The sequence below is a fragment of the Pseudoalteromonas espejiana DSM 9414 genome, assembly GCF_002221525.1.
Taxonomy (GTDB): Bacteria; Pseudomonadota; Gammaproteobacteria; order Enterobacterales; family Alteromonadaceae; genus Pseudoalteromonas; species Pseudoalteromonas espejiana.
Genome location: NZ_CP011028.1, coordinates 2,153,501 through 2,268,843 on the forward strand (window position 1 = coordinate 2,153,501; position 115,343 = coordinate 2,268,843).

102 protein-coding genes and 1 riboswitch (2 of these 103 running past the window's edge) are annotated in these 115,343 nt (G+C 39.7%); of the genes, 55 read left to right on the top strand and 47 right to left on the bottom strand.

Going from position 1 to position 115,343, the window contains the following annotated elements; genetic code table 11:
- The 3 genes from PESP_RS09790 to aceK form a co-directional block, all read right to left on the bottom strand.
- Nucleotides 1-227, bottom strand: partial view of a DUF2999 family protein gene (locus PESP_RS09790; protein WP_004586776.1) — the 5' portion only. The gene continues 28 nt to the left of window position 1, outside the view; 227 of the gene's 255 nt are visible here — the first part of the coding sequence; its start codon is at nt 225-227; the stop codon falls past the left edge of the window.
- Between the two features lie 103 nt (nt 228-330).
- Nucleotides 331-1,293: a zinc-binding dehydrogenase gene (locus tag PESP_RS09795; protein ID WP_089347864.1), complete on the bottom strand. Its 963-nt coding sequence runs from the start codon at nt 1,291-1,293 to the stop codon at nt 331-333.
- Nucleotides 1,294-1,353: 60 nt separating this feature from the next.
- Nucleotides 1,354-3,129, bottom strand: coding sequence for a bifunctional isocitrate dehydrogenase kinase/phosphatase (gene aceK, locus PESP_RS09800; protein ID WP_089349139.1), 1,776 nt, complete (start codon nt 3,127-3,129; stop codon nt 1,354-1,356).
- A 116-nt stretch (nt 3,130-3,245) separates the two neighbouring features.
- Here aceK and PESP_RS09805 point away from each other — a divergent pair, with 116 nt between their 5' ends.
- From PESP_RS09805 to PESP_RS09815, 3 genes are all read left to right on the top strand, one after another.
- Entirely contained in the window at nt 3,246-4,193 is a 948-nt protein-coding gene (locus PESP_RS09805) for a LysR family transcriptional regulator (protein ID WP_089347865.1), read from the top strand.
- 79 nt (nt 4,194-4,272) lie between these two features.
- Entirely contained in the window at nt 4,273-4,722 is a 450-nt protein-coding gene (locus tag PESP_RS09810; RefSeq protein WP_089347866.1) for a GNAT family N-acetyltransferase, read from the top strand.
- 389 nt (nt 4,723-5,111) lie between these two features.
- Nucleotides 5,112-5,543, top strand: a complete 432-nt coding sequence (locus PESP_RS09815) for a hypothetical protein (RefSeq protein WP_089347867.1) — start codon at nt 5,112-5,114, stop codon at nt 5,541-5,543.
- A gap of 12 nt (nt 5,544-5,555) precedes the next feature.
- Here PESP_RS09815 and icd read toward each other — a convergent pair whose 3' ends face one another.
- Both icd and PESP_RS09825 read right to left on the bottom strand, forming a co-directional pair.
- Nucleotides 5,556-6,806, bottom strand: a complete 1,251-nt coding sequence (gene icd / locus PESP_RS09820) for an NADP-dependent isocitrate dehydrogenase (RefSeq protein ID WP_089347868.1) — start codon at nt 6,804-6,806, stop codon at nt 5,556-5,558.
- A 120-nt stretch (nt 6,807-6,926) separates the two neighbouring features.
- Nucleotides 6,927-7,670: a glycosyltransferase family 2 protein gene (locus PESP_RS09825; protein WP_089347869.1), complete on the bottom strand. Its 744-nt coding sequence runs from the start codon at nt 7,668-7,670 to the stop codon at nt 6,927-6,929.
- Nucleotides 7,671-7,857: 187 nt separating this feature from the next.
- On the opposite strand from PESP_RS09825, the gene PESP_RS09830 reads away from it, so the two are divergent.
- Nucleotides 7,858-8,658 carry a M61 family metallopeptidase gene (locus PESP_RS09830; protein ID WP_089347870.1) on the top strand — a complete coding sequence of 267 codons (801 nt, stop codon included), beginning with the start codon at nt 7,858-7,860 and terminating at the stop codon, nt 8,656-8,658.
- Here PESP_RS09830 and PESP_RS09835 read toward each other — a convergent pair.
- Nucleotides 8,655-9,200 carry an alpha/beta hydrolase family protein gene (locus PESP_RS09835; protein WP_089347871.1) on the bottom strand — a complete coding sequence of 182 codons (546 nt, stop codon included), beginning with the start codon at nt 9,198-9,200 and terminating at the stop codon, nt 8,655-8,657. The two genes, PESP_RS09830 and PESP_RS09835, sit on opposite strands and share 4 nt — an antisense overlap.
- Before the next feature lie 368 nt (nt 9,201-9,568).
- Between PESP_RS09835 and PESP_RS20440 the strand changes: the two genes are divergently transcribed.
- Both PESP_RS20440 and PESP_RS09840 read left to right on the top strand, forming a co-directional pair.
- A complete protein-coding gene (locus PESP_RS20440; RefSeq protein WP_024033460.1) occupies nt 9,569-9,736 on the top strand; it encodes a hypothetical protein in 168 nt (55 codons plus the stop codon).
- Nucleotides 9,737-9,867: 131 nt separating this feature from the next.
- Nucleotides 9,868-10,722 carry a transporter substrate-binding domain-containing protein gene (locus PESP_RS09840; protein WP_089347872.1) on the top strand — a complete coding sequence of 285 codons (855 nt, stop codon included), beginning with the start codon at nt 9,868-9,870 and terminating at the stop codon, nt 10,720-10,722.
- Between the two features lie 76 nt (nt 10,723-10,798).
- Here the strand turns inward: PESP_RS09840 and PESP_RS09845 are convergent, their stop codons facing one another.
- The 5 genes from PESP_RS09845 to rnm form a co-directional block, all read right to left on the bottom strand.
- A complete protein-coding gene (locus PESP_RS09845; protein WP_089347873.1) occupies nt 10,799-11,377 on the bottom strand; it encodes a YceI family protein in 579 nt (192 codons plus the stop codon).
- 1 nt (nt 11,378) lies between these two features.
- Nucleotides 11,379-11,927, bottom strand: coding sequence for a cytochrome b (locus PESP_RS09850; RefSeq protein WP_089347874.1), 549 nt, complete (start codon nt 11,925-11,927; stop codon nt 11,379-11,381).
- Between the two features lie 130 nt (nt 11,928-12,057).
- Nucleotides 12,058-12,900: a segregation and condensation protein A gene (locus tag PESP_RS09855; RefSeq protein ID WP_089347875.1), complete on the bottom strand. Its 843-nt coding sequence runs from the start codon at nt 12,898-12,900 to the stop codon at nt 12,058-12,060.
- Between the two features lie 5 nt (nt 12,901-12,905).
- Nucleotides 12,906-13,526 (bottom strand): L-threonylcarbamoyladenylate synthase, encoded by a 621-nt coding sequence (locus PESP_RS09860; protein WP_089347876.1) that lies wholly within the window; start codon nt 13,524-13,526, stop codon nt 12,906-12,908.
- Nucleotides 13,523-14,377: an RNase RNM gene (gene rnm, locus PESP_RS09865; RefSeq protein WP_089347877.1), complete on the bottom strand. Its 855-nt coding sequence runs from the start codon at nt 14,375-14,377 to the stop codon at nt 13,523-13,525. The genes PESP_RS09860 and rnm overlap by 4 nt, the downstream gene beginning before the upstream one ends.
- Nucleotides 14,378-14,826: 449 nt before the next feature.
- Between rnm and PESP_RS09870 the strand changes: the two genes are divergently transcribed.
- Genes PESP_RS09870 through trpA form a run of 6 tightly spaced genes read left to right on the top strand, consistent with a single transcriptional unit; the run spans nt 14,827 to nt 21,415 of the window.
- Nucleotides 14,827-16,395, top strand: coding sequence for an anthranilate synthase component 1 (locus PESP_RS09870; protein WP_089347878.1), 1,569 nt, complete (start codon nt 14,827-14,829; stop codon nt 16,393-16,395).
- Nucleotide 16,396: 1 nt separating this feature from the next.
- Nucleotides 16,397-17,002, top strand: a complete 606-nt coding sequence (locus PESP_RS09875) for an aminodeoxychorismate/anthranilate synthase component II (protein WP_089347879.1) — start codon at nt 16,397-16,399, stop codon at nt 17,000-17,002.
- A gap of 8 nt (nt 17,003-17,010) precedes the next feature.
- The gene (gene trpD, locus PESP_RS09880; protein WP_089347880.1) at nt 17,011-18,048 is read left to right on the top strand and encodes an anthranilate phosphoribosyltransferase; all 1,038 of its coding nucleotides are present in this window, start codon (nt 17,011-17,013) and stop codon (nt 18,046-18,048) included.
- A complete protein-coding gene (gene trpCF, locus PESP_RS09885; RefSeq protein WP_089347881.1) occupies nt 18,041-19,405 on the top strand; it encodes a bifunctional indole-3-glycerol-phosphate synthase TrpC/phosphoribosylanthranilate isomerase TrpF in 1,365 nt (454 codons plus the stop codon). The genes trpD and trpCF overlap by 8 nt, the downstream gene beginning before the upstream one ends.
- Before the next feature lie 7 nt (nt 19,406-19,412).
- Nucleotides 19,413-20,597 (top strand): tryptophan synthase subunit beta, encoded by a 1,185-nt coding sequence (trpB, locus tag PESP_RS09890; RefSeq protein ID WP_089349140.1) that lies wholly within the window; start codon nt 19,413-19,415, stop codon nt 20,595-20,597.
- A complete protein-coding gene (gene trpA, locus PESP_RS09895) occupies nt 20,594-21,415 on the top strand; it encodes a tryptophan synthase subunit alpha (protein ID WP_089347882.1) in 822 nt (273 codons plus the stop codon). Before trpB ends, trpA begins: the two co-directional genes overlap by 4 nt.
- A 74-nt stretch (nt 21,416-21,489) precedes the next feature.
- Here the strand turns inward: trpA and PESP_RS09900 are convergent, their stop codons facing one another.
- Nucleotides 21,490-22,068: a type 1 glutamine amidotransferase domain-containing protein gene (locus PESP_RS09900; protein WP_089347883.1), complete on the bottom strand. Its 579-nt coding sequence runs from the start codon at nt 22,066-22,068 to the stop codon at nt 21,490-21,492.
- Between the two features lie 344 nt (nt 22,069-22,412).
- Nucleotides 22,413-22,682 (bottom strand): HU family DNA-binding protein, encoded by a 270-nt coding sequence (locus tag PESP_RS09905; protein ID WP_089347884.1) that lies wholly within the window; start codon nt 22,680-22,682, stop codon nt 22,413-22,415.
- Nucleotides 22,683-22,852: 170 nt separating this feature from the next.
- On the opposite strand from PESP_RS09905, the gene PESP_RS09910 reads away from it, so the two are divergent.
- Both PESP_RS09910 and PESP_RS09915 read left to right on the top strand, forming a co-directional pair.
- Nucleotides 22,853-23,428, top strand: coding sequence for an inner membrane-spanning protein YciB (locus PESP_RS09910; protein WP_089347885.1), 576 nt, complete (start codon nt 22,853-22,855; stop codon nt 23,426-23,428).
- Between the two features lie 67 nt (nt 23,429-23,495).
- Nucleotides 23,496-24,137 (top strand): CPBP family intramembrane glutamic endopeptidase, encoded by a 642-nt coding sequence (locus PESP_RS09915; protein WP_089349141.1) that lies wholly within the window; start codon nt 23,496-23,498, stop codon nt 24,135-24,137.
- A gap of 69 nt (nt 24,138-24,206) precedes the next feature.
- Here the strand turns inward: PESP_RS09915 and PESP_RS09920 are convergent, their stop codons facing one another.
- The gene (locus tag PESP_RS09920; RefSeq protein WP_089347886.1) at nt 24,207-25,631 is read right to left on the bottom strand and encodes a sodium-dependent transporter; all 1,425 of its coding nucleotides are present in this window, start codon (nt 25,629-25,631) and stop codon (nt 24,207-24,209) included.
- 186 nt (nt 25,632-25,817) lie between these two features.
- Here PESP_RS09920 and PESP_RS09925 point away from each other — a divergent pair, with 186 nt between their 5' ends.
- From PESP_RS09925 to PESP_RS09945, 5 genes are all read left to right on the top strand, one after another.
- Nucleotides 25,818-26,120, top strand: coding sequence for a YciI family protein (locus PESP_RS09925; protein WP_089349142.1), 303 nt, complete (start codon nt 25,818-25,820; stop codon nt 26,118-26,120).
- Between the two features lie 153 nt (nt 26,121-26,273).
- Complete coding sequence (locus tag PESP_RS09930; protein ID WP_089347887.1) at nt 26,274-26,534, top strand: PepSY domain-containing protein; 261 nt, start codon at nt 26,274-26,276, stop codon at nt 26,532-26,534.
- Nucleotides 26,535-26,537: 3 nt separating this feature from the next.
- On the top strand, nt 26,538-27,212 hold the full coding sequence (locus PESP_RS09935) for a response regulator transcription factor (protein WP_089347888.1): 675 nt from the start codon (nt 26,538-26,540) through the stop codon (nt 27,210-27,212).
- Nucleotides 27,206-28,543: an ATP-binding protein gene (locus tag PESP_RS09940; RefSeq protein WP_089347889.1), complete on the top strand. Its 1,338-nt coding sequence runs from the start codon at nt 27,206-27,208 to the stop codon at nt 28,541-28,543. Before PESP_RS09935 ends, PESP_RS09940 begins: the two co-directional genes overlap by 7 nt.
- Entirely contained in the window at nt 28,530-28,934 is a 405-nt protein-coding gene (locus tag PESP_RS09945; RefSeq protein WP_089347890.1) for a hypothetical protein, read from the top strand. Before PESP_RS09940 ends, PESP_RS09945 begins: the two co-directional genes overlap by 14 nt.
- A 56-nt stretch (nt 28,935-28,990) precedes the next feature.
- Here the strand turns inward: PESP_RS09945 and PESP_RS09950 are convergent, their stop codons facing one another.
- Nucleotides 28,991-30,022, bottom strand: a complete 1,032-nt coding sequence (locus PESP_RS09950; RefSeq protein WP_089347891.1) for an AI-2E family transporter — start codon at nt 30,020-30,022, stop codon at nt 28,991-28,993.
- A gap of 170 nt (nt 30,023-30,192) precedes the next feature.
- On the opposite strand from PESP_RS09950, the gene PESP_RS09955 reads away from it, so the two are divergent.
- Nucleotides 30,193-31,086: a TIGR01777 family oxidoreductase gene (locus tag PESP_RS09955; protein WP_089347892.1), complete on the top strand. Its 894-nt coding sequence runs from the start codon at nt 30,193-30,195 to the stop codon at nt 31,084-31,086.
- Nucleotides 31,087-31,414: 328 nt separating this feature from the next.
- The gene (locus PESP_RS09960; protein WP_245852057.1) at nt 31,415-32,395 is read left to right on the top strand and encodes a GGDEF domain-containing protein; all 981 of its coding nucleotides are present in this window, start codon (nt 31,415-31,417) and stop codon (nt 32,393-32,395) included.
- A gap of 50 nt (nt 32,396-32,445) precedes the next feature.
- Here the strand turns inward: PESP_RS09960 and PESP_RS09965 are convergent, their stop codons facing one another.
- Together PESP_RS09965 and PESP_RS09970 are read right to left on the bottom strand one after the other, a co-directional pair.
- A complete protein-coding gene (locus PESP_RS09965) occupies nt 32,446-34,998 on the bottom strand; it encodes a glycoside hydrolase family 3 protein (protein WP_089347894.1) in 2,553 nt (850 codons plus the stop codon).
- Nucleotides 34,998-36,272 (bottom strand): sugar MFS transporter, encoded by a 1,275-nt coding sequence (locus PESP_RS09970; RefSeq protein WP_089347895.1) that lies wholly within the window; start codon nt 36,270-36,272, stop codon nt 34,998-35,000. The genes PESP_RS09965 and PESP_RS09970 overlap by 1 nt, the downstream gene beginning before the upstream one ends.
- Before the next feature lie 258 nt (nt 36,273-36,530).
- Here PESP_RS09970 and PESP_RS09975 point away from each other — a divergent pair, with 258 nt between their 5' ends.
- The 3 genes from PESP_RS09975 (at nt 36,531) to PESP_RS09985 (ending at nt 40,320) form a co-directional block, all read left to right on the top strand.
- Nucleotides 36,531-37,862: a GH1 family beta-glucosidase gene (locus PESP_RS09975; RefSeq protein WP_089347896.1), complete on the top strand. Its 1,332-nt coding sequence runs from the start codon at nt 36,531-36,533 to the stop codon at nt 37,860-37,862.
- A gap of 61 nt (nt 37,863-37,923) precedes the next feature.
- A complete protein-coding gene (locus PESP_RS09980; RefSeq protein WP_089347897.1) occupies nt 37,924-39,252 on the top strand; it encodes a glycoside-pentoside-hexuronide (GPH):cation symporter in 1,329 nt (442 codons plus the stop codon).
- 63 nt (nt 39,253-39,315) lie between these two features.
- Entirely contained in the window at nt 39,316-40,320 is a 1,005-nt protein-coding gene (locus PESP_RS09985) for a LacI family DNA-binding transcriptional regulator (protein WP_089347898.1), read from the top strand.
- A 47-nt stretch (nt 40,321-40,367) separates the two neighbouring features.
- On the opposite strand, the gene PESP_RS09990 is transcribed toward PESP_RS09985, so the two are convergent.
- Nucleotides 40,368-41,036 carry a DUF2987 domain-containing protein gene (locus tag PESP_RS09990; RefSeq protein WP_089347899.1) on the bottom strand — a complete coding sequence of 223 codons (669 nt, stop codon included), beginning with the start codon at nt 41,034-41,036 and terminating at the stop codon, nt 40,368-40,370.
- Complete coding sequence (locus PESP_RS09995) at nt 41,029-41,838, bottom strand: glucosaminidase domain-containing protein (RefSeq protein WP_089347900.1); 810 nt, start codon at nt 41,836-41,838, stop codon at nt 41,029-41,031. The genes PESP_RS09990 and PESP_RS09995 overlap by 8 nt, the downstream gene beginning before the upstream one ends.
- Before the next feature lie 176 nt (nt 41,839-42,014).
- On the opposite strand from PESP_RS09995, the gene PESP_RS10000 reads away from it, so the two are divergent.
- Nucleotides 42,015-43,307: an anti-phage deoxyguanosine triphosphatase gene (locus PESP_RS10000; RefSeq protein ID WP_089347901.1), complete on the top strand. Its 1,293-nt coding sequence runs from the start codon at nt 42,015-42,017 to the stop codon at nt 43,305-43,307.
- A 124-nt stretch (nt 43,308-43,431) separates the two neighbouring features.
- Here the strand turns inward: PESP_RS10000 and PESP_RS10005 are convergent, their stop codons facing one another.
- Complete coding sequence (locus PESP_RS10005) at nt 43,432-45,588, bottom strand: prolyl oligopeptidase family serine peptidase (protein WP_089347902.1); 2,157 nt, start codon at nt 45,586-45,588, stop codon at nt 43,432-43,434.
- 155 nt (nt 45,589-45,743) lie between these two features.
- On the opposite strand from PESP_RS10005, the gene PESP_RS10010 reads away from it, so the two are divergent.
- Together PESP_RS10010 and PESP_RS10015 are read left to right on the top strand one after the other, a co-directional pair.
- Nucleotides 45,744-46,055 carry an Mpo1-like protein gene (locus PESP_RS10010; protein ID WP_089347903.1) on the top strand — a complete coding sequence of 104 codons (312 nt, stop codon included), beginning with the start codon at nt 45,744-45,746 and terminating at the stop codon, nt 46,053-46,055.
- Between the two features lie 446 nt (nt 46,056-46,501).
- Nucleotides 46,502-49,069 carry a TonB-dependent receptor plug domain-containing protein gene (locus tag PESP_RS10015; protein WP_089347904.1) on the top strand — a complete coding sequence of 856 codons (2,568 nt, stop codon included), beginning with the start codon at nt 46,502-46,504 and terminating at the stop codon, nt 49,067-49,069.
- A gap of 80 nt (nt 49,070-49,149) precedes the next feature.
- Here PESP_RS10015 and PESP_RS10020 read toward each other — a convergent pair whose 3' ends face one another.
- The 3 genes from PESP_RS10020 to PESP_RS10030 form a co-directional block, all read right to left on the bottom strand.
- Nucleotides 49,150-50,151 carry a branched-chain amino acid aminotransferase gene (locus tag PESP_RS10020; protein WP_281255088.1) on the bottom strand — a complete coding sequence of 334 codons (1,002 nt, stop codon included), beginning with the start codon at nt 50,149-50,151 and terminating at the stop codon, nt 49,150-49,152.
- A gap of 192 nt (nt 50,152-50,343) precedes the next feature.
- Nucleotides 50,344-51,396 (bottom strand): fatty acid desaturase family protein, encoded by a 1,053-nt coding sequence (locus PESP_RS10025; RefSeq protein ID WP_089347906.1) that lies wholly within the window; start codon nt 51,394-51,396, stop codon nt 50,344-50,346.
- Nucleotides 51,393-52,436, bottom strand: coding sequence for a flavin reductase family protein (locus PESP_RS10030; RefSeq protein WP_089347907.1), 1,044 nt, complete (start codon nt 52,434-52,436; stop codon nt 51,393-51,395). Before PESP_RS10030 ends, PESP_RS10025 begins: the two co-directional genes overlap by 4 nt.
- Nucleotides 52,437-52,858: 422 nt before the next feature.
- On the opposite strand from PESP_RS10030, the gene PESP_RS10035 reads away from it, so the two are divergent.
- From PESP_RS10035 to PESP_RS10070, 8 genes are all read left to right on the top strand, one after another.
- Nucleotides 52,859-53,941 carry a PQQ-dependent sugar dehydrogenase gene (locus PESP_RS10035; RefSeq protein WP_089349143.1) on the top strand — a complete coding sequence of 361 codons (1,083 nt, stop codon included), beginning with the start codon at nt 52,859-52,861 and terminating at the stop codon, nt 53,939-53,941.
- Between the two features lie 137 nt (nt 53,942-54,078).
- A complete protein-coding gene (locus PESP_RS10040; protein WP_089347908.1) occupies nt 54,079-54,258 on the top strand; it encodes a DUF6435 family protein in 180 nt (59 codons plus the stop codon).
- A 574-nt stretch (nt 54,259-54,832) separates the two neighbouring features.
- Nucleotides 54,833-55,132 carry a hypothetical protein gene (locus tag PESP_RS10045; protein ID WP_245852059.1) on the top strand — a complete coding sequence of 100 codons (300 nt, stop codon included), beginning with the start codon at nt 54,833-54,835 and terminating at the stop codon, nt 55,130-55,132.
- 91 nt (nt 55,133-55,223) lie between these two features.
- On the top strand, nt 55,224-55,565 hold the full coding sequence (locus PESP_RS10050) for a hypothetical protein (protein WP_089347910.1): 342 nt from the start codon (nt 55,224-55,226) through the stop codon (nt 55,563-55,565).
- A 131-nt stretch (nt 55,566-55,696) separates the two neighbouring features.
- Complete coding sequence (locus tag PESP_RS10055) at nt 55,697-56,383, top strand: hypothetical protein (protein ID WP_089347911.1); 687 nt, start codon at nt 55,697-55,699, stop codon at nt 56,381-56,383.
- Entirely contained in the window at nt 56,380-56,829 is a 450-nt protein-coding gene (locus PESP_RS10060) for a hypothetical protein (RefSeq protein ID WP_089347912.1), read from the top strand. The genes PESP_RS10055 and PESP_RS10060 overlap by 4 nt, the downstream gene beginning before the upstream one ends.
- Nucleotides 56,830-56,892: 63 nt before the next feature.
- Nucleotides 56,893-57,300, top strand: coding sequence for a hypothetical protein (locus PESP_RS10065; protein ID WP_125939511.1), 408 nt, complete (start codon nt 56,893-56,895; stop codon nt 57,298-57,300).
- Between the two features lie 142 nt (nt 57,301-57,442).
- Nucleotides 57,443-57,880 carry a hypothetical protein gene (locus tag PESP_RS10070; RefSeq protein WP_089347914.1) on the top strand — a complete coding sequence of 146 codons (438 nt, stop codon included), beginning with the start codon at nt 57,443-57,445 and terminating at the stop codon, nt 57,878-57,880.
- Nucleotides 57,881-57,917: 37 nt separating this feature from the next.
- Here PESP_RS10070 and PESP_RS10075 read toward each other — a convergent pair whose 3' ends face one another.
- From PESP_RS10075 to PESP_RS10095, 5 genes are all read right to left on the bottom strand, one after another.
- The gene (locus PESP_RS10075; RefSeq protein ID WP_089347915.1) at nt 57,918-58,373 is read right to left on the bottom strand and encodes a GNAT family N-acetyltransferase; all 456 of its coding nucleotides are present in this window, start codon (nt 58,371-58,373) and stop codon (nt 57,918-57,920) included.
- A 4-nt stretch (nt 58,374-58,377) separates the two neighbouring features.
- Entirely contained in the window at nt 58,378-59,169 is a 792-nt protein-coding gene (locus tag PESP_RS10080; protein ID WP_089347916.1) for an SDR family oxidoreductase, read from the bottom strand.
- An 84-nt stretch (nt 59,170-59,253) separates the two neighbouring features.
- Complete coding sequence (locus tag PESP_RS10085; RefSeq protein WP_089347917.1) at nt 59,254-59,757, bottom strand: Mpo1 family 2-hydroxy fatty acid dioxygenase; 504 nt, start codon at nt 59,755-59,757, stop codon at nt 59,254-59,256.
- Between the two features lie 71 nt (nt 59,758-59,828).
- On the bottom strand, nt 59,829-60,515 hold the full coding sequence (locus tag PESP_RS10090) for a Crp/Fnr family transcriptional regulator (protein ID WP_089347918.1): 687 nt from the start codon (nt 60,513-60,515) through the stop codon (nt 59,829-59,831).
- Nucleotides 60,512-61,168 carry a hypothetical protein gene (locus PESP_RS10095; RefSeq protein ID WP_245852061.1) on the bottom strand — a complete coding sequence of 219 codons (657 nt, stop codon included), beginning with the start codon at nt 61,166-61,168 and terminating at the stop codon, nt 60,512-60,514. Before PESP_RS10095 ends, PESP_RS10090 begins: the two co-directional genes overlap by 4 nt.
- Before the next feature lie 567 nt (nt 61,169-61,735).
- Here PESP_RS10095 and PESP_RS10100 point away from each other — a divergent pair.
- The 3 genes from PESP_RS10100 (at nt 61,736) to PESP_RS10110 (ending at nt 67,831) form a co-directional block, all read left to right on the top strand.
- Nucleotides 61,736-64,705 (top strand): TonB-dependent receptor, encoded by a 2,970-nt coding sequence (locus PESP_RS10100; protein ID WP_089347919.1) that lies wholly within the window; start codon nt 61,736-61,738, stop codon nt 64,703-64,705.
- Between the two features lie 95 nt (nt 64,706-64,800).
- Complete coding sequence (locus PESP_RS10105; protein WP_089347920.1) at nt 64,801-66,351, top strand: tryptophan halogenase family protein; 1,551 nt, start codon at nt 64,801-64,803, stop codon at nt 66,349-66,351.
- Nucleotides 66,344-67,831 carry a tryptophan halogenase family protein gene (locus tag PESP_RS10110; protein ID WP_089347921.1) on the top strand — a complete coding sequence of 496 codons (1,488 nt, stop codon included), beginning with the start codon at nt 66,344-66,346 and terminating at the stop codon, nt 67,829-67,831. Before PESP_RS10105 ends, PESP_RS10110 begins: the two co-directional genes overlap by 8 nt.
- 387 nt (nt 67,832-68,218) lie before the next feature.
- Here the strand turns inward: PESP_RS10110 and PESP_RS10115 are convergent, their stop codons facing one another.
- Nucleotides 68,219-70,786, bottom strand: a complete 2,568-nt coding sequence (locus PESP_RS10115; RefSeq protein ID WP_089347922.1) for a glycoside hydrolase family 3 protein — start codon at nt 70,784-70,786, stop codon at nt 68,219-68,221.
- A 224-nt stretch (nt 70,787-71,010) separates the two neighbouring features.
- Between PESP_RS10115 and PESP_RS10120 the strand changes: the two genes are divergently transcribed.
- The 5 genes from PESP_RS10120 to PESP_RS10140 all read left to right on the top strand — a co-directional run bounded on the left by PESP_RS10120 (nt 71,011) and on the right by PESP_RS10140 (nt 78,833).
- On the top strand, nt 71,011-72,339 hold the full coding sequence (locus PESP_RS10120) for a GH1 family beta-glucosidase (RefSeq protein ID WP_089347923.1): 1,329 nt from the start codon (nt 71,011-71,013) through the stop codon (nt 72,337-72,339).
- 32 nt (nt 72,340-72,371) lie between these two features.
- Nucleotides 72,372-73,898 carry an MFS transporter gene (locus PESP_RS10125; RefSeq protein ID WP_089347924.1) on the top strand — a complete coding sequence of 509 codons (1,527 nt, stop codon included), beginning with the start codon at nt 72,372-72,374 and terminating at the stop codon, nt 73,896-73,898.
- A 71-nt stretch (nt 73,899-73,969) separates the two neighbouring features.
- Complete coding sequence (locus PESP_RS10130; RefSeq protein ID WP_058548946.1) at nt 73,970-74,971, top strand: LacI family DNA-binding transcriptional regulator; 1,002 nt, start codon at nt 73,970-73,972, stop codon at nt 74,969-74,971.
- A 546-nt stretch (nt 74,972-75,517) separates the two neighbouring features.
- On the top strand, nt 75,518-77,038 hold the full coding sequence (locus tag PESP_RS10135; protein WP_089347925.1) for a sensor histidine kinase: 1,521 nt from the start codon (nt 75,518-75,520) through the stop codon (nt 77,036-77,038).
- Between the two features lie 82 nt (nt 77,039-77,120).
- A complete protein-coding gene (locus tag PESP_RS10140; protein ID WP_089347926.1) occupies nt 77,121-78,833 on the top strand; it encodes a two-component system response regulator in 1,713 nt (570 codons plus the stop codon).
- A gap of 22 nt (nt 78,834-78,855) precedes the next feature.
- Here PESP_RS10140 and PESP_RS10145 read toward each other — a convergent pair whose 3' ends face one another.
- The 11 genes from PESP_RS10145 to PESP_RS10195 form a co-directional block, all read right to left on the bottom strand.
- Nucleotides 78,856-79,287 (bottom strand): response regulator, encoded by a 432-nt coding sequence (locus PESP_RS10145; protein WP_089347927.1) that lies wholly within the window; start codon nt 79,285-79,287, stop codon nt 78,856-78,858.
- Nucleotides 79,284-80,738 carry a sensor histidine kinase gene (locus PESP_RS10150; RefSeq protein ID WP_089347928.1) on the bottom strand — a complete coding sequence of 485 codons (1,455 nt, stop codon included), beginning with the start codon at nt 80,736-80,738 and terminating at the stop codon, nt 79,284-79,286. The genes PESP_RS10145 and PESP_RS10150 overlap by 4 nt, the downstream gene beginning before the upstream one ends.
- A gap of 109 nt (nt 80,739-80,847) precedes the next feature.
- Nucleotides 80,848-81,039 (bottom strand): hypothetical protein, encoded by a 192-nt coding sequence (locus tag PESP_RS10155; protein ID WP_174694385.1) that lies wholly within the window; start codon nt 81,037-81,039, stop codon nt 80,848-80,850.
- Between the two features lie 397 nt (nt 81,040-81,436).
- Complete coding sequence (locus tag PESP_RS10160) at nt 81,437-81,847, bottom strand: hypothetical protein (protein WP_089347929.1); 411 nt, start codon at nt 81,845-81,847, stop codon at nt 81,437-81,439.
- A gap of 237 nt (nt 81,848-82,084) precedes the next feature.
- Nucleotides 82,085-82,600, bottom strand: coding sequence for a M23 family metallopeptidase (locus PESP_RS10165; RefSeq protein ID WP_089347930.1), 516 nt, complete (start codon nt 82,598-82,600; stop codon nt 82,085-82,087).
- Between the two features lie 332 nt (nt 82,601-82,932).
- Nucleotides 82,933-83,208 carry a YrhK family protein gene (locus tag PESP_RS10170; protein ID WP_089347931.1) on the bottom strand — a complete coding sequence of 92 codons (276 nt, stop codon included), beginning with the start codon at nt 83,206-83,208 and terminating at the stop codon, nt 82,933-82,935.
- A 185-nt stretch (nt 83,209-83,393) separates the two neighbouring features.
- Nucleotides 83,394-84,737 (bottom strand): SPFH domain-containing protein, encoded by a 1,344-nt coding sequence (locus PESP_RS10175; protein ID WP_089347932.1) that lies wholly within the window; start codon nt 84,735-84,737, stop codon nt 83,394-83,396.
- Nucleotides 84,730-85,068 (bottom strand): methanolan biosynthesis protein EpsI, encoded by a 339-nt coding sequence (locus tag PESP_RS10180; protein WP_089347933.1) that lies wholly within the window; start codon nt 85,066-85,068, stop codon nt 84,730-84,732. Before PESP_RS10180 ends, PESP_RS10175 begins: the two co-directional genes overlap by 8 nt.
- 285 nt (nt 85,069-85,353) lie before the next feature.
- Complete coding sequence (locus tag PESP_RS10185) at nt 85,354-85,761, bottom strand: hypothetical protein (protein ID WP_058548934.1); 408 nt, start codon at nt 85,759-85,761, stop codon at nt 85,354-85,356.
- 278 nt (nt 85,762-86,039) lie between these two features.
- Nucleotides 86,040-87,305: a cation:proton antiporter gene (locus PESP_RS10190; protein WP_089347934.1), complete on the bottom strand. Its 1,266-nt coding sequence runs from the start codon at nt 87,303-87,305 to the stop codon at nt 86,040-86,042.
- A 274-nt stretch (nt 87,306-87,579) separates the two neighbouring features.
- Nucleotides 87,580-87,987 (bottom strand): hypothetical protein, encoded by a 408-nt coding sequence (locus PESP_RS10195; RefSeq protein ID WP_089347935.1) that lies wholly within the window; start codon nt 87,985-87,987, stop codon nt 87,580-87,582.
- Nucleotides 87,988-88,303: 316 nt separating this feature from the next.
- Between PESP_RS10195 and sbcB the strand changes: the two genes are divergently transcribed.
- Nucleotides 88,304-89,749 carry an exodeoxyribonuclease I gene (sbcB, locus tag PESP_RS10200; protein WP_089347936.1) on the top strand — a complete coding sequence of 482 codons (1,446 nt, stop codon included), beginning with the start codon at nt 88,304-88,306 and terminating at the stop codon, nt 89,747-89,749.
- Between the two features lie 945 nt (nt 89,750-90,694).
- Here the strand turns inward: sbcB and PESP_RS10210 are convergent.
- Nucleotides 90,695-91,576 carry an NAD(P)-dependent oxidoreductase gene (locus PESP_RS10210; protein WP_089347938.1) on the bottom strand — a complete coding sequence of 294 codons (882 nt, stop codon included), beginning with the start codon at nt 91,574-91,576 and terminating at the stop codon, nt 90,695-90,697.
- 116 nt (nt 91,577-91,692) lie between these two features.
- On the opposite strand from PESP_RS10210, the gene PESP_RS10215 reads away from it, so the two are divergent.
- Both PESP_RS10215 and PESP_RS10220 read left to right on the top strand, forming a co-directional pair.
- Nucleotides 91,693-92,244 (top strand): glutathione peroxidase, encoded by a 552-nt coding sequence (locus PESP_RS10215; protein ID WP_089347939.1) that lies wholly within the window; start codon nt 91,693-91,695, stop codon nt 92,242-92,244.
- 92 nt (nt 92,245-92,336) lie between these two features.
- Nucleotides 92,337-93,317, top strand: a complete 981-nt coding sequence (locus PESP_RS10220) for a 2-hydroxyacid dehydrogenase (protein ID WP_089349145.1) — start codon at nt 92,337-92,339, stop codon at nt 93,315-93,317.
- A gap of 97 nt (nt 93,318-93,414) precedes the next feature.
- Here PESP_RS10220 and PESP_RS10225 read toward each other — a convergent pair whose 3' ends face one another.
- Nucleotides 93,415-94,737, bottom strand: coding sequence for a sodium-dependent transporter (locus tag PESP_RS10225; RefSeq protein ID WP_089347940.1), 1,323 nt, complete (start codon nt 94,735-94,737; stop codon nt 93,415-93,417).
- 138 nt (nt 94,738-94,875) lie between these two features.
- Here PESP_RS10225 and PESP_RS10230 point away from each other — a divergent pair, with 138 nt between their 5' ends.
- Entirely contained in the window at nt 94,876-95,631 is a 756-nt protein-coding gene (locus PESP_RS10230; protein ID WP_089347941.1) for a 4'-phosphopantetheinyl transferase family protein, read from the top strand.
- 8 nt (nt 95,632-95,639) lie between these two features.
- Here PESP_RS10230 and lysC read toward each other — a convergent pair whose 3' ends face one another.
- Both lysC and nhaD read right to left on the bottom strand, forming a co-directional pair.
- Nucleotides 95,640-97,019, bottom strand: a complete 1,380-nt coding sequence (gene lysC / locus PESP_RS10235; protein ID WP_089347942.1) for a lysine-sensitive aspartokinase 3 — start codon at nt 97,017-97,019, stop codon at nt 95,640-95,642.
- A gap of 74 nt (nt 97,020-97,093) precedes the next feature.
- Nucleotides 97,094-97,266, bottom strand: a riboswitch (Lysine riboswitch).
- Nucleotides 97,267-97,364: 98 nt separating this feature from the next.
- On the bottom strand, nt 97,365-98,612 hold the full coding sequence (gene nhaD, locus PESP_RS10240) for a sodium:proton antiporter NhaD (protein WP_089347943.1): 1,248 nt from the start codon (nt 98,610-98,612) through the stop codon (nt 97,365-97,367).
- Nucleotides 98,613-98,824: 212 nt separating this feature from the next.
- Here nhaD and PESP_RS10245 point away from each other — a divergent pair, with 212 nt between their 5' ends.
- From PESP_RS10245 to PESP_RS10260, 4 genes are all read left to right on the top strand, one after another.
- Complete coding sequence (locus PESP_RS10245) at nt 98,825-100,096, top strand: hypothetical protein (RefSeq protein WP_089347944.1); 1,272 nt, start codon at nt 98,825-98,827, stop codon at nt 100,094-100,096.
- 3 nt (nt 100,097-100,099) lie between these two features.
- Nucleotides 100,100-100,648 (top strand): condensin complex protein MksE, encoded by a 549-nt coding sequence (locus PESP_RS10250; RefSeq protein WP_089347945.1) that lies wholly within the window; start codon nt 100,100-100,102, stop codon nt 100,646-100,648.
- Nucleotides 100,645-103,422: an AAA family ATPase gene (locus PESP_RS10255; RefSeq protein WP_089347946.1), complete on the top strand. Its 2,778-nt coding sequence runs from the start codon at nt 100,645-100,647 to the stop codon at nt 103,420-103,422. Before PESP_RS10250 ends, PESP_RS10255 begins: the two co-directional genes overlap by 4 nt.
- 108 nt (nt 103,423-103,530) lie before the next feature.
- Entirely contained in the window at nt 103,531-104,082 is a 552-nt protein-coding gene (locus tag PESP_RS10260) for a DUF4136 domain-containing protein (protein WP_089347947.1), read from the top strand.
- A gap of 339 nt (nt 104,083-104,421) precedes the next feature.
- Here the strand turns inward: PESP_RS10260 and PESP_RS10265 are convergent, their stop codons facing one another.
- Both PESP_RS10265 and PESP_RS10270 read right to left on the bottom strand, forming a co-directional pair.
- Nucleotides 104,422-105,405, bottom strand: coding sequence for an IS110 family RNA-guided transposase (locus PESP_RS10265; protein ID WP_089347948.1), 984 nt, complete (start codon nt 105,403-105,405; stop codon nt 104,422-104,424).
- Nucleotides 105,406-105,722: 317 nt separating this feature from the next.
- Nucleotides 105,723-106,211 (bottom strand): peptide-methionine (S)-S-oxide reductase, encoded by a 489-nt coding sequence (locus PESP_RS10270; protein ID WP_089347949.1) that lies wholly within the window; start codon nt 106,209-106,211, stop codon nt 105,723-105,725.
- A gap of 176 nt (nt 106,212-106,387) precedes the next feature.
- Here PESP_RS10270 and PESP_RS10275 point away from each other — a divergent pair, with 176 nt between their 5' ends.
- Entirely contained in the window at nt 106,388-108,241 is a 1,854-nt protein-coding gene (locus PESP_RS10275) for a TonB-dependent receptor plug domain-containing protein (RefSeq protein WP_089347950.1), read from the top strand.
- A gap of 372 nt (nt 108,242-108,613) precedes the next feature.
- On the opposite strand, the gene PESP_RS10280 is transcribed toward PESP_RS10275, so the two are convergent.
- Nucleotides 108,614-108,877 carry a YkgJ family cysteine cluster protein gene (locus tag PESP_RS10280; protein ID WP_089347951.1) on the bottom strand — a complete coding sequence of 88 codons (264 nt, stop codon included), beginning with the start codon at nt 108,875-108,877 and terminating at the stop codon, nt 108,614-108,616.
- Between the two features lie 169 nt (nt 108,878-109,046).
- Here PESP_RS10280 and PESP_RS10285 point away from each other — a divergent pair, with 169 nt between their 5' ends.
- The 3 genes from PESP_RS10285 to PESP_RS10295 form a co-directional block, all read left to right on the top strand.
- Nucleotides 109,047-110,228 carry an efflux RND transporter periplasmic adaptor subunit gene (locus PESP_RS10285; protein ID WP_089347952.1) on the top strand — a complete coding sequence of 394 codons (1,182 nt, stop codon included), beginning with the start codon at nt 109,047-109,049 and terminating at the stop codon, nt 110,226-110,228.
- Complete coding sequence (locus PESP_RS10290; protein ID WP_089347953.1) at nt 110,225-113,374, top strand: efflux RND transporter permease subunit; 3,150 nt, start codon at nt 110,225-110,227, stop codon at nt 113,372-113,374. The genes PESP_RS10285 and PESP_RS10290 overlap by 4 nt, the downstream gene beginning before the upstream one ends.
- Nucleotides 113,375-113,986: 612 nt before the next feature.
- Nucleotides 113,987-115,343 carry the 5' portion of a SulP family inorganic anion transporter gene (locus PESP_RS10295; protein ID WP_089347954.1) on the top strand. The gene runs 440 nt beyond the window's last position, so 1,357 of the gene's 1,797 nt are visible here — the first part of the coding sequence; it begins with the start codon at nt 113,987-113,989; its stop codon lies off the right edge, out of view.

Below are 115,343 nucleotides of genomic sequence, written 5' to 3' on the forward strand. Positions count from 1 at the left end.
TCTTTAACTTTTTCAAAGTCTAAGCCGAGTTCGTCAGTGGCTTCTTTAATTAAGTGTGGCTGAGTCATAACCACGGCCATTAACTGCTGTAGTTTTTCAGGCGGGATACCAAGCTCTTGTACTAATGCCATTGCCATCATTGGATTTTGTGTAAAGGCTTCAAACAACGCTTTTACTTTTTCGTCGCTCACGTTGTGCTCTTTAAGTATTGCTAGTATTGGGTTCATTTTTAACCTTGTGTGTTTTGTACGTATTTTATATTTACTAAATTATATTAGCTGAGCCATGCATTAACAACGTCAACGCACGTCTGAGTGTTACATCTGGTGGTTATTCTACAAGTAAAACAACTTTACCTGCATTTTCATTACGCTCTAAAATAGCGTGCGCTTCGTTTGCATCGCTCCAAGGCAATGTTTTATACACGTTAAAATCGTATTTTTTGGCGGCTATGTCGCTATAAAAACGTGCCACTAAGTCATCACGTAGTTGGCGCTTAAACTCAATGCTCCGGTTTCTAAGTGTTGATGCATGAAACGAAATGCGCTTGCGTAAAAGCGCCGCAAAATCAACTTCGGCAAAACGCCCATCTAAAAAGGCAAGCATAACAATTTGACAATCCATTGCTGCAATAGCTGCATTTTTATTTAAATAGCTGCCCGATACAGGGTCGACAATTACATTAGCGCTTAAGTTATTGTCCTGCATGTACTGAACAAAGTCGGTAGTTTTGTAATTAATAGCGTGATCGGCGCCAAGCGCTTTAGCATGCTGACATTTTTCATCTGTGCCTGCAGTGGTAACAACCGTAGCCCCAGCACTTTTAGCCATTTGAATAGCCGCGCCCCCTACACCACTTGCCCCTGCATGTATTAACGCTGTTTGGCCTTTTTGTAATTTACCTAGTTCAAACATGGCACCAAAAGCAGTTAAATACACTTCGCTAATGGCTGCCCCTTCAACCATGGTTAGCTCGTCAGGTAATTCCATTAATTGTTTGGCATCTACAGCAACATATTCACTATAAGCACCACCTGCGCATAAGCTAAAAATGCGTTTATTTAACCAACTTTTGTCAACTTCGCTACCAAGCTCAACTACTGTGCCTGCGCACTCTAAACCTAAAATGGGGCTATCCCCTTCTGGCGCTGGATATTTACCTTGGCGCTGCATACAATCTGCACGGTTAACACCTATTGCGGCAACTTTAACTAATACTTCATGGCTTTTTAAAACCGGTTTGTCGGTTTCACTCAATGCAAGGGTGCCACCCTCATGAGAAATATATTTCATTGTTGCTCCGTATTAAGTTTTATAAAATTTATAATAGTTAAGACATGGGGTTAGTTATTTTTATTTAAACCGCCAACTTTGTTTATACGGGTACACATCGGGCAAGTAACCTGCTTTTACTTGCTGTTGGCAACCTTGCCAAAATTCAGCTAAAAACAAATTACTGTGCAACTTATTAAAATGGTTAAACGCAGCGTCGTTTGCGCTAAAAAATACCTTAAATTGGCTCGGGAATATGTCATTTTCTGCTATATCAAAGTAAGTATTACTGCTTAACTCCTCAAGCGCATTTTGAGCATTTGGCACGTCTCTAAAGTGACAATCGGTAAGTGGGCATATTTCATCATAATCGTAAAATACAACACGCCCCCAACGGGTTACACCAAAGTTTTTCATAAGCATGTCGCCAGGAAATATATTGGCACCGGCAAGGTCTTTAATCGCTTTACCGTAGTCGTCCATAACTTGCTGCAATGCTTTGTTATTACAACTATTGATATATAAGTTAAGTGGCGTCATTTTGCGCTCAACATAAACGTGTTTTAATATAAGTGCCTTGCCCGATATAACCATACTGCTGCCAATTTGCGCTTTCATTTGGTTAAGTAGCTCGTCGCTAAAGCGGCTTAGGTCAAACGCTAAATATCTAAATTCGTGCGTATCGACCAAGCGACCTACTCGGTCGGCTTGTTTTACAAAATTGTATTTGTCTTTCACTTGCGCTTTTGTGGCTGTTTTTGGCGCGCTAAATTTGTCTTTTATTACTTTATAAACGTAGTCTAGCCCTTCAATGGTAAATACCAGCATAACCATACCAGGGGTGCCAGGCGCTGCTATGTATTTAAAAGTAGCAGGGCTATTTTTAGTGGTATCAACCTTGTAACGGTAAAACTCTGTTTTAGCATGCTTAATAAAACCAATCGCATTAAATAATTCAAAGCGTTTTTTATGGGGCATAAGCACGCTTAAATAATCCACATAACGCGCGGGTTGGTCGGTATCCACCATAAAATAGGTGCGGGCAAAACCAAACAACAAACTAAGCTGATCGGCCCCCATCATTACGGCATCAAGCTTTAGCCCTTTACTGGTATTTAAAATGGCGATGGCAAAAGGCATGTTATCGCCATTTTTAGCGATACAGCGCCCTATTAAGTAGCAGGCTTTGTTTCTAAAAAATAGAGAGTTTGCGTATTCTATAAACCCGTTGTTTAAATTTATAAGCTCATACACTTGTTTACATTGCTGCTTTGCACCTGCCATTAACGTTGTTTGTAATGCCTGTAAATCAGTATCTAAATGACTAAAAGGCACTCTAAATGCTTGGCGGGTAATAAGTGTTTTAACCGCATGGCCAAACCCGTCTTTAAACGATATTCGGCTGACTAAATTTTCGTACGAGCGAGGCTCGCTTCTGTACTTTGCCTTTAATACAAACAAATGCACGGTGCGAATTTTTTTATCGTCCCAAATAGCGCCAAAGGTAGAATTAAAAAAGGTATGCGCGATGGGTTTGTTTTCATGACTTTGTACCATATCGCCGTATATATTTTTAGCTAGCTGCCATGTTTGCGGACAATTAAGCTCGCTGTAGGCGATAACCCGCAACGCATTACTCACATTTTTTACTTCGCGTTCGTACACCTGTAAGCGTTCTCGCATGGCACTTTGTACATCGTGATATTTTTGTTGTTCAAACCTGCTCTGCGCACCCAGTGTTATATTTAAAAACTGCGCAAACATCGCTTCAAAGCCTGCAAAAACAGCGCGAGCCAACTTAGTGGCTATAACTTGTTGTAACGCATTATCTGGTTGATTAGTTGACGTTTTTGGCATGTTTACACCACTTTTATTTTTACCACTTATAGCGGTTATTTTTATTAATTGTTTACACCTTAGCAAGTAGGCTTTAATTTAGGTAATTAATAAAGCATATAAATAAAATTGATCATATGAATATACGCAACGTCGATCTCAACTTATTAGTGTACTTAAACGTACTCATTGATGAAAAAAGTGTTTCAAAAGCTGCAAATAAACTCGCGCTAACACAACCAGCCATGAGTAACGCACTTAAACGATTACGTGATTTATTTGACGACCCGCTACTTGTGCGTGCCGCAGGCTCTATGACGCCAACCACAAAAGCACTTAGCTTAAAACCAGAGATCGAATCGCTTTTAAAAATGGCGGAGGCCATTACTCAACCTAGTGAGCAATTTAACCCTACCACCGCTGAGGTTACCTTTAGAATAATGGCAAACGACTACATTGAGTCGACTTTAATTGCCCCTTTTATTACCGAGCAGCTCACTAGAAACCCCGGCGTTAACTTTGATGTACTCAGCCCAAGCGATGTAAATCTGCAAGATATGGAAAAAGGCACTATCGATTTAGCTATAAATCGTTTTAACGGCCTGCCTCGCTCGTTTCATCAAGCCAGTGTATGGCGCGATAATTATTGCTGTTTAACACATCCTAAAAATACTTTTTTACAACACCCTAGCCTTGATGATTACCTACAAAAAGAACACATTTGGGTAAACCGAGCCGGCTGGGGGCCAGAAGCCGCCGTTACCAACAAATCGGGAAAGCAAAAGCTAGGCTGGGTAGATGAAGCACTTTGGCAGTTAGAGCAAACCCGAAAAATACGGGTGTTTACCCGCCACTACATGATTGCAAGTTTGCTATGCCAATCAGAGCAACTTATTGCTACTTTACCGCGTAGGCAGGCTAAATTATTAACCACTCATACTGATTTAGTAATAAGCCCAGTACCATTTCAAATAGTCCCTATTGAGGTAAAAATGATATGGAGCCCACTACTTCACCATGCTCCCGCACACCAATGGTTACGCCGTGAGCTGCTTGAGTTTGCTAAAACGGTGGCTGATAGGTAATTTATTATTCCCATTTAATCAGGCACAAAATTTTTAGTATTGAACATGATGTCCAACCTTATTTTTTCTAAAGAATATAATGATAAACAAACTAAATAATAAGAATACCGAGATAGCAAATATAATTTTTGCTGTATTTCAAAAATCCTATGCTATTGAAGCTAAATTGATAGATGCGCTAAACTTTCCTCCTTTAGCACGTAAGGCTAAAGATATTAAAAAGTCAAAAACAACCTTTTATGGCTTCACCGAAAATGAATATTTAGCAGCGGTTATTGAAGTAAGTATAAATAATGAGTGTTTAGATATTTGTAGTTTAACCGTTGAACCTCGCTATTTTAAAAAAGGTATCGCAAGTAAGCTAATAAATTACGCTTTAAAACTAGATGATATCTCTTATGCAAGAGTTGAGACTGCAATTGCTAATACTCCTGCAATAAAGTTATATAAAAAGCATGGTTTTGAAGAGTTTAAAAGGTGGACACCGTCACATGGTATAGAAAAGCTGGCGATGTCGGTTTTAACTTAAGCGTTATTTTAAATTGGTAATAAAAAGCGCCATGGTATTCAACTTTGGGAAAATACCATGGCGCTTTTGAAATCGTAGAAATAGGAGTGAACCCTACCCTTTATGTATAGCAACCTTGGTGCCAACCCAGTAATAAATAAAAAGCCATTTAAAATCAATTTACTAGCTTAGCTTTACTTTAGCTTATTATTTAACATGTCCCAGTTTTGTGCATTTAAGTCGGTTTTTGCACCACTTTAATTACGATACAAAGTGGGGGTGAACATGATTTTTCTTAGCCATAATTTCAATATTGATAAAATCAATATCAGTTATTGAGAACAACAATTTCATTAATAATACACTTAGCGCTAGAGTGAAGTTAAGCCAACAAACTAAGAGTAATTATTATGACAACGACAAGCTTCACACAACAAGACGGGTTATTTATTGATGCTAATTTACATCAATTTATTACGCAGCAGCTTTGCACTAAAACTAACACCGCAGAGACCTACCAAGCACTAGCAACATTAGTTGATGAGTTTGGCTGTAAATGCCGTAAAACAAAGCACCAACCCGATGACATTTTAGAAGTTGATACTTTACTAAATGCGTACCAACGTAAAAATCATCCACTGTGCCATGTAGATGCACAAACAACCGAGGCAGTTTTAGACGAATACAGCTGCCAAGTGCCTGCGATTATTGTTGTAGCGTTAATGGATACACTTAGCGGTACACAATGTGATGAGCCAAACGCGCACGACATTTACCACCGCGCTGCACAATTAACTAATCAGCCATGTGTACACAAAGCTAAAACTGCCACAGCAGCTTAATTATGGTTGCGTTTAAAAATGCTCGATAACCTTTTGTGCAAAGTCACTGCAGCTTAGGGTTATCGAGTTATTAATATTAGGCGCTAAATCAAAGGTTACATTTGCACTTTTTAGTGTGTTTTCTAATGCGTTTTCAACTAAATCTGCTGCTTCATCCCACTTCATAAATTTAAGCATTAATACCGCGCTTAAAATACTACTGCTAGGATTAGCTTTATTTTGCCCTGCTATTCGCTCAAAGGTGCCATGGGTTGGTTCAAAAAAAGCCACATCGTTATTTAAATTGGCTGCAGGCATTATTCCTACGCCCCCCACTTGCGCGCTAAGCATATCGGCCAAAAAGTCGCCATTTTGATTTGTTGTTGCCACTACATCAAATTGCTCTGGGTTCATTAAGCATTGCTGCAGCATATTATCAGCAATAACTTCTTTTAAAATAAGAGGCGGGTTGTTTTCTCGTGGTATTTGCAGCCAGCGGCCATTTTGATGAGGTACTGCGTTAAATTCACTTTGAGCTAAAGCAAATCCCCAGCGTTTAAAGGCACCATCGGTAAATTTAAGCACATTGCCTTTATGCACAAGCGTTAGCGATTCACTGTTATTTTTAAGTGCATACCTAATTGCATAGCGTACTAGGCGCTCTGAGCCCTCTTTTGATATATTTTTTATGCCAATGCCACACTCTTGAGTAAACCTCAGCCGAGTTACGCCCATTTCTTCACATAAAAAGTCGAGCATTTTTTCGCTCTCTACGCTGCCGGCTTGCCACTCTATACCCGAATAAACATCTTCGCTGCTATCTCGAAGCACAGTAATGTTAGTTAATAATGGATTTTTTAAAGGTGAAGGCAACGCACTAAAACCTTTAATAGTGCGCATATTTACAAACAAATCCATTTCATGCCTAAGCGCTACATTTAATGAGCGAAAACCTCCGCCAAGCGGCGTAGTTAAAGGTCCTTTAATTGCTATTTTACAAGCACGTACTGCGTTAATGGTCTCTTGTGGAAACCAATCACCATCATATAATTTTGCCGCTTGTTCGCCATTGAATACCTGCATCCAATGGATTTTTTTACTCAAGCCATAGCAATGTTCAACAGCACTGTTAACCACATGGCGCATTATGGGTGTTACATCTTGCCCCACTCCATCACCATTTATATAAGCAATAATTGGCTCATTTGGAATTAACCACTCGCCCTTGGTGTTAATGGTAATGTGTTCTCCTAATTCAGGTACTTTTATATGCTGGTACTGCATGGCTCACCTAACTTAAATAACAAATTAATTTATTAAACCACGCTTGGTCAGCTAAGTATGTAATTTGCTTTTTATAGTTGTTATTACTTTAAAAAATAGCCAAGCTAACGTGCATTTGGGCTACTTCCTGTAATCGGCAAATAGGTATTTATTAAAGCTATAATGGCTTTGTATCACGGCTATAACAAAGCCTGCTTTGCCATCTAAAAAGCCCAATCTCAAAAAGTAATGACGAATAAATGCAAATAACGATGACCCAATTGCTTTGCCTATAGATACGCTTTTATCTTTTTTTAATAACTGATCGGCGCCAATATTTGCATAACCATTGCGTTTATTAATATAAGCGAATAGATCTTCATATTGATAATGTAATAAATCAGCTTTTAAATTAACTAATTTACAACCTTTTGTTATCACCGACTCATGGACTAAATTGGCATTATAATTAGTTATTTTTTTATTATAAATACGTGCAATCCGGCTTGGATACCAACCACTGTGACGAATAAACTTGCCACAAAAATGAGTTAAACGGTTCAGCACTAAAATAGAATTATTATCAATTCTATTGAGTGTATTTATGATCTCTTTGTGCAGTTCTTCACTAACAACTTCATCGCAATCAATAGCAAACACCCAATCGTTGCTAGCAAGTGCTTCGGCCCTTCTACGCTGTTCTCCAAAGCCTTCCCAGTCTTCTCGAATAGCAATTTTGTTTGTGTAGCGCTTGGCTATATCAAGTGTTTTATCTGTACTGCCAGAGTCGACTATAATAATTTCATCTGCCCATTTTACTGACTCTAAACATCGCTCTAATGTGCTTTCTTCATTTTTACAAATAATACAAACTGATAACTTCAATGTTATTCCTTTTAATACCTAAACCAATGCGCAGGCATTATAAACAGATTAAAAAATGTAGAAAGAAAATAACCTAAATTAATTTATTTGGCATTAAATATACTCCACTTATCACACACTTTACCTTAAAGGGTTTTTAATAAATTAATTTACTATACTATTTAAGTTACTTAACTGGAGCGATTTAATGAAATATATAGTTTTAATTTTTCTATTAACTGCCTTAAAAGTACATTCGGTAGAACTCGTTTTTTACGACCTTGATTCTCTATCACCTGATGGTCAAAAAAAGGTATCGACTTGGGTAAAGCAAAGTCTTAAAAAAACACAAAAGACACTGAGCCCTTTGCAGCAAAGTACCTTGCCTATTTATTTAAAACCTCAATATATCGCTTTTGAGCCTGTGCCATGGGCCAGCGTAAAACGAAATAACCCCGATGGACTTGAGCTACACATTGACCGCTATGCAAGCTTAAACGCATTGACTAAAGACTGGACGCTCTACCATGAGCTTTCGCACTTATATTTGCCCTTATTGCCTTATTCAGGCTTTTGGTTAAGCGAAGGGTTTGCCAGCTACATGCAAAACGTAATTATGCGCAACAGTGGTGTTATTACTCACGCTCAGTTTGTACAGCGTTTACATGCAGGATTTGAGCGTGCAAGATTGCAAACTAAAACAAAAAACCAGCCTCTTAATAAGCTTTCAAGTGATATGTGGGCGCAACGAGCACAGCAACGTGTGTATTGGACTGGTGCCGCTTTTTTTGCAGAAGCCGATTTAGCATTACAAAAACAAGGGCGTAACTTGGCAGAAATAGTAAAACAATATCAACTGTGCTGCAGAACTGCGCGAGCAAGTGCTAAGGCCCTTATAAAAGATTTTGATAAGCTGTCACGCAGTAGTATTTTTACAAGCTTATATGCGCAATATAATACCCGAACAGACTTTCCTACCATTACAAAGCGCCAACTTAATAAGCTTTAAACGCTTTTTATGTAGTTACAATATTTATTAAGCGCCTGAGCATTAAAGTTTTCTGAGTATTCGTTCATAAAGCCGTGTAAAAAAGGCGTTTGAATGCAATTAACATTGCTCTTTGCCGTTAATTTTTCAATTATTTCACTTAAATTGAAATGAACCTCACTTTCAGGAAATATAAATTCGCAGGGCTTTTTTGCCTCTGTGGCTAAGTTGTTTCTAATTTGCGAAGGATAAAACCCAAAAAGCTTTTTAAGGTGTGGATTGCCTGTTAGTAACTGAGCGCGCCATACTGCACTTGCCCCTGCACTAAATGCAATACATGTGGTTGGCTGCGTTAAGGCGTTTAAAACATTTAATACATTCGCTGCATAATTGTCGTGGCCACACCCCACTTTAAATTTATTATAATAATATTGTTCACTATCATAAGGTTGCATTACGCCTTTGTATGGGTCAATCACTCTAGTATTACTCGAAATAAGCCCTGATAAGTTCATTAATGGGGATGTTAAACCAAAAATATCGCTAATTATTACGTAATTCATACTTACCCTTAAAAGGTTAAAAATCGCATTTATAAGCAGTTGATAAAATTAAGTATAAATAATTTTTATATAAATAGCTTGCACACATTTTTTATTTAGGTTACCTTTCTTCTCTGGTCTTAAAAAACCATCGCGGTTAACCTTTTTACCCTGATCCAGTAAGCCCCGCAAAACGTATATTTTAAAGCTAAGTTATTGTACGGCGAGAACCCCATTAATACCTTGATGATTTTTTTAATATCATCGCAAAAGTGTCATAAAGATCGTCAACACTGTAATGAAGCTAAACACAACATCGTTAATTTATTAACTGCATTTGGCTATAAAAATAGCGCAGAGTAAATAACAAGAATAAAGTGAGTTTTATTATGTCTTATAAATACAATGGATCTATGATCCAAATTGCCCATCCGGTGCAATCTATTTCAGTAAACAAACAACGTGTTATTTTTAGTGATACACAAGGTTTGAAAAACGCAATGTTTCAAAAAGCGAGCGAAGCTCGTGAGTTTGTAAAGTGGCTTAAAGCTAACTAAACACTGCAAACCATTAATTGCATAAACAGTTAATGTTAATAAAATGTGCCAGCTTTGTAGCTGGCATTTTACTTTTAGATACTTAATTGACTACAATAGCTTTAATCTCATTATTTTAGGTAGTTGTAGTAATGCTACGGGCATTTTTTTGTATCACATTTTATTTATGTGTTTCCCCACTCAGTTACGCCCATACAATCAATTGGCTAACGCACGACTTTGCCCCTTACTACATATTAAATGGTGAGTATCAGCATCAAGGGCGAGACGAAAGCGTCATATCCCTACTTGAAAAACAACTCCCTCATGTAACCTTTAATAGGTTGGTTATTCCCTCGGGTAAAGTAACGCAAGAACTTGCAAATAAGTCTGCTAACAATTGTGCTTTATCACTTTATAAAAATGAATTTAGAAAAGAGTTTATTTATTTTACTGAGCAAAGCTCAACAACAGGGCTCTCTCCCTCTGTAGCTATGCATAAAAAGCTAGCGCAATCACTTGAAGTCGCTAATGGCGAACAGGTGTCTTTACACGATTTGCTAGCAGAGAAAAAGCTCACTTTAGGGGTGTCTATGAGCCGCTCTTATGGTGAGCAGTTAGACACTGTTATAAACACCACACCCGATGTTGATATTGTTATTCGGCCAACACGAAACAGCCTAGCAAGCTTAACGTATATGCTTAATTTAAAACGCCTTGATATTTTATTAGGCTACCCTAGTGAACATTACTATTTAGCAAAGTCTATGCACTTTGACGAAAACCTAACTCAGCGCTCAATTACAGAGGCCCCAGCACTAAGTTATGGCTATATAGGTTGTACTAAAAACGCCCAAGGCGCTAAAAATATACAGCTATTAAATGAGCAATTAAAAGTTATTAAGCAAACAGAGCAATACCACCAAGTGTTACTGCGCTGGCTTCCTGCGCAGCTTAAACCTTTACTCGAATCAAGAATACACAACACAAAAAACGCCGCTCGTTAAAGCAGCGTTTTATACCAATTCGCTTAATTAAGTGTTCTATTTCGAGAATTGGTATTATTTTACACTAGGTTATTTATTACTGGCGTACGCCTTCAATTGATAGGCCTATATCTACATGGGTAGACGCAGGGCCTAAATTGTAGTCAATGCCGTAATCGGCCAATTTTAAACTGGTTTCGCCTTCAAAGCCTGCGCGATAGCAACCCCATGGATCTTGCCCTTCGCCTACCTTATTCATCTCAAAAGTAATGCTTTTAGTTACACCATGTAGGGTAAAATCACCAGTTACCGTGGCAGTATCATCGTCGGTAAATTTCACATTAGTACTTTTAAATGACGCGCTTGGGTATTTGCTTACGTTTAAAAAATCCTTACCACGTAAGTGTTTATCACGCTCTGCATGATTTGAGTCTAAGCTCGCTGTATCTATGTTCACTAGAATATTAGAGCCCGTTTGCGCTTTAGTGTCGTAGCTAAAGCTACCATCAAAGGTATTAAAACGGCCATGCAACCAGCTATAGCCTAAATGCTTAATTTTAAATGTGACAAATGCATGAGCCCCTTGTGTATCAATTACATACTCTGCGGCACTTGCTGCTGTGGTAGATAGCATCATTGCACCTGATATTGCTGCGCTTAGTAATCGTTTTTTCATTTTAATATTCCTTTGGTTTAATCATTCTAATTAAGGTTTTATCTTTATCGATAAAATGATGTTTTAACGCGCCTAGTGCATGTAAAACACTTAAGCCAATTAAAATACAGGCGCCGTAGTAATGAATTTCTCCAGCAATATCGGCTTGTTCGTCAAAAGTAAAATCAAGGGCAGAAACACTTAATACGCTAAATACGTTTATTGGCCTACCATCTGCTGTAGAAATTAAATAGCCCGACACCATAATTACAGCCAAAATGAGGTACATAACAATATGCGCGGTATGCGCTAATTGGTTCATTACTTTGTTACTACTTAGTGATTTGGGCTGATTGCTAAATAAGCGCCATAAAACTCTAAAAACAAAAACAGCAGCTAAAGTAATACCAATACTTTTATGCAAATCTAGCGAGCCTTTATACCAACTGTCGTAGTAAGTTAATTCAACCATATAAAGGCCTAGGCCAAACAAGCCAAGCACAGTGATTGCCATTAACCAATGCAACAAAATGGCTATAAGACCGTAAGAACTAAATGTATTTTTAAACATGGTGCGCCCTTAAAATTCAATTAAATTAGGATATAGAGCGCTGGGAGAAATGAAAATAGCATTTACAAACAGCTTACGTGCATATACGCACAGAAGTTGCTAAAGCTACGTTATTAAAGTGGTTTAATAGTTATAAATTAGGTGAGTCGGTAAGGTTTATATAAATTAAGCTCTGAGGAGTGACTTGTAAGCAGCTAATTAAACCTTCTTTTATAAGCTCAAGCATGGCAATAAAGCTTACCACAACACCACTGCGCCCTTCACTGAGTGTAAATAAGTCACTAAATGGCAGCGCTTTGTTTGCTTTACTCAGCTGTAATAATATTTGGCTCATGCGCTCACGGGTTGAGAGTACTTCGGCAGTTATCTGGTGATGCTCAAATGTTTTAGCCCGTGCCATTACATCACTTAAGGCAAGCATTAAATCTTTTAGCTCTACATCGGGCAGGTTTTGGGAGGTATCTTCAATTACAGGCATTGCAGCGTGGGCTATATAAATATCACGGCCAACACGCGGGATTGAATCTATGTTTTCCGCCGCTTTTTTAAATTGTTCATACTCTTGCAAGCGTTTAATTAGCTCTGCGCGTGGGTCTTCCTCTTCTTCAAGCTCCTCATGCACAGGCAATAATAAACGCGATTTAATTTGTGCTAGTAGCGCGGCCATTACTAAATATTCACCCGCAAGCTCAAGCTGAAACTCGCTCATCATTTCTACATAACTTACATACTGTTCGGTAATACTAAAAATAGAAAGCTCAAGCACATCTAGCTTATGCTTTTTAATTAAATACAACAGTAAATCGAGCGGGCCTTCAAAGGTTTCTAAAATAACCTCAAGCGCATCGGGGGGAATATATAAATCTTCGGGTTTATCAACAACTGCTTTGCCATGCAAAAAAGCCAGTGGCAGCTTTTGCTGCACTGGCTCAACGTTGTTAATAACTACAGGGCTTTGGGTTGTATCACTCACACACGTTACTCAAATGGGCTGGTATCGCCACAGCCTACACGCAGTATTTGTATGTCATCTTCAGACAAATCAATAACGGTTGTTGCTTGCTCTGCCAAGTGGCCGCCATCAATAATTAAGTCAACGTGTTTATCTAAGCGTTCTAAAATTTCATCCGGGTCTGATTCTGTAAACTCTTCACCAGGTAAAATAAGTGAGCACGACATAAGTGGCTCACCAAGCGCTGCTAACAATGCACACGCAGTGGGATGTTCTATAACACGCATACCAATGGTTTTTTTCTTATCGTTTAATAAACGCTTTGGTACCTCTTTAGTGCCTTTAAAAATAAAGGTATAAGGCCCTGGCGTATTATTTTTAATAAGCCTAAACATTTGGTTATCTACACGTGCGTACGTTGCAAGCTCAGATAAATCGCGGCAAACAAGGGTAAAGTTATGGTGTTTTTCTATACCACGAATGCGCTCAATGCGCTCTTTAGCTTGTTTGTTACCTAAGTTACAGCCTATTGCATAACCTGAATCTGTTGGGTAAACCACAACCCCACCTTGTTTAATAATATCAACTGCTTGGTTAATCAGTCGTGGTTGTGGATTATCAGGGTGAATATGAATTAATTGGCTCATGTTAATGCTCCTTCTTGCCCTTCCCATAATTGCCAAACACCTTGGCAATCTTTTGGTAAGTATAAGTTTTTACCTAGCTCTAAATAACTAGTTGGAAAATGAAAGTCTGAACCTTGTGAGCACAATAGCTCGTACTCTCGGCTTAATTGGCCTAAAAATTGGCGCTCTGTTGGGGCCTGTTGCGGTTGCGCAACTTCCATTGCATCGCCCCCTACGCTTTTGTATTCAACTAACAATTTGCGTAACCACTTATTAGACATTTGATACCGCCCCGGATGGGCCAGTACTGCAACACCACCAGCAGCATGTATCGCCTCTATCGCGGTTTGCATATTGCACCAACTACTTGGTACATAGCCTGTTTTGCTGCGCCCTAGGTATTTTTTAAATACCCCGGGAAAGTTTTTAGCGACGCCTCGCTCTATTAATGCACGTGCAAAATGAGCACGGGTTATTTGCGCGTTTTCAGCAAGGGCTTTGGCTTGTTCGTAAATGCCGTCAAAGCCATTTTTTGCAAGTCGTTTACCAATTTCTATGGCTCTTTCGTCTCGCTTTTGCTGCTGCGACGATAACAACGATGTAAGGGCATTGTTATTAATATCAATGTTTAAGCCTACAATATGTATTTCAAAGCTTTCCCACTTGGTAGAAATTTCAACCCCAGAAATTAGCTCAAGTGGTAAGTTTTCTGATTTGATAAGCGCTCGAGCATCTTCAATGGCTGCCACAGTATCGTGATCGGTTATAGCAAACACATCAATATTTTTTTCTACTGCGCGGTGTAATAATTGCTCAACCGTTAAATGCCCGTCTGAATGCGTTGTATGACTATGTAAATCGTATTTTATCAAAAGAAAACTGCTTAAATTTAAGGGTTGTAGATGTTTATATTAGTATAACAACTTTTTTGACTAAATTGTTTTAAATAAACACTTGACACAAAAGCGCTAAATACGTTTTACTGTAGCCACTTTCAGACACATTAAGAATTAATAAAAATGATCAATTCAATTCAACACACTATTTGGTGGTGGCACTCATAATTTTTGGGTGATGAATTGTCGTGTCTAGCAAATATTCAAAACCCGCAACTATGCGGGTTTTTTTATAACTAAATTTTACGTATTTAATTTTATTTTTTGAGGCAAAAAAACATGAATAACGGTCTTACTCTTACACATCGTTGGTGGTGGCGCCTGATATAGCGGGACGGTAATGATCTGTTTGTAATTTAGATATCGTTATTCTAACCCCGCATTGCAAAAGCATTGCGGGGTTTTATTTTTTGAGGGAATGAGGTTTGATTTTTAGTCATATAACTACCACACCAGGCGAAGTGACCAGTATTACACAAGTTCGCGACTACATAAGTAGTCCACTTGCACTGTATGGTGCACTTAATAAGCCTAATTCACTACTGCTTGAGTCGGCCGAAATTGATTCTAAAGACAGTGTTAAAAGTTTAATTTTAGTCGATTGTGCTTTGCGCATTGTATGCCAAGGTAAAAACGTAACGGTAACTGCTCAATCTAATAATGGTAAGCAGCTACTCCCATACTTAAAAGCCAATGTACAAAGCTGTGAAGCAACACTTAGCGATACAACATTATCACTTGTGTATAATACCGATGCTACTGATATAGATGAAGCCAGTAAGCTTGTAGCCGATAACGCATTTAGTGCCTTACGTACATGTATAAACAGTATTAAAAGCACCACCGAAAACCCATTTTCGGTATTTTTAGGCGGTGTATTTGCTTACGACATGGTCGCTAACTTTGAGCAATTAAGTGATGTACCCGATGGCGAAAACACCTGCCCAGATTACGTATTTTACCTAGCCGAAACCTTAGTAGTTATTGATCATCAAAAACAAACCACTGAGCTTATTGGTAATGTATTTAATGGCCCAGACGTACATGCAAATTGCTTTGAAGTAGGTAAAGAGCTTGAACGCTTAAATAGCCTTTGCGACAGCGCAGCAGAATTTAGCGCCCCAATGCAAACAGGCAAGTGCGATGTAAACGTTGATATAAGCGATGAAAGCTACTGCGAACAAGTAGTAAAACTTAAAAAGAATATTGTAGATGGCGATATTTTTCAGGTGGTGCCTTCGCGTACTTTTTCATTGCCCTGCCCTGACTCATTACACGCTTACAGCCAACTTAAAAAGCAAAACCCAAGCCCATACATGTTTTACATGCGCGACGAAGAGTTTGCTTTATTTGGTGCATCTCCTGAGTCGGCGCTTAAGTACGATGTAACTAATCAACAAGTTGAAGTGTATCCAATTGCAGGTACCCGAGCTCGCGGTAAGTTTGCAAACGGACAAATAAACCCAGACTTAGACAGCCGTATTGAGCTTGAACTAAGAAACGATCAAAAAGAACGTGCTGAGCATTTAATGTTGGTAGATTTAGCGCGTAACGACGTAGCCCGTATAAGTGTGGCTGGTACTCGCCATGCCAAAGAGCTTTTAAAAGTAGACCGCTATTCACAAGTAATGCATTTAGTGTCGCGCGTGGTAGGTACTTTAAAACCAGAACTTGACGCCTTGCATGCTTATCAGGCCTGTATGAACATGGGCACACTTGTTGGTGCACCTAAAGTACGTGCTGCAGAGCTTGTTCGTCAAACCGAAGGCAAACGCCGTGGTAGCTACGGTGGCGCTGTAGGTTATTTAACGGGTGATGGTGCAATGGATAGCTGTATTGTTATTCGCTCTGCGTTTGTAAAAAACAATACAGCCTATGTGCAAGCCGGTGCCGGTGTGGTATTTGATTCAGACCCTCAATCAGAAGCAAACGAAACCCGCGCCAAAGCACAAGCGGTTATTACCGCCATTAAATCGACTTATGAGGCGGTATAAAATGAGCACTGCAAACCCAATAAAAATATACTTTTTAGATAACTTTGATTCATTTAGTTACAACCTTGTTGATGAACTAACCATGTTAGGCTGTGAGCTTGTTGTTTACAGAAACAACATAAGCGCTGAGGTTATCTTTAGCAAAATGCAACAAGAGCCGGGCCAAGTGCTGTTGGTGCTTTCGCCAGGCCCTGGCGCGCCAAGTGACGCTGGCTGTTTAATGGAGTTGATTGAACTTGCTAAAGGGCAATTTCCTATGCTTGGTATTTGTTTAGGGCAACAAGCATTAACACAAAGTTACGGTGGAGTAATCGGCCATGCGGGTGAAACCGTACATGGTAAGTCATCGATCATTGATTTAAATGCACACCCTGTTTTTGATGGTATGGGAAGCACCATGCCTGTGGCGCGTTATCATTCATTAATGGCAACAAAAGTGCCTGAAAATATAGACGTGATTGCGCAATTTGACGATATCCCGATGGCAATATACCACCACGGCGATAACGCACTGGGCTATCAATTTCATCCTGAATCAATACTTACACCTAATGGTGCGATGCTATTACAACAAAGTATTGCGTATTTAACTCGCGCTAATAAATAGAGGCCAGTATGAGCACAGAATTAAATTCAGATTTAAGCGTACAACAAGCCATTGAGCTGCTAATTAGCAACCAATCGCTGAGCTTTTCGCAAGCAAAAGCATTATTCGATGAAATAATGCAAGGCAATATGAGCGAAATAGAACTAACCGCATTACTTATTAGCCTTAAAATAAAAGGCGAAGTGAGCGATGAAATTGCAGGCGCTGCCGCATCAATGCGTGAAAACGCGGTTACTTTTAATACAACTAGTACACAACTTGCCGATAGCTGCGGCACCGGTGGTGATGGCTCAAATACCATTAATATAAGTACTACTGCTGCAATTGTGGCAGCCGCTGCGGGTATTAATATGGTAAAACATGGTAATCGCAGCGTATCGAGTAATTCAGGCTCAGCCGATTTACTCAAAGCACTGGGCATTAATATTGATATGAGCCCAGAACAAGCTGCACAATGCCTTGAGCAAACACACTTTACCTTTTTGTTTGCACCGCATTACCACAGCGGCGTACGCCATGCGATGGGCGTACGTACTGCACTTAAAACACGTACAATTTTTAATATTTTAGGCCCCCTTGCTAATCCTGCTGCACCTGATGTTCAGTTACTGGGGGTTTACGACGAGTCGCTATGTATGCCAATGGCGCAAACGCTTAAAACATTAGGCACAAAGCGCGCAATGATAGTTCATGGCTCAGGTACTGACGAAATCGCCCTGCACGGCCCAACCAATGTAGTTGAGCTTAACAATGGCGAAATAACCCACTACACATTAAGCCCAAGCGACTTTGACCTTGCAAACTATTCACTTGAACAACTAGCCGGTGAAGGCCCACAATACAACGCAAATGCAAGCCTTGCCATATTAAAAGGTAAAGGCACAGACGCACACAACGCTGCCATTGTGGTTAATGTTGCTGCACTTTTATACCTAAGCGGTAAAGTGCAATCATTAAAAGACGGCGCACAACAGGTACAAACATTACTCAGTTCAGGCAAAGCCATGGACACATTAAATGCAATTATTGAGGTAAGTCATGGCTAATGTATTAGACAAAATTGTTGCTGATAAAAAATTAGAGCTCATTGAGCGCAAAGCTGCCCGCCCGCTTGAAAGCTTCAAGCATCTTGCAGAGCCTACCAGCCGCAGCTTTTATAAAGCGCTAGCGGCGCCTGGTACACAATTTATTTTAGAGTGTAAAAAAGCCTCTCCTTCAAAAGGGTTAATACGCGAGCCGTTTGATTTAACAGAGATCACCTCTGTTTATAAAAAATACGCTACCTGCATGAGCGTACTTACAGATGCTAAGTACTTTCAAGGTAGCTATGATTACTTAGAATTTGTACGCAGCCAAGTAGAGCAACCACTTATTTGTAAAGACTTTTTTATAGATGAGTACCAAGTGTATATGGCGCGAATTTACGGCGGTGATGCTATTTTATTAATGCTTTCAGTGCTTGATGATGAGCAATATAAAGCGCTACACGCAGTAGCAGATACCCTTAATATGTCGGTACTAACTGAAGTAAGTAACGAAGAAGAAGTGCACCGCGCCCTTGCACTCAATGCACAAATTATAGGTATTAATAACCGCGACCTACGCGATTTAAGCACCGACTTAGCCACCACCGAAAAACTGCGTAAACTCATTCCTGCAGATAAAGTGGTTATTTCAGAGTCTGGTATTTATACCCATCAAGATGTTAAACGCCTAGCACCGCTATGCGATGGCTTTTTAATTGGCAGCTCCCTAATGGCCGAGCGCGATTTAGAGCAAGCCTGTAAAAAAATAATACTTGGTGATAACAAAGTATGTGGTTTAACACGCAGCCAAGACGCACAAGCAGCTTATAACAGTGGTGCTGTGTATGGTGGGCTTATTTTTCACCCTAAATCACCACGGTATGTAGATTTAGACTGTGCTATTGAGCTTACCCAAAGCGCTCCGCTAAACTTTGTAGGTGTATTTGTAAATGCACCAATTGAGCAAGTAGCTCAATACGCAAGTGTGTTAAAATTAGCGGCAGTTCAATTACATGGACAAGAAAGTGACGATTACATTGCCACTTTGCGTACACAACTACCTAACGGGTGTGAAATTTGGAAAGCACAAGCAATTAAAGATGCATTACCAACACCTGTAAATGGCGTAGAGCGCCACCTTTACGATACTCACAGCGATACACAAGCTGGTGGTACAGGTAAAGCATTCGATTGGTCGGTGCTTCGCGATGCAACCACACCGTTTATGCTAGCGGGTGGCTTAAATCCAGAAAATATTAAAGACGCGCTTTCTCAAGGTGCCCTTGGCCTTGACCTAAACTCAGGCGTTGAAGAATCTGCGGGTAAAAAGTGCCCTAACAAATTACAAAATGCTTTTACAAGTATTAGAAATTATTGAGGTTAAAATGCAAAATCCAGCTTATTTTGGCGAGTTTGGCGGTATGTTTGTACCTGAGCTACTTGTCCCTGCGCTTAAGCAGTTAGAAAACGAATTTAACAAAGCACAAAAAGATCCTGAGTTTCAGGAAGAGTTTACCAAGTTACTCAACGAGTATGCAGGACGCCCTACGCCACTTACTTTAACGCGTAACTTAATTAAAAACCCTAAAGTTAAGCTTTACCTAAAACGCGAAGATTTATTACACGGTGGCGCGCACAAAACCAACCAAGTACTTGGTCAAGCGTTGCTAACTAAGCGTATGGGTAAAAAAGAAGTTATTGCAGAAACGGGCGCAGGCCAACACGGCGTTGCAACAGCTCTTGCGTGTGCATTACTTGGCTTAAAATGCCGAATTTATATGGGTGCTAAAGATGTTGAGCGCCAACAGCCAAACGTATTTAGAATGAAATTAATGGGCGCAGAGGTTATTCCGGTAACCGCGGGCTCTGGCACATTAAAAGATGCGGTAAACGAAGCACTACGTGACTGGTCTGCAAATTATCAAGAGGCGCATTACTTACTTGGTACCGCTGCGGGGCCTCACCCATTCCCAACAATTGTACGAGAGTATCAAAAAATTATTGGTGAAGAAGCTAAACAGCAAATACTAAAAGCTGAAGGCCGCTTACCCGATGCGGTACTTGCGTGTGTTGGCGGTGGCTCTAACGCTATTGGTATGTTTACAGACTTTATCGACGAGCCAAGTGTAAAACTCATTGGTGTGGAGCCTGCTGGTAAAGGGTTAGATACCCACGAGCACGGCGCTACCATATGTAAAGGCACCAAAGGCATTTTACATGGTACGTATACTTACATTATGCAAAACGACGATGGTCAAATCGAAGAGTCATACTCGGTATCTGCTGGTCTTGATTACCCAGCAGTTGGCCCACAGCACGCGTTTTTACACGAATCAGGTCGTGCACAATATGTTGGTATTACCGATACAGAAGCACTTGATGCGTTCCAAGCGCTGGCTAAAAATGAAGGTATTATTCCAGCTCTTGAATCAAGCCATGCCCTTGCTTATGCACTTAAATACGCAGAAGAGCAAACAGAAGAAAGCATTTTAGTGGTTAACTTAAGTGGCCGTGGCGACAAAGATTTAACGCACGTACACACTGTTTTATCACAAGGAGGTCAACTATGAGCCAGTTAAATACAGATCGTTACGGTAAAACATTTGCTGCACTTAATGAGCAAAAACAAGGTGCATTTGTACCCTTTGTTACTATTGGTGACCCTGGTAAAGAGCAAAGTATTGCCATTATTAAAAGCCTAATTGACGGTGGCGCTGATGCACTAGAGCTTGGTATTCCGTTTTCAGATCCAATCGCCGATGGCCCAGTTATTCAAGCTGCTAATATTCGCGCGCTTGATGTAAATATTAACACCCAAGATTGCTTTGATATTATTAAAGAAATACGCGATTACAATGCAGATATTCCTATTGGTTTGTTACTGTACTCTAACCTTGTGTTTAAGCGCGGCCTTGAGGCATTTTATAAAGATGCAAAAGCGGCGGGCGTAGATTCAATTTTAGTTGCTGATGTGCCACTGCATGAGTCTAAAATGTTTAGAAAAGCCGCTATGGCAAACGGTGTAGACCCAATATTTATTGCTACACCTAATGCTGATGACGATACACTGCGCCAATGTGCGTCTTACGGGCGTGGTTACACGTATTTACTATCGCGTGCAGGTGTTACCGGTACCGATACTAAAGCACAAATGCCAGCGGGCAACATTGTTACTAAATTAAAAGAATACCATGCAGCCCCTGCTTTATTGGGCTTTGGTATTTCAACACCCGATGATGTAAAAGCAGCGCTAAATGCAGGTGCCGCCGGTGCAATTTCAGGCTCAGCCGTCGTTAAAATTATTGAGGCTAATCTTAATGATTTAGACGCAATGACCGCTCAGTTAAAAGCGTTTGTAAGTGAAATGAAAGCGGCAACCGCATTATAAAACGTATAAATTTACGCATTAAAAAAGGGCATTTTAAATGCCCTTTTTTATTTTAATAATCGAACTTATAAAGCTTAGTGAGCTTGGTGCTTACCTTCTAAAATTTCTTCAATAAATTTAGCGTTAAATGCTTCTAAATCTGCGGGGCTTCTACTTGTTACTAAGCCTTGATCAACACTAACTTCTTCATCTACCCAATTTGCGCCAGCGTTAATTAAATCACTTTTAATACTTGGGAATGAAGTGACAGTGCGATCGCGTAATTTATTTATCTCGGCAAGTAGCCAAGGCGCGTGGCAAATAGCCGCTACAGGTTTATTTTTTTCGGCCCCAAAAAATCCATCTATAAAGGCCTTTGCGTGTTTATCTTGACGAAGAGAATCTGGGTTAAATAAACCGCCAGGCAACATAAGTGCATCGTAATCGCTGGCACTTGCATTAGTTACAAGCTTATCCACGCTTACTTTGTCGCCCCATTTGTCTTCGTCCCAACCGGTGATCTGACCTTCTTTAATAGATACTATTTCAATATCGGCACCTGCGTTTAATAAAGCATCTCGTGGAGATAACAGTTCACTTTGTTCAAAGCCATCTGTAGCTAAAATTGCAATTTTTTTGCCTTGTAAACGTGTGCTGGTTTGTAATGTAGTCATTTAGATCTCCTTATAACATTTTATAAAGTGTTCGAATCACGTTTATAAAAGCATAAGAAATGCCAACCTTAAATCATTGATAAATATAAATATTTATAATTAACATGACTAAAGGCATGTAAATCATTTAGAGGTTATGAATAATCTACACAAACCAGATACAACACAGCTTTAATACTCGATAATTAAAATACTGAAGCTTCGCTTTTCGCATGAACAAGTCCAGCGCCTACAACTTATGCTTGGCATTATGTTTATTCTTGTAGGCGTACTACTTATTGGTGTGATGGGCAAAGCCCAAAATTTTTATTTTAATAGCACCAAAAGGAACTAAGTAAACTTATTTAAAGAAGATCTTTTAATGCTTTAGCAGGTTTAAATACCGCTTTATTAGCGCCTTCTATTTCAATGGCCTCACCGGTTTGCGGATTACGTCCTGTACGTGCTGGGTAGTAACTTAATGCAAAGGTACCAAAACCATTTATTTGCACTTGGTCGCCTTCCGAGAGCGATTTAGTAATTACTTTTTGTAAGCTTGTTATGGCAGCTTGGCTGTCTTTTTTTGTAAGTTCACTGCTTTTGGCTATTTGGGCAATAAGTTGGGCTTTGTTCATGTTAGGCTCCTAAATGCACGCTTACTCAGGGTTGGTTAAGCGTAAGAATATGATGATGAATAAATAAAGCCACGCAGGCTAAGGCTTACAGGGCAACAAGTCAACCTTGATGTAGCCTATAAATAGTGGTAAAACCTTGTTGACTTCTTTTTGTATAATTTAGGTAGTATATGCACGCATTTATTGAATACATTCCGCTCATATTATTTTTTGCGGTATTTAAATTAGTAGATATTTACTGGGCCACAGGCCTTTTAATGGTCACTACGCTTATTCAAGTTGCGTATAGCTACTATAAGCATGGTACCGTCCCTACCCGCCAATGGCTGTTTTTTGGCATTGCCGCTGTATTTGGTACGCTTACGTTGGTATTACACGACGAGCAATATATTAAGTGGAAAGCCACCCTTATTTACGCAGGTTTAAGTTTAACGCTTCTTATCAGCCGCTACGCGCTAAATAAAAACCTAGTAAAAAAAGGATTAAGTTCAATACTCGAAAACGCGAACGATTCAAAACAAGAAATTTCCGTGCCAGAGCCGCTATGGAACAAACTTAACTTAATGTGGGTTGCTATAACGGCTGGTATTGCAGTGCTCAATATTTACATTGCTTATAATTTTTCGCTCGATTTTTGGGTTAACTTTAAAGTGTTTGGCTTAATGGGCATTACGTTTGTGAGTATTTTTGCCACCATTATTGCTTTATACAAATACCTACCAGATGAAGAAGAACCTGCTAAGTAAGTCCTTCTCGTCATAAAAGTGTCGTCTTTGCTTGTTAGTTTGTAAAAAAACGCAATCAGAGACGCCCTTGAACGCCAATCAATATCGCTGGTTTGAATTTACCCTTATATTTGTATTATTGCCTATAATAGGCTTTTCCCTTCGTAGTTATTTAGCTAATTGGCTAATACCCGCACTAATAGTTTTAATGAGTGTGTGCTGTATGTTGCTACTTAGCGACCCTCACTTTAAGCGCTTTAGACTCACAACCCTTGGGCAGTTTTCGGCAGTTAGACGCAGGCTTTTTAGTTTCTTTTTTTTAGGCGCCCTGTTTTCCGGCGTTTTTTACGGCATTATTCACCAAGAGAATTGGTTTAGCCTACCCCGAAACTCTTTTAACGACTGGCTATTACTCATTTTTTTATACCCGTTACTTTCGGTATTGCCGCAAGAACTAATATTTAGAACCTACTTTTTTCATCGTTATAAACGCATTATGCCCAGAAAAAATCTTCGTATTGTGGTTAGCGCCACGGTGTTTGCGCTTGCGCATGTAGTGTATGCAAATTGGGTAGCCGTAGGATTAGCATTTTTAGGCGGGTTGTTATTTTCGTTTACTTATGCGCAAAGCCGCTCAACCATAGTGTGCGTTATTGAGCATAGTTTATGGGGGTTATGGATGTTCACTTTAGGTATTGGCAGCTCGTTAGACTCAGGCGCTTTAAGCTAACAATATTTGGCTGCCAATTAAAAACAAAAAAGCCGCGTATAAACGCGGCTTTTGGTATGCTCATTTTTACTAAAAGCCAAATAGCTTTAAAGCAAAAAACTTTGTGGCAACCGTATTAATAAATATCACCAGTAGAATAATAGGGATAAACGTTGAAAGCGAAAAGTTAACGTATTTTTCCATAAAGCTGCCAGCGTATTTAGGCGAGCCTTGGCTTAGCTCTTGTGTTAAACGTGCTTTTTTCCAGCGGTACATTACAAACAAACACACCATTAAGCCATTTAGCGGTAAAATTGTGTCGTAAAATACATCATAAACAATATCAAAAAAGCTCTTATTTCCACCACCGTAACTGGTAAACGAAGTTAAGCTATCTACCATACCAAACGACATTGTACATAATATAGTTAATACACCTGTTGCTAAGGTTAAAATGCCAAGTGCTTTTTTACGGCTTATGCCCTTACGATCGCTTAACGTTGCAGTAGGTACTTCTACAATGGAAACCAGTGAAGTAATTGCTGCAAAAAATACTAATAAAAAGAACGAGAACGCAACGGCTGATGCGCCAAAGTAACCAATGTCGTTTTGTAGGGCTAATAGTATTTTTGGCAAGTATACAAATATCATTGAAACAGATGAGTCAGAAAGCGCGGCTGGGTCTGTATTTGGATCAAAGCTAAATATGGCGGGTAACACCATTAAACCCGCTACAAATGCCACTAACGAGTCGGTAATGGCAACCATTTTAGCACTACCTACTATGTCGTCTTTTTTAGAAATATAAGACGCGTAGGTCATTAATATACCCATACCTAACGAAAGTGAGAAAAACGCTTGGCTTAATGCACCATTAAGTACGCTTGCACTCATTTTAGAAAAATCAGGAATTACATAATACTTAACACCGGCCATTGCGTTATCAAGGGTAAGTACGTAAGCAACAAGTGCTAATAGCATTACAAACAGCGCAGGCATTAAAAATTTAGCCGCTTTTTCAATGCCTTGCTTAACCCCACCGAGCAAAATAAGGTTAACAATAATAACCACTACTGCCATATAACCAAACACAGTGTAGCTGTTAATAAAACTGCCAAAGTGGCTGGGATCGGCCAATATATCAAGGTTACCAACTGCGGTTTGGCTTAAATAGCCAAAAATCCACACAGTAATTACCATGTAAAATACAGCAATCATAAATGGCGTTAAAACCGCTAAGAACCCAGCAAACTTCCATTTTTTATCGTTATTAGCTAATGCTTTGTATGAACCAAGGGGATCTTTTTGAGCGTTACGCCCCATTGCCATTTCGGCCATCATTACTGGTAAACAAATAAAAGCAACAAACAAGGCGTAGACGAGTAAAAAAGCACCACCACCGTTTTTAGTTGCAGAAACAGGAAAACCTACTAAGTTGCCAATACCTACTGCCGAGCCTGCTGCAGCGAGTATAAAGCCAAGACGGGAGCTAAAGTGCTCTCTATTATTGCTCATGTATTAACCTTGTTATTTTTTAGTTATTCCAGCGACTCTACCAGTGTTATGCCGCGCTTTTCAAGCAATTACACGCTAAAAAAAATTAAATACTGTAAACCTAGCTTTAAAGGTAATTTGTTCACCAACGATCAACGTTGTGCTAGTATTTGCGTTATTAAAGTTAACATTTTTTTGAGAATTACTATGTTGTACATGATTTATTCAACCGACGTTGAAAACAGTTTATCGCTTAGAAAAGAAGCCCGCCCTGCCCATTTAGCGCGTTTAAGCGAACTAGACTCTCAAAACCGTTTATTTGTTGCGGGCCCGCTTCCTGCAATCGATAGTGAAGACCCTCAAGATGCTGGTTTTACCGGTTCATTAGTTATTGCTGAATTTGAGTCATTAGAAAAAGCACGTGAGTGGGCAGCAGCCGACCCATATGTTGCGGCAGGTGTGTATGCTAATTCAGTTGTTAAGCCCTATAAAAAAGTATTACCAGCGTAACGAACACCCTGAATTAAAACGTTAATTAATTCAGGGTTGGTTCACGGCAAATTAATTAAGCTAGCGGACGTAAAGCTCATATTAAACGTTTTTACTTGAGTTTTAGTAGCTTAGTTAATTAGAATAGCTGGGTTTGATCTAGGAGTTCCCGTCATGCGTGTATTATTAACCCTTGGTTTAATTGCTTGTATTAGCGTCAGTGGCGCCGTACACGCAAGTGCAACTGCTCATAAAGCAGTAAAAACTGAGATCAGTAAAAAGAAAGCCGTAATACTTGCAAAAGAAGAAACAGACGGTAAAACCTTAAAAATTACAGAACAAGCAAAATTTTATACTGTACGTATACTCAAATCTGACGGCCACGTCGTTGATTTACATATAAATAAAAAAACCGGCGAAGTGAAAAAGGATTAACAAATGCGAATTTTAGTTATAGAAGATGATTTACACTTAGCAGATAACCTACGTAATGCCTTAGAAAAAGAGCGTTACAGTGTAGATTTATGCCACGATGGTGAAGCAGGCCTTTTCCACATTACAGAATACCCGCTAGATATGGCGGTTGTTGATTTAGGTTTACCAAAAATTGATGGTATTGAGCTTATTAACAAAGCACGTGCACAAGGCGTAACAATCCCTATTTTAATTTTAACAGCACGCGACCGTTGGCAAGATAAAGTTGAAGGCCTTGATGCAGGTGCTGATGATTACTTAACTAAGCCATTTCATGTTGAAGAATTAATTGCACGTTGTAACGCGCTTATTCGTCGTAGTGCGGGTAAAGCAAACCCAGAAATGACTGCAGGTCCAATTAAAATTCATACTCGTTCACAACAAGTATGGGTTGATGATAAAGAACTTAGCCTTACAGCATATGAGTACAAAGTACTTGAATACTTAATGGTTAACCCGCAAAAAGTAATTTCTAAGTCAGAACTTACTGAACATATTTACGACCAAGATTTCGATCTTGATTCTAACGTAATCGAAGTATTTGTACTGCGCTTACGCAAAAAATTAGACCCTGAAGGCACATTAAACCCAGTAGAGACACTACGTGGGCGTGGTTACAGGCTTAAAAGCCAGTGGTAGCAGCACAAATATCGCTTAAAATAAGGCAAGGATTTATCCTTGTCTTTGTTTTAATAGTGGCACTGCCCATTTTATTTTATTCCATTGGTAAAGCCTATTATGCTTCGCTTGTGGAAACCACCGAAAAAAACTTAGAAGCCCACTTATACTCCCTCATTTCTGAAGTCGACTTTACTGAGCGCGGCATCATTATGCCCAGCACTATTTTAACGCCAGAATTAAATAACCTTAACTCAGATACTTACGCAATGATTTACCGTGATGATGTGCCTGTGTGGCATTCAGAGTCAGCAGTAAATGTAAACTTTAAACCTGAGTATATTGAGCCTAAAGCCGGTGCTGCTGATTTTAGACGCGTTGTTTACAATAATGCGGTGTACTGGCAACTTAGCTTAACGGTTATTTTAAATAATATTGATCAGTCAGAGCAGGCCCGTTTTATTTTATTAAAACGAAACGATGCGCTCTTGCGCCTTATGGATGGCTTTAAGCAAACCTTAGTAGACTGGATGTTTATTATGGGTATTGCGATTGCAGCCTTAATGGCGATTGGCTTTATTTGGAGTGGCAGACCGCTGCAACGCCTAGATAAAGAAATAAAAGCGATTGAATCGGGCGATATTCAAGAGATTAAAGGCCTTTACCCTGTTGAGTTACAAACAATTAAGTCTGACCTAAATTTATTACTTGAGTCGCAACAACGACAAAAAGAGCGTTACAGAGCCTCTTTAAGCGATTTAGCACATGCACTTAAAACACCACTTGCCGTTTTAAAATCAAGCCCGCTTGCAAACGATGCCGATGCACAAGAGCAACTTGATAGAATTAATGTGATGATCGAACATCAGTTAAAACGCGCTGCAACGGGTGCATCTGACACATGGAAAAAACAAACCCCAGTTAAGCCTGTGGTTGATTCTATTTTAAGTGCCATGTCTAAAGTGTACCGCGATAAAGACATTATATTTAATTGCACAGTAACCGATAAAGATTACTTTTTAGGGGACCAAACCGACTTAATGGAATTATTGGGTAACTTAATTGATAACGCCTGTAAAGCATGTCGCTCGCAAGTAGAAGTACAAGTAATCCAAAGCAAAACACTGTGCATTGGTATAAGTGACGACGGCCCTGGTGTACCAGAGGATAAACGCGAGTCTTTATTAACCCGAGGAACGCGCCTTGATACATACGAAAGCGGGCACGGTGTCGGAATGGCTATCGTATCTGACTTAGTTAAATCGTATAACGGTAATTTAACTATTAATAAGTCTGATACGTTAGGCGGTGCACAATTTATTTTAGAGTTTGATTACAATGACAAAAAGTAGTATTTCGGTTGCGCTTGTTAGCTTTATAACCTTCTCAGGGCATGTGTATGCTCAGCAAGGGTGCCAACTTGAGCACAATGCAACGCCAAGCCAAACTAAGCTTTATACACAGTGCTTGGATACGAAAATAAATCAAGCAAAGTATACTCAGGGTACATGGATTCAAAAGCGTAAGTACGAGCTAACAAAGTTAGAAGAGCAAAGCGGTAATACTCAAGTACTATCATTATTTTTAAGAAGCGTTAGCAACCACGAAAAATACATAGAGGCGAGCTGCCAATGGCGATATATATTAAAACTGCCCAATGCAAGCAAAGCCGCAATTGACTATAAACTGTGTGAGTTAGACCTTATTGAGCAATTTACTAACGTATTAAAAACACCTATTTAAATAGGTGAAATTTATAAAGCGATTAATGAGTTTCATTAATCGCTTTTTTGTGTGTATTAATTTTTAATATTTTCCCCTGTGCCAAGCAACGTCGCTACCCAGCGTCCTTCGTCACTTGCCTCAAGCGCAATTTTTACAATCATCGTTAGCGGAACCGACAGCAACATACCCACAGTGCCGAGCAGCCAGCCCCAAAATATTAACGACAAAAATACCACCAAGGTAGAAAGCCCTAGCCCTTTGCCCATAAATTTTGGCTCTACAATATTACCCATTACAGTGTTAATTGTTAAATAACCGGCCCCTACAAGCCCCGCTGTTAATGGTCCTTGTGTAATAAGTGCTAATAGCACGGCAGGCACAGCTGCAATGATAGAGCCGATATTAGGAATGTAATTAAACATAAAGGCAAGCACGCCCCAAAGTACAAAGTAATCAACATCTAAAATCCATAAGTAAAAGGCAGCAATTATCCCCGTGCCTAAACTAACTAAGGTTTTAATAGCTAAGTAAGAGTTAATAGAAACCAAAAACCGGTCAATTTGCTCCATTTTGCGATCAGGGTCGGCCAACGCCATATGAATTTTTTTGCTAAGCGTGGGGCCTTCAAATAACATAAATACAACTGTTAAAATAATCAGAAACATATTTGCCATAACCCCACCTAAGCCAGTGAGCATATTAGTGGCTACATCAACCATTTTACCAGGATCAAACATTGATAGAATTTGATCTCTATCGATTAAAATATTGTATTGCGAGGCTAAATCCACCAGCCATACAAACTCTTCTTGAAGCTTTGCTTTATATTCAGGAAGTTGTTGTGAAAAGTCGTTAACTGATTGCCCCACAAGCCCACCTAGGCTTACCCCAAGGCCAACAATAATAAGCACCACAAGTACAACAGCAATCCCTTTGGGGATGCGGTAGCGACCAAAAAAACTGATTAACGGGTTGCATACTATGGCTATAAAAGCTGCCAAAATAAACGGGATTATTATCACGCTCGCGGCTTTAATGCCGGCTAACACAACCACTAGAGCTGCAAAAATGATTAAGCTTTTATTTACGCCAGTTAAACTTGCCAACGCTTCAATCCTTTTGTTTTAAAATTCGCCTTAGTGTAAGGCAAAAACTAATTAAATGAAATATTTACAAAGTGATCGTTGTTTTTAAAATCACGTAATAATTTGCAATAACAGATTTTAAATAGTATACATTTTAAACACTTCGTGTACTTATATTTGGTAAGGTTACTATGCATATATTTTTTACAGGTGCCACTGGGTTAATTGGCAAACACTTAACCCCTTTTTTATTACATCATCACAAAGTAACCGTACTTAGCCGCAACAAAACTAAAGCACATGTGCTATTAGGCCATAATATTGATGTTGTTACCGCCGTGGTAGATATTGATTTTAACAATATTGATGTTGTTATTAACCTCGCCGGCGAACCAATCGTTAATAAACGCTGGACCCAATCACAAAAGCAAATTATTAGAGACTCTCGCATAAAGCTCACTGAACATATTAGTGATGCCATTGTAAAGTGTGCTACACCTCCCACCACGTTTATATCTGGCAGTGCTATTGGATACTACGGCAGGCAAGGCGATACGCCTGTTGATGAAACCACCCATAAAGTACATGATGAGTTTAGCCATCAACTATGCAAAGATTGGGAGCACGCTGCGCTTAAAGCACAAAGTGATAAAACCCGAGTTTGCTTATTACGCACGGGTATTGTGTTAAGCAAACAAGGCGGTGCACTAAGCAAAATGCTACCTGCGTTTAAGTTTTTTTTAGGCGGCCCGATTGGCGATGGTAAGCAAGGTATGTCGTGGATACATATTGATGACATGATTCAGCTTATTTTATTTATTATTAAACATAAAGAGGTGTCTGGGCCCGTTAATGCAACTGCGCCAGCTCCTGTAAGTAATAAAGTATTTAGTAAAAGCTTAGCAAGTGCCCTTTCTCGCCCTGCAGCACTCACAATGCCTGCGGGCGTATTAAAAGTGTTAATGGGTGAAATGTCTGATTTGCTTATTACAGGCCAATATGTGATCCCTAAAGTGGCGCTGGATCATAACTACCGGTTTCACTTTACTGATATTGATTCAGCCCTCAGCAGCTTGATTAAATAGGTGTATTCAGCATAGATACACCTAAAAACGGTTATAAAACTACTACTTTAAGCTAGCTTGTTATAATTAATACAAGCCTTAGTATTTAGCCAAAGTTTAAAATAGTCATTTAATAATAAAAGTACCCTTCCCTATGCTGCACTTGCCCACCGTTATAAGCCTTTCTTTTATTTTGAACCTGATAATCGGGCTGTATTTTGTTTCGGTGTACAAATATAGAAGACAAACCAGTTTTTTATACTTTGGGCTTTCGTGTTTTTCTTTCACAGTAGCGATTGTACTAGCCAGTTTACGCCTTGTTGTTAGCTTACCCATAATAACGCACTACGTGGCTGATATATTTATTATTAGCTGCCCGCTTTTATTAGCATGGGGATTAAATTGCCTTAATACGCAAACACAATTAAAACTAAAAAAAAGCGTCTTCGTTTTTACTGTAATTGCAGGGCTATTACTTGCTACTTACCATTCAATGCTCGGAAAATTTATTACAAGTATCAGTGTCGCTGGCGCATTTTTATATGCATCAGTAATTGTGAATAAAACCTGCTTTGTTGCTAAATTTCAGCAGCGCCTGCTTATAACCTGCTTAAGCGTTCATGCTTTAATTATGCTGTTTCAAAGTGGTTTAATCATAGCTCCCTTCATCGTTGAAATGAATATAACTACTGAGCCACAATTACAAATAATTTTAGCCATACACTTAATTTTAGCCACCACTGCTGCATTAATATTACCATTTTTAGTTTCTGCTAATGCCGAGCATAACTTAAGTACGCTCGCTAACCACGACCCACTCACACAATTGCTAAACAGCCGCGGCTTTTACTCCATAGCTAATAATTTATTTAATAAAAATAATAGCGAGCAATCTTTAGCCGTTATTATGCTTGATATAGATTTTTTTAAGCGGGTAAATGATGAGTTCGGGCATGATGCAGGCGACGAAGCGCTAAAATGGGTTTCGCAGCACTTAAAAGAATTATTTTCAAAAACCGCGATCACAGCGCGTGTAGGCGGTGAAGAGTTTGCAATTTTGCTCAACCACAGTAGCTTAAACGACGCGCAATTAGCCGCCGAGAAGCTTAGAAAAAATATTAAGCAATATCCATTTAACTATTATGGCAATGCAATTTATTTAAGAGTAAGCGCAGGTGTTGCCTGTAGCAATGCTAATACCGCTTCATTTAAATCATTGTTAAATATTGCCGATAAGCACTTATACGTAGCCAAAAAAACCGGCAGAGATAAAGTTATTTATAACTCAGAGTTAAACCCGTTTGTGCATAAGCAAACTGTATCCATATAAAAAAAGCCCTTCAATAGAAGGGCTTTGACATACACACTAAACTTTTAAAACTAGTCACACTTAAGCGTTGCATCATCCGCTTTATTTGGCACAAACTGAATATTTGCAACCGATACAGAAGCTTTAACATTTGCATGTAAGCTAAATGGGCTGGTGAGGCTTGCAAAATCGACCCCTTTATCAGCATAACAACGTAAATCTACCGATACCGACTGCCATGTGTTTTCAATTGATTTATTAACCATTTCTGTCAGCGCAATCGCTCCACCACACTCACCTGAGCAGGTCATGGCAAGCTTTATATCGTCTGTTAGTGGCTCATTAAGTTTAATATCAAAGCTAATTACGCCATTGGCTTCTAGGTAAGTAATGGTGTCTTCTGCAAAACTTGTTACTATTTCGGCACTGGCTGGCTGCTTACCGCTAAAGTTAAATTGGCGGGCATCTTCTTGTACTGTTTTATCTTCTGTACGGTATTTAAGTGCACCAAGCTGATGCGTACTACTTGATACATCTAACAGCTCGTCGCCCGACTTAAGTAATAAACGCCAAGGGGCCACAGGGGCACCCACTAAAATATCCATATTGGTAAGCGCTGAATTATCTAATTTAGAGTCTTCGTCTAAATCATCGGCCAATACATTTTTATCGCCATAAGTTAAGCCAAAGCCGTACGGTAATAATGGGCTGTAATCGTCATCACCTTTATTAACGGTGGCTTGTACTGCAGTTTTTGGCCACGAAAAAGAAAGCTTACCGCTAAAGTTATGTTGAATAGTGCCATCTTTAGCTTTTAAAATAACATCAGCAATACCTGCGCCTTCTGTACCTGGCAACCAAGCCGCTACAAACGCATCAGATGCATTTAGCTCGCTATTAACCCACATAGGGCGACCCGATATAAATACCGACACAACCGGTATGCCTTGTGCTTTTAATGACGTTAAAAGTGCTAAAGATTTTTTATTACCGCGTTCAAACTCTAGGTTATCCCTATCGCCATGGCCTTCTGCGTATGGCTCTTCGCCAAATACAACAATGGCTACATCTGGACGTTGCTCAAACGAACCATCAGCACTTAATATGGCTTTACCACCTGCGGCTGAGATTTGATCTTCAAGCCCTTTGTAAATTGATGTTGCCCCAGGGAAATCAGCATTTTTATTATTTGTACCCTGCCATGTTATACTCCACCCGCCCGACTGCTTGCCTATGTTATCGGCGCCATCGCCCGCAACAAGTACGGTTTGATTTGCTGAAAGTGGTAATATGTTGTTTTTATTTTTAAGTAATACCAGTGACTCACGAACCGCTTGACGCGCAACATCGCGGTGTTGCTGTGCACCAATTAGCTCTGTTTTACCCGAAAACTGACGCTTAGCTGGGCTTGGCTTATCAAATAAGCCGGCACGTAATTTAACGCGTAAAATTCTTGCTACCGCATCATCAATACGCGACATGCTGATTTCACCAGACTTAACTTGCGCAATTGTGTTCTCGTACAAAGGCTTCCAAGCACCGGTTGGTACCATAAAAATATCAAGCCCTGCATTAACCGCTTGCGCGCAGCTTTCGTTTGTACAGCCTTCAATTTGGCCATGGCCATTCCAGTCACCAACAACAAACCCATCAAAACCCATACGTGTTTTTAGTACGTCCGTTAATAAGTATTTATTACCGTGGTTTTTAACGCCGTTCCAGCTATTAAAAGACGCCATTACCGATTGACTACCTGCCGATAACCCACCAACGTAACCTTGGGCGTGTATATCAAACAAATCTTGTTCGCTGTCGATATTATTACCTTGGTCATCGCCATCTACCGTTCCGCCATCACCTAAAAAGTGCTTAACGGTACTAATAACGCGCTTATCACTTAAAAAGTCGCCATCAGCTTTGCCTTGTAAACCATTTACAATGGCAGCAGAGTAATCACGTACTATTTGAGGGTCTTCAGAGTATCCTTCGTACGTTCTTCCCCAGCGATCATCGCGAACAACAGCAACAGTAGGAGCAAATACCCAGTCAATACCTGTTGCCATTACTTCTACCGCGGTAATAGATGCAATTTGCTCTATTAATTCAGGATTATTAGCCGCGCCTAAACCAATGTTATGTGGAAATAAGGTCGCGCCAATTACATTATTATGACCATGTACCGCATCAGTGCCCCACATTGTCGGAATGTTAGTGCCATCAAGCGAGTCATCTACAGAGGCTTGGTAAAAACTCTCTGCCAGTGCAACCCAATCCATAGGTGTTGCGTGTTTGTCGCCATTAGGAAATGCACCACCACCGTTAAGGTATGAACCAAAGCCATATTTGCGCATGTCTTCAACGGTAATATCACGAATTTCTGGTTGAATCATTTGCGCTACTTTTTGCTCAAGTGTCATCGTTTTTAAATAATCCGCAATTTTGGCTTCAATTGCTGGGTCTTGTTTTACGGCAATATTAAGTTTTGGCCAAATTTGCTCTGTTTTAGATAACGCATTATTAGTTTCAGGGGTTGTTGTCGCTTCATTTGAACAAGCCGATAGACTACCTAGTGATGCAATTAAAGTGGCAAGTGCTATTTTGTTAAGTGTAAAAGGGGTTTTCATTATAGAGTCTCCTGAGCTTGAACTGGTTTGCTTCCGCTTAAACCATAAAACACGATAAATATGTAACATAAAATAGGTAAAATATACGAAAGTTGAACACCCACATTATCAGCAAGCGCCCCTTGTAAAAGTGGCACTATTGCCCCGCCTACAATCGCCAAGCACAAAATGCCAGAGCCCTGCGCGGTATGCTTACCAAGTCCATTTAACGCTAAACTAAAAATAGTGGGGAACATAATAGAATTGAATAAACCAACCAATAAAATTGACCACATAGCTAACTGACCCGACGTACTCATAGCAATAACCACTAAAATAATAGCCATGCTTGCGTTAAAGCCAAGTACTTTACCAGCGGGTAATTTTTGCATTACAGCAGCACCAATAAAGCGCCCTACCATAGCACCACCAAAATAATAAGTGATGTAATGAGCGGCAACATGCTCTTTTAAACCGGCTATATTTTCTTGTGCTAAAAAGCTGACTAAAAAGCTGCCAATAGCTACCTCTGCACCTACATACATAAATATACCCACAGCACCGAGTGTTAAGTGGCGGTATTGCCATGCACTGCCCTCAATTGTATCTGACTTTTGTGCGGCTTCTTTTTGCTCACTCATTATGTCTGGTAATTTAAGCCATGCAAAAATACCGGCTAGTAAAATAAGCATGCCTGCTAAAAGTAAATAAGGAAGTTGTACCGACTCTGCATTTTGCGCCGGTGTTAAAAACGCCTCAGAGGCAGAGTCAAGAATCAAAAATGCACCAAATGTAGGGGCAACCGTCGTGCCTAGCGCATTAAATGCTTGCGTTAAGGTAAGGCGAGAAGACGCTGTTTTAGGCGCGCCCAATAAACTAACATATGGGTTAGCAGAGACCTGCAGCAATGTTATTCCGCTTGCTAACACAAACAAAGCAAACAAAAACACCGGATAATTGTGCATAGCGGCTGCGGGGTAAAAAAGTATGCAGCCTAATGCTGCAATGAGCAGCCCAACCACTATTCCTTTTTTATAACCAAGCTTTTTAACAATATAGCCACTAGGCAAAGACATTAAAAAGTAAGCGCCAAAAAAGCAAAATTGCACAAGCATGGCTTGCACATAAGTAAGGTTAAATACTGCTTTTAAGTGCGGTATTAAAATATCATTTAAGCAGGTTATAAACCCCCACATAAAAAATAATGTAGTTAAAGACGTTAATGCAAAACCATAGTTTTTATCTTGGTAGCTTTGCGACTGTGTGTGTGTCGTCAATGGTGCTGAACTTGCCATGTGCTCTCCGCAATTTATTATTATAAATTAATACAAAAATCGTTATTAATAATTGCCCAGTAACACAGCAGTATTAAAGAGTTGACCTTCGTATCAATTAACACTAATCTAAAAATGTAAGCGCTTTCACGTGTAATTAAATACGAACATGTAACATATTTCAACAAGTTTTATTTTTTTATAAACCCGCGCTACAGCTTCATCGCAGTAAATACAGTGGCTATTTATGCATTTAAGGTTTAAAAAGGTTTGTTACTAATGACAAAATTATCGTTACCATCTCATTCACCTCTATTAACAAAAAACTTTGTTTATGGTGTGGCTACGGCATCATTTCAAATTGAAGGCGGGTTTGAACATCGCCTCCCCTGCATTTGGGACACCTTTTGCGATACCCCAAATAAAATAGCCGATAGTTCAAACGGTCATGTTGCTTGCGATCATTACAACCAGTGGCAAAACGACATTGAATTAATAGACTCGTTAGGTGTTGATGCGTATAGACTTTCTATTTCTTGGCCGCGTGTTATTACCTTATCGGGTGAGCTCAACCCTGTGGGCGTAAAGTTTTATACTGATATTCTTGATGAGCTTAACAAACGCAATATTAAAGCCTTTGTTACTCTTTACCATTGGGATTTACCACAGCACCTAGAAGACGATGGTGGCTGGTTAAATCGTAAAACAGCATACGCGTTTGCACAGTATGTAAAGCTTATTACATCAGCATTTGGTAATCGTGTGTTTTCATATGCAACGCTTAACGAGCCATTTTGCAGTGCATTTTTAGGTTACGAGGTGGGTATACATGCCCCAGGGTTAGTCGGTAAACAGTACGGTAAAAAATCGGCGCACCATTTATTACTTGCCCATGGTTTAGCAATGGATGTGCTAAAGCAAACTTCTCCGGATACACAAAATGGCATTGTCCTTAATTTTACACCTTGCTATCCATTGACCCAATCACAAGAGGACATTGACGCTGCAAGTTATGCCGATGATTATTTAAATCAATGGTACATGAAACCAATAATGGACGGTCAATACCCTGGCATTATTGAGCAGCTACCACAAAGCCATAAACCAGACATACACCCTGGTGATATGGAAATTATTTCACAGTCTATTGATTACTTAGGTATTAACTTTTATACCCGCCAAGTATATAAAGCCCATCCGAGTGATATATACGAGCCACTTGCGCCACAAGGCCCGTTAACCGACATGGGCTGGGAAATTTACCCACAATCGTTTACCGATTTACTAATAACTCTCAATAAAACTTATACTTTGCCGCCTATTTACATTACTGAAAATGGCGCAGCAATGCCCGACACCATTAACAATGGCGAAGTAAACGATTTAGACCGATTAAACTATTACAACAGCCACTTAAATGCGGTGCATAATGCCTCAGAGCAAGGTGTTAATATTATTGGTTACTTTGCTTGGAGCTTAATGGATAATTTTGAATGGGCAGAAGGCTATTTAAAACGCTTTGGCATTGTTTACGTTGATTATAAAACTCAGCAACGTACTATAAAAGCCAGTGGCCAAGCTTATAAAAACTTAATACAAAGCCGTAAGTAACCAATGAAATCTATTCGATTAATCGCATAAATAAAAAATTAAAAAGCGAGAACCTAAAATCATGATAAGTGTAAAAGAAAAAATAGCCTATGGCCTTGGCGATACGGCAAGTAATATTATTTTTCAAACAGTTATGATGTTTTTAATGCTTTACTACACAGACGTAGTAGGCCTTTCTCCCGCGGTTGTGGGTACCATGTTTTTAGTGGTTAGGTTATTTGATGCTGTTACCGACCCAGTAATGGGTAACTTAGCCGATAAAACACAGTCTCGCTTTGGCCATTTTAGGCCTTATTTATTATGGCTGGCGCTGCCCTTTGCGCTTATTAGTATTTTAGCTTTTACAACCCCTGATTTGCAGGGCACTGAAAAAATTGTATACGCCTTTACAACCTACACCTTACTTATGGTTGCTTATACCGCCATTAATATACCTTATTGTGCGCTTGGCGGCGTGCTTACCAACAATGTGAAAGAACGTGTAAGCGTGCAATCTTACCGCTTTGTATTTGGTATGTTAGGTGGCGTTATTGTAGCCGGCTGTACTATGCCTATGGTCGAATATTTTGGCCAAGGCGACAGTGCAAAAGGCTACCAATACACCATGACAGTCATGAGCCTTTTAGGCTTGGTGCTATTTTTACTTTGCTTTTTTGGCACTAAAGAACGTGTACAGCAACCTTTAGATCAAAACCTCTCTCTTGCTAAAAGTTTAAAAACTTTAGTAAAAAACGATCAATGGCGTGTGTTATGTGGCGCAGCATTGTTTTTACTTACAGGGCAAGTATTGCGCTTAACCCTAGGCGTTTATTACGTAAAGTATTATTTAGGCGAAGAGGAGCTAATAACCTCATTTATGACCTTAGGGGTTGTAGCCAGTATGATTGGTTGTGCGTTAGCACAGCCTTTAGCTAAACGTTTTTGTAAAATAAAAGCCTACATTAGCCTGCAATTAATTGCTGCAGGCATTTGTATTGCCAGTTACTTTATTACCCCAGATAACATAACACTTGCTTTTGCTGCGTTTATTTTATGGAAGTTCTTTTTAGATATGGCTACACCTTTACTGTGGGCAAAAATGGCCGACACCATTGACTACGGACACCATAAAACGGGCGTAAGAATTACCGGTTTAGTGTATTCAGGCGTTATATTTTTTATAAAAATGGGCGTCGCCCTTGGCGGTGCAATTGCAGGGTGGTTATTAAGTTTTTATAATTATCAGGCGCAAACACTACAAAGTATAGAAACCCAGCAAGGCATTTTGCTATCGTTTACCATTATTCCTGCTTTTGGCTCTTTGTTGGTCGCATTTATTATGCGTAAATATACGCTTAGTAACACACAATTAGCGTCTATTCAGGCGTCACTAAAAACTAGTACTAGTTAACATTTGGCGGGTGCGCTATTATTTGCCCGCCAAAATAAAGGATATAAGTGAGTTAACAATAACATGGCCACAATATATGAAGTGTCGGAACTTGCTGGCGTATCGTTAGCCACTGTTTCACGGGTAATGAACAAAAACACCCGCGTAAGTGAAAAAACCACCAAAAAAGTGCTTGATGCCATGCAGCAGCTTGGTTACAAGCCTAACTCTATTGCACAATCCCTTGCTTCAAACAGAACCAACAGTGTAGGTATTTTAGTTTCGGAGCTCCACGGCCCTTTCTTTGCACAAATGATGGCGGGGATTGAATCTGCACTTCGCGCTGCAGGCAAGCACGTTATTATCACCACAGGCCACAGTGAAGACGACAAAGAACAAGACGGAATAGAGTTTTTAATTAGCCGTAAGTGTGATGCGCTCATACTCCATGTAGAGTCAGTTTCTGATGAATACCTGATTGAGCTCAGTAAAGGAAAAACGCCTATTTACTTAATCAACCGCTACGTAGACGAGCTTAAAGACAACTGTATAAGCCTTGATAACGAACTCGGTGGCTATTTAGCAAGTAAATCAATTGTAGAGCAAGGTCATACTAATATTGCCTATATTGCCGGCCCTCAAGTTAAAGCTGATGCTCGCAACCGTTTAAAGGGACATAAAAAAGCCCTGCATGAAAAAAACATCCCCTTTAACGATGCGCTATTTTACGAAGGTGATTTTAACGAAATTGGCGGCAGTAAAGGCTTAGAATACTTATTAAATACACAGCTTCCCTTTAGCGCTTTAGTATGTGCCAACGATGAAATGGCATCAGGTGCTATGAAATACGCCCGTGAACACGGCTTTAACTTGCCAGAAGACTTATCGGTAATAGGTTTTGATAACGTAATATTCGCCAATTACCTCTACCCTACTCTCACCACAATAGATAACCCAGTGGAAGAAATGGGAGAAATGGCCGCAAAAATGGTACTTCAAAACGTGTATCAGTTTAAAAACTTAAATATAAACCGAGTATTTGAGCCAACATTAATAACCCGCGACTCTACTCAAGCGTTTTTAAAATAAAACACAGCAAAAAACGGCGCCTTAAGCGCCGTTTTATAGTTTGTATTTTACTTGGCAATCCAAGGCGTTACTTTAACTACATTACTAATATTGCCAAGTGAGGTAGAGTCATCTTCCCAATTGTCTTCAACGGCAAAATAACACACTGACTTTTCGCATTTAATGCTGTTGTCGTTAAGGTTTAACGGCGTTTTAAACGTAACCGCTACACCTTTTTGCTCAGGCAATAAAAACCACATTAATTTACTTACAAAAAAGCCCGACAAATCAGTTAATAACTCATCTAACTCTTGGTTAATAGTATAAAGCGACTGCTTAGTAAGGCTAAGCCCTTCAAGCTCATTCGCTTCAATTTGCAGTTTAAGTTGGCAATCGTGATTTGGGTTTTGCGGCTCGACAACAATTACTGCTTTGTCGCTATCAAGCTGTTTATCAAACGGTAAAAGTAATTGAGCTTTATCGGTAAAGTTAAGCGGGTATTCGTTATTTTCAGTTAAAATAGTGCCGTTTTTTATTGCACAGGCTTCGTTACTGGCTATATCGCTAATGTAAAAATTTACGCGGGCATATTGAAAGTCCCCTTTATTTACAACCTTTAACCTATCGTAAAAGCCATCGTACGACATAACAAATTCTTTAGCGTTAACGTTTAGCGCTAAAGTACTTAGCAATAATAGCGATAGCGCTTTAGTGCTGTTTAAAATACCTTTATTCATCAAAGTACGCTCTATTTTGGTTGATCATGGTGTTTAGCTCTTCTATGTAGGCTTCGCCGCGCTCAGAGTAAGACATTAAGCCATGCGTTAAGGCTGTCGCTGCAATCGGCTTTTGTTGACGACGTAAATCTTCGCGAATTGCGCGTAATTCTTTATAAGCATTATGAGTATTAATATTTCTAAAATACGAGCTTACTGCTGCGCGTACCGACTTAAACGCAGCAACTTCGTGCGCTGCTCCGCTGTTTCGGCGCCTAGGCACCATGCCGCAGCCTTTTGAATAACACCACTGACCAAAAAAGTTAAGGCCAATGCGTGCAAAACGCGATGTCCCCCACGCAGACTCATTAGCCGCTTGCATTAGCGCAAGCTCCTTGGGAATAATATCTACACGGCGAAGTGCTTGGCTGAGCATTAAACCATTAACGGTTTCTGGTAATCCGTAGAGCTTTAAAATTTTAACAATATCGCGCTGTTGTTTAGCTTCTAGAGGCTCATTGTATTCAAGCATCATGCGCGCTATTTCTAATTTAGCGCGTTGCTGGAGTATTTTTTTATTTTCAGCCTCAACATGTGGGCGAAAAAAATCAAAAAAGGCCTGTTTTTTTTGTTTAACATCAGCAAATTCAGAAAACTTAGGTATTTTAACATTGTGCAAAGGTTTTTCTTTTTTCTGCACTTTTTTAGGTTGCTCACTAGTGGCTTGTTCATCAACCTCTAGCTCATCACTTTGCATAAAGGGGTATGCAAGTGCCCAAACAAAAAACACGGTTAATAAAAACTGAAAAATGGTCTTTAGCATGTATTCTCTCATTCAAACTACGAATTATGCATGGCTAATACGCACACATACGAGTGTCCATTATACCTAAGCCACCTTATAAACGCGAATAAGCAAATTTGTTCATTAGCAATTTATAAACGCAAAGGTATACTGAGCTAATACCGTGTTTAATAACGTTTTGTGAGTAAAGCAGTATGGATAAGCAATGGCAAAGCCGAATAATAGATCAGTATAAACACCGCCCTAACGATAACCGTTCGCCTTGGCAGGTAGACCGCTCGCGAATTATTCATGCCGCTGCTTTTAGGCGTTTACAAGCAAAAACCCAAATTATGGGAATTGGCTTAAACGACTTTTATCGCACTCGCTTAACTCACTCATTAGAAGTGTCGCAAATTGGTACCGGTATTTTGCGCCATTTAAGAGCACAACATAGTAGTTTTGAGCATTTTCCATCAACGGGCCTACTAGAAACCTTGTGTTTAGCGCACGATATTGGCCACCCACCGTTTGGTCACGGTGGCGAAATAGCCCTTAATTACATGATGCGAGAGCACGGCGGTTTTGAAGGCAACGCACAAACATTACGTATTGTTGCAAAGCTTGAGCCCTACTCGAACGGCCACGGTATGAACCTTACACGCCGCACTTTGCTTGGGTTTATTAAATACCCGGCATTTATAAATGATTTATGGCACACCATTCCAGAGGTAAATAACACACGCTCGTTTATTAAAGCCGATGACTGGCGACCTGCAAAAGGGTTATATAAAGACGATGAACAAATATTCGACTGGATCATAGCCCCATTAAGTGACGCAGATAAAACCCTATTAACCAGCCATATTAATGTTGATAAATACCGCGCTAAAACACGCTATAAATCACTCGACAGCGCCATAATGGAACACGCCGACGATATAGCCTACGCAGTTCACGACCTAGAAGATGCCATAGCCACTAAAGTACTTACCTTAGATGATTGGCAAACCCATGCCCTACCGCATTTAAAAGCGCTTAATTTTAAGTGGCTCAATAACTTACTCGATTCACTTACCCAGCGCTTATTCTCAAAAAACGACTTTGAACGAAAAGACGCCATAGGCGAGCTGGTTAATACCTTTATTATTCATATACATTTAGATACTCAAAACGATGCATTTGAATGCCCTATTTTAAAGTACACCGCTAAGTTAGATACTCAGTACGATCACGTATTACAAATACTAAAGCGCTTTGTGTTTCAGCGCTTAATACGTGACCCAGAAATGCAGCAAATAGAGTTTAAAGGTCAAAACTTACTTATTGAACTATTCACCGCGTTTGCAAGCGACCCACTGCGTTTATTACCCGAAACCACGCAAGCACTTTATATAGAGGCACAAAAACAAGACCAAGGTATGCGTATAATATGCGATTACTTAAGCGGCATGAGCGACGAATATGCGTATAAAACGTATCAGCGATTATTCTCACCTATGCAGTAGCAGTCCCAATAAAGTAGCGCGATAATTCTTAATTAAGCGAGTTAATTTAGTACCCATAAGCAATATTATAAAGACCGAGTAAATTAAATTGACTCGGCCTTTTTGCTTAAGCTATTTAGTGTTTTTATAAAGACTCAATACCCATGTTATATAAAGTAAAACCAAATATATCAGCGTATTGCTCAATAACCTTACTGGTTGGTGTGCCACCGCCGTGCCCTGCATTTGTTTCTATGCGAATAAGCATTGGATTACTACCCGTTTGTTTTGCTTGAAGTTCAGCGGCAAATTTAAACGAATGTGAAGGCACAACGCGGTCATCGTGATCGCCCGTGGTGATCATAGTAGCAGGATACTCAACACCTGCTTTTACATTATGAAGTGGTGAGTAGCCTTTAATGTATTCAAACATTTCTTTACTTTGCTCACTGGTGCCATAGTCGTATGCCCAGCCAGCACCTGCGGTAAATGTATGATAGCGCACTATATCAAGTACACCTACAGCAGGAAGCGCCACTTGAAATAAGTCAGGACGCTGCGTCATTACTGCGCCAACCAATAAGCCACCGTTAGAGCCACCACGAAGTGCTAAACGCTTTTTAGAGGTGTACTTTTTATCTTTTAAGTACTCAGCTGCGGCAATAAAGTCATCAAACACATTTTGCTTTTGCAGCTTTGTACCTGCATTATGCCAATCTTTACCGTATTCACCGCCACCACGAATATTAGCAACGGCATACACGCCACCTTGCTCAAGCCACACAGCATTAATCGGGCTAAAACTTGGTGTTAAACTAATATTAAAACCACCGTAACCATATAAAATAGTTGGGTTTGAACCATCAAGTTTAATGCCTTTTTTATAGGTGATAATCATCGGTATTTTAGTGCCATCTTTTGATTTGTAAAAAACTTGCTCAGACGTGTAATCATCGCTATTAAAATCAATAGCTGATTTACGATATACGCTGGACTCGCCTGTATTTACATCAAATGTATAGGTTGTGCCCGGTGTTGTGTAATTAGTAAACGAGTAATAAAGTGTTGTTTGATCTTTTTTACCTCTAAAGCCGCGCGCAGTGCCTATACTAGGCAAACTTATTTCACGAATAACCTCGCCTTTTTTGTTGTACTGTTTGACCTGTGAAATAGCATCAACCATGTAGTTGGCAAAAAAGGTATCACCACCTTTTGTAAGGTTTAATACATTTTTGGTTTCTTCAATTAAATCGACCCAATTATCAGGCGTTGGATTTAGAGCATCTACTGTCACTACTTTTTTGTTTGGTGCGTTAAGGTTAGTAACTATAAATAGTTTGCTACCTTCGTTATCAATCACAGTTGTATCTGAATCCGTATTACCAACAACAGTTATAAACTCGCTATTCTCTTTTGTTAAATCTTTTATAAATAGCTTATTGCCTGAAGTAGACATACTGGCTGAAATAAGTAAATAACGACCATCATGGGTTACATCGGCGCCAACATAACGGTGTTTTTGCGCATCAGTTTCACCAAACACTACATTGTCGGTAGATTGCTTTGTCCCTAATTTATGATAATACGCTTTATGTTGATCAGTTTTAGCCGAAAGCTCACTGCCTTTAGGCTTTTCGTAACTTGAATAATAAAAGCCCTCGTTACCTAGCCAATCAATACCACTAAATTTAACATCAACAAGTGCTTCTTCAACTTGCTCTTTAGTATGAGTATCAATAATAATAATTTTTCGCCAATCACTGCCACCTTCAGATAATTGATACGCTAATAATGAGCCATCTTTAGAAAACGATAAGCCCGACATAGACGTCGTGCCATCTTCGCTAAACTTGTTAGGGTCTAAAAATACTTCAACTTCACCGCCCTCTTTACTGCGATACAATATTGACTGATTTTGTAGGCCATCATTTTTGTAAAAATAAGTGTAATCGCCTTCTGTAAAAGGTGCGCCAACTTTTTCATAGTCCATTAGTTTTTCAAGGCGCTGCTTTAACTTATCGCGATAAGGTATTTGCTCTAAATAAGAAAACGTTAAATTGTTTTGCGTTTTAACCCAATCAGCGGTTTCTTCGCTCATATCATCTTCTAGCCAGCGGTAAGGGTCTGCAATATTTTCCTCAAAATAGGTATCTACTACGTCACCTTTTTTTGTTTCTGGGTATATAACTGCGTTAACTTGTTTCATAGGTGGTTTTACTTCTTCTTGCGTTACCGTATTGGTTGGCTCTGAACAGCCACTAAGTGCTACAAGTAGAGCACATGCTAGAGTATGTTTAAACATTAGGAGTTCCGTTCTTAGTTTATTTTGATCAAAACTAGGTTTTTAAATTACTTGTGTCTATTTTAATGCGTTAAAAAACATACATTGCTGTAAACAAATGTAAAAGTAGGCTTTAATAAGCAGTACAGTTAATAATAAAAATAAGAGCAACCATAATGCACACACCAAATACCTTTAACTCTTTTAAAGCGTTTTACCCTTATTATTTAAAAGAGCACCGCAACGTAACTTGCAGGCGTTTACACTTTGTTGGCAGCACATTAGTGCTTGTTGTTATAGCCATTGCTCTGTTTAAGCAGCTGTATGGTTTGCTTTGGTTGTTACCATTAATTGGCTATGGATTTGCGTGGATTGGGCATTTCTTTTTTGAAAAAAATCGACCGGCAACTTTTAAGCACCCTTTTTATAGCTTGTGCGGAGATTGGGTAATGTATAAAGATATATTAACGGGCAAGATTAAATTTTAATTTATTTTAATACCAATTAATTATAAAAATTAAATCCATCCTTTTAATTTTGCATAGTAAACAACGCATAAATAAACCGCCCTTAAATGTTAATTTTAATTAACATTTAAGGGCGGTTTATTTGCTCAATTAAAAGTAATGCTTGGCAGCTTGCTATTTTAAAGCACTTAAACTCATCTTACCTGTTAATTAAAGGTAAACCCTGAACCTCCACTCATTTCTTATACGCATCAACACCTTACAAAAATATGCATACTTATAACCTTTAATAGCGTTTATCTATATAAATGGAGTGTTGTAATTATATACCGCTGATTTTTAATTGAATGTTATTCAATTGACTCACTTTGTTAATACCGTATATGTTCGTAACGCGGCTTGTATTAAATATAAGCATGTATAAAAACAAAAATTACATCAACGGGTAATTAAATGAGGGAAATAACATGAACAAAAACTTACCTTTTAGGTTAAGCAGTTTAAAAGTAAGTACCACACTGGCTATGGGTGCATCGTTGTCATTATTGGGGGCTTTTTCGGCCACCGCAGCAGAGCAACAAACCAGTGTAGAAAAAAATATAGAGCAAATTAGCGTTATAGGCTCGCGTAGAATAGGAAGAACGGTTGAAGATAGTCCGGTGCCTATCGATATTATTGGCGCTGAGTCTCTTAAAAATACCGGCCTTACCGAAACAAATGCATTATTGAGTACTTTGTTACCAAGCTTTAATTTTCCTCAGGCGTCACTTACCGATGGTAGCGACCACGTACGCCCTGCTCAACTGCGCGGGCTAGCTCCTGATCATACCTTAGTTTTAGTTAATGGTAAGCGTCGCCATAGCAGTGCATTACTTAACTTAAATGGCTCCACTGGGCGTGGGTCTTCGTCTGTTGATTTAAATGCGATACCTGCAAACGCAATTGAACGAATTGAAGTATTACGCGATGGCGCAGCAGCGCAGTACGGCTCTGATGCAATAGCGGGTGTTATTAATATTGTACTTAAAAGCGCCAGTAGTGGCGGCTCAGTGGCAGCTATATATGGTGCAAACGTAACCGAAATGGATGGCGTACCGCAGCTTGAATCGGTATCTGAGGGTAGCGATGGCAATCTTGCATTTACTGAAGGTGGCGACCGCTCATTAACCGACGGTCAAACACTCACTTTGCAAGGTAATATTGGTTTAGAGCTTGGCGAGAATGGATTTTTAAATATTTCGACCGAATACCGCGACCGCCATTCAACTAATCGCTCAGATTACGATCAACGCGAAAACTACGACCGCTTAGACGATGGCTCGCTTGACCCCCGTGAGTTTACTGTAAATAGATATAACCACAATTTTGGTAATGGTGATGTTGAAGATTTATCAGTGTTTTATAACGCAGGTTATCAGCTAACTAATGACGCCGAATTATACTCATTTGGCTCTTACTCTAAACGCGAAGGTGAAGGCGCAGGTTTTTATCGTCGTGCAAGCGACAGCCGTAATATTCAAGAAGTTTACCCAGATGGCTTTTTACCTGTGATCACCTCTGATATAAACGACTATTCGTTAGCTTTAGGTGTAAAAGGCTTTGTAAGCGATTGGAATTACGATGTATCTGCTGTTTACGGCGAAGATGAATTTGAATTTGGCGTAACCAATAGTTTAAACACCTCTTATGGCCCTACGAGCCAAACTACTTTTGATGCAGGTACACTCACTTATGATCAACTCACATTAAATGTTGATTTTAGTCGCGAAATTGATGCCGACTTCCTAGCAAGCGGCATTAATGTTGCTCTTGGTGCAGAGTACCGACGCGAAGGTTATCAAATTCAAGCTGGCGAAGAAGCGTCATACGCACAAGGAACATTTGGACCAGGCGGCTTAGTTACCGGTGAAGATGGCCCATTTGGCGCTGCCGGCGCACAGGTATTTCCGGGCTTTACTCCCGAATCAGAAGGCGATAACAGCCGCCACAATGTGAGCTTTTATGTTGATTTAGAAGCCTACATAACAGATGACTGGAACTTAACCGTTGCTGCCCGTTACGAGGATTACTCAGATTTTGGCGACACACTAAACGGTAAAATAGCAACGCGTTATACATTAACTGAAGATCTTGCTATTCGCGCATCGGCTTCGACTGGTTTTAGGGCGCCGTCATTACAACAACAATACTTTACCTCAGTTGCCACTGTATTTGTTGATGGAGTACCTACAGAAACAGGAACTTTTGCTCCAGGCAGCGACGTAGCACAAGCACTTGGTTCTCCGGGGCTAGATGCAGAAGAAGCCACTAACTACGGCGTTGGTTTTACCTGGTCTACCGACTTTAACTTCAGCTTATCGGTAGATTACTACCAAATTTTAATTGATGACCGTATTGTACTGTCTAACAACTTGTCGGGCGATGCTATTGAAGAGCTACTAGCAGGCACTGGCGCTAACCAAGGGCGGTTTTTCTTAAATGCGATAGATAGTAAAACCCGTGGTGTTGATGTGGTTGCATCGTATAACCTTGCTACCGATGGCTATGGCGATATTGCCTTTAACCTAGGCTATAACTACGGTAAAAACGAAGTAACAAATATTATTGACCCACCAGCCGAGCTACAAGGCGCAGGCTTTGATCAAGACAACTTATTCTCAGGCACTGAGCTTCGCCGTTTTGAGGTAAGTACGCCGCGTAATAAATACAATTTAAGTGCCACGTGGACCAACGATGATATTCGCACCACGCTAAGAACAACCCGCTACGGTGAAACGCAAGACCCTTCATCTACGGCTGAGCTTAACGAAGTGCTAAAACCAAAATGGATCACCGACTTAGACGTCGCTTATGCAGCCACCGATAGCTTAACGCTTAGTTTAGGGGCCAATAATATTTTTGATGTGTACCCAGACGCAACACGTGAAAACGTTGAAGAACTAACAACCTTCTCGCGCTTGTTTGCATATTCAAGCTTTTCGCCGTACGGATTTAACGGACGCTACGTATACGGTAAAGTAGAAATGAAGTTTTAACCGAACTAAACCCTTTAAAATACTTAAAAACACAAAAGCCACCTAATCGGTGGCTTTTTAATGCAAGCTGATAAAATCAATTAGATTTTAGTTAACCAGCCGTGCTTATCTTCACTTTTACCCCATTGAATATCGTTCAATGCTTGGCGTAAGCGTGCTGTAGTTGGGCCAGGTTCGCCACTGCCTACTTTGTATTCTTTATCGTTATGAATAAACGTGCCTACTGGCGTTAATACCGCAGCCGTGCCCGAAAGTGCAGCCTCTGTGCCTGGTTTTGCTGCACGTTCTAGTAGCTCAGTTACGCTAAAGTTACGCTCACTTACCGTCATGCCTAAATCTTTAGCTATGGTTAAAATACTATTACGTGTTACACCGTGTAAAAACGTGCTATCAAGCGCTTTAGTAATAATTTCGTTGCCATCAATTAAAATAAAGTTTGCAGCGCCGGTTTCTTGTACGTCGCCACCTGGGCAAAATAAGATTTGATCTGCTTGGTACTTTTCACGTGCTGCGCTTATTGGAGCTAACGCACTGGCGTAGTTACCACCACTTTTAACCATACCCATATGAGGTGCACAGCGCATACCGTCTTCTTCTAATAATACTCGCAGTGCAGTTGCTCCGCCGGAGAAGTAATCCCCTACTGGCGATAGTAACGTGTACAAAAGTGAACTCATTGAAGGCGCCGCTGCTTTACCGATAGCAGCCTCTGTACCTATATGCGTAGGACGAATATACATAGAACCTGGTGGTAATGGTGTTTCATCAGCGTATTCTTTAACAATGTCGATAATCATGTTTTTAAGCATGTCGCCATCAAAACTAGGTAAACTTAATAACGCCGAACTTTGCTGCATGCGCGCAATGTTTGCATCCATTCTGAAAATATAAATAGAGCCGTCTTCGTGTCTAAACGCTTTTAAGCCCTCAAAACAGGTGCTTGAATAATGAAGGACGTGTGCACCCGCATGAAGTTCAAGTTTATCAGAAGGGACGATTGAGCTTTCGCTCCATTGGTTATCAGAAAAACGAGCTTGAATCATCTGCGGCATAAACACAGTACCGAATGCGGCCATTTTAATCTCTCTTGTGTGGTCTATTTTTCTCCATTGTATGACATTCACACATCATTTAACCATAGCTAAAGTAAGGCTTTTTTAATTAACCAAAAGAATTTTTTGCAAGTACTGTTTATAAATTAAACATATTGCTAAGCGCATACAAAAAAGCCGATTAATGCCTGCTTATTAATCGGCTTTTTAAGTGCTTTTTATTTATTTGAATGAGTACCTAATAATGCGTTTTAATACCGAGCCATACTGTTTAAAAAAGCCACCGGTATGATAATCAATACCGTGCTTTTGCATAACAGCTTGTACTTGTGGTGCCACTTCTTGATAGCGCGACGACGGCATATCAGGAAATAAATGATGCTCTATTTGGCAGCTCAAATGCCCAGTTAAAACATGAAACCAATTTGGCCCTTTAATATTAGACGAGCCCAACACTTGGCGATAATACCACTGCCCTTGGCTTTCGTTTATACAGTCTTCTTGTTTAAAGGTTTCGGTGTCTTCGGTAAAGTGACCACAAAAAATAATGGTTGAGGTCCATAAATTACGAATTAAGTTTGCCACTAAATTACCCGCTAATACCCATAAAAATAAAGGCCCTGCAAGTAACGGGAATACAGCATAATCTTTAATTAACTGGCGAGCACCCTTACTAAAAAAACGTTGTTTTAAAGTAGCGTGCGATACACCCCCTTCGCGGTTTTCTTTCTTTTTACCAATAAATACACGTTCGGCTGCAAGTTCGTGATACGACACACCCCACTGAAACAGCACACTTAAATTAATATACGTAAAAAATTGCCACACATTTTTAAAACGCCATTTAAAGTCATCACTTAAACGTAATAGCCCATACCCAAAGTCGCGGTCTTTACCAATAATATTAGTATATGTATGGTGCTCAAAGTTATGTACGCGGTGCCAGCTTTGCCCGTCGCAGGCTATATCCCACTCAAAATGTTGTGAGTTAAGCTGTTTGTCGTTCATCCAATCGTATTGGCCGTGCATAACGTTGTGGCCAATTTCCATGTTGTCTAAAACTTTAGCAAGCGCTAATAACAGTACACCAGCAACCCAAAGTAATGGCTGAATAAAACCAAGCATAAGTAAAATTCGCCCGCTCCATTCACACACTCGCTGTTTGCGTACAACAGAGCGAATGTAGTTTGCATCTTGTTGCCCTACTTTGCTAAGCGTATCCATTTTTATGCTATCTAAATCGCTTGCAAGCTGATCAAAGTTTATGTTTTTCATAGTTGTAACTCCAAGTCGCTAACAGGCTGACTTACACACAGTTGAATTAATTGCTCGCCGTTATCACTAACCTCACCCGTTTTTAAATTGCGCACCACACCTGACTTTTTAACACACTGGCATTGATGGCAAATACCAATACCGCAGCCACGTTTAACCGGTAATTGCTTTGCTTCAAATTGAGGTAATAAAGCATTATTGGCGCTTACTACATAGGCGCTGCTATTAACCTGTACGTTAAATTGGCTGTCGTCACTTAAGCTTGGCAACGCTAAACCAAAGGCTTCTTGGTAGTAAGTTAAGCCGTGTTTATGTGCATAACTTGCCACTACTTGCATAAAGTTTTGTGGTCCGCAGCAATACACATCAGGGTTTTCCCACGTGTTAATATTGCTTGTAATATCACTCGCTTGATCACGTGTAAGCAATAAAAATGAAAAATGTGCATACTTAGCCGCCAACAGGCTTATTTCGTTACTGCATTGGTGCTGCGTAGCCTGCGCATAATAAATAAGCGTCACTTTTTGAGAGGTATGTGCTAAATGCTCATCTAACATTGCAAGCATTGGGGTAATACCTGAGCCGCCTGCTATAAATGTGGCTGGCTTTTCAGCATTTTTATAAACAAAGTCGCCACTTGGCGCCGAAATATTACACCAACGCCCAATTTCAAGCGTATTTGCTAATTGCCCAGTAAAACGACCAACTTGACTAGTTTTAATAAGTAAACGTATTAACCCTGTGCTTTTATAAAATTGCGCGCTTGAGGCAACCGTAAATATACGTGTTAACAAACGCCCGTTAATCTCAACCGTTAAACTAATATGCTGACCCGCTCTGTGAGCACGCCATAGCTTTTGTGGCTTTAAAGTAACACTTAAAAAATCGCCATTTAACAAAGCAACTTGCTTTACTTGCGCTCTAAAAAGCCCTGCTCGCCATGCAGGTTTAAAAGTTTGCATAATGGGCTCTATATAACCTGCAAAACTTTGATGGTGTAAAAACCATTTTGAAAATTGGTCTAATACTTTAGTAATCATTGCTAATTAATCTCTTGGCTTATAAATCACCTAACTTTGAACTTACATGCGTACGCTCAAACTTCAGCGCACAAGTGTACGCTCAAAAAAAATAATTTCAATAGCATTAGAGTAATTATTCAGTTTTTTAGTGTGATTTTTATACAACATTTAACGTTAACACTTATTGTTAACACCTGAGTTTGCACGCAGATAATTAATATTTTTAAACACTTCAACCTAGCAAATAGCACACAAGGCATTGCCTTTATGTTTGAAATTTATGTAGTTTTTAGTACAACGCAACATTTAGCAAAATGTACAGCAGCATGCTAATGTAGGTATTACTTGCTTATTTATTAGATAGGACAATAACCGTGTTTTTACCCATAAAAACGATTGCTAAAACAGTATCAACAGCGTTAATAGCTGTACTGGTTTCAATGCCAGTAGCGGCTGTTGATTACAAAACCCTCGATGTATTACCCCTTAATGTAAAAGCAGTAAATGTGGCTAAAGAAGTTAATATTCCATGGGCTATTGAACCGTTAGCCAATGGTGATTTATTAATATCAGAGCGTACCGGCACACTTTATTTATTACCTAAAAACTCATCTAACTTAACTAAGGTCTCGGGTTTGCCACAAATTGATGCCAACGGGCAAGGCGGTTTACTCGATTTAGCTCTACACAACGACTCAAACAATAGCCAATGGATTTACATTAGTTATTCAAGCAAAACGGGCAGCAAAAGTGGCAGCAATACAGCTTTAATGCGCGCACAGTTAAGTGATGACCACACACAACTTTTGAACACACAAATGCTTTATAAAGGCGAGCACAACAGTACTAAAGGCCAACACTACGGCAGCCGTATTGTGTTTGATGATGAAGGTTATGTTTACTTTTCAATTGGTGATAGAGGCGCACGTAATATAAATCCACAAGATCTCACTCGTGATGGCGGTAAAATATATCGCCTACACGAAGATGGCCGCATACCAAGTGATAATCCATTTATTGATCAAAAAAATGCCAAACCTGCAATTTGGTCATACGGACATCGTAATCCTCAAGGTATGTGGTTTGATAAAGCAACACGTACTTTTTGGTCGCATGAGCACGGTCCGCGCGGCGGCGATGAATTAAACATAATCAACTCCGGTGTTAATTATGGGTGGCCAGTAGTTAGTTATGGCGTTAATTACAGCGGAACCTCGTTTACCGATTTACACGAAAAAGACGGCATGCAATCGCCTGTATTACACTGGACTCCTTCTATTGCCCCCTCCGATATGCTGTATGTAACGAGTGATAAATACCCAAAGCTGAAAGGTAAGCTATTACTCGCATCAATGAAGTTTTCTTTTATTAGCGCACTGGAACTCTCAAAGGGCAAGGTTGTTAAGCAATATAAAATACTCGATGGAATAGGCAGAGTGCGCAGTTTAGCGCAAGGCGCTGATGGGTATATTTATTTAGGCATAGATGGCCAAGGTATTAAACGCTTAGAGCCCAAGCTATAAGCCATTAAATAATCAAAGTATATCTAATGAGGCGTTTACTTTATTTTATAGGGTAAGCGCCTTGCCACTAAAAGAACTTTTTACCTCTTTGCAGCGTATGGTAATAGTATAACTGCTATCCATTAAAGTGAATCACCATGTTTTCAATATTCAAATCAGACCCAACAAAAAAATTGCGTAAAGAGTACGACGCAAAATTAGAACAAGGCATGCAGGCACAGCGTAAAGGCGACATTAAAAGCTACGCCATGTTAAGCGCAGAAGCCGAAAAAATCTGGAGTGAAATAGAAGCGCTTGAAGCTAAAAAAGCCAAGTAAACTCGTCTTAAACGTGTCTGCCCTGTTTAAAAGCAGCAAGACGCGTTTAGTAAATAATTCATCACCTTTTGTTTTAAAGCCTCCACCAGCCAAAAATCACCTTTTATAACATGCTTACATAAACAAGTGTGCTTAAGGCGATTACTCACGTTATTGCCACTGTTTTTAATGAATATTAAATGATTTAAAAAGTGTTTTGGTTTTCATTTTTAAAAATTTAGTTGCTGCATTTACTAAAACGATGGCGTTTTTCCTCCTAAGTCAGAAAATGAGGACACTTTCCTCTTTTCAGCCTGTTATAAAAAGAACACACCGACTTAAAGTTTAATACTCGCAATGTGTTACAGTATTTGTTATTAATATTAAAAATAATAAAGAGGACATACTTTGCTCATAAAAAGAGGAAAGTGTCCTCTGATAAAGTTGTTAGGGCTCAAGGAGTAGCACGTTGTATCGTTCTATAATTGCATTGATTTTGATGGTCTCTGTCAGTAGCGCTTTCGCGTGTAGTTGCATAGAGCGATCACCTGAAGAATATTTTAAAAGTGCTAATACCATTCTTTTTGGGCGCATAATGAAACTCGAAATTGTCTTTGATAATGATAATCGTCCATATCAAAAAATCACTTTAAATAATGAGAAAATGATTAAAGGTAATCAAACTAAGGTTATTTATTCTGCTATGGATAGAAATGGGTGCAACGGAATGTCATTTATGTTGGGTAAAGAGTATGTCGCATTTACAGATTCTGCGGGTTGGATTACTGGGTATTGTGGTGGTACACAAGCAATTTGGCCAAATATGAAACATAGCAAAGAGTTCTTAAAGACTATTCAACAATTAAGCCCTAACAAGCCAATCAAGCGGGACTAAAAACAGTTTGCTCGGTTTCGCTTCGCTACACATTTTAGCAAACAATTTTTAGCCCCTTATTGGGGCGTTATAAGTCACGGAAGCTACTTTAATGAATGTTGAGTTTCAATCATGGATTGAGAGCATTACCGAAAGGCCATCTCTTGAAGCAATAAATATTGGCTTGTTTCAGTCGCAAGATTCGTTCACCGCCTATCTTATTGGCTCAAATGTATACGATCCCAATAATGATGATTGGGCTTGCGAAGAAGATTTTATCCCGTTAAACAAGTATCTAGTGTTGAATGTTGATCTAACCGAATGGCATTCAGTCCAACAATTAATAGTGAAGTCGGTGCAAAAAATAATAAACTCAGGCCAACAAACAATTCTTAACTGTGCACCAAATGTCACGGTTGGTTTTGATGACGGCGAATTAGAAAAGGTTAAGTGACTTATAACAATCACATTAAGTCGCTCGCAGGCTCGCTGGGACAGTAACACGTGGGCTCTGTCGCTTCGCTCGGATTTTAGCCCACGTGTTACTGCCCCTTATGTGGGTGTTAGATTTCGAACGAGGGTCATATGACTATCACAGAAAAAATAGCAATTATCGTTTCAGGATTATCTTTAATTTTGGTAGTTCTATCTATGTTAAAGAACTACTTCAAAAATGAAGACTTTAGGTCTGCATTTAAAAATTACGTTGATCCGTCCACTAAGCTTACGGTTAGAGCAAAGGCATGTAGCAAAATTATCGAGATTGTTTTAGTGGATACCATGCCGCTTGGGAAATACAACAGAAAAGCAATTCTTTTGATGAATTCGGCATTGATAACTTCAGTATCAACTCTTTACAGCAAAAGCGATGCTAGTTCAGCAGAAAAGAAACGTTCCAATACAATCGTAGGTGTGATGCTGCTCGAAAGACTCAAAAAATCTGCCAAGCTACAGTTGGTCTTGTCCTTATGCCTAGTCATAAACTTGTTGGTTTCGTTTCTGCCGACAATTGATTTTAGCTATTTTTTGCTCGCTATTGCTTCTTTACTACTTCTTTGTACACATGCAGACCAGCAACTTATCGAATATAGGATGAAAAAAGGCTGGTATGGCAAAAATGAGTATGAAACCAAAGAGATAATTAATTTTATCATTAGTCATTCAAATAAAGATGACTTCAATGATTCAGGGGGATTGAAACGAGTAATTCCTTTGCCTGAGATTGAACCTGAATCTGAAAAAGCAAGCGGTTTTGGCGGAGCGACGGTATGAATCAAGAATCTGTAACTGAGTTTATTAGAAAGTCGATTAACATTCTATTTGTGTCAAATCCGCGAGGTACAAGTCTTGGTGTTTTAATTGGTGTGATTTTGGATGCTCTTCTAGGATTAGCATCGCCAATTTTAAAAACTGTGGAGGCTTTAAATTTTGGTGCAATTAAAATGTGGCATTTAATTGGTCTTGGCGTAGTTTCTATGAATTTACCCTGTTATCTACGTAGAAAAGAAGTCGATCAATCTATAGTAAAAGCAATTGAATATATTGAAGAGCAAAAGAAAAATGGATCAATCTCTGATTGGCAGGCAAATCAGATGTACGTAAACCTTCATAACAAAGTTCTAGAAAGCGTCACTTTAGATCTGGCTACTCAGGAAACTACGAGTAGTCTCGACGAGCTTGTTACGCAGCCTCAATCTGAGGAAAAATCTAACAAGTAAAGCCACGGGACACAGCAAAGCTGCGCCCGTGCTTTAAGCGTTATGCATTTAGAAGGTGGTTTAATGGTTCGTGCTCTTAAAATTTTAATCTTTGGACTATTTAGTGGACCAATTCTAGCGGAGTTAATCGGCTTCATATCCCCTTTTGTTATGTTACGCGATGAAGAATTAGGATATCAGTTCCAAGACTCAGCTTATTACATCGGAGCATTTTCGAGTGTGTTTTTTTCAATAGCATTGCTGTTTGCTGCTTTTAATACGTCAAAGGTTTCCTATAAAATTGGAAGCTCTGTCATAGCTTTACTTTACATAATGTCCTCGTATTATGTTTTTCTCGACAGTGAGAGCCTAATGGAAACGATAATCTATGACTTAAATTATTTGTGTGGCGTGGCGAGTTTAACTTTAGGGGCCTTTATCGCCTTACACTGTTTTAAAAACACAAATCACTCTGTATATAAACATGCATAACAACTCAATAAACTCACTCACTTCGTTCGCTGGGACGCATACACGCAGGGCGGCTTCGCCATTATGCCCTACGTGCCTGCGCCCGTTATTGAAAAGTTATATTGCTAAAAAAGTACAGTGAGTTTTCAGCATCGGAGAATAAATGAAAAAGGAACTTACAGATATATTTGAAGTTGACTCAGTTCTAAAGACTCTCGTTCTTTGCGTGCTCACAATAGGTTCGTATTTAATCTATAAACTTTACCGTTTTTCAAACCAAATCAACAAGCATACAGAGCTTAAAATATCTAAATATTTTATCCTTACTACTGTAATTTTATTTGGCATTTCATTAGCTAGTTTAATTTATGGTTTAGTTAATATTCACGATTTATCCATTTTAAAAAGCTCAATTGTTATTCATTTGGTTTCAAGTGTTTTTGATGTAACGTGGATAGTTATGGTCCGCAATCGTATAAATCAAATTTCAGGTTCAAGTAAAGGTGACATACTTTGGTTAAATCCATTCATTACATCAATTTTTCATGTAATCTATATGCAACATAAAATTAATCAAAGCTTGGTTAAAACCGCAATATAACAAGCAATTAAAGCGGGACTTTGCTCCTCCCCCCCTTTTAATAGGCATCACGATTATTTTTGCCATACACATTCTCAGGGTTTATTTGCATTAGCAATGCTGGGTTATCTATCGCTTTAAACCCATATTGCGCATAAAGGCCATGGGCATCAGAAGTGGCTAATAAAAAACGCCTAAGCCCTTGCAGATCAGGGTGTTCTACTATCGTTTTAACCAATAACTTGCTCAAGCCATTACCTTGCAAATCTGGGGCAATAAATACATCCGCTAAATAGGCAAAAGTGGCGTTGTCGGTTACTACGCGGGCAAAGCCAACTTGCTCGTTATGAGCGCTGTAAACACCAAAGCACATTGAGTTATCAATTGCTTTTTGCATTACGCTTTTAGGTATTCCTTTTGCCCAATAAGTTTGCGAAATAAATTGATAAATAACGTTAAAATCAAGCTTAGCTTTATTAGTACTCACTGAGTATTTTTGAATGTTAAGGCCCATTACTTTACCTGTAGTTAGCTTTAGCAGTCAGCTTATTAAAAAGTGCAGGAAAGAAGCGCTTAATAGTCGGCGCCCATCCACTAATTCCCTGCCCTATTACAACTTCATCTTTTTTATTGCTAATTGCGCTTATCATTTTTTTAGCGGCTAGGCTTACGTTCATGCCATTTTCTATTGAGTGCTCTGGCTTGTTTTGCGCTATGCCTTGCTCGTTTAACGAATTATGTGCAATGGCTGTTTTAATAGAACCTGGGCAAATAGTTAAGCAATGAATGTTGTGCTCAGCAAGCTCTGCACGCAAGCAATCCATAAAACCCACTACCGCATATTTTGAGCCTGAATAGCCCGTTCTAAATTTAGAGCCTACTTTACCCGCAACGCTACTAATAGAGACGATTGAACCGCTTCGCCTTGCCACCATAGTAGGCGCTACCGCTTTAGTGAGTGCAATGAGGCCAAAATAGTTAACTTCCATCAACTGGCGGTAAACATTAAATTCGTTTTCTAAAAATAAGCTGCGCTGCGATACCCCACCGTTATTAATTAAAATATCGATAGCAGGTAATGTGTCGAGTAAATCAGTAACCTGAGCCAAAACAGCCTCAGGTGCTGACAAATCAAGAGGCAAAATAAGGTGCCCATCGCCGTTTAAACTTTGCTTTAGTTCGTTAAGTTTATCAACGCTTCTAGCTGATAAAATAATGTTGGCGCCCAGTGCTGCAAACTGTATTGCGAGTTCCTTGCCAATACCTGACGATGCGCCTGTGATCCACACTGATTTATTTTTATAGTCCATGTGTTTAGCCTTTTTTATTTTGTCAGGTGCAAATACCCACCGTGTTAAGTTAATGCTTATTTATAAAAAGATTTACCCTTTATATTATGCCTTTGTGGGGCCTGCTATATCGTTAACTTCGTCTTCTAATTTTTTATAAAACCCCATTAAAAACAAAAGCTCAACAGTTACATACAACGGGCCAATAATTAAACCGATTAAATCATCTACAAAAGCCGGTTTTTTACCTTCGTAATAATGGCCAATAAACTGCAGCACCCAGCCAAATACAAACACGCCCACACCAATACTTAACCAAGGCCAAAAAGCCATAGCCGCTATAGGCTGCGCGGCAACCAGTAATAGTGTAAATAACACGCCCATAATAAACCCAAGCGAAAAGCTGAGCATAAAATAGTAAACCACCGATGCAAGTACAAATAGCTGTGCGCCATCTATAACTACACTACCGAGTGGAATTTGAATGCGTGCTAGCAAACACAGTGCAGCAAATACAATTAAAGGAATACCAAAAAAGTGGGTAAGAACATTTCGTTTTGAACGATGATACATGCCATATGTACCAAGTTGTTGTTGTAAGGTCTTCATGTGTGTGCCTTTTTAGTGTTTTTAATACTATATCAGGCTTTTAAAAAATTACTCTGTCGGGTAACCGACATTTATAAGTAGCAAAGCTGCTTTAATGCATTGGGATTTAAAATAGTTACTTTGTTATATCCCAGCTCAATTAAGTTTTCAGAGGCTAGCTTTTTGAGTATTTGATTGGCGGTTTGACGTGTTAGGTAGGTCATATCAGCTAATTGCTGTTGCGATAAATTAAGGGTATGGCCATGAGCGTTGGCTAAATGAGCACACAGTAATAAAAGTCGCTTTGCTACACGTTGATCTGCGCTTAATAAAGCGTGATCTTCTATTGTGGTAAACATAACTCGCAGTTTTTGGGCTAGTAACTGGCCAAAATCTTGCCAATAATGCGGATGCTGATTTAACAATTGCTCTAATGCGCGCTGTGGAATAAAACATAGCGCAACATCTGTTTGTGCATAAACATCGTGGGTACGCACACCTTGATCAAACAAAGTCACTTCACCAAACCAAAGCGAGGCATCAATAAAACTTAAAACCGCTTCTTTACCATTATTACTTACACCGCTGATGCGCATAACGCCGCTCAATACAGCATAAATGCCGTTGTGTTTATCGCCGCGTAAAAAAAGTGATTGGTGCGCACTCAGCGTTAAGCACTTTGCGTTGCTTAATAAAAACTGCTTTAGGTATTCGTCGCGCTCACAAAACCAGTGGCCTTGTGTAATCACATTAAGCTGCGCTTTGGTTAATCCGCTCATTGCATTGTATTTATATGAGGTTGTTGCTCAACAGCTAACGCTTTTGGCAGGTCTAAATTACTGGCTATTACAAAGTCGTTATAAGCTTCGTTACCCGAAAAAAACTCGGCAATAAGTGATTCATTTTTATATACATTGACAGTAACACCACTGCCCATGCCACCAGAATTTATTATGTAGTAGTAATAATTACCTTTATTAAAAAACAAAATGCTCTCGCCTACTTTCCCTATTTGGCGATAATAGCTACCAAATGGTTGTGCTTTAGTGGCTGTGTATTCTAAACCTACATTTTGCAAAGTACCATAACGATAGGTAATTGCAGAGTTATTATTAGCCACACATACAGATAAAATATTTGGAGTGGGTGTAAGTGTATAAGTTACTTTTTCACTTGGGTTTCGTATTACCTTTTGCATTTTTGCGTTTATATACGCTGTTTCACTGCGTTTACAGTGACTAGGGACTACCCCTTCTATCAGCCCATCCACTACAACTTGGGTGTCTTGTTTAGGTTTAGTCGGTAAATTAGCGTTAGAGTTTTGCGCCGCTATTGGCGCTTTGGTACTGCTAAATAATCCGGGGTCTTCATCGCAACCGTTTAAAAACAGCACAGGGATACAATAGCAAAAAGAGATCAATTTAAAACTCATACTAATTCCATCTAATACAACTTAATCTTAAAATAGCGACAAATCTGAGCAGTAGCAACCTTAAACAGCAGTTAGTTTTATAAATCATTTTTTGCACTACTTTGTGCAAATATTCTTTTACTATTTAGTGACTTATTTAATTATTATTTACACGTTTACTGGTTTATTTACGAACAATTCATAAACTAATTAATACTAGCCGTGCTGTTCTTAAAAACGGTATAGTTTTGCATTTTGCTAACGTTTTTTGCAGATAAATATTAAAGTATCTCCACTTTCACCTTCGCCCTTTCTATCTAACACAATAAATTAAGAGATAAGTCAAAGTGCAGGCTCCATTCACTTGGGTTTAAAACACAAATATAAAACAATTTGTTCTCATTTTGTTAAAACAAATATTGACCCGTTAAGAAAATTAAACTAGCATTTCTGGAAGCGCTTCCACAAAGGCGATTTTTAATTACCTTTTCTGGAAGCGCTTCCACACATTTGACAATGTTGTTAATTACACAAAAACAGTTCCATACTGGCTGTTAATAATAATGATAAAAGTACGAGGGAAACCGAATGGCTAACCATATTGTAAGAAAAACAAAGATAGCGACCAGCATATCTCTGATTTTAAGCGCATCTGTATCTTTAGAGTTGCTTGCACAAGAAGAAGCAAACCAAGACGTTGAAGTAATTCAGGTCACTGGCTTTAAAAGCAGTATTAAAGAATCAACTCGTTTAAAACGCGACGCAGCAGGTGTGGTAGACGCCATTTCTGCTGAGGATATTGGTAAGTTCCCCGATACCAATTTAGCCGAATCGCTACAGCGTATTACCGGTGTGTCGATTGATCGCTCAAACGGTGAAGGATCTAAAGTGACCGTTCGTGGTTTTGGCCCCGATTACAATATGGTAACCCTTAACGGTCGTTCTATGCCGGCAGCTTCTTTGCCAGCGGGTGGCGGTACACCAAGCTCTCGTGCTTTTGACTTTGCTAACTTAGCGTCTGATAGCGTTAAATCGGTAGAAGTATATAAAACAGGTAAAGCGAGTATTGCATCTGGTGGTATTGGCGCAACAATTAATATTAATACTGCCCGTCCGCTCGACAACCCTGGATTTGTTTCAAGTATTGGAGTTAAAGCACTTCACGATACAACTAATCGCGTAGGCGATGATATTACACCTGAGCTTTCGGGTATTATTAGCTGGACCGACAGCGAAGCTAAATTTGGCGCATCGTTAACGGCAAGCATGCAACAACGCGATAGCTCATCAACTGGCGCATTTGTAAATCAGTGGAATACATCGGCATATGACGGCACTATTCCTCAAGCGGCTGACGATATTGTACTTACTAACGCACCAGAGATTGGCCAGCTTTATTCAATGCCATCAGATTTGCGTTATACCATAGCCGACAGAGAACGCACGCGTACAAACGCCCAATTAACGCTGCAATATAGCCCTATTGATGACTTAACAGCTACGCTTGATTACACCTACTCTAAACAAGATTTATTTGAAGAGCGTGCTGAGCAATCAATATGGATGGATAACTACAAAAGCGCACTCACCTTTGACGACAACACTGTAAAAACCCCAATTTATTACCGAGAAGAACGCCGCGATCAACAAACTCGCGACTTAGGCTTAGCGTTTCAAGAGCTTAATCAAGTAAATAAAAATGACTCAATCGGCTTAAATGTAGAGTACTACTTTAACTCAGAGTTGAGCTTTATGTTTGATGCACATAACTCAGAAGCCACCAGTAAACCTGATGCGCCATACGGCAGCTGGGTTAATGCAGGCCTTGGCGCAAACGTAGTTAACGCACAAGAAGTGGACTTTAGCCGTGAGCTACCTTCTATGAGCATCGATTTTAACGACTGCCGTAGAGATAACTTAAATTGTAATAACACCTTAGATCCATCAGACGTGGGTACGTCTATTTTAGACTCAAACTTTGCAAGCCAAGAGTCTGAGGTAACCGAATTTAGGCTACATGGTAAATACGAGCTTGAAAACGGTGCAATTGACTTTGGTATAGAGTCTCGCTCTATGCAAAGCCATTCACTACAATCACTAACTCGTAACACTATGGGTAACTGGGGTATTGAAAACCCAGGTGAGCTGCCAGAGGGTTACTTAAACCCTACCAACTTTTTAGCTGAGTTTGATGATTACGATACATCAGGTTCATTTAATCAAGGGTATACGGGCAGCGCTTCACAAATAGGTTATTGGGCAGGCGAGCAATACGGCTTTAACTTTGCAGCCGATGGCGCATTTGCCACAAACCGCTCTATTGAAGAAGACATAACTGCCGCGTTCGTGCAATTTAGTTACACAGGTTACATTGGCGATATGCCCTATAACCTAGTTATTGGCGCACGCCAAGAGTCAACCGACATTACCTCAACAGCTAATATCGATTTACCAAATGCAGTAGCATGGGAAGGTAATAACGATTTCAATGTACGCTTTGGCTCAAACAAAGAAGATTTCACGCTTAAATCTAGCTACGATCACTTTTTACCAAGCTTAGACTTTGACATAGAAGTAATCGAAAACGTTAAAGCGCGCTTTTCTTACAGTACAACAATTGCCCGTCCAACGTATGATAACTTAAGCTCTGCCGCTACTGTGGGTGTACCTGGCGGTCCAACAATTTTGGCCGGTTCGTCGCCCGCCACGGCTTCAACTGGTAACCCTGGTTTAGTGCCGCTTGAGTCAGATAACATTGATGTATCGGCTGAGTGGTACTTTGCAGAAACAAGTTATGTGTCGGTTGGTTATTACACAAAAGATATCGAAAACTTTATTGGTTTAACACCCATGACGCAAAATTACTATGGTTTACGTGATGCAACTGCGGGCCCTCGTGCACAAGCTGCTATTGCAGAGCTGGAATCTCGCGGGTTAGCTATTACCGATTCAAACTTATTTCAAATGGTTGCCGCCACCGAAAATGGCGTAGATTTTGACTCTATGACCTACGAAGAGTTTGAAGCCGCATACGATGTTATTGCTAACAGCGATGACCCACTACTCGAATTTACGGCACAAGTACCTACTAACAATAAAAACGCCACTATTGATGGTTTTGAAATTGCATTTCAACACTTTTTTGGTGAAAGCGGCTTTGGCGTTCAAGCAAACTACACTACCGTTAATGGCGATATAGACTTTGATGTAAACGCAGACCCAACTACTACGCAATTTGCACTAGTGGGTTTAAGCGATACAGCTAACTTTATTGCTATGTACGAAAACGATGACTTTCAAGCCCGTGTTGCCTATAACTGGCGTGATAAGTTTTTAAATAGCGCTGCACGTTACGTTAACGAGCCAGGTTTTACTGAAGAGTATTATCAAATCGACTTTAACGTTGCTTACAACTACAGCGAACAGCTTTCGTTTTTTGTTGAAGGTATAAATATTACTGAGCAAAACAGCCGCGAACATGGCCGAACTTCAGTGCAATTATGGAACCTGCAGCAACTAGGCGCACGCTACAATATTGGTATGCGTTACAACTTCTAAAGGTAATACAAAGCAAAGCCGTTAGTTTTTACTAGCGGCTTTTTTGTATTTAAAACGATATAGTTTATGTGTTATCAAGTTTAGGGTTTTAACTCATGACCAAACCAATAAAAAAGATAGTCATTTTAGGTGGCGGCACAGCCGGCTGGCTAAGCGCGGGTTTATTAGCTGCTGAGCATCCACATTTAAGTGTCACGTTAATTGAGTCAGCAAATGTGCCAATACTAGGTGTAGGCGAAGGCACGTGGCCTTCAATGCGTAACACGTTGCAGCGTATTGGCATTAAAGAAATTGATTTTATAACCCAATGCGACGCCTCCTTTAAGCAAGGTTCTAAATTTATAAATTGGCGCAACCTCAACGAGGGAGAAAACTACTACCACCCTTTTATGAACCCTCAAGGCTACGAGCACACTAATTTACACGCAAGTTGGCAACGCATAGCGCCCACCCAAAAGTTTGCTGATGTAGTTAATATGCAGAGTTTTGTATGCCAAGCAGCGCTTGCGCCAAAGCAATTACAAACCCCAGAATATGCAGCCGTTACTAACTATGGCTACCACTTAGATGCAGGTAAATTTGCCGAGTTTTTAAAAAAACACTGTGTTAAACACTTAAACGTTACGCATATTACTAACGATGTAACCGAGGTTATTAATGACGATAAGGATTATATAGCCTCATTAAAAACCAATAATAATGGCAATATAACAGGAGATTTATTTTTAGATTGCTCAGGCTCTCGTGCGCGTTTAATTGGGGAGCATTTTAAAAGTGAATTTATAGCGCAAGATCATATTTTATTTAACAACAGTGCTATTGCTGCGCAAAGTCCTAACTCTCACCCTACTCAAAATATTGCCTCAGCAACGCTCTCTACTGCGCAAAGTAACGGCTGGATTTGGGATATAGCCCTGCCCACACGCCGTGGTACAGGTTATGTGTTTAGTAGTAAATACCAAAGTGATGAAAGCGCAACTGATACTTTAAAAAGCTATATAGCTAAAAGTACCAGCGAGCAACAAGCTGAGCAGCTTAATTACCGTGTATTAAAATTCAGCCCTGGATACAGGCAAAAATTTTGGATTAAAAACTGTGTTGCCGTGGGTATGTCGGCTGGTTTTTTAGAACCACTTGAAGCCTCTGCACTTGCCATGGTTGAACTTTCAATTAGCATGATAAGCGAGCAACTACCACAAAACCGCACGCATATGAGCCAGCTTGAAACACGTTTTAATGACCGCTTTAGCACACGTTGGGAACGTGTTGTCGAATTTTTAAAACTCCATTATGTGCTAAGCGAACGCGACGATACCCCCTACTGGCAAAACATTCGCGATTTAACAACTACACCAGAGCGCCTACAAAACTTACTTAAACTGTGGCAATTTCAGCCCCCTAGCCGCTTTGACTTTATTGAAAACGAAGAAGTATTTTCATCAAGTAGTTACCAGTATGTTTTATACGGCATGGGCTTTAATACACAAACACCTCAAGCACAAAACGCGTTTACCAGCGCACAAGCTGGCGATTATTTTTATCAGCAAAACCGTGAAAAAATAGCGCAATACTTAAAAGGCTTACCGAGTAACCGCGAGCTTTTAAATTATCTTTTATCTAATAATAGGCAGCCACATAATGACTAAAACAAATGCTGTTAAAAACGTAGTAATAGCGGGAGGCGGTACTGCAGGCTGGATGGCTGCGGCTGCACTTACAAAACTAATTGGCAAAAATATACACGTTACCCTTGTTGAATCTGACGATATTGGCACTGTAGGCGTTGGCGAGGCAACAATTCCGCCTATTCGTACGTTTCATAAATTGCTAGGTATAAATGAGCAATCTTTTATGAAAGCCACTCAAGCAAGCTTTAAATTAGGTATTAGCTTTGAAAACTGGGGCGATGAAAACACGCGTTATATTCACTCATTTGGCGTAACGGGCAAAGAATGTTGGGCGGGTGAGTTTCATCACTTTTGGCTACAAGGCAAAAATTTAGGAATAAACAACCCTTTTGGCGATTACTGTTACGAGCTGCAGGCGGCTAAAGCCGGTAAATTTGCGTTTAACCAACAAAACCCTATTAACTACGCCTACCATATGGATGCTACCCGCTACGCGCAGTTTTTACGTGACTTTTCAGAGCCATTAGGTGTAAAGCGTGTTGAAGGTAAAATACAAAAAGTAGTAAAAAATGCTAAAACAGGCCACATAGAATCATTACTTTTAAATAGTGGCGAGCAAATAAACGGCGACTTTTTTATAGATTGCACCGGCTTTAGAGGCTTATTAATAGAGCAAGCATTGCATACGGGCTACGAAGATTGGTCGCACTTATTACCATGCAATAGCGCCATTGCAGTACAAACAAAATCAACCAGCGATACCGTATTGCCACTTACCCGCTCTATTGCCCATAAAAGTGGTTGGCAATGGCGTATACCGCTGCAAAATCGTGTAGGCAATGGGTTAGTGTATTGCAGTCAATATATGGATGACGAACAAGCTAAAGCGTTATTGCTAAATAACATTGAAGGTGAAGCGGTTACTGAACCCCGTGTTATTAAATTTAAAACTGGGCGTCGCTTAAAAGGCTGGAACAAAAACTGCCTTGCGCTTGGTCTTGCTAGTGGATTTGTTGAACCACTTGAGTCCACCAGCATTCATTTAATTATGTCGGGTATTATTCGTTTTATGCGTTTATTTCCGTTTAATGGCATTACCAATCCCGCTATTGACGAATACAACAAACAACTTAAAAGCGAAATTGAAAATATTCGCGATTTTATTGTTCTGCACTACAAAGTAACTAATCGCTATGACAGCGAATTTTGGCAACACTGTAGCGCCATGGAAGTGCCAAAAACACTTAAGCATAAAATTGATTTGTTTAAACAAACTGGCCGTGTATTTTTAGACGATGGTGATATTTTTAGAGTCGACTCTTGGGTGCAAGTTATGCTTGGACAAGGTATTGGGCCTGAACAGCACCACTTAATAGCCAGCATGATGAACAATGAAGAACTCACCCGTTTTTTACACGGTATTAAACAGCAAATAGAACAGCGCGTTAGCCAATTACCGCCGCATCATGAATTTTTAAAACAATACTGCCCTGCTTAAAGCTCCTCTTTAAAAAAAGCCCTCATTAGGGCGCGTTGTTCTTTGGTGGTTGAATTTGCAGCAGTATGTTTGGTTTTTAGGCAAGGCAGAGCCTATGTAGTGTGGTTATTCCCCATAAATAGGCAATAACGTAGCATAAATGCCAAACATGCGCTGCCCGAAGGGTTCTGCCTAGGGGCGATAAACTCTTTGTTGCCTACATGGATTTAGGTAAGGGGCTTGAGCAGGACGCGGAAGCTTTGCTCGGTTTTTACTTAGCCCACTAGGTTATAAACCTCTCGCCGCGATTAAATTGCCCCTAGATTGAACAAATTTCAATCCACAAAGATCAACACGCCCTTAGGGCTTTGAGACAACACACAATAAACTTAACTTATAAACACGCTATTACTCACACTTTATTTTTGCTGTTTCAGCGCTTTGTGGTTTAAAGCTAATATCTGCAACTGAAACGCTAAACTTTCCTGCCGTTTTAATAATAAACGGGCTGGTTACTCTGGCAAAATCAACGCCCTTTTTAGCAAAACACGTTAAATCTATACTCATGGTTTGCCATGTATTTAAGGCTGAATTTTTAAGCTCATTAGTTATATTAAGCTCGCCACCACAGCCTTGCTCGCATTTCATACCTAGTTGTACTTGCTCTGTTGGCATTGTATTTATTTTATAGCTAAAACTAAGCGCTGAATTGGCCTCAATGTAAGCTACTTTGTCTTCAGTAAAGTTACTGTTAATTTCGATATAGCTTGCGTTAGAGCCTATAAAATTAAACGCCATCGCATCTTCTTGAATGGTTTTATCTTCAGTACGATAAGTAATGCCGCCAAGCTTTACACTGTTGCTAGCCACTTGATGCTGCTTGTTATTAGAGTTTAAAAACAAACGCCACGGCGTTTTAAAGCTACCATTAAATATAGACAGCGGCTCAAGGTTGCTTACATCAACACCTGAGTCTTCATTTAGGTTATTGGCAAGTGTACTTTTATCTTTATAGGTTAACCCAAATCCATAAGGTAGTAGCGGTGCATAATGTTCATCGCCCTTATTTACAGCCGTTTGTAGTGGCGATTTAGGCCAAGAGAACGATAACTTACCTTTAAAGTCATGTTGTACTTGCCCATTTACATCCGCTAGTAAAACATCAGCAACACCTTGGCCTTCAGTGCCAGGAAGCCATGCAGCTACAAACGCATCAGATGCATTTAGCTCGCTATTAACCCACATTGGTCTGCCCGATATAAACACAGATACAACCGGGATATTTTGTTGTTTTAACGCTTTTAAAATTTTAAGTGAGCGTTTATTACCTCGTTCAAACTCAAGGTTGTCTTTATCACCATGCCCCTCTGCGTATGGCTCTTCGCCAAATACAACAATGGCTACATCGGGTTTAGTATCAAACGTGCCATTTGGGCTTAAAATAGCGTTACCGCCTGCTGTATCTATTTGCGCTTTTAATCCGGCATATATAGAGGTGGCTCCAGGAAAGTCTTCATTTTTATTGTTGGTGCCTTGCCACGTAATGCTCCAACCGCCCGATTGTTTACCAATATTATTGGCCGCATCGCCTGCTATAAGTATATTGCTTGATGGGTTAATCGGTAATATATGGTTATTGTTTTTAAGCAGTACTAAAGACTCTTGCACCGCTTGGCGGGCAATATCACGATGAGCTGGCGCACCAATTAGCGCTAATTTACCTGAGAATTTACGCTTAGCGGGGCTTGGTTTTTCAAATAAACCTGCGCGTAATTTAACACGTAAAATACGCGCGACGGCATCATCTATTCTAGCCATAGGTATAGTACCCGCTTTTACTTGCGCTATTGTATTGTTATAAAGTGGTTTCCAAGCACTTGTAGGCACCATAAAAATATCAAGCCCGGCATTGACCGCTTGTGGGCAGCTTTCGTTAGTACAGCCAGCAACTTGCCCGTGGCCGTTCCAATCTCCCACTACAAAGCCATCAAAACCCATTTTGGTTTTGAGTACATCAGTAAGTAGGTATTTATTGCCGTGATTTTTTTTACCATGCCAGCTATTAAACGACGCCATAACAGACTGGCTACCTGCCGTTAAGCCACCTATATAACCTTGGGCATGTATGTTGTACAAATCTTTTTCGGTATCAATATTATTACCTTGATCGTCGCCATCCACTGTACCGCCGTCACCTAAAAAGTGTTTAACAGTGCTAATTACGCGTTTATCACTTAAAAAGTCGCCATCGGCTCTACCTTGTAAGCCATTTACAATAGCGGCTGAATACTCGCGAACAATTGCAGGGTCCTCTGAATAGCCTTCGTAGGTTCTGCCCCAGCGATCATCGCGCACTACAGCTACGGTAGGTGCAAACACCCAATCAATGCCTGTAGCCATTACTTCTACCGCTGTTGCCGCTGCAATTTGCTCTATAAGCGCAGAGTTATTAGCAGCACCCAAACCAATATTATGTGGAAATAACGTCGCACCAATGACGTTATTATGCCCATGTACGGCATCGGTGCCCCACATGGTAGGGATTTTACTGCCATCAAACGTATCATCAACCGATGCTTGATACATATTCTCTGCGAGCGCTATCCAATCAGCAGGAGTAGCATGCTTATTAGCATCAGGAAACGAGCCTCCACCATTTAAATAAGATCCAAACCCATATTTGCGCATATCTTCAACGGTTATATCGCGAATTTCTGGTTGGATCATTTGCGCTACTTTTTGCTCAAGCGTCATCGACTTTAAATAATCAGCAATTGTATTTTCAATCTCAGCGCTTTTTTGTACTTTGCTTTTAAGTGTTGGCCAAAGTGTTATATCGCCCTGCTCATGCTCCGAGGCGTTAATATGATTGTTACTAACTTGCGTTTGCTGTTTATTACAGGCTGTTAAAACGCATATTCCTCCCACTAAAAGGAGAAGTATTTTTAATGCTTTTGTGTTTAAGCTTTTTCTCATTGTTATGGACCTGTGTTGTCTGGGTGTGTTTTTATAATGTAATTTGCTTATTTAAATATAACTATTGACCTGTTTAACAATAGCCTCTAACCTAAATATGGAAGCGCTTCCTGAAAGTTATTTAATACTATACTCAGCGATTAATCAAATTAATTATGGAAGCGCTTCCAACTTTAACTTTATAAAAGCAAATTTACTAAAAATAAAGCAGGGGTTTTCGCTTAATGAAACAATTATCTTTACCTAGTGGCTCACCACTTTTAGCCAAACACTTTACTTATGGTGTGGCCACAGCGTCTTTTCAAATTGAGGGTGGCGCAGCAGATCGTCTCCCCTGCATTTGGGATACCTTTTGTAGTAAAGAAGGTAAAATTGTTGATAATTCAAATGGTGATGTTGCCTGTGAGCATTACACTCGTTGGCAAGACGATATAGATTTAATTGAGTCGCTAGGTGTAGACGCCTACAGGCTTTCTATTTCTTGGCCGCGTGTAATGACCAAAACAGGCCATTTAAACCCTAAAGGCGTTAAATTTTACACCGATATTTTAGATGAGCTAAAACGTCGTAATATTAAAGCATTTGTTACTTTGTACCACTGGGATTTACCACAACATATTGAAGACGAAGGCGGCTGGCTTAACCGAAACACGGCTTACGAATTTGCACATTACACAGATTTAATTACCCAAGCCTTTGGTGAACGAGTACATTCTTACGCAACACTAAACGAGCCATTTTGTAGCTCTTATTTAGGCTACGAAATTGGCGTACATGCACCGGGTATTGTTGGGCGAGAATACGGGCGAAAAGCTGCCCATCATTTACTACTTGGCCACGGATTAGCGATGCAAGTGCTTGCTAAAAATAGCCCTAATTCACTCAACGGTATTGTGCTTAACTTTACGCCTTGTTACCCGGTTACCCAATGCGAAGAAGATTTAAACGCCACTGCATTTGCTGATGACTACATAAATCAATGGTATATGCAGCCAGTAATGCAAGGTCAATACCCTGATATTATTAACCAATTACCTAAAGCCCAGCGCCCTGATATTTTACAAGGTGATATGGACATTATTGCACAGCCACTTGATTATTTAGGCGTGAATTTTTATACCCGTATGCATTACCAAGCAAGCGAAACAGACTTTTATCATGAGCTACCACACAAAGCCCCAATGACCGATATTGGCTGGGAAATTTACCCTAAAGCCCTTACAGAGTTACTTGTATCGTTAAACGAAAAATACACCCTACCGCCTATTTATATTACCGAAAATGGCGCAGCCATGGCTGACGAATTTAAAGACGGTGAGGTGAAAGACAACGATCGTATTGACTATTACCACGAACACTTAAATGCTCTACATAATGCAACGGTACAAGGCGTTAAAGTAGATGGTTACTTTGCGTGGAGCCTGATGGATAATTTTGAATGGGCAGAAGGGTATTTAAAACGCTTTGGTATAGTACATGTAGATTACGATACCCAAACTCGCACCGTTAAAGCCAGCGGTAAAGCGTATAAAAAATTAATAACTAGCCGCTAAATTAGCGGCTAATAACAATAAGAACACACACTGTGAACAAACTCCCTTTATACGAAAAAGTCGGTTATGCCATGGGTGACGCGGGTGCTAATTTAGTATGGCGCGGCGCATTGGCCTATTTAGCGGTATTTTATACCGACACCTTTGGCATATCGGCTGCAGCGGCCGCCATGCTGTTTTTAGTGGTTAGATTATCTGATGGTGTAACCGATATAATTATGGGCATGATTGCCGATAGAACGCAGTCGCGCTTTGGAAAATTTAGGCCGTGGATACTCTACTCCGCGCCCTTTTTAGGTTTGTTTATGGTGCTGTGCTTTACCACACCAAACTTTAACGAAACTAATAAACTTATTTATGCCTACGTTACTTATATTGGTTTAACACTTGCTTATACAGTCAGTAACGTACCCTACTCTGCACTTATGGGCGTAATGACCCCCGATGACACCCAGCGTACTAAGCTATCAGGATTCAGATTTGCAGGCGCGTTTACAGGCGGGTTATTAGTGATGGGTTTTTTACCCGATTTAGTCGCTTACTTTGGAGGCGGTGATAACGCCAAGGGCTATCAGCTCACTATGTATTTGTTCGCAAGTTTACTTATTGCGCTTATGGTTATTACCTTTGTAAGCACTAAAGAGCGTGTAATAGCCCCAGCTTCAGAGCAAGGGTGTTTAAAATTAGAACTGTTTGATTTAACTAAAAACCTGCCATTTATAATATTACCTTTGTTATCAACAACACTGTTTTTTTATTATCGCGATTTATACAGCGGGTTATTTTTTGCTTTAGTTATGGCAGCAATGACTGTTGTTATAAAAAAACTACTTAATAAAAACAAACAAAACCTAACCGGTTCGCAGCGCGATATGGTCGATTTACTAACAAATAAACCGTGGTTAGTTTTATTGGGTATTGGCTTTTTAACCATGATGTTTAACGGCATAAAATACGGTGTTATTGCTTATTACTTTAAGTACCACGTTGCTGATGAACTAATGGCCGGGCAATATTTTATTGCCTTATTAATAGTATCTATATTTGGTGCACTTGCTACAGGCAAGCTGGCTGAAATGATGGGCAAACGCAATTTATTTATTGCATCGTTGTTGCTAAGCGGCTTATTAACCACTGCATTTTATTGGGTGCCTAGCAATAATATTGTCGCTGTATTTACTTTTGGCTGCGCGGCTGAATTTTTTGCAGCCATGATGCCTACTTTGTTTTTTAGCATGCTAGGAGATTCTGCAGATTACTCTGAGTGGAAAAATAAACGACGTGCAACCGGGCTTATTTATTCAGCAGGTACCTTTGTGCAAAAAACGGGTGGTGGTTTTGCTGGGGCACTCGTATTAGTGGTACTTGCAGGCTATGGATATAACGGTATGGATGAGCTTACAATTAACCAAGCCCTACCCGCTATGCAGTTACTAATGAGCTGGATCCCAGCTGCTTTTGCTTTTTTAGGCGCCGCGTTGATGCTTATTTATCCGCTTACACCTGCAATGACCCAAAAAATAACAGAAGATTTAGCAATTAGGCGCAGTAATGTGTAAATTAACTTTTAATCACAACTTATGTTTTATAAATTTTTATTTAAAACAAATGCGTACAAGCTAGGATATAAATGGCGACTATTTATCAAGTATCAGAAATGGCAGGTGTGTCTTTATCAACTGTATCTAGGGTGCTTAACGACAACGACTACGTAAGTAAAAAAACGAAAAAAAAGGTATTAGAGGCGATGAAAGAGCTCGGCTATCAGCCAAGTTCTATTGCACGCTCTTTAGCATCAAGCCGCACTAACAGTGTAGGCATTTTAGTGTCTGAGTTAGACGGCCCGTTTTTTGGACAAATGATGTCGGCCATTGAAGAGCAATTACGTATAGCTGGTAAACACGTAATTATTACGCCCGGCCACAGTGATGAAAAAAAAGAAAAAAACGGTTTTGAATTTTTAATTAGCCGTAATTGCGACGCCATTATTGCTCACGTAGAAGCGGTATCTAACGAGTATTTAATTGAGCTCAGTAAAGGTAAAACCCCTATTTATTTAATGAGTCGCTACGTTAAAGAAATAGAGCAAAACTGCATTAGTCTCGATAATGTTATGGGTGGCTACCTTGCAACAAAAGCCATGATCAATAAAGGACATAAACGTATTGCTTATATTGCCGGCCCACAATTTAAAGAAGATGCCTCAGATCGTTTAAAAGGTCACAAAAAGGCGCTTGCAGAATATAACCTCACCTTTGACGAAAGCTTGTATTATGTAGGCGACTTTAAAGAAACCGGTGGCAGCGATGGCCTACGTCATTTTATTCAACATAAAGCGCAAATTACGGCTCTTGTGTGCGCCAATGACGAAATGGCATCGGGTGCAATGAAATATGCCCGCGAGCATGGCTTTAATTTACCTAAAGATTTAGCAATAATTGGTTTTGATAACGTTATTTTTACCAACTACCTTTACCCTACGCTTACCACAATAGATAACCCAGTACCCGAAATGGGCCGTGCAGCTGCAAATTTAGTGCTTAAAGATATTTATAAAAAAAGCGGCATAACGGTTAATCAGGTATTTGAGCCTAAGCTAATTTTACGAGATTCAACTCCCGATATTAGCTAGCGCTAAAGCTCTGCCTTATTATTTTATTCTCATCATTATTAAGCCCCAATTCTAGTTGGGGTTTTAACCATTATTGCTAACAAATATAAAACAATAACCACGTAAAAATACTACAAAAAGTGTTCAAGAACTAAAAATAGCCTACTAATGGAGAATAGTTTCGTCAACCAAAATTATGCTTTTAAGCTACAACATTGATTCGGTATTTGGTAATTGGTATTTGGTATTTGGTATTTGGTCCAATGCTGAGCGCGCGATTTCTTGATGCGTCAAACGGTATTTTGTTTTACTGAGCAGGCTGCCTAATTAGCATCTGTATTTACATGTTTATTAAAAGTATTACTAATATACATGTCGGAACGTACCTATTGTAGGTTGTTATAAATATGCTTAACAAACACACTTCTTCATCTGATTTATTTATTATTGTTATTAAAAGCGCAAATATCCGCTTTAAAAATCACACACATATCTGCAATAACCTGCTACTCTAAGGTTAACCTTTTGTTAAACCACATTAAGAGCAATGGCTTTAAGGGATCGTAAATGCCAAGTATTGAGTCTTATATAGGCACTCCATCAACAACAGATAATAAGCTTTGGAGTGTTTTTTTAGATAGCGACATTCAGACTAACTTAGACAGTATTTGCGATTTAGTACTGAGTATTTTTGATGCAAAATCGTGCACTATTATCGCCAACTTTCCGCAAAGTAGAGTTAATTTATCGCAACGCGGTGATGTTACAAATGTGTGTGACGCTGATTTAAAACACGATCAATTTGTAGAGAGCTTAATTAATGAAAGTCAAAGCGCAGGCTCTGAGGGGGATACAAAAGCCTACCGCCTAGTGTCACCAATCATTCTTCCATCTAATTTAAAGTTTGGTTGGTTAATCGTAGAAAGAATAAGTACGCAACCTTTAACTAGCAAAGAGGTGTCTGTTTTTGGTGTATTACAAAAAGATATAGTTAATCATTTAGTGCAACGTAAGCAAATAGTTGAACAAAAAAAAGCGGCCGAATTACAAGCTACTATCACGCAATTAAATCGTGATTTTATTTTTATTAAAGATGAAAATTTTAAGATTGTTTACGCTAATGATGCCTTTATAAATTCTTACCCTCCCAGTATGCATGACAAAGTAATCGGATATACAACCGTTGAGTCATTTGAAGCAAAAGAAGCCGACCTATTCTTAGAACAAGATAAAATAGCCTTTGAAAAGGGCTTAAGTAAAGTGGTTGAAAACATACACATGCCCAATGGCAACCGTATAATCGTAGAAACCACTAAAAAGCGCTTTGAAGATAAATCTGGCGCACCTCTTATACTATGTGTGTGTAGAGACTTGACCGAAAAAGAAGGCTTAATTAATAGACTTAAAAAAGCCAACCGCGAGCTTGATGAATTTACAAGTATTGCTTCTCACGATTTGCGCGCACCACTAAATGCAATTAAACGATTACTAGAATGGATTTCAGACGATTGTGAAACCCTACTACCAGATGAACATTTAGAAAACTTTCAGTTAGTGATTAGTCGCGCTAATAGAATGCAAACCTTACTGGAAGATTTATTAAAATACGCAAAAATTGACCAGTGCGATGTAACGCTAAGCACCACAACTTTAGAAGCTGTTTATCAAGATGTTGCACAGTTACTAGATATACCCAGCTCTATGACTATCAATATTGACTCGGGCAATAGTCAAATTAATATCCCAGCCGTCCCTTTTAAAACGGTTATATTAAACTTGCTAAGTAATGCCATAAAACACAATGATAAAACGCATGGCATAATTAATATTTCTTTGCGCCCAGCATTACATTATTACGTGATTGAAGTAACAGACAATGGCCCCGGCATTGAGCCTAAATATTTTTCGTTGATTTTTCAGCTATTTCAAACTCTTCGCTCAAGAGACGAAGTTGAGGGTACAGGTATTGGGTTGTCTGTCGTTAAAAAGCATGTAACTAATTTTGGAGGCAAAGTAGATGTTAGCTCAAATGGAAAAACAGGCACAACGTTCACCATTTTTTGGCCTAAGCAACACTTAAACTCATAAACTATAAAGAAAAAACATAAGTTATTTGTAGCACCCAATGAATTAAATTTGTAAAGTGACACCTGCCATATTTAGGAATTGTATGTATATATTAATAGTGGATGACGACTTAGTCGATCGCAAGTTGATTAAAAAGATGCTGCTTTCAAACGGTGATCAGTATCACAATATAACGGAAGTGACCTCTGTTGATGAAGGTTTATTCGCTATTGATAGGACCCATTTTGATGTAATTTTACTCGATTACAGCATGCCAAAAGAAAATGGTATTAAACTCCTGAGTGAAATGCGCGCCAAACCTAATTTAGGTAATACCGCCATAGTAATGATAAGCGCCTCTGAAAATGAAGTACTTGCACTTAAATGTATAGAAGCGGGTGCGCAAGACTTTTTACCAAAAAACAGCATAACCAGCGAAAGCTTAAATAAAGCCATTTTATTTGCACAAAAGCGCTTTGAAGCAGAGCAAAGAATGCATGAAAGTTACCTAGCCGTAAAGCGTATGGCGCAGCGTGATCAGCTCACGGGGTTGTCTAATCGCTATCATTTTGAAGAGCTTTTAAAAACCACCATTGAAAGCAATAAGCGCAGTAAAACAAGCGCAGCTTTGCTCGCACTCGATTTAGACAACTTTAAACATATAAATGATACATTAGGTCATAACATTGGCGATGAAGTACTTAAGCAAGTTGTAAGAAGAATTAATAACTGTTTACGCCGTGATGAAGGCTTTGCCAGATTAGGCGGTGACGAATTTGCTGTAATTATTGGTGGCGTTGCTGAATTTACCCAAATAGGAAAAATAGCCGAGCGTATACTTAAACATGTTGCTGAGCCTTATTTAATAGAAAATACAATTATCAATTGTGGTGTGAGCATAGGCAGCGCAATTTACCCTAGCGATGCCACAGAGTCGGCTAATCTACTAAAATGCGCTGATATAGCCATGTATCGCTCTAAACAAAACGGTAAAGGAAGAATTAGCTTTTACAAAGAACAATACCAATACGAATTTAGCCGCAGAGTAGAGATTCAAAATAAAATTAAAGAAAACATTAAAAACAATGCGTTTAGGCTGTTTTACCAACCCGTTTTTAGCACTGCAACCAATAAAGTAACTGGCGTTGAAGCCCTCATCCGCTGGCCAGAAGAAGAGCCTTACTATACGCCTGATGAGTTCATTCCTATTAGTGAACAATGCCGGTTAGTTGACCAGCTTGGTGAATGGGTTATTGCAACTGCATTGGCACAGTTAGCTATTTGGCAACAGCAGGCTGAGTCTTTTTCAATGTCTATTAATATTTCGCCTGTACAACTACAAAATGATCGTTTGTTAGCTTACTTTATTAATTGTATAGATAAGTACCAACTAAAACCGGCTAATATTATTTTAGAAATAACAGAAACGGCCTTTATTGAAGACGACTTAAAAATAACCAACACGTTAAATGCGCTCTCCGAAAAGGGCTTTAGAATTGCACTTGATGACTTTGGCATGGGCTACTCATCTATAGCGCACTTAACTTCATACCCTATTGATATAGTTAAGCTTGATAAAAGCTTACAAACAAATGGTGGCCCAAAAGCAAAACACGCTAAAGTAATAGAGGGTTTATCGTTAATGTTAAAAGCTATGGGTTTTGCTGTAGTTGCAGAAGGCGTAGAAACCCAAGAGCAGTACTTATTTTGTAACGAGTTAGATATAAATCATGTACAGGGGTTTTTATTTTCTAAAGCCCTACCCGCCGAGGAAGTGCAATTACTATTTAACAAAACTAATTTAGTTAATAGCTAAATTAGTTTAATCGGATAATTAGTTATCCATTTAAAACAGCAAGCACTTTTTCTTTAAGCTCTTGCGCACTAAGGGCACCTTTTAACAAATAGCCAATAACAAATTCGTGCGCTAAAATTTTAACCCTATCTTCTTCGCGTTCAGAAGTGCTGAACATCATAATAACGCAAGAATTAAGCTCAATTGTTTTTCTTAGCTCACTAAATGCCTCTAAAAATTGAATACCATTTACTCTTGGCATGTTTATATCTAAAAAAATAATTATAGGGGGAAACCGACCTGGGTACTTTTTTTTATTTTCATCATACGCTATTAAAAATTCTAGAGCTTCTTGACCATCTGATTTTTCAAAAATTGTAAGCTCAAGTTGCGCTTCTTTTATGAGCCTTTTGAGTATGTACCTGTCTACCGCATCATCATCAATGATTAAAACTGGCGGATTGATATTGTTCATATTAATGTACTCAGTGGAAGTGTAATTTTAAAGGTAGACCCATGCGACGAACTTACAAAGTTTATAGTGCCTTTTAAAAATTCAACATGCTTTTTAACTAATGCTAAACCAAGCCCAGAGCCTTCACTCAAGTGAGGATGAAATCGTTTAAACATTTCAAAAACTTCGTTGTGAAACTTTTTAGAAATCCCTATACCGTTATCTTCAATTATTATTGTAAAGTCGTTTTTATCAATAAAAATATCGCACTTAACAAATGAGAATGCTTTAGTTGAATCGTAGTACTTTAGAGCATTTGAGATTAAATTTTCTATGATTTGTGTTAAACGTGTTTTATCCGTTTTTATACTTACAGGTACATTAACAAAGGTATTAAAATCGCAATTATTTTGTTTAATAAGCCAATATAAGCGCGTTTTAATATCTCCTATAATCTCATCAAAATTAATAACTTCACGCTCTTTAGTTGCAATGTCTGCTTTGGCTAATTTTAAAATATCGGTTACCAGTAGTTCCAGTTTTTCCATTTGATTAACGATTGTTTGCGTATTTTTTAAGGCCTCTTGTGTATCTGCATTTTTTATATCTTCTATCACAAATTTGGCTAATGATTTAGCCCCCGTTAACGGCGACTTTAGATCATGAGAGGCTCTGTAAGCAAACTGAGCAAGCTCATCATTTGCTTGCTGTAGTGATGCCGTTTGGGTTTTAACAATAGCTTGTAAATGCTGACTGCTTTCTAGATTGAGTAAATCGTTTTCGATACGTTTTTTAGCTGCAAAAATGAGTGACTTTAGTTCATCTGGCGTATTAGTATCAAATTCATAATCTAAACTTTTATGGCTGTGAGACTGACTCAATAGTAGCGAGGTTAAGTTACGAATTGAGCTGGAAATAGTACGTGATAAGTAAGTAATAGACCCTATATTAAACAAAGAAATAATAATAACTAACGGAATAAAGCTGATAAAAATAAACGACACAGTTTTAGTTATTGGAGCCTCAAATGCCTCTGAATTTTTATTAAACTGCTGCAATGCAGCAACTAAGTATTGCAATATTTGTTCGCGAGAAAGTACCCCGTTTCTGTATTGTTCAAGTGAGTATAAAGCTTTATTTGCAAGTTCTACGTCTTGCTTACAAAGCAAAATTGCATGGCTTGTGTTTATCATTTTCATAATAAATAAATTGAGAGCGTTTGCCTCATTAATACATGTTTGTGGCTGCTCTCTTATTGCCAAAATGTCAGCTTCGAGGGTATCTATATCAATGTGGTTATTAAGGTTGATATGCTCGACCCTATTGGCAAGTTGATTAATATATTTTAGGTGTAAAAAATTAAGCTGATGAAACCGAGCGCCTTTCGCAATTTCAAATGCAGCAAATACTGTAATGCTCACCTCTAAACAGGTTAACGCAACTATTAGTAGTAATTTTTTAGAGATATTCATGTGGTGTGGCCAGTGTTTATAATTTTAATATGACTGGCTTTACACTCGCTATGTAACCACTCTTGAATAGTTTTTACTCATTGCTATTAACTATAAGTTTTAGCAGTGTTTATTTTTTAGGACCATTATTAGGGAGTTTATCTCCCACACTTCCATATGTATCGAATATAATTAAAAATCGAGGCTTTTCATCGGTTTCTACGTTATGGTTTACGTAAAGTTCTATGTCTTCGGCGAAAACAGAAAGGCTGATAGTTGCAGCAATAAAAGACGCAACTACACGATTGAATTTGAATTTCATTTTAAATCCTTTTATCTACGCAAAAATTGCGTAGTTCCTTTAAACGTACTCTTACTTATAGTTTTTAATTTTAGAAAAGTAACAGTCTACTAATTCAGCTATATAGTAATGTGCTCAAATACATAAGTATTAATACCAACTGAATCAACATAACTTTATTACTTTAATCAAAATAGGCACAAATATAAAGTAATTTAACGTAAATAAGGTTTAAATCGCTGAGGTTTGAACATTAGTCATAATTGTAATCTTTAAAAATTACTCTTTAACAAACAGCTTTTGAGAGGTGGGTAGCTTACTAATTGTGTAAAAAACACTATTAATTTATGTAATAAACACTAAAAAGCCGGTGTCAGGATTAACCCAACACCGGCTTTTTACTCTAGCTTTTAAAAACTTATAACGATAAGTCTTCTTTAGCACGAGTCAAATTATGAGATACCAGTGAGTTTTTAGAAATTTGTACTGCTTCGTACAAATCAGAAAGGCCTGCAGTATCTTTTTTAGCCATCATACGGGCTACGCCTCGGTTGCTTAGTGCAAACGATGTAAGTTCACGTACTTTTAAACGTGGGCCGCGGCTTTCTTTTAATAAAGCAATGGCTTTTGTACATACCGCTTCAGCTTCATCGTATTTTTTTGATTCAACATTAAGTGCACAGCTATTAAATGGCTGTTCAAACTCTGGGGCTGCTGTTATTGAATCTTCAATAACCATTAATTTGTAATCACTTTGATCAGCCATTGCAGCAGCTGAGCAAGTTAAGAATGAGCCAAGAGCGATGGTTTTTAAAAGTGTACGTTTCATGATTATCTTCCTGTTTGGTTAGTCGTACTTGTTGCCGACAACGTAACTTTAGATAAATCCACCCTTCCCGACAAACGATAAAAACAAACCTAATAAGTGAATAAATCTAACCTATAGGCTTTAGTCTAATACCTGCGATAAAAGGTATGTAATTTACTTATTAACAAGCTTAGTTACAGTTAATCGCTGTATCTGATTAACCTTTAGCTATTAATAGCTTACCTCAAAATAGCGTAATTACTTAGCTGTTAGCTTTTCGTGTGGGCTTAAAAAAAACATCTTTTTCCAACCTTGCCTTTGCGTTGTAAAAAGCCACGGCATAGGCAAAAGCGATAATATAGAATAATGCACATGGGGTTGTTTTCCTGCAGCATTACCGGTATCACCCAGTAAGCCAATTTGACTGTTTATGCTTACTACATCCCCTGCACTTACATTGTAGTCATTTAAGTGTGCAAAATAATGCACGCGCCATTTAGGCCCAAGTACCGCAACCACCTTACCACCTCGGGTTAACTCACCTGCAAATATAACAATACCGTTTATTGAGGCAACAACGGGCGTGTTTTTAGTGCCAAAAATATCGATGCCTTTGTGTACACCCGACCTACCCCATGGCTCATACCAAAACGTGTTGTGGTTCCAATCTTTGCTTGTAGCGCCTTTTACTGGAATCGTCATTTTTTCGGGTATTAGTAAACCTACTATTAATAAAATAATGATTGCGGCCAAAACCCACTTAAATACTTTCAAAGTTTTATCCTTAATATTAATAGTCATTAATTTAAATTATTAACCATAATAAATGAACGTATTGTGAGTCGTATTTACGGTGCATTATTTGAATGAAATACCCGACTAACATGTGCTAGGGCGTGTTGACCTTTCGTGATTGATTTTGCAGCAGTATGTTTGGTTTTTTAGGCAAGGCAGAGCCTGTGAAGTGTGGTTATTCCCCATAAATAGGCGATAACGCAGCATAAAGACCAAACATGCGCTGCCCTTTGGGTTCTTTCTAGGGACGATTAACTCTTTGTTGCTCGGTTTTTACTTAGCCCACTAGGTTACAAACCTCACGCCGTGATTTAATCGCCCCTAGATTGAACAAATTTCAATCCACAAAGATCAACACGCCCTTGGCTTATCAACTTCAAAACAGGTTTTATAAGCAATTGCGCACTGCCGGCTATAAATAACCACGTACCGCTTTCTATTAATGAGTCATTTAAAAAGAAAAAACTACCAATTAAAAACCACACTGCAATCAAAAAATCGTTAAATGCTCCCAGCGCTTCATAACGACGTTGGATGGTAATATGCTCTTGCCCTAAGTCTAAATTAAGCTGATTTTTGCTATCCATCAATACTGCTCACTTTTTTTACTGTGTAATTAAAAAACTGTTTTTACAAAAAATAGGCTTATCTGCACAATACAATATCAAATTGCACACAATAAAAAACGCTGACTGAAATATCAGACAGCGTTTTGATTTGTATAGTCTTTATAACCTAAAGCTAAGCATAACTTTTATATTTGATAAATCGTTTATTTTTTCTCTTTTTCTAAACGCTTTTTAAGACTTAAAGCGGCATCAGCAGCGAGTAAACGCATAAATTCAGAGCCGTTGCTTTGCTCGCCTTGCCCTGCACCACCAATAACAATTTCAGGTACTAGGCGGCTATTGCCTAAACTTGTAAATAAAGCAGTTTGAATTTTAACCTCAGCTTTTAATGTTTCATCAAAAACATATTTAGGATCAAGCGCTGCCGACTTAGCACGTAAACGTGCCTCAGCTAACACATCCATACCAAGTGCTTCTAAACGTTGTTGTTTTAATATCTCTTCTTGCTCTTTTGCAAGCTCCGCTTTAACCGCTACACGTTGCTGCGCTGAAATAATCGCATTGGCTTTAATACGCTCAGCATCAATTTGCTCTTTAATTTTAAGCTTTTCAGATTCTGCTCGTTGCTTAGCAATGGCTTGCTCACCTAGTGCAACCTCTGTACGCGCTTGTTGCTCTGCTTTTTTAAGGTTTTGACGCGCAAGCGCTTCATCTGCTGCCGCTTGCTTTTGCGCCTCTAGACGTGCGTTTACTTTACTTTCGTAGTCAATATCAATAATGCTCGCATCAACTACCGTAATACCGTAAGCGCCTAAAATAGGTGCGTTACGCAGTGCGTTGCCTTCGCTGTCTTTTTTAATATTAATAGTAACGCGTTGCTGTTTACTCAAATTACTTAAATCGTCAGTTTTATCACGCTCACCAGTACTAATAATTTGCTCAGTCACAAAAATACCGTTGGTTAGCTGATCAGAAAAATCTTGGCTTAATTGGCCATTACCACCTGAGTAATGTTGCTCTACCGACATCATACGTGCAGACGCTTTAACATTTTCAGTTGTGGCACGCATTAGTAGGTTAGAAATTAGGGTTTCTTGTGAGCCAAATTCTTCGTGTATTTTAAGTAAACCACGTAATGCGCCAGACTCACTAGCTGGCACATTGCCCGGTAATCTAAAACGCGACACACCACGGGCACCACCGGTTGTTGTATCTAAAAAACGAATAGGAATTAACGGTACAATCGCGCTTGCTGTTGCACTACTATCGCCAGTAAAGTTTATAGAAATTACTTTTTTATAGGCCGAGGTAGTACCAAATGCTTTTAGATAAGGGCCAGCCTGATTTATCACCGTTAAATTACCAGTAAATGCTGATTGGTGTACTAATCGCTCATCTGCTTCGTTCCACGATATAACCTGCGATGTAAGCGTGGCAATAACCGCTAATACAACAACAATTGACGACACCACAATGACATTACGGCGGCCAAAACGGCTTATAAACGACTCATTTTTTTCTGCTGGGATTACTTTTTCGTTATCCATTATTATTACTCTCCATGTTTAATTTTTTCTTAACAAAGTAAATAATTTCTTGCTCGCTTAAATGCGCACAAAAACTACCTGAACGATGCAATTCAATAAATGTTGCAAGGATCTCTTCTTTGCCTTTTATTGTTTTATGCTCGTCTGCTTGGGCTTGGTTTTTATCAGTAAGTTGAGTAATAAGATCATCCACAATGGTATCTTTATCAAATAACACATTGTATTCTTTTGTTTTTCTTACTCGGCTTGTGCGTACATTGCTATAAATGACATAAATAGCTAAACACAAAATAATAACCAATGTACTCAACCCAACAATATAAAAAATCATAATTCCTACTTATATTTAGTTGAATAATCACCTTAATCACAAGTGTAAATTTTTTTCACAAATGTTAATGCGTGATTTTACAGAATAACCGTCTAAAAAACAGGTAAAAAATAAAACATTAGCTAATAGCTAAATACTAAATCTATCTAAAGAAGAGTCTGGGTATTAATTTTTTTGCAAATGAGGGTCCGCAAACAATGGTAAACTTTTATATCGTGCACAAAAAAGCCCCTGCAGGTTATACCTTGCAGGGGCCTTTTTGAAACTTGCGCTAGCTAGAGCTTTTTATAAAGAAAGCTCTTCTTTAGCGCGAGTTAAGTTATGCGTTACCATTGAATTTTCAGAAACCTGAACTGCTTCGTATAAATCGGCAAGAGCTGCTGTATCGTTATGCGCTTTTAATCGTGCAACACCACGGTTGCTTAACGCGTAAGATGTAAGCTGGCGTACTTTAAATTTAGGGCCTTCAGCATCTTTTAAAAGTGCGATAGCTTTTGTACAAATTTCTTCAGCTTGAGCGTAATTTTTAGATTTAACGTTAAGTGCGCAGCTATTGAATGACTCTTCAAGTGGCAATGGCGCAGTAGCGGTTTTGATAACCATTAGTTTGTAGTCACTTGAATCAGCCATTACAGCTGCTGAGCAAGTTAGTAATGAGCCAAGAGCGATGGTTTTTAAAAGTGTACGTTTCATGGTTTGCCTTTCCTAATTAAGTTAGTCGTGCTTGTTGCCGACAACTGAACTTTAGAGTATTAGCTCAACAGCGACAAACGAGAAAAACAAACGTAATAAGTGAAGAAAATTAACCTATAGACTTTAGTCTAATACGTGAGCTAATTTGTTATAAAATCGAGTAACAATTAGCCCTTATTAGCAACTGATTCCTAAACAAAATTTAAGTAACACCAGTAAAAAACCCTATTTTTTGTAACATTATCTGTATAAATAAAATACAGCTAATTTATTTAAGCTTACTTACGAATACTTTTAGCAACTTTGCCAACACTTAACCCCTGGATCAAAATAGAAAACACCACCACAGCATAAGTTAAGGTAAGTAAAACATTTCGCTCTGCACCATCAGGAAGCTGCAAAACAAGCGCCACCGAAATACCGCCGCGCAATCCTCCCCACGTTAATACCTTCCACGCACCATTGGGTAATGCTAATTGCTTATTAAAAGTGGTGGTTGTTATACCCACTACAATTAAGCGTGCTAATAAAGCAATTAATATAGTTAACACAGCAGCGGCTAATAAATTGCCCGAATAGGCAATCATTACAACTTCAAGCCCAATTAAAACAAATAAAATGGCATTTAAAATTTCGTCAATAAGCTCCCAAAATAAATCAACGTAATGACGTGTTTTATCACTCATGGCTAAATTACGGCCATGGTTACCCACCATTAACCCCATCATAACCATCGCAAGTGGCCCCGATAGGTGCCAATGGCTTGCCAGCGCATAACCACCAATAACACCTGCAAGAGTAAGTAATACCTCTTCTTGGTAGCTATCTATACTTTTAAGTAAGTAATATAAAATGCCGCCAAGTGTTAAGCCAAAAATAATTCCACCACCCGCTTCAACGGCTAACGTATGCGCTACAGAATAGGTTGTAGGAATATCACCACTTGATAAAATACCCAGTAATAAAACAAATACCACCACCCCTATTCCGTCATTAAATAACGACTCACCCGCTATCACAGTTTCAATACTTTTAGGCGCGCCGGCTGAGCGTAAAATACCCATAACAGCAATCGGATCGGTTGGCGAAATTAACGCGCCAAATAATAAACACCAAATAAACGATAAATCAAAGCCAAGTAATGGCAGTAATAAATAAAGCGCACCAGCAATAATAACGGTAGATACAAGCGTACCCATACATGCCAAAATACCAATTGGTAATTTATAACGCCTTAAATCGCTTACATTCACATGTAGCGCCCCGGCAAATAGCAACATAGAAAGCATGCCATCAAGTAAAACCTCCGTAAAATTAAGCTGATCGAGTAGGCTCACCTCATAATCTATCAGATCATCAAACCCTAAAAAGCCCAAAAATATCGCAGTAATAGAAACCAGCATAGAAATAACCATCACACCAATTGTGGTTGGCAAGCCAATAAAGCGATGATTCACATAGGTGAGTAAGGCAGTAATCGATAAAAATATCGCGCTAATTTCAAATATAGTTAAAGTGCCTGAAGAGACGACGGTAGGTTCCATATTAATTAATCCACAAATAGTAATTGGTTTTATTTTAAATACCCGTTCGCTTAATTAAGTGAGCTGCTTTTAGGTCGTAAAGCCTTTTACAAACAAAGAAAAAGCTTAGCTTTAGTCGCTATCACTTATTGCTTCTGTATTTTTTACCTTATGCATTTATGCTTTTTATAAATAGCAAAAACGCAAAAAAGCCATATAAGGGTTTAACCTAACATGGCTTTTTTGTACTCTCGCTTAATTAAAGTGTTTTATAAAGCACTTTATGAGCAATCTTTTATAAAGAAAGCTCTTCTTTAGCGCGATTTAAGTTGTGCGATACCATAGTGCTGTTAGACATTTGGTTAGCTTCGTATAAATCGGCTAATGCAGCAGTTTCGTTATTCGACTTTAAACGCGCTACACCACGATTACTTAAAGCGTAAGAGGTAAGCTGGCGTACTTTAAATTTAGGGCCATCTGCATCTTTTAAAAGTGCGATTGCTTTTGTACAAATTTCTTCAGCTTGAGCATAGTTTTTTGACTTAACATTAAGTGCACAGCTATTGAATGACTGCTCTAAAGGTTGCGGTGCCGTAGCCTGTTCGATAACCATTAATTTGTAATCACTTGTATCAGCCATTACAGCAGCTGAGCAAGTAAATAAAGAGCCAAGAGCGATGGTTTTGATTAGTGAGCTTTTCATGATTATATTCCTGTTGAGTTAGTCGTGCTTGTTGCCGACAACTGAACTTTAGAGAATTAACACAAAACCGACAAACGATTAAAACAAAACCAATAAGTGAAGAAAATTAACTTATAGACTTTAGTCTAATACCAAACATATCGAACGACCACTGTAATTAGATTGATATAATGAGTATAACTAATTAATTTAAACGCCTTACCTATTGCAAACCTATAAACTCCCTCGTCCATATGCCATAATCTAAATAATTCATTATTTTAGTAACTTGGCGCTCATTTAGGCGTTTTTAAGTTAACTACTCAGGGTTTTCAGCATGGCATATCAAGAGCAAAATCAAGCAACTATTTACTGGCACGACTACGAGACCTGGGGGGCGAGCCCTCAAAAGGATAAGCCGAGCCAATTTGCAGGTATTCGTACCGATCTTGATTTAAATATAATTGGCGAGCCGCTTATTGAATATTGTAAGCCGCAGGCGGATTACTTACCTCACCCTGAGGCATGTTTAATTACGGGTATAACTCCACAAGTGGCGATGAAAAAAGGCTTAGTTGAAGCTGACTTTATAGCAAAAATTCATGCCGAATTTAGTGCGCCAAACACCTGTGTGGCTGGTTATAACAGTATTCGCTTTGACGACGAAGTAAGTCGCTATAGCTTTTACCGTAACTTTTACGACCCATACGAGCGTGAATATAAAAACAATAATAGCCGCTGGGATATTATTGATTTAGTACGCGCTTGCTATGCACTTCGCCCTGAAGGCATTGAATGGCCGTTAAAAGAAGACGGTAGCCCAAGCTTTAAGCTTGAGCATTTAACAGTAGCTAATGGCATTGAACACGCTGCTGCGCACGATGCGCTAAGCGATGTAACCGCCACAATTGCACTGGCTAAACTAATAAAAGAAAAACAGCCAAAGCTTTATAACTTCTTTTTTGGGCTCCGCAATAAAAAAGCGCTCGGTGATTTAGTTGATGTATTTAACATGACGCCGCTTGTACATACTTCATCGCGTATTCCTGCAACGCAGGGTTGTACTACGTGGGTTGCGCCTATGAGCTTTCATCCGGTAAATAAAAACGCGGTTATTTGTTTTGATTTAACCCAAAGCCCGCAAGTGTTACTGGATTTAAACGTAGAAGAGCTACGTAAACGTTTATACACCAAACGCGTTGATTTAGCCGAGGGCGATTTACCTGTTGGTTTAAAGCTGGTGCATTTAAACAAGTGCCCTATTTTAGCGCCTGCTAAAACTTTATTACCAGAAAACGCAGCCCGTTTAGGAATTGACCGTGAGCAATGCCTTGCGAATTTAGCTATTTTAAAAGCCAATACCGAGCTTCGCGATAAAGTAACTGAAGTATTTAACGAAAAAGGCGATTACAGCGCGACTACTAACGTTGATTACTTACTTTACGATGGTTTTACAAGCCACGCCGACAAAGCAAAATTTGCGATTATACGTGATGCTAAACCAGATGAGTTAGCGGGCTTAAATTTAGATTTTGAAGATAAAAAGTTTAATACATTACTCTTTAGATACCGTGCACGAAACTGGCCTGAAACACTAAACCAGCAAGAACTTGATCAATGGCGCCAGTATTGCCAAAACAAGCTAATGCACGGGGAAGATCAACCCTCAATTAGCGCACAAGATTTTATGATCACCCTTGAAAACTTGGCCCATGAGCACGACGACAGCGAAAAGAACCTGACCATTTTAAAGGCGCTTTATAACTACGCACAGAGCATGTAATTTGCTTTAGCCTTACTTGTAAAACGCATATAAAAACACGACGCTTTAGTGATAAAGCGTCGCGTTTTTTTGTTTGAATTATTATGGGCTTCGCCCATCACGCAAGCAAGCTTAGCGTCTACGGGTAAAACCCATATCTTCACCTTAGTGGTAGACGTTGAGCTTGCTCACGTGAAAAGCGCAGCTTTTAATTGCTTAGTAAAACACTACTCACAAAGAGGAGTGAATGAGGAGAAAATGAGAAAATATAAGCCAAAAATAGCTTTGGCTATTCACTTCCTCTAAAAGCGCAGCGCCTCATAAACTCTTTGTGAATAAATCACTTTACGGGCTTTATCCGTCACGCAAGCAAGCTTCGCGTCTACAGGTAAAACCCATATCTACACCTTGGTGGTAGACGTTGAGCTTGCTCACGTGAAAAGCGCAGCTTTTAATTGCTTAAATAAAACACTATTCACAAAGAGAAGTGAATGAGGAGTAAATGAGAAAACATAAAGACCAACAACAATCTTTTTAGAACTATTACTGCCTCTAGAGCGAAGCGCCTCTTACCCTCTTTGTGAATAAATCACTTTACGGGTTTTATCCGTCACGCAAGCAAGCTTCGCGTCTACAAGTAAAACCCATATCTACACCTTCGCGGTAGACGTTGAGCTTGCTCACGTGAAAAGCGCAGCTTTTAATTGCTTAAGTAAAACACTACTCACAAAGAGGAGTGAATGAGGAGAAAATGAGAAAACATAAGCCAAAAATAGCTTTGGCTATTCACTTCCTCTAAAAGCGCAGCGCCTTATAACCTCTTTGTGAATTAATCACTTTACGGGCTTTGCCCATCACGCAAGCAAGCTTGGCATCTGCATGTAAAACCACATCTACACCTTAGTGGTAGACGTAGAGCTTGCTCACGTGAAAAGCGAAGCTTTTAATCTTTTAAAATGTGAAACGTTATTTTTTATGCAGCGCTTCTATTCGTGCAAGTAAGCTTGAGGTATCGTATCGGCCGCCGCCAAGGGCTTGTACATCGGCGTAGTATTGATCGACCGTTGCAGTCATCGGTAAAGTAGCGCCGTTGTTTTTAGCTTCATCAAGCGCAATACCTAAATCTTTACGCATCCAATCTACCGCAAAGCCAAACTCGTATTCACCTGCCCACATTGTTTTGTAGCGGTTTTCCATTTGCCACGAGCCAGCTGCACCTTTTGAAATGGTTTCAATTACTTTTTCGCCATCAAGGCCTGCTTGCTTTGCAAAATGTAGACCTTCTCCTAAGCCTTGCACAACACCTGCTATACAAATTTGATTAACCATTTTACATAATTGGCCAGAACCAACTTCGCCTAGCAACTGGCTAAAACGGCTAAATGCCGCCATTACAGGCTGTGCTTTTGCAAATACAGCTTCATTGCCACCGGCCATTACCGTTAAAACACCATTTTCGGCGCCAGCTTGGCCGCCAGATACTGGCGCATCTATAAAGTCGATATTTTGCAGAGCTGCCTTTGCTGCTACTTCGCGGGCTACCTCAGCAGAAGTTGTTGTATGATCAACTAATATTGTGTGTGGCAGCATGCCCGCTAAAACACCATCATCACCGTATACTACCGAGCGTAAATCGTCATCGTTACCAACACACATAAAAACGATATCTGCGTTGCTGGCAGCCTCACGTGGAGTAGGTGCAAAGCGCCCGCTAAATTCTTCAGCCCATTTTTGAGCTTTTGCCTGAGTACGGTTATATACGCATACGCTGTAGCCGGCTTTTGCCAAGTGCCCAGCCATTGGATAACCCATTACGCCTAAACCTATAAATGAAACATTGATTGACATAAAAGTGCCTTAATTACCTGATAACTTAGAAACTATGCCGATTATGTCAATCGGCTGCTTAAAAAGCGAATTAAGTCTTTATAAATTTCCAGCGTAAGGAAATAAGCAGGTAACCCATGGATAGTATTTATCAATTTAGTGCGCCACTGTACAACAGCGAAAGCTTTGCGCTTAGCCAGCTAAAAGGCAAAACCATACTTATTGTTAATACAGCAAGTAAATGTAATTTTTCAATGCAATTAACAGCCCTTGAAAAACTCTACCAAGAATATAAAAACCGTGGATTCACTATTTTAGCGTTTCCGTGCCATCAGTTTGGGCAAAACGAGCCTCTTGATAATTTAGCTATTAAAGACTTTTATCAAGCGCAGTTTAATGTCTCGTTTGAAGTATTTGGTAAGGTAATGGTAAACGGCCCTGAAGCACACCCGCTTTTTAATTATTTAAAAGCGCACACACGGGGTATTTCGCAAAACCGCGCCGTAAAGTGGAACTTCACTAAATTTTTGATTAATAGTGATGGGCAGCTAGTAGCACGTTACGCACCACGCACCAAGCCCGAAACGCTCAAACAAGTAATAGAGGCAAATTTACAAAGCTCGCCACAAAAAAGTAGCTATAGAAGCACTAAGTTAACCCCTAACTTTAATGCATTAAAAGGCGCTTAGTTATTTTAAATCAATAAAGTGGAGCTTATTAAAGCGCATTACCTAAAAGTAGTTTAATGTTAAAGGTAAACCCATACTTTGGAGTTAATAACATGAACATTGCTTTTTTTAGTACTCAAAAATACGAACAACCATTTTTTGAATACTGTATTAAAAACAATCCAAGCATACGTATAAATTATTTTGAGCAAACACTTAACGAGCAAACCGCCCTATTAGCAAAAGGCTTTGAAGCCGTATGCGTATTTGTAAACGATACTGTGAATGCAGTCGTAATAGAGCAATTAGCAGAGCTTGGTGTGAACACTATTTTACTGCGCTGTGCGGGGTTTAATAACGTTGATTTAATTGCAGCTAAAGCACACAACATTAAAGTACTGCGCGTGCCTGCATACAGCCCTGAAGCGGTAGCAGAGCACTGTATTGCACTTATGCTTACGCTAAGTCGTAAAACACACAAGGCCTATAACCGTGTACGCGAAGACAACTTTGATTTAAACGGTTTATTAGGCTTTAACCTGCACAGCAAAACGGTTGGAATTATAGGTTGCGGTAAAATTGGTCTTGCGCTTTGTAATATACTAAATGGCTTTGGTGCCAACGTTTTAGTGTGCGACCCTTATGCGCAACCTGGTAATTACATCATTACCGATTTAGACTCGCTGCTAACTCAAAGCGATATAATTTCACTTCACTGCCCATTGAACGAGCAAACACACCATTTAATAAATGATGACGCATTCAATAAAATGAAACCCGGCGTTATGCTTATTAATACCTCGCGTGGCGCGCTATTAAATAGTAAAGCGTGTATTAACGCACTTAAAACTAAAAAACTGGGGTATTTAGGGCTCGACGTGTACGAGCAAGAATCAGAGCTGTTTTTTAAAAATCACAGCGACGAAATAAATCAAGACGATATATTTTCGCGCTTAGTGAGCTTTAAAAATGTATTAGTCACTGGCCATCAAGGATTTTTTACCCAAGAAGCACTTACCGAGATTGCTAATACAACCATACAAAATGCGCTGGAAATAAACCAAGGTAAACTTCTAACTAATGAGGTTTTATAAGTTATTTAAAATAGGCACAAAAAAAGCGAAGTGAGTTTATAAACTCACTTCGCTTTATTAATCTATTTTTAATGCTAGCTCTATGGCTTAGCCATAATCACCCAAAGGCTACATTTGCAAATACCAAGGTCATTAATATCGGGCACACAAAGCGAATATACTGTGCAAACCAGTAATGCGCTCCTGTGGTTGCTTGGCGCAATTTATTACCACGCTGCCACATCCATCCTGCGGTAACAAAGTAAAACAAGCCCATAAGCGGAAGTTGGTATTGGGTAAACAACATAATTACCAAACCAAATAGCCACTCAAAATTTAATATAATGGCACTTGCACATACAAGCACAACTAAACTTACAGCCCACGTGGCTTTGGTACGATCCACTTGGTGGTTTTCTACTAAAAAGGCAACGGGTATTTCGGTGGTTGAAATAGTTGATGTAACCGATGCAATCGACATAAGTACAAAAAACAACAAGCCTATAAGTAAACCTATTTCGCCCATTGTGCTAAATAGCTCTGGCAAAATAGCAAATATAAGCTGCCCTTCGCCAATTAGTTTACCACCACTAAACACCTCAACCCCATTATGCTGTGCAACGTAAATGGCAGGCACAATAAGTAAACCGGCTAAAAATGCCACGCTAGTATCGAGTAATGCAACGCTTGCGGTTAGTTTTGGCAGGTTTGCATCTGGCTGTAAGTACGAGCCATAAATCATCATACAACCTACACCTAACGAGAGCGAAAAAAACGCCTGCCCCATAGCTGCAATAATTAAATTTGGGTCGAGCACTTGGCTAAAATCAGGTATTAAATACGCGGCAAAACCTTCGCTTGCGCCATCTAAGCTGGCTATATAAACAATTAAACCAACCAATAAAACTAATAGTAACGGCATTAAGCGGCGCGACCAGGTTTCAATACCCGATTTAACCCCCTTTAAAATAATGCTGGCGGTTAAAATAAGCATAAGCGGGGTAAACACAAAATTACGCAGCACCGAGTCGCTATGTAAAAACTCGCTTGCGGCATCAAAGCCAAAAAATGTAGTAATAGGCTCAATGGCGTACGAAAGCATCCAACCAGCTACAATAGAATAAAAGCTAAGCATAACCACAGCGCCCGCAAGGCCAATATAACCTGCCGCAGCACCTACTTTTTTATTGGTATTTTGCCATGCGTTGCCCAATGCTTTAACTGGGTTGGCTTGTGCGTGGTGGCCTAAATAAAGCTCGGTATAAAGCGCCGGTAGCGCTAATAAAAATATAACAACAAAATAAACCAGTAAAAAAGCACCGCCACCATGGTTGGCCGCCTGCGTAGGAAAACCCCATATATTACCTAAACCCACTGCTGCGCCTGCAGCGGCTAAAACAAAACCAAATCGGCTTTGAAATCCATCACGCACTTGTGCCATACATCTACAAATCTGTTATTCTTTGATTATTGTGAATTAAACCATATTTCATGCCAACTGAGTAATAAAATTGCTCGTTGCATAAATAAGCGCTGTTAACCGCTCATAATTACAGCGACTCACCCATTTAAAGCGTTTATGACAGCAGATTATTTTAAAAACACCTTACGTATTACTCCTGCTCAATTAGCAAACTTACCGTTAGCTAATAACCGCATTTTATTATTTGATGCGACAACGCTTGATGTAAGTAAATTTAACTTACCTGATTACTTAAGCCCGTTTGAGCTAGGCGTTATAAACCGCCGTAAAAGAGCGCAAGCAAAACAAGAATACTTGGCTACTCGTATACTGCTAAAACAGTTGCTTAAAATAGCTAAGCCACAATACGCAAACACACCGCTAAATGGTATGAGCACCCAATTTGACGAGGCAAGCGCTAAATTACAGTTGCAAGCTAGTGGCGAAATTTTTAATACCTGTATTTCACACTCCCACGGTTTGGTTGGCGTAGCCCTTAACTTAGCTAATACCGAGTTTGGTTTTGATATTGAAAAAATAAGCTTAAAGCGCCCATTTGAAAAGCTCGCAAAGCATTTTTATCACGCAGACGAAATAGCCCTAATTACTGAGCCGAGTAATACGCAAACCCAAGCTAATATCTTTTTTAGAATTTGGACATTAAAAGAGTCGCTTGCTAAAGCCACCAGCCGCCCTATTGCTAAATTGCTTAGCCCGAATGTGTTTAATGAGTTAAATATTGCAACACTCGGTGCATCAAGTAACTGTGTTACCGTTGAAAGTAATAACCAACACACCCAATTTGATGTAACTGTAGCGCATAAAAAAAGCACCGACTGGCGATGCTTTTTAATAACAGACTTTATACTTTAGCTGCTTTTTTACGCCTCTAAAAGGCGGCTGTGTATAGCTTGTACCACAGTATCTGATTCGCCCTGCTCTACTAAAAAGCAAAGATTGTGCTTACTTGCACCATGGCAAATTAAACGAATATTAAACTCTTTTAGTACATTCATTAGGTTCATTTCGTGCTGACGAAGCTGTATTTCTGAACCAATAAGCGCCACTAGCGTTAAGTTGTTTTCAACCGATACATGGCAAAATTCAGCAAGCTTATCTAAACACGCTTGCTCAAGCTCTGGGCGCGAGGCATTAGGCGCGTTATCGAGGGTAATGGCTACGCTTATTTCAGAGGTAGTCACTAAATCTACCGATATATTAAACTCACTTAAAATGGTAAACACGCGGGCTAAAAAGCCACTTGCCAATAGCATTTCAGGGCTTTTAAGTGTGAGCAATATTTGGTTTTTACGTTGCGTTACGGCGCGTATACCCGGCTGCTGCGATTTTTCGCGCTCAATCCACGTACCACCGCGCTCTGGCTCACGGCTTGAGCCTACAAATACATTAATGTGGCTACGGCTAGCTGGTAAAATAGTCGCTGGGTGCAATACTTTTGCGCCAAATGTGGCCATTTCTGCGGCTTCATCAAAACTTAAACGGGCAATAGGCGTTGCTTTGGCACATAAACGTGGGTCGGTGCTAAATATACCCACTACGTCGGTCCAAATGTGTACGCTTTTAGCGTTAATCGCCTCAGCAAGTAATGCTGCGCTGTAATCTGAACCACCACGGCCAAGTGTGGTTGTTTGGTCAAATTCGTCGCTACCAACAAAACCTTGAGTTACAATTACCTGCTCATCTAATAGCGGAATTAATACTTCTTTAGCCGCTTGCGCTGTGGCTTTAACATTGGGTGTTGCTTTACCAAACTGACTGTCGGTTTTAAGTACTTTTCGTACATCAAAACGATCTGCATTTAAGCCTTTTAAACGCAGCACTTGCGCAAATAAGTACGACGATAAGCGCTCACCAAAGCTAAGTAGCTCATCGTGCTGCTGATCAGTTGTTAGTGTTTCAATCGCTAATGTTTGGAATGCTTTTAATGTTTCGTTAAAGCCTACGGCTAAATCGGCATCAAGCGATAACTCATCTAAAATAGCTTGCTGAATGGCTAGCACGCCGTCTATGTGTTCTTGGCGCTGCTCTGGGGTAATGCTTGATTTACACAGTGCAACTAAGTGGTTAGTTACGCCGGCACTGGCGCTCACAGCTACAATACGTACGCTTTTATCTGCAACAATAATTTCGCTGCAGCGACTCATCGCTTCAAAATTTGCAACACTGGTTCCGCCAAATTTGGCAACGATGTAATCTGATTTTGCGCCTAATACTGATTGTGGCACTGATTGGGTAGTCATTTAGTCTCCTTTCGCGGTATTTTAACCGCTAAAAAACAAGAAGAACTTGGCAAAGGAATGCATTTGATGTGTCCGCTGCCAGAAGCTCTCCACCTATATTGGTGACAGTTTTGAGGATTCAGCCCCATAAACCGAAAAACAATAGCGACGTACTAGTATTTTTCTCGGCGAGTACTTCCCTCTTTAATGGTTACGGGCGTTCGTCACCTACCATTAAATACCTAAGTATCGCACCTCTTCTGAATGCTTTATTAACCATTGGCTAATAAAACAAAGCCCCGCTAATTAGCGGGGCTTTGAAAGTTATCGTTTAGACGTCTAGGTGTCAAGCATTTATAGCAAAAATTAAACAAAACCACCCATAAAGTAAGCGCCTGCATAACCTACGGTATAACAAATTAATAATTGCAGCGATAATTTAAAGTAGCTCGTAAAAGTAAGTGCCTTTAGTTTGCTCATGGCAATAATACCCGCTGCCGAACCAATTATAAGCATTGAGCCACCTACACCGGTTGCATAAGTAAACGACAACCAATGTTGCTGGCTCATTACTATATCTGCTTTTAATAGCGCAGCAGTAAGCGGTACGTTATCAACCCCTGCTGATAATATTCCCATTAAATAGTTAGCGTACTCAGGTGCCATTACTGTATATAAATCGGTAAATTTAGTTAAAATACCAATTTCTTTTAATGCGCCAACAAGTAAAAGCACACCCACAAAAAACAGTAGCGTGTCGTATTCTATGTCGCGTACAAAATCGATGATGTCTTTATTTATATCTTTTTTGCGCATTAAAAATTGCGCCACTAAAAACATAACCGATAAACCAAATAAAAATGTGAGTAGCGGCGGTACGCTATAAATTACGCTAAGCGTTAACGTACTTACCACGGTTGATAAAAATATGATGGCAATAGTAATGTCGGTTTTTTCTATGCGTTTTTTTTGCGAGCCCACAAACTCTATTTGCCCTTTCATACCAATAGAGAGCAAAAGCGCGAGTAGCATTACACTTATAAACGCAGGGGCTATGAGCAGTAATAAGTTTGCAATTGAAACCTTGCCGTCCAAAAATATCATTAAGGTGGTTACATCACCGGTTATTAGCGATACACCGCCAGAGTTGACCCCAAACACAATAAGTGTGGCGTATTTAATGAGCTTTTTAGTTTCAAGATTTAATGACATAACCACAGCAAGTGATATAAGCGTAGCGGTTACATTGTCAGAAATAGATGAAAACAAAAAAGCAAAGCCGCCCACTAAAAACATAAGTTGTCGTTCGCTAATGCTTTTAGGCATTACCCGGTGCACAATGTTTTCTATAAACCCTTTAGAGTTTAAATAGGCAACAAAGGTCATGGCGGCCATTAAAAACAGCCACAGTGAGGCTATTTCTAATATGTTTTCGTTAAGAAGATGCTGAATAGTTGCAGGGCTTTGCCCATGAAGCGGGTTAACAAAAAGTATAATCCAACAAAGCGTTCCAAAAAAGAGTGTAGTTTTAGCTTTATTTACGTGAATTATATCTTCTATAACGATCAGTAAAAAGGCAATCGCTATTAGGGTTAAAATTATCGAGAGGACCATGGTAGTTAAATAACCTTTGATATAGTTTTAACAGAGCGCACAAACAACTTGCGTTTAAGCGTTCCTAATTTTGGTGCGAATTTTAGCACCGCAGATGTGCAAAAACTATTATTAAATGGTCTTAAAAACGAATACTATATGCAGGTAAAATACGTAATAATGAGTCCTTTGTAAGAACTCAATAATAAAATACTAGGATGTTGTAACCTCTTATGATCCCAGCTAAAAAGCTGCTTAATACCCTTAGCGAACATTGGGGTGTTTTAGAGCTATTATTTAAACGTTTTAAAATGGCCGACTTTAGTCTAAAAGACGTACAAAACGCCATTAAGCAAAAGCAGCCCACATGGACAAACGAGCGCATATACAAAGAAACAAATCGTTTGCTCAATCAAGATATACTCATTCCATTGGCTAAATCTTCTCAGCTTGAAATTAACCGTGCCATTGCAGATTTTGCGACCTTTTTATTACAAGAAGAACACCTAGGTTTAGCACAAGAAATTAGCGTTTTGGTTGATGACTTAGCCCGCCTAGGAAACCGACTAGATAACGCGGGCGAAATGGAAGACTTTGACGATTTACGCCGCTTTAGCCGCATTATGGATGATCGGGTGCGTAAAATAATGAAGCTCTACGCGCATAACGAAAACGCCATATTAAATATTGTTGAGCAAGCTAAGTCTGATCACGCTGTGCAATCTTTGCAAAAGCGCTATAAAGCCGTAATAGAAGCCTTTGACGAATACATAGAGCCCATGCTTGAAATGGTCGATATTAGGGGCGACTTTCATGCCTGCTTTACACTGATTGAACAACAAATAAGTAAGCAAATAGAGCACATTGAGCGCTCAGGTAAAGCCTACAACGACAAACGCATGCTTGAGCAATTACGTACCCGCATACTCGAAATGCACTTAGTTGGCAGAGAAAGCTTACGTAAAAGTGCCGATATGCTGATGCCACTGCGCGAAGAGCTGCGCCGTAATAACTTAATTACCCGCCAAGCGGCAAAAGTGCTCGGCCTGGTGCGTAAAAATGGCGTAGACAACATGCTAAGTGCGGTACAGCCAAACTTTGTAAGCGATGCGCAGCGCTATTCGCTTGGGCAGCAGCGCCATATAGTGGCTTACATGGCAAGCTTGGTTGAATTTGAACACGAAGAATACCAACTCCCAGAGCAACAAGACGTACCGGCGTTTGTAACGCCTAACATTCCTGATTACCACGATGTTAAAAAAACCTTTGCAAAACGCTTTAATAAAAAACGCAAAAAGCCTCAACCATTGCTGCAATTTTTAGATGAAAGCTACCCTGAGCTAGACGCCGACGAAATGCTATTTTTATATCAAAAATTAGTCAGCGACAGCGACGTACACATTAGCCAAAGCGATGAAAAAGCGCGCGTAAAAATAGCCGGCCAACATTTTTCGTTATACCCATTTAATTCAGCGCCTCAGCCAGATACAAAGGCAGACGAGTAACACATGACACATATAAACCTAGACGAGCTAACACATCTGCAAGCCATTAATAAAAAATTAGGCGCAGGTTACCATATTTGCGAACAAGACAACGTAATGTGGCAAGAGCTTGACCAACACATAGACGCCTACAGTGCTTTATTTAACGCCCTTGGCCACGATTTAAAACACGACAGCCGCGGCTTTTACTACTTTGCCAGCGACGAAAGCACGCCAAATATGGGTAAAATATCCCGTGCTATCGCACTTACTATTTACATTTTAATTGAGCATTTTGCCAATACCGGTAAAGACCCAATGCGCGCCTTGTTTGATGAAGTAAACGATTTAGAACTAATGCAAACCTTAGTGCAAATTAACAAACACTTGTTTGATCAGCTTGAGATATTTTCGGGCTCAGATTTACGAAAAGACGTATACCTGCGCATGGTACGTTTAGGTTTAGCCCGCGAAGTAGAAGGCGGGTTCCTGCTACAAGCTCCTATTCACCGCTACATTGATGCGCTAATTGAAGTAAACGAAGAAACCTACATTACGGAGGACGAGGAATGAAAAACCTATACGGACTGAGCAAACTCGCCCTACTTAATACCGCAGGCTATGCAAAGTGTGTGATCCCGCTTGATAAAAGTAGCTCTATTTGTGCGCCTAACAATACCGGTAAAAGCTCGGTTATTAACGCCCTGCAATTTCCGCTTATAAACGATTTACGCCTAACCGAATGGGATGGGCACGATTTAGATGAAACCCGTAAGTTTTATTTTTCATCGGATCAGTCGTACATTTTACTAGAAGCAAACTTGCCTCATGGCTCGGTCGTTATTGGTGTAGCGGGCCTTGGTAAAATAGCCGGTTACGCGCATCAGTATTTTTGTTATCAGGGCAAACTTGATTTAGCGCAGTACACACAAGGTAATACCATAATTAAGTTTACCAAGCTGTTTAATCATTTGAAGTCGCTTAATTACAACCCTATAGAGCTAAAAGCACAAGAGCTAAACGCCCTACTTACCGGCGGCGCAACCCCGTTTGACGGCGACATTAACTTAAAAATGATCCCGCTTAATAATGTGCAAGACTCTGCCATTTATAAAGAAATTTTTAGGCGTATTCTTAACTTACACAAATTAGGCGCAAGCGATGTTAAACGCTTTATGCTGCGTGTATTTGAGCGCCATATGTCAAACTCAAAGGTCGACTTTTACGAAGTATGGCGTCGCTCGTTTGATAAAGTAAACCGGGCTAAACGTGAATTAAAAGCGCTTGAATCAATGCAAGAGCCAATAAGTGCGCTTGAATCAATGCTTGAAAATCAAACAGTGCTTAAAGGTAAATTAGCAGCCTACGCACCTAAAATTGACCAAGCATTAATAGACTTTGATACCTATCAAGAAGAGCAGCTAAATGAGCTAGGTGTTGCACTTGAAGACATAGAACACGAAAAACATGAGTTTGAACAAAAACAAAGCCTATACGTGCAGCAATCGCGCGATATAGAGCGCAGACAAACCCAAATTGAGCAATGGTTTTTAGATTACAGCGCTCTAAAAAGCGAGTTTGAACTGGTAAATAAGGCCACGCTTAAAACCAGCCTTAGCCAGCTCAAGCATGATTACGAGTCGCTTTCGCACTCTATAACCAGTGCACAAGGTCAAAGCCTACACACGCTTGATTACCGCATTAGCGAAACTCAAAAACAAATAAAAAGCTTAAAACTGCAGCTTAAAAACCTTGAGTTTAATTTGTTTACTCGTATGCGCGAAGACCTATCGCTTAAAGAAGTTGAAGAAATATCGCGACTTTTAAACCCCGACCTACTCTCGTTTGCAACCACCACTAATGGCGATATAACCATTGATGATGAAGACGCCTTTGGGGACTTTTTATCGCTATTAAGTGAAAACGTTAAAGGCGGCGTGCTAACGCTTCCGGGCGCAAGTATTAAACTTAAAAAGCTCTCGCCAGTACACATGCAAAGCGGCGAAAACAAAGAGCAATTAACGGCGCAGTTAAGTGCACTTGAGCACTCGTTAAAAGAGTTTAAACAGCAGCGCGAAGTGGCTGCTAATGTAGCCGACAAACAAAAAGAAAAAGACGCACTCTACGATGAGCTAATGAGCGCAGAGAGCGCCCTAAAACGTTTAGAGCAATTTGAAGTAATGCAGCAATCAGTAGAAGCGCAAGCCATGCTAAAAGAGCAATTGTTAGCAGAGCGCGAACAAGTTGACGATTACCTGCAAGACATTCAAAAAAATAGCGGCTCAATTGCAGACAGACGCTCGTTAATTAAATCAAAGCAAGAGCAAATTAATCGCCAAACCGAGCGCCTACGCCAAGTTAAAAGCGAGCGAATTGACCATACTCTCGATTTATACAGCGGTAAAGTAACCCCGTACATGATTGATATAACAGTCGACTTTGATAACTTAAGCGATTTAGTACATCACTTTAATAAAGACTGCCAAGAGCTGCGCAATTTTGACATAAACGTGCGTAATACCTATTTGCATGTATATAACGCAGGCATTACTAAGTTCGATAACGAAAATGACGAATTTACTAAATACCAAAAACTAATTAGTGCATTTCACAACCTTGATAACGAACGCGATGCCGTTGAGCGCCAAGGACGCGTAGCACTGACCGAGGTGGCCGCCACTATTAAAGGCTTGCGAGAAGATTTAGACCGCCTTCGCCGCGAGATGAATAGCTTTAATAAAGGCATAAGCCAGCACCGTATTTCTAACCTTCAAGCGTTTAAAATTAACGTAATACCGCGCAAAATGCTGGTTGATAGTATTGATACTATTATCAGCACGTCGCATCAGTTTGAGCAAGGCGACACCCTTGATTTATTAAGCCAAGAACCCTACAGCGAAAGCGCAGTAAACGAAGCAAAAGATCACTTAATAAAACTTGCCTCGGATAAAGCAGGCCTTACCTTAACTGATTTATTTGATATTCGTTTTGAAGTGGTAAACCGCGCAGGTGAAACCGAACACTTTGAAAAAATAGACTCAGCCGGCTCAAACGGAACACGTATTACTATTAAGTTATTATGTGGCATGTTGTTTATTCGTTACTTATTAAGCGATCAAGAACAGAACCTTTACCGTATACCTATTTATATAGATGAAGCCGCCGATATCGACCCGCAAAACCAAAAAGCAATTATAGAAACTGCACTGAGCTTTGGCTTTGTGCCTATATTTGCTTCGGTTAAACCACAAATAAGTTGTGACTACATTGTGCCTATTCGTTCAGTAAAAGATGGCGCACAAAACTGGGTAGATGAAAAAGATTGGATAGAAGTTGAACACAGTTAATTGGCCATTAAGGCTCAGCTATTAAACTAAAATATAGAGCGTTAAAATAATACACATTTAAATGATGTGTGTTATTTTAACGTAACGCATTTTATTGGAGCAAACGTAATGAAAAATATACTTATTGTTGCAGCGATAGCACTACTTACAGCCTGTACACAGACCCCTGATTGGGATTACGACAAATCAGCCAACTTTAGTAATTTTAAAACATTTGCTTGGGTAGAAAACGCGAGCTTAACTAAAGACACCACAAATTATCAAATTAATGGCTTAATGGAAAAACGCGTTCGTACCGCTGTTAATAAAGAGCTTAGCCAAACGTTGGGAATGAGCTTAGTAGACGCAGCACAAGCGGATGTACTGGTTAACTACCATGCATCGGTAGATAAAGAGCTTGAAGTTGATACCTTTAACGTAGGTTACGGCGCTCGTTGGGGATACTGGGGTAGCGGTTTTCAACGTGACATTAGCGCCCGTGAATACGAAGTGGGCACTTTAGTGATTGATATTATTGACCGTGAATCAAATCAACTAGTTTGGCGCGGTGCTAAAGAAGGCCGTTTAAAGAAAAAACAATCGCCAGATCAACGCGAAGCGTCAATTAAAGAAACCGTCGCTAATATTTTAAGCAACTTTCCGCCGCACAAGCAGCTGTAAATTAAAACTAGCTTTAAATAAGTTTTAAAAAAGCTCACATTACGTGAGCTTTTTTAATGCGTGTATATTTTTAGAGATTTCAAGCTTAAGTAAATACGAGCTACGCTCGTCACGTCAGCAAGCTGCACGTCTACAAAAACACCGTGTTAAACGTTATCGGTAGTCGCTAAGCTTGCTTGTGCGAGAAGCGTAGCTTCTAACTACTTATCTTTATGTACTTACCTTCACTTTAAATTACGAGCTACGCTCGTCACGCCAGCAAGCTACACGTCTACGAAAAACACCGTGTTAAACGTTATCGGTAGATACCATCTCTCATTTTAAGCTTCAAGGTCGTATTTAACTTTCTTGGAGCTTAAACGCTTCTTGGTTTTTTATTACACCAAAACATATATGAATAAGCTTTCGCATATTTGCACACACAGCTTGCATCGGTGTTTTACCGTTATTTATTAATGTTAACTTGTGTCGTTTTATTCTTTTATTCCATTGCCCAGCGACAATGGCTGCCATGTAGAGTTTACAGCGAATTCTGGCTGGCCCAAGTTTACTGATTGATGTTCGCCCTTTTAATTTACCCGATTCATTGTGACGTGGGATTAATCCACAATAAGCTGCTGCTTCTTTGGCTTTATTAAATTTTTTAGCCGCAAACAAATATGTCAACTCTCTCGATAATACAGGCCCAATGCCAGGGATAGACTCAAGTAGTTTCCTGTTTCTTTTCAAACCAGGCTCATTATCTATGTGATCATCAATGTCAGATTTAAGCTGTTTAATTTCGTCATCTAAAAACGCGATAGTCACTTTTATCGATTGGCGAACACGTGCTGAAACGTTGCTGAATTCACTTGCTTCTAATCGGTTAGCTTCTCGTTGTCGGTTACTCTCAAGCGCATCTAAACGACGGACAAGGGCTTTAAGCTCTCTAACTTCTAACGCTTCAGGTTGCCAATAATCAACGACTGCGTGCTTTGCACTGCCGTAGTGGGCAAGCATCGTTGCATCAGATTTGTCTGTTTTATGAATTATGTTTAACGCGTCTGCATACTTTTTAGCTTTGCCTGTATTCGCTAAAATAATATTAAAGCCTTGCTCGTGTAAAAAATACATCAGTGCTTCATGATAAACACCCGTTGGTTCGAGGGTGATAACGAGCTCACTAGCAGCTCTTTTAGTTGTATTTAAAAGCCACTTTTCTATTGCTAAAAAGTCTTGGCGCTTGTTTTTAAATACTTTTGTTTTAATTTTGTTTGTAAGTTGGTCTCTCAACCACGATAAATCAATCTTCTCTTTACTAATATCAATGCCGATAAACATCATCTCTACTTACTCCTCTTGTACATACAGCATCTACTTATATAAAAGTGTGCTTGGATACCATTCAGTTTGTGAGAATAGAAAGTCAGGGCTTTATCTACCGAGCAGTATAAAATACTAGGCGCTGAGGCAAGCTCACTGACTTCGATGTGATAAATGATAGCTAACCACTTATCAATGAGAGATACAAGGCGCTAAGCTTGCTTGCGCGAGAAGCGCAGCTTCTAATTACTTATCTCTATGTACTTATTTTCACTTTAAATTACGAGCTTCGCTCGTCTCGTCAGCAGCTGTACGTCTACAAAAACACCGCGTTAAACTTACGATTTATACTTATACAATAACTCAAAAGGTATATGGCAATAGTCATCTGGGTGGTTAGTTAACCGGTCTTGGTGCTCTGCATCGCTTGGTACGTAATTAGTAAGCAGCTCTACCTGTACAACAATTTTTTCTGCATCACTGCGCTTATTTATATAATTGCTTGCTGCGTCTAAATGGCTTTGATGTTTACTGTAAATAGCAGTGCGGTATTTAGGGCCTACGTCATCCCCTTGTTTATTAATACTGTATGGGTCAATAATTTCAAAAAAGTAGTCAAACAGCTTATTTAGGCTAACGGCGTTTAGGTCAAAAATTACCTTTACGCATTCGGCATAACCATCATAGTCGCCGTCTGTCGTTTTACTTGACCCATTAGCGCGCCCTGCCTGTGTACTAACAACGCCTGGTAAGTGTTTCATAAACTCTTGTACGCCCCACAGGCAGCCACCAGCAAAGTAAATAGTATGATGTTCTTTAGTATCCATTATAAATGTTACCTAATAAGTGAAGTGTAAATGGTTATCAAATGCAGTTATTAACAAATTAATGTACAATCGCGCACAAAATGACTGCTGTTATATTTAGCTATTTTATCATGCTCAAATGTGGGCTTTAAAATTAATTGTAACCGCAGCTACAAATAAAAAACGACGAGAAACACATGAATCGCACACCACACATTATATTACCTGCCCTTTTATGTAGTGTTACCCCATTAACTTATGCTAATACGCTACCTGATGAGTCATCAATAGAGCAAATAACGGTTGAAGCCTCACCTACTGCGAATAAACTGCCTGTGGGTACATTTGACTCGCCTATTTCTAATTTAGAGTACGACCCACGTGTTGATCTTCAATCGCGTAATATGGCTGAGGCGCAAGCCGATGTAACTATTCGTGGTGGGATTTTTGAAAACACCGGTTTTAGAGTAGGAAGCGCTACCCTGCTTGACCCGCAATCTGGCCATTATTTTGCTGAAATACCTATTGCACCACAAATGCTAAGTGGCCCAGATATTTTAACCGGTGCTGATAACGCACTGTACGGTATGAACAGCTCTGTAGGTACGGTTTCGTTTGGTTGGAAACCAATTATTACTGGCGGTAGTGTATCGCTTGGTACTGGCACAAACGACTTTAACCTGCAAAGTATTCACGCTGCTAAAAACACACAACTTGATAGCTTAGCTAACTATACCCTGGGCTTTGAAGGTGAGTATTCTCACTCGCAAAGTGATGGCACTATTGATAATGGCGATCATGACTTTTCGCGCGCCTCAGCACGCGTGCAATTAGCAAGCGAGCATAGCCAAACCGAATTATTTTATGGCTCGCAAGATAAGTTTTTTGGCTGGCCTAACTTATATACCCCTTTTGGCGTTAACGAAACTGAAGATCTAGAAACACGCCTTTGGATGCTTAATCACAAGCAAAACTACGCTGAAAACAGTCACTTTGAAGTATCGGCGTATTACCGTACCCATGACGATCACTATATATACTCGCGCGAAAACCCTAGTGCATTTGAAGCTTTTCATAAAAGCGAGGTTAAATCGCTTGGACTTTCGGGTCGCCATGCACAAAGCAATGCACTGGCAATAAATTACTCAGCACAATTTATTGATGACTCGATTGAATCTACAACACTTGAAAACAACTTTACCTCACGAAAATATTATAAGCTGAGCGTATTGCCCCAATACACTATGGCATTAAAAGCAAATCAACAGCTTACCTTTCGTTTAGGCGCTGCTTATGATGATACAAATCGCGATGATGCTGAAGTATCAGCTATTGGTGATATAACCTTAAACACCCAAAATAGTGACGGCACAGCGCAAAGTATTTATTTATCATACGCGCAGGCAAGCCAAGTTGCAGGCTACACAGCCATTGGCGGCAGCGATTCTGGCGGGTTATTTAGAAGTAACTACAACCTTGAGCGCGAAACTACTTCAAACTTAGAGCTAGGCTTATTACTAGAAGAGCAAAGCTGGCAGTTAAACTCGGCTATTTTTTATCGAAAAGATACTAACTTAACCGATTGGACCTTTAATTTTGACTCTACCTCTGCGCGCTTTGCAAACCCAGTTGATATTGATACTGCAGGGGTTGAATTTTTAGCGACTAAGCACTTTGATACAGCAAAACTTATTGCTAGCTACACCTATTTGCATAAATCAGAAAACTACGGCGCAGCCGATATTGATGCCAGTTTTTACGCGTTAAACTTTCCTGATCACCGTTTAACACTTGGCGCTGTGTACAACCCAACTGATATTTTAGAATTTAGAATTGATAACGAATGGCGTACACAACACAAAAACGCGCTTAGAAACGGCCACGACAATGCGTTATTTACCCAGCTAACACTTAAAATAACCCCGCCTCAGTTAAGCAATTTATTTATTACTTTAGCGGCTGATAACTTATGGGATGAGTCGTTTGAAGAAATACCAGGTACACCAGGACGCGGTGAGCAATATACGTTAAGCGCAACGTATAGCTGGTAAAATTAAAGCGGCGTTTACAAACTCAATTTATACTTTGATTTGTAAACGCTGTGTTTTTTATAAAAGCGCTATTTTAGACAAAAAATATTGTACAAAAAGAAGCGAATGAGGAGTAAATGAGAAAACACAAGCCAACTATTACTTAAAGTTAATCTCTTCCTCTAAAAGCACAGCGCCTCTTCCCCTCTTTGTGAATAAATCACTTTTACAGGCTTTGCCTGTCACGTAAACAAGCTTCACGTCTACAAAAACCGTATATCTGCATATTTGCGGTAGACGCCGAGCTTGCTCGCGTGAAAAGCGCAGCTTTTAATTATTAAAAAATCACTAGGTAATAGATAAATGTAAATATATGTGTATTAACCCCATAAGCTAAGTTAATTGCTCAAGCTCGGTTATAAGCGCTAAAGCCTCTGCATTAGTTGACCCACATATATCAAATGTGGCGCTAAAATCGCTACATACTTTTGGGCGACTTTCATCGCCAAATAATTTACATAAATTACGCTCATCTAGCTGAATACAACGCTCTCCGGCTTTTTTGCCATTTGGCATCCCTGGGATTGGGGAGCTAATACTCGGTGCAATGCAACACGCACCGCAGCCTAAACGACACGTCATAGGCTCTGTTTTCATAATAACCTCAGTTAATAAAACTATGCAATTTGCAGTGTATTTTCACCTATGCATAGTCAATTGTTTATTTGTAATACACACATGTAATGCTTTGTTACATCTTCAAACGCCTTGTAAACACTTTATTGCGTATTATTGCCTTGTCACCAAATATATGAAGGAATGCCTTGTGGCTACTAAAAAACAAATTTTACTACCAGTCGCGGTTTTAGCTGCCGGGATTGCACTCACAATTGGCCTTTCAGCAATGAAAACGCCACCAGAAGAAAAACCAGAGCAAGACACTCGCCCGCTGGTTGCGGCAAAAAGTGTAAACATTGATGCTATAACGCTTGATGTAAAATCGTACGGCGTTGTAAAACCTAAAGACCGTACCGAGCTGGTTGCTCAAGTAAGCGGGCAAGTTATTTCAGTAGCCGGGCAATTTGTAGAAGGCGCGTTTGTTAAGCAAGGTGATATTTTAGCACGAATTGATCCAAATGATTACGAAGCCGATTTAATTGAGGCCCAAGCAGGCCTTGCACAAGCAAGTTCAGCGCTCGAAATAGAACGCGCACAAGCCCACGTTGCTAAAGCCGAATGGGAACGTATTAAATCAGACTCAAGCGATTTTATCGCATCGGAGCTTTATTTACGCAAACCACAACTTGCTGAAAAAATGGCAAACTTTAAATCTGCTCAAGCCCGTGTAAAACGCACTAAACGTAATTTAGAACGTACTTATATAAAAGCCCCATATGATGCAATTATAAATGAGCGCACTATTAGCTTAGGCTCGGTAGTAAGTGCAGGCAGTAAATTTGGTGAGCTTAGCGCGACCTCAGTTGCAGAGGTACGTTTACCAGTCGCAGATAAAGAGCTGCAGTATTTAAGCAATGGCGGTATTGGCGCACTGGTAACGCTTAACGCAGAATTTGCCGGCAAGCAAACTACGTGGCAAGCCAAAGTGGTACGTAGTGAAGGCGTTGTTGATCAAACCAGCCGTATGAGCTATTTAGTTGCGCAGTTACCTACCCCGTATGCTGATAACACTAAGCCACTTCGTTTTGGTTCGTACATTAACGCCACAATTGAAGGCCGAGCGCTCGATAACGCGATTATTGTTCCGCACCATTTAGTTAAAAATAACAAAATTGCTATTTTAAATGATAATCAAACCCTTAGCTTTAAAACGCTTAATATTGTACGTGAGCAAAATGGCATGGTAATAGCCGACCAAGGGTTAAATAATGGCGAGCAACTTATTACCTCTGCCCTTGAATACCCAACAGAAGGTATGGCGGTTAAGCTAGAAGGCATTGAGCCTAAAAGCGATGTAACGCAATTAGCACTTAAAGAGGATACGCCATGAGTACCTCAGAAAAAGGCTTAATTGCTTGGTTTGCACGTAACCCTGTTGCGGCAAACCTAATTATGATTTTTATACTTATTGGCGGGCTTTTAACGGCGCTGACAATTCGTAAACAGGCATTTCCGCAGTTTGAAAGTAACTGGGTGAGTATTGAAGCGGTATACCCAGGCGCAGCCCCGCAAGAGGTTGAAGAAGGCATAACTATAAAAATAGAAGAAAACCTTGAAGGTACCGAGGGTATAAAGCGTTTAATAACCTACTCTAACCGAGGTTATTCACAAGCATGGGTAGAAATAGAAGAAAAATACGACCTACAAGAAGCCCTAGACGAAATAAAAGCGCAAGTAGACTCTATTAATACCTTTCCGGCTGGGATGGAACGCCCCGTTATTCAACGTGAAAAATTTCAGCAAGAGGTAATGATCCTCGCGCTTTATGGCGACATGAGTTACTACCAGCTAAAAGAGCTAGGTAACGACATAAAAGATGAACTACTCGCCTTACCTGGCGTTAACTTAGTCGATTTTTACAGTGGCCTAGATTACGAAATAGGCATAGAAATAAGCCCCGATAAATTACGTGAATACGGCCTTACATTTAGAGATGTATCAAGTGCGGTGCAAAACTTTTCTACCAATATGTCGGCAGGGCAAATTCGCTCTGACACAGGCTATATTTCAATGCGTGTTGAAAAGCAGGCCTACCGTGGCGGCGAATTTGCAAAGCTTCCGCTTATAACGCTTGCCGATGGCGCACAAATTAATTTAGGCGATGTAGCGACGATTAACGATGGCTTTGAAGAAGGCCTACTTTACTCTAAATATAATGGTAAAAATTCACTCTCGTTTGAAGTAGATGCCTCAAAAGATCAAGACATAACCGATGTAGCTAAAATTCTTAAAGGCTATATGGCAGAAAAACAGTCAAAACTTCCACAAGGCGTAAAGCTCTCACCTATTGTTGATTTAACTTACTACCTTGAAGGTCGACTCGATATGATGATCGACAACATGGTATGGGGCGGTATTTTAGTAATGATAATACTGGCGCTGTTTTTACCGCTGCGTTTAGCATTTTGGGTAATGATGGGCTTACCAGTGTCTTTTTTAGGTGCCTTTTTGTTTATGCCAATTGGCTTTTTAGACATCACCATAAACATGGTGTCGTTATTTGCCTTTATTATAGTACTCGGGATTGTGGTCGACGACGCCATCGTTGTGGGTGAATCGGCCAGTGCCGAAATTGAAAAACATGGCCATAGCCTTGATAACGTTATTCGTGGTGTTAAGCGCGTAGCGATGCCTGCAACCTTTGGGGTATTAACCACTATTGCAGCGTTTTTACCGCAAGCTATGGCATCAGGTCCTGGTGCTGCGTTTTCTAAGGCCATTGGTGTCGTTATTATTTTGTGTTTGATTTTCTCGTTAATCGAATCAAAGCTAATATTACCGGCGCATATTGCTGCTATGAACCCGCGTAAACCAAACCCTAAAAACCCATTACATAAACTGCGTAATGTGGTTGATAGTGGCTTAAAACACTTTGTACAAAACTACTACACGCCTTTTATAGGCCATTGTATACATTATCGTTATACCGTAATTATAGGTTTTTTATGTATATTAATAGTGAGTGCAGGTATGTTTGCAGGCGGCTTAGTTAAGTTTGTGCCTAACCCTAAAATACCGCATGACTTTCCGCGTATTACACTTGAAATGAACCTTGCCTCTTCAGAGCAAGCAACGCTTGAAACCGCCCGTAAAATAGAAGACGTTTTACTTAAAGTAGATAAAGAACTTGAAGAGCAATACGGCCAAAGCATGATACGCGATTTATCGGTAAGCTTACGTGGGCGTACTCAAGCAAACATTATGGCTATTTTAGTAGAGCCACACTTGCGCCCTATTGACACTTTTGAATTAAGCGCGCTATGGCGTGAACAAATGCCACCGCTACCGGGTGTTAAAACGCTTAATATTCAAGATAATATTTTTAGTGGCGGACGTGATGACGGCGATGTAAGTTTTAGACTGCAAGGCAAAAATGCCGATGAGTTAAAAGAAGTAGCCGGTAAACTAAAAGCTAAATTGCAAAGCATGGAAGGTGTTGGCGATGTAAACGACTCACTACAAAGTGCTACCGACGAAGTACAGCTTGATTTAAAACCACTGGCCTACAGCATGGGGCTAACCCTTGCCGATGTTGCATCGCAAGTAAGCTTTAGTTACTACGGATTAGAAGCACAGCGTATTTTACGCGAAGGCGAAGAAATTAAAGTAATGATTCGCTACCCAGAGAGCGAGCGCAACTCAATTAGTAATATTCAAAATGCGCGTATTATTACGCCAACCGGTGCAGAAGTGCCGTTAAGCGAAGTAGCCGAAGTTAGACTAGTAGATGGTGTAAACCGTATTCGCCGTGAAAACTCAAACCGTACCGTTAATGTATGGGCAGCGGTAAATACTGACCAAGTTGAACCGTTTGCTATTGCACAAGAGATTCGCGATACCTATTTACCTTCGCTGCTTAAAAGCTACCCAGGCGTTAAAAGTAATGTGGCAGGACGCGTACAAGAAGAAATGGACAGCGCCGATGAGCAGTTACGCGACTTTGCTATATCGCTGATGATAATATTTGCGTTATTAGCTATTCCGCTTCGCTCGTACTCGCAGCCGCTTATTATAATGTCGGTTATTCCATTTGGTGTAGTAGGTGCAATGTTTGGTCACGTAATATTAGGCATGACCATGAGCGGGCTGTCTATGTTTGGCATTATTGCGGTAGCGGGCATTGTAGTAAACGACTCACTCGTAATGGTTGATTTTGTAAATAAAGCACGCGCAGAAGGTATGGCTGTAAAACAGGCCGTTATGCAAGCAGGTGCTAAGCGCTTTAGAGCCATATTGCTTACCTCAATCACTACCTTTATTGGGGTAATGCCAATTATTTTGGAAACCAGCTTACAAGCTAAAATAGTTATTCCAATGGCGGTATCGCTGGCCTTTGGTGTGCTATTTGCCACGGTAATTACCTTAATACTTATACCTTGCCAATACGTAGCACTAGAAGACGCTAAGCGCCTTACACGTAAACTACTTGGTAAATCGCAATCTGTAAGTGCTCAACCAACACCTACAAATAATTAAAAATTCTCTCCCAACCAAAAAAGCTCGGCCTAATACGCCGAGCTTTTATTTGCCTGCATATTGCCCTGCATTATTAATAGTTTTTATAAAGTGTTTCAAATAAATTGTATGTAATTATTTTATGTTTATCAGCGTATTATGCGCCCTCAATTTAAAGCACCGCTAACGAGTAATAGCTTTATTGCTTAGCATTAGCTCACACCGCAATGGTTTTGAGCCGCTTAATAGTTAAGTGCCCTCCACTTAGCTCTAATAATGAGGGCGTGTTGACCTTTGGCGTTTGAATTTGCAGCAGTATGTTTGGTTTTTAGGCAAGGCAGAGCCTATGAAGTGTGGTTACTCCCCATAAATAGGCGATAACGTAGCATAAATGCCAAACATACGCTGCCCTTTGGGTTCTGCCTAGGGGCGATAAACTCTTTGTTGCTCGGTTTTTACTTAGCCCACTAGGTTACAAACCTCGCGCCGTGATTTGATCGCCCCTAGATTGAACAAATCTCAACCCGCAAAGATCAACACGCCCTATACACGTAAATTTTAAAACACCAAAATACACTGCTATTCGCTTAAAACGCCATGGCATGTAGTTTATTTATGCACCCGAGGAACTCTATGTTTGATTTAATAAGCAAACGCAGCGCTAATTTAAAAAATGACGTTTTAGCAGGCTTAACCGCCGTGCTAACACTCATCCCAGAAGCGGTCGCGTTTACCTTTGTAGCCGGTATTGACCCAATGATGGGACTATATGGCTCTTTCTTTATTGGTTTTATTACCGCTGTTTTTGGCGGCCGCCCTGCTATGATTTCTGGCGCGGCGGGCTCTATGGCCGTAGTAACTACCGCGTTTATTATTATGTTTGGGCTAGAGTATTTACTGGCTGCTGTGGTGTTAACCGGTGTGTTACAGGTTATATTTGGCGCGCTTAAAAAGGGCAAGTTTATAAGGCTATTACCTCACCCTGTAATGCTTGGCTTTGTAAACGGCTTAGCCATAGTAATTGGTATGGCGCAATTTGGGCAATTTAAAGAAAACGTTCGTGTGGTATACGATGAGCAACACGATATGTTTACTTACGCGGGCGATTGGATGCAGCTAACCAGCCCAGCCATGCTCACCATGATGGGGCTAATAGCGTTAACCATGGCCATTGTGTATTTTTTACCACGCTATACCAAAGCAATTCCTGCGCCCCTTGCCGCTATTGCCGTATGTACAGCCCTAGTTACATTTACGCCGCTTGAGTCAAAACTTGTTAGCGAAGTTGTGCACACGCAGCGTACTTCAATGATTGAAAAAGAAATCATTACTGAAAACTTTGATGCGGTAAAAAATCAAATTCCTCACGGGCAATATAGTGAAGCTGCGCAAAATATAGCATTAGAGCGCCCAACTGATGCGCAAATTATGGCTAAATGGCAAGCTAACGAAGCGCAAAAAGTAGCCGAAGGATTAAAAGAGACTGCCGATCCACTTGATGGTAGCTTAAAAGGTGCATTACCAAGTTTTCACTTTCCACAAATTAGCTGGGATTTAACCAATAGCGACTCGCTCGATGCGCTAATTACCGTGTTAATGCTTGCGCTTATTTTGTCATCGGTTGGTTTAATTGAAACGCTTATGACCCTTTCGCTTATTGATGAAATAACACAAACCCGCGGGCAAGGTAATCGTGAGTCTGTGGCACAAGGCTCGGGCAATATTTTAAGCGGTTTATTTGGTGGCATGTGCGGCTGCGCCATGATTGGCCAAAGTATGGTGTGTTTAAATTCAGGTGGCCGAGGCCGTGCAGCAGGTATTGCTACCGCTTTATTTATGCTGGTATTTATTTTGTTTTTTCCAAGCTTAATTGAAATGATCCCTGTTGCATCATTAATTGGCGTTATGTTTATGGTGGTTATTGCAACCTTTGAATGGTCATCTTTACGCTTATTTGGCCGCGTTCCAAAGTCTGAAATATTTATCATTA

Coding starts and splice junctions, on each gene's coding strand:
- PESP_RS10245 (WP_089347944.1), top strand. CDS start 98,825: ATGATCCCAGCTAAAAAGCTGCTTAATACCCTTAGCGAACATTGGGGT.
- PESP_RS09990 (WP_089347899.1), bottom strand. CDS start 41,036: ATGAATAAAGGTATTTTAAACAGCACTAAAGCGCTATCGCTATTATTG.
- PESP_RS09910 (WP_089347885.1), top strand. CDS start 22,853: ATGCACGCATTTATTGAATACATTCCGCTCATATTATTTTTTGCGGTA.
- PESP_RS10100 (WP_089347919.1), top strand. CDS start 61,736: ATGGCTAACCATATTGTAAGAAAAACAAAGATAGCGACCAGCATATCT.
- PESP_RS10140 (WP_089347926.1), top strand. CDS start 77,121: ATGTATATATTAATAGTGGATGACGACTTAGTCGATCGCAAGTTGATT.
- PESP_RS10000 (WP_089347901.1), top strand. CDS start 42,015: ATGGATAAGCAATGGCAAAGCCGAATAATAGATCAGTATAAACACCGC.
- trpB (WP_089349140.1), top strand. CDS start 19,413: ATGCAAAATCCAGCTTATTTTGGCGAGTTTGGCGGTATGTTTGTACCT.
- PESP_RS10255 (WP_089347946.1), top strand. CDS start 100,645: ATGAAAAACCTATACGGACTGAGCAAACTCGCCCTACTTAATACCGCA.
- PESP_RS10025 (WP_089347906.1), bottom strand. CDS start 51,396: ATGAAAAACATAAACTTTGATCAGCTTGCAAGCGATTTAGATAGCATA.
- PESP_RS10185 (WP_058548934.1), bottom strand. CDS start 85,761: ATGAAACGTACACTTTTAAAAACCATCGCTCTTGGCTCATTACTAACT.
- PESP_RS09815 (WP_089347867.1), top strand. CDS start 5,112: ATGACAACGACAAGCTTCACACAACAAGACGGGTTATTTATTGATGCT.
- PESP_RS09925 (WP_089349142.1), top strand. CDS start 25,818: ATGTTGTACATGATTTATTCAACCGACGTTGAAAACAGTTTATCGCTT.
- PESP_RS10065 (WP_125939511.1), top strand. CDS start 56,893: ATGGTTCGTGCTCTTAAAATTTTAATCTTTGGACTATTTAGTGGACCA.
- PESP_RS10115 (WP_089347922.1), bottom strand. CDS start 70,786: ATGAGAAAAAGCTTAAACACAAAAGCATTAAAAATACTTCTCCTTTTA.
- PESP_RS10030 (WP_089347907.1), bottom strand. CDS start 52,436: ATGATTACTAAAGTATTAGACCAATTTTCAAAATGGTTTTTACACCAT.
- PESP_RS10210 (WP_089347938.1), bottom strand. CDS start 91,576: ATGTCAATCAATGTTTCATTTATAGGTTTAGGCGTAATGGGTTATCCA.
- PESP_RS10110 (WP_089347921.1), top strand. CDS start 66,344: ATGACTAAAACAAATGCTGTTAAAAACGTAGTAATAGCGGGAGGCGGT.
- trpD (WP_089347880.1), top strand. CDS start 17,011: ATGAGCACAGAATTAAATTCAGATTTAAGCGTACAACAAGCCATTGAG.
- PESP_RS10270 (WP_089347949.1), bottom strand. CDS start 106,211: ATGGATACTAAAGAACATCATACTATTTACTTTGCTGGTGGCTGCCTG.
- PESP_RS10085 (WP_089347917.1), bottom strand. CDS start 59,757: ATGAAGACCTTACAACAACAACTTGGTACATATGGCATGTATCATCGT.
- PESP_RS10135 (WP_089347925.1), top strand. CDS start 75,518: ATGCCAAGTATTGAGTCTTATATAGGCACTCCATCAACAACAGATAAT.
- PESP_RS09845 (WP_089347873.1), bottom strand. CDS start 11,377: ATGAAAAAACGATTACTAAGCGCAGCAATATCAGGTGCAATGATGCTA.
- PESP_RS09810 (WP_089347866.1), top strand. CDS start 4,273: ATGATAAACAAACTAAATAATAAGAATACCGAGATAGCAAATATAATT.
- PESP_RS09935 (WP_089347888.1), top strand. CDS start 26,538: ATGCGAATTTTAGTTATAGAAGATGATTTACACTTAGCAGATAACCTA.
- PESP_RS10215 (WP_089347939.1), top strand. CDS start 91,693: ATGGATAGTATTTATCAATTTAGTGCGCCACTGTACAACAGCGAAAGC.
- PESP_RS10090 (WP_089347918.1), bottom strand. CDS start 60,515: ATGAGCGGATTAACCAAAGCGCAGCTTAATGTGATTACACAAGGCCAC.
- PESP_RS09860 (WP_089347876.1), bottom strand. CDS start 13,526: ATGAGCCAATTAATTCATATTCACCCTGATAATCCACAACCACGACTG.
- PESP_RS09875 (WP_089347879.1), top strand. CDS start 16,397: ATGAGCACTGCAAACCCAATAAAAATATACTTTTTAGATAACTTTGAT.
- PESP_RS10145 (WP_089347927.1), bottom strand. CDS start 79,287: ATGAACAATATCAATCCGCCAGTTTTAATCATTGATGATGATGCGGTA.
- PESP_RS09995 (WP_089347900.1), bottom strand. CDS start 41,838: ATGCTAAAGACCATTTTTCAGTTTTTATTAACCGTGTTTTTTGTTTGG.
- PESP_RS10045 (WP_245852059.1), top strand. CDS start 54,833: ATGAAACTCGAAATTGTCTTTGATAATGATAATCGTCCATATCAAAAA.
- PESP_RS09795 (WP_089347864.1), bottom strand. CDS start 1,293: ATGAAATATATTTCTCATGAGGGTGGCACCCTTGCATTGAGTGAAACC.
- PESP_RS09955 (WP_089347892.1), top strand. CDS start 30,193: ATGCATATATTTTTTACAGGTGCCACTGGGTTAATTGGCAAACACTTA.
- PESP_RS10015 (WP_089347904.1), top strand. CDS start 46,502: ATGAACAAAAACTTACCTTTTAGGTTAAGCAGTTTAAAAGTAAGTACC.
- PESP_RS10155 (WP_174694385.1), bottom strand. CDS start 81,039: ATGAAATTCAAATTCAATCGTGTAGTTGCGTCTTTTATTGCTGCAACT.
- PESP_RS10150 (WP_089347928.1), bottom strand. CDS start 80,738: ATGAATATCTCTAAAAAATTACTACTAATAGTTGCGTTAACCTGTTTA.
- PESP_RS10290 (WP_089347953.1), top strand. CDS start 110,225: ATGAGTACCTCAGAAAAAGGCTTAATTGCTTGGTTTGCACGTAACCCT.
- PESP_RS20440 (WP_024033460.1), top strand. CDS start 9,569: ATGTCTTATAAATACAATGGATCTATGATCCAAATTGCCCATCCGGTG.
- PESP_RS10265 (WP_089347948.1), bottom strand. CDS start 105,405: ATGATGTTTATCGGCATTGATATTAGTAAAGAGAAGATTGATTTATCG.
- PESP_RS10190 (WP_089347934.1), bottom strand. CDS start 87,305: ATGGAACCTACCGTCGTCTCTTCAGGCACTTTAACTATATTTGAAATT.
- PESP_RS09900 (WP_089347883.1), bottom strand. CDS start 22,068: ATGACTACATTACAAACCAGCACACGTTTACAAGGCAAAAAAATTGCA.
- PESP_RS10175 (WP_089347932.1), bottom strand. CDS start 84,737: ATGGATAACGAAAAAGTAATCCCAGCAGAAAAAAATGAGTCGTTTATA.
- PESP_RS10250 (WP_089347945.1), top strand. CDS start 100,100: ATGACACATATAAACCTAGACGAGCTAACACATCTGCAAGCCATTAAT.
- PESP_RS10280 (WP_089347951.1), bottom strand. CDS start 108,877: ATGAAAACAGAGCCTATGACGTGTCGTTTAGGCTGCGGTGCGTGTTGC.
- PESP_RS10230 (WP_089347941.1), top strand. CDS start 94,876: ATGACAGCAGATTATTTTAAAAACACCTTACGTATTACTCCTGCTCAA.
- PESP_RS09965 (WP_089347894.1), bottom strand. CDS start 34,998: ATGAAAACCCCTTTTACACTTAACAAAATAGCACTTGCCACTTTAATT.
- PESP_RS09985 (WP_089347898.1), top strand. CDS start 39,316: ATGGCCACAATATATGAAGTGTCGGAACTTGCTGGCGTATCGTTAGCC.
- PESP_RS10005 (WP_089347902.1), bottom strand. CDS start 45,588: ATGTTTAAACATACTCTAGCATGTGCTCTACTTGTAGCACTTAGTGGC.
- PESP_RS10195 (WP_089347935.1), bottom strand. CDS start 87,987: ATGAAAAGCTCACTAATCAAAACCATCGCTCTTGGCTCTTTATTTACT.
- PESP_RS09840 (WP_089347872.1), top strand. CDS start 9,868: ATGCTACGGGCATTTTTTTGTATCACATTTTATTTATGTGTTTCCCCA.
- PESP_RS10040 (WP_089347908.1), top strand. CDS start 54,079: ATGTTTTCAATATTCAAATCAGACCCAACAAAAAAATTGCGTAAAGAG.
- PESP_RS10080 (WP_089347916.1), bottom strand. CDS start 59,169: ATGGACTATAAAAATAAATCAGTGTGGATCACAGGCGCATCGTCAGGT.
- PESP_RS10180 (WP_089347933.1), bottom strand. CDS start 85,068: ATGATTTTTTATATTGTTGGGTTGAGTACATTGGTTATTATTTTGTGT.
- PESP_RS10105 (WP_089347920.1), top strand. CDS start 64,801: ATGACCAAACCAATAAAAAAGATAGTCATTTTAGGTGGCGGCACAGCC.
- PESP_RS10260 (WP_089347947.1), top strand. CDS start 103,531: ATGAAAAATATACTTATTGTTGCAGCGATAGCACTACTTACAGCCTGT.
- PESP_RS09920 (WP_089347886.1), bottom strand. CDS start 25,631: ATGAGCAATAATAGAGAGCACTTTAGCTCCCGTCTTGGCTTTATACTC.
- PESP_RS10010 (WP_089347903.1), top strand. CDS start 45,744: ATGCACACACCAAATACCTTTAACTCTTTTAAAGCGTTTTACCCTTAT.
- aceK (WP_089349139.1), bottom strand. CDS start 3,129: ATGCCAAAAACGTCAACTAATCAACCAGATAATGCGTTACAACAAGTT.
- PESP_RS09905 (WP_089347884.1), bottom strand. CDS start 22,682: ATGAACAAAGCCCAACTTATTGCCCAAATAGCCAAAAGCAGTGAACTT.
- PESP_RS10225 (WP_089347940.1), bottom strand. CDS start 94,737: ATGGCACAAGTGCGTGATGGATTTCAAAGCCGATTTGGTTTTGTTTTA.
- PESP_RS09850 (WP_089347874.1), bottom strand. CDS start 11,927: ATGTTTAAAAATACATTTAGTTCTTACGGTCTTATAGCCATTTTGTTG.
- PESP_RS10060 (WP_089347912.1), top strand. CDS start 56,380: ATGAATCAAGAATCTGTAACTGAGTTTATTAGAAAGTCGATTAACATT.
- icd (WP_089347868.1), bottom strand. CDS start 6,806: ATGCAGTACCAGCATATAAAAGTACCTGAATTAGGAGAACACATTACC.
- PESP_RS10095 (WP_245852061.1), bottom strand. CDS start 61,168: ATGAGTTTTAAATTGATCTCTTTTTGCTATTGTATCCCTGTGCTGTTT.
- PESP_RS10160 (WP_089347929.1), bottom strand. CDS start 81,847: ATGAAACGTACACTTTTAAAAACCATCGCTCTTGGCTCATTCTTAACT.
- PESP_RS10120 (WP_089347923.1), top strand. CDS start 71,011: ATGAAACAATTATCTTTACCTAGTGGCTCACCACTTTTAGCCAAACAC.
- PESP_RS09805 (WP_089347865.1), top strand. CDS start 3,246: ATGAATATACGCAACGTCGATCTCAACTTATTAGTGTACTTAAACGTA.
- PESP_RS09835 (WP_089347871.1), bottom strand. CDS start 9,200: ATGAATTACGTAATAATTAGCGATATTTTTGGTTTAACATCCCCATTA.
- nhaD (WP_089347943.1), bottom strand. CDS start 98,612: ATGGTCCTCTCGATAATTTTAACCCTAATAGCGATTGCCTTTTTACTG.
- PESP_RS10075 (WP_089347915.1), bottom strand. CDS start 58,373: ATGGGCCTTAACATTCAAAAATACTCAGTGAGTACTAATAAAGCTAAG.
- PESP_RS10035 (WP_089349143.1), top strand. CDS start 52,859: ATGCCAGTAGCGGCTGTTGATTACAAAACCCTCGATGTATTACCCCTT.
- sbcB (WP_089347936.1), top strand. CDS start 88,304: ATGGCATATCAAGAGCAAAATCAAGCAACTATTTACTGGCACGACTAC.
- PESP_RS10070 (WP_089347914.1), top strand. CDS start 57,443: ATGAAAAAGGAACTTACAGATATATTTGAAGTTGACTCAGTTCTAAAG.
- trpCF (WP_089347881.1), top strand. CDS start 18,041: ATGGCTAATGTATTAGACAAAATTGTTGCTGATAAAAAATTAGAGCTC.
- PESP_RS10220 (WP_089349145.1), top strand. CDS start 92,337: ATGAACATTGCTTTTTTTAGTACTCAAAAATACGAACAACCATTTTTT.
- PESP_RS09930 (WP_089347887.1), top strand. CDS start 26,274: ATGCGTGTATTATTAACCCTTGGTTTAATTGCTTGTATTAGCGTCAGT.
- lysC (WP_089347942.1), bottom strand. CDS start 97,019: ATGACTACCCAATCAGTGCCACAATCAGTATTAGGCGCAAAATCAGAT.
- PESP_RS09945 (WP_089347890.1), top strand. CDS start 28,530: ATGACAAAAAGTAGTATTTCGGTTGCGCTTGTTAGCTTTATAACCTTC.
- PESP_RS09980 (WP_089347897.1), top strand. CDS start 37,924: ATGATAAGTGTAAAAGAAAAAATAGCCTATGGCCTTGGCGATACGGCA.
- PESP_RS10050 (WP_089347910.1), top strand. CDS start 55,224: ATGAATGTTGAGTTTCAATCATGGATTGAGAGCATTACCGAAAGGCCA.
- PESP_RS09970 (WP_089347895.1), bottom strand. CDS start 36,272: ATGGCAAGTTCAGCACCATTGACGACACACACACAGTCGCAAAGCTAC.
- PESP_RS10055 (WP_089347911.1), top strand. CDS start 55,697: ATGACTATCACAGAAAAAATAGCAATTATCGTTTCAGGATTATCTTTA.
- PESP_RS10130 (WP_058548946.1), top strand. CDS start 73,970: ATGGCGACTATTTATCAAGTATCAGAAATGGCAGGTGTGTCTTTATCA.
- PESP_RS10170 (WP_089347931.1), bottom strand. CDS start 83,208: ATGGATAGCAAAAATCAGCTTAATTTAGACTTAGGGCAAGAGCATATT.
- PESP_RS10275 (WP_089347950.1), top strand. CDS start 106,388: ATGAATCGCACACCACACATTATATTACCTGCCCTTTTATGTAGTGTT.
- PESP_RS09830 (WP_089347870.1), top strand. CDS start 7,858: ATGAAATATATAGTTTTAATTTTTCTATTAACTGCCTTAAAAGTACAT.
- PESP_RS09975 (WP_089347896.1), top strand. CDS start 36,531: ATGACAAAATTATCGTTACCATCTCATTCACCTCTATTAACAAAAAAC.
- trpA (WP_089347882.1), top strand. CDS start 20,594: ATGAGCCAGTTAAATACAGATCGTTACGGTAAAACATTTGCTGCACTT.